The organism is Mesorhizobium sp. M0833, from assembly GCF_040319905.1.
In the GTDB taxonomy this organism is placed as follows: Bacteria; Pseudomonadota; Alphaproteobacteria; order Rhizobiales; family Rhizobiaceae; genus Mesorhizobium.
The window spans coordinates 57,106-159,315 of record NZ_JAMYOQ010000015.1 but is presented as its reverse complement, the minus strand read 5'-3'; the positions used below and the strand labels follow the sequence as shown (position 1 = coordinate 159,315).

Sequence of the window (102,210 nt, the reverse complement as noted above, 5' to 3'; positions counted from 1 at the left end):
TTCTCTTGCTGGTTTGCGGCCCCGCCCGCCCACGTGCCCGCCCCCCCCCCCCCCCGCCGGCCGGGCGTCTTTGCCTGGGGCCGCGGCCCCCCCCCCCCCCCCCCCCCCCAACGCCGACATCCGCTATGTGTTGGAAGCCGCTGCGGATTCGGATGCACAAACTCCTGCGCAGCGTATCGTCCCAGACGCAGCACATGCCCGGCCGGCGCAGATGGGCCTGGCACTGGGGCTGAACCATATTCCGGGAAAGCCCTGAGATGAGGGTCGCGATCATCGACTACGGGTCGGGCAATCTGCGCTCGGCCACCAAGGCCTTCGAGCGTGCCGCGCATGAAGCCGGCATTGCCGCCGCGATTGAACTCACCGCCGATGCCGAGCGGGTCAGGACCGCCGACCGCATCGTCCTGCCCGGCGTCGGCGCCTATGCCGATTGCGCCGCTGGACTGCGTGCGGTCGCCGGCATGTGGGAGGCGGTCGAGGAGGTGGCGATCGCCAAGGCTCGGCCGTTCCTCGGCATCTGCGTCGGCATGCAGCTGATGTCGGAGCGAGGCCTGGAAAAGACCGTCACAAAGGGCTTTGGCTGGATCGCCGGCGACGTCAAGGAGATCACGCCGGCCGATCCGACGCTGAAGATCCCGCAGATCGGCTGGAACACGATTGACCTGAAGCGCAAGCATCCGCTGTTTTCCGGCATTGCGACGGGCGGCAAGGGACTGCACGCCTATTTCGTCCACTCCTACCATCTGGATGCACGGGAAGAGGATGAGGTGCTGGCGGTTGCCGACTATGGCGGCCCGATAACGGCCGCTGTCGTCCGCGACAACCTGGCCGGAACGCAATTCCACCCCGAGAAGAGCCAGGCGCTGGGCCTGGCGCTGATCACCAATTTCCTAGGCTGGAGGCCCTGAACCATGAGCAAGAAGGGCTATTGGATGGCATTGGTCGATGTCCACGATCCCGAGATCTACAAGCAGTACATCGAGGCCAATGCCGCGGCTTTCGCGAAATACGGCGCGAAGTTCCCGGTGCGCGCCGGGCGGTATACCAGCCCGGAAGGACCGACCGGCAATCGCCACGTGCTGGTGGAATTCGAATCCTATGAAATGGCGCTGGAATGCTACGGCTCGCCTGAATACCAGGAGGCCTTGAAGTACAGGCTCGCCGGCTCGACCGGGCACTTTGTCATCGTCGAAGGCGCCTGAAGGTGATCCTGTTTCCGGCCATAGACCTCAAGGACGGCAAATGCGTGCGCCTCCGGCACGGCGACATGGCGACCGCGACGATCTACAATGACGATCCGGCGGCCCAGGCGCGCGCCTTCGAAGAGCAGGGCTTCGAATGGCTGCACGTCGTCGACCTCAACGGCGCCTTCAAGGGCCAGAGCGTCAACAGCGCGGCGGTCGGCGGCATCCTAAAGGCGACGAGCAATCCGGTGCAGCTCGGCGGCGGCATCCGCACCCTGGCGCAGATCGAGGACTGGCTCGACCGTGGGCTTGCCCGCGTCATTCTTGGCACCGTAGCGGTGCGCGATCCGGATCTGGTCAGGCAGGCTTGCAAGGCATTCCCGGGCAAGATCGCCGTCGGCATCGATGCCAAGGGCGGCAAGGTCGCGGTCGAAGGCTGGGCCGAGGCCTCGAGTCTCGGCGTGATCGAACTGGCGAGGAAATTCGAGGGTGCCGGCGTCGCCGCCATCATCTACACCGATATCGACCGCGACGGTGTGCTGACCGGCATCAACTGGGACGCCACCATCGATCTCGCCGACGCGGTGTCGATCCCGGTCATCGCTTCGGGCGGGCTCGCCTCGATCGCCGACATCGTGCGCATGACCATGCCCGATGCCCGCAAGCTCGAAGGCGCGATCTCCGGCCGCGCGCTTTATGACGGCCGCATCGATCCGGCCGAGGCGCTGGCGATCCTGCGCGGCAAGCCGACGGCAGGGGCGTCATCATGAAAGTCTCGATTATCGTCGCCCCTTATGACAGCGGGCACCATCATGAAGGGTGCGGCCAGGGGCCGGACGCTATCATCGGCGGTGGGCTCGTCGAAGCCCTGACCGTGGCCGGCCATGACGTCACCGTCGAAGATATCGGCAAGGTCGGAGACGAGCAGGGGCGCGAAATCGCAACCGGCTTTGCCGTCTGCAACACTGTAGCGACCAAGGTTAGCCTCGCCCGCGATGGAGGACGCTTCCCGATTATCCTTGCTGGAAATTGTCTGACCGCCGCCGGTGCGGTTGCCGGTGAAGCCGCGGATTCGATCATCTGGATCGACCAGCATGGCGATCTCAACACGCCGGAGACGTCGCCCTACGGCTTTCTCGACGGCATGGCGCTGGCGGCGACTCTCGGGCTCTGCTGGCGTCCGATGGCGGCAGCAATTCCGGGGTTCCGCCCGATAAATCCGGCGCGCTGCCTGCTGGTCGATGCCCGCGACCTCGATCCCGACGAAAAGCGCCTGCTGGAAACCTTGCCAATCGTGCGCACCGAATGTGCGGGCGCACTCGATATGATCGGAAAGCTCACGGCGACAGGGACTGTGCGGGCGCATCTGCATCTCGACCTGGACGTCGTCGATCCGAACGTGCTGCAGGTGAACCGCTACACGCATCCGGGCGGTCCGAGCCCGGAACAGTTACGGCAGCTTGCCTGCGGACTGGCCAGGTCCATCCCGATCGTGGGCGTTACGCTCTCGGCCTACGACCCGGCCTTTGAATCCCAGTCCGAGGTTCCGCCCGTCGTCGGCCAGCTGCTCGTCGAATTTCTTGCGGCGATCGAGAGGATCTGATGCTGAAAGCCCGCGTCATCCCCTGTCTGGATGTCAAGAACGGTCGTGTCGTCAAGGGCGTCAATTTCGTCGACCTGGTCGATGCCGGCGATCCCGTCGAAGCGGCAAAAGCCTATGACGCGGCCGGCGCCGACGAGCTCTGCTTTCTCGACATCACCGCCTCTTCGGAAAACCGCGAGACCATTTTCGATGTCGTCGCCCGCACCGCCGAACAATGTTTCATGCCGCTGACCGTTGGCGGTGGCGTCCGTCAGGTCGCCGACATCAGGAAGCTGCTATTGGCCGGCGCCGACAAGGTGTCGATCAACACGGCGGCGGTGAAGACCCCAAATTTTGTTGCCGAGGCTGCCGACAAATTCGGCAACCAGTGCATCGTCGTCGCCATCGATGCCAAGAAAGTGTCCGCTGCGAGCGAGGCTGATCGCTGGGAGATATTCACCCACGGCGGCCGCGAGAAGACCGGCATCGACGCCGTCGAGTTCGCTCGGCGAGTGGTCGATCTCGGCGCCGGCGAGATCCTGCTGACATCGATGGACCGCGACGGCACCAAGGCCGGCTACGACATCGCCCTTACCCGCGCGGTCGCCGATGCCGTACGCGTGCCGGTCATCGCTTCCGGCGGCGTCGGCACGCTCGACCACCTTGTCGAAGGCATTCGCGACGGCCATGCCGGCGCGGTTCTGGCGGCGTCGATCTTCCATTTCGGCACCTACAGCATCGCCGAAGCCAAGCTGCACATGGCTCAGGCCGGACTGCCGATGCGGCTGGACTCGCCGGGTAATCGGTCCTAGAGCCTTTCCGGCTAAGAAGAGGCTGTAAACGCCGTCATGACCGAGTTCTCGCTCTCCGATCTGGAGAAGATTATTGGCGAACGCGCGCGTTCCGGCGATCCGGATTCGTGGACGGCCAAGCTCTTTCAGCGCGGCATGAGCAAGGCAGCGCAGAAACTCGGCGAAGAGGCGGTCGAAACGGTAATCGCAGCCGTCAGCGCCGACCGGGACGCGCTTGTTTCGGAAAGCGCCGATCTCATCTATCATTGGCTTGTCGTTCTCGGCATAGCGGACATTCCGCTGAGCGATGTGCTCAACGAGCTTGAACGCCGCACCGGTCGTTCGGGCATCGCCGAAAAGGCGTCTCGGCTGGACCGGGGCTGATCGCTGCGGAGGAACTCGATGGACCAGCTCGCTCCTACCGAGAAGTATTCACCCTATCGTTTCTTCTCGGCCGAGCAATGGTCGCGGTTCCGCGCCGATACGCCGATGACGCTCACCGAGGACGAGATCCGTCGTCTGCGGTCGCTGAACGATCCGGTCGATCTCCACGAGGTCGAGCGCATCTATCTTTCGATGTCGCGGCTGTTGTCAGCTCATGTCGAAGCCAGTCAACTCCTGTTCAGGCAGCGCCAGGCCTTCTTCAACGCGCTGGACGCGGCCAAGACACCGTTCATCATCGGCATTGCCGGTTCCGTCGCGGTCGGCAAATCGACCACGGCGCGCGTGCTAAAGGAGCTGCTGGCGCGCTGGCCGTCGAGTCCCAAGGTCGACCTGGTCACCACCGACGGCTTCCTGCTGCCGAACGAAGTCCTGCGCCGCAACAATCTGATGGAACGCAAGGGCTTTCCCGACAGCTACGACGTCGGCGCGCTGCTGCGTTTCCTGTCCGGCATCAAATCGGCGCAGCGCAACGTCCGCGCGCCGGTCTATTCGCACCTGACCTATGACGTCATTCCGGGCGCGTTCCAGACCATCGACCGGCCCGACATCCTGATCTTCGAAGGCATTAACGTCCTGCAGCCGGGCAAGCTGCCGAAGGACGGCAAGATCGTGCCTTTCCTGTCGGATTTCTTCGACTTTGCCATCTACATCGATGCCGAGGAGGCGCTGATCCATCACTGGTATATCGCCCGCTTCATGCGGTTGCGCGAAACCGCCTTCCGCGACCCGGCCTCCTTCTTTCACCGCTATTCGCAACTTTCCGAGGATGCGGCCCGCGCCATCGCCGAGGGCCTGTGGACCAACATCAACCTGAAGAATCTGCGCGAGAATATATTGCCGACCCGCGCCCGAGCCGATCTCATCCTGCGCAAGGGCGCCAACCATCTGGTCGAGGAAGTGGCGCTCAGGAAACTGTAACGGCGCGGTTAACGGCGCCTTAGGCTATCCTGGCTAGTGTTCAATGGGCAATTCCAGCGGATCTGTCGGGAGCAGTCGGTGATCAACGCGAGCAGTACCGGAGTTCGTGCGAGGCAGCCCCGCTATTCCCTGGTCATTCCGATCTTCAACGAGGAGGCGGTTCTTCCACTCCTTATCCGGCGAATAGTCGCCCTGCTCGACGCGCTGGACGCACCGGCAGAGGCTATTTTCGTCGACGACGGCAGTACCGACACGAGTGTGATCTACCTGCGTGGGATGGTTGCCGAGGAGCCACGCTTCCGGCTGATCGAACTGTCGCGCAATTTCGGGCACCAGATTGCAATTACGGCCGGTATGGACGCGGCTGCCGGCGAAGCCGTGGTGGTCATGGATGCCGACCTCCAGGATCCCCCTGAAGTCGTTCTCCAACTGGTGGAAAAGTGGAAGGAGGGCTATGAAATCGTCTACGCGAGGCGTATGCGGCGCGAAGGCGAAACCTGGTTCAAACGGCTGACAGCCAGCATCTTCTACCGGCTGATGGAGAAGATGACTTCGGTCGACATTCCCCGCGACGTTGGCGATTTCCGACTAATCGGCCGCAAGGCTCTCGATACGTTCAAGCAGATGCCGGAGCGCAACCGTTTCGTGCGCGGCATGTTCGGTTGGATGGGATTCAAGCAGACGGCGGTTTCATTCGAGCGGCCGGCGCGCGCCGCAGGTGAAACAAAGTATCCTTTCTGGAAGATGCTCCGCCTGGCTGTCCACGGGGTCATCGGCTTTTCGGAAAAACCATTGCGTATGGCGCTCTGGGCCGGGCTCGCTATCTCGGGAGTAGCCGCGCTGCTCGGGCTCTTCGCCGTGGCTTCCTGGGCATTCAGTTTCGGTGTTGTCCAAGGCTGGACGTCGACAGTTGTGATTGTTTCCTTCTTGTCCGGGATCAACCTGTTCATGACCGGTATCGTCGGCCTCTATGTCGGCGGGATCCACTCCGAGATCAAGCGCCGGCCGCTCTATGTCATTGATCGCCTTACTGGCTTCGAGGACGCGCTCCGGGCGGAAGTCGACAATCGAAACACCGAGGCGACGTTGTCGGCGTCACGCGACAGAAGGTTTGGTTGATGGCCGAACTCTTCGATCAATATCGCACGACCTATAACAGGACGGTCGACGACTCGATCAGGTTTTCCGGGCTGAAGCATGACTTCTTCCTGCAGGCCAAGTTGGCCCCTCTCGCCGACCTGATCGCAACACGCGGTATCGCGAGGCGCGACGGCAGCGTTCGGGCGCTTGATGTCGGCTGCGGGATCGGCGCGCTGCATCCTTACGTGAAGCCGCTTTTTCCAGACCTTCACGGCTGCGACATTTCGAGGGAATCCATCGCCCGGGCGCGTGAGGAAAACCCCTGGGTCACCTATGCCGACTACACGGCTCCCGTGCTGCCTTACGCGGATGGCACATTCGACCTCGCATTCGCCGTTTGCGTCGTCCATCATGTGCCGCCTGAACATTGGTCGAGCTTCGTTTGCGAGATGCGGCGCGTCGTGCGGCCCGGCGGCGTCGTGTCGGTTATCGAGCACAACCCGTACAATCCGCTGACACGCCTTGCCGTGCTTCGCTGCCCATTCGATGAAGACGCCGTGCTGATCAGTCGCCGCAAAGCCGGCCATCTCCTGGAGGCGGCCGGCCTCACACAGGTTGCAGGCAGGCATTTCCTGATGTTTCCCTTCGCGAATTCCGTCGCGCGCAGGGTCGAGGGCTGGCTCTCAAATCTGCCGCTCGGTGCGCAATATGTGTGCAGCGGCCGTGTTTAGCGCCGGTTCGGGCTTCAGACTTGCAAAGCGGCCGGCGCGTTTCCTGATTATCGGCCTTGGCGCCACTCTGCTCTACGCACTGCTTGCCGCGGTATTTTCGATGGGGGACGCGGTGTCGATGCGGCCGGCTTCGGCCTCGGTGCTCGCTTATGCCATCGCCGCCGTCTTCTCCTACGCCGGGCACAAGTATTTTACCTTCGCGTCCAGCGGGGCGCACCGTTTCGAGGCGCCTCGCTTTTTCGTGCTGACATTGGTTGGTCTGGCGGTGTCATTTCTTCTGCCCGCCGTGTTGTCCGGGATTCTGGGCCTGCAGGCGCAGATTCCGATTGTGCTGACATGCCTCGTGGTCCCGCTCGTCAACTATGTGATGCTTCGCCACTTGGTATTCGCCAGTGCCTGCCTCGGCTTGCACGGTGGTTCAGGATGAGCGCGATCCAGGTCGGCTCCACATTGGCTGGTCGCTTCGTCAACGGCCGGGCTGAACGGCTTTGGCCGCTCGTCCTCTCGATGGCTATTCTGGCGGTGGCCGTCCCCTGGCAAGCCCGATGGGGCGTCATTCCCGACACCAGCTGGACCATCGCGCTGTGCGAGCGGCTGCTGTCGGGAAAGCGGCTTTACGTCGATCTGATCGAGGTCAATCCGCCGTTCAGCGCGTGGCTCTACCTGCCTCCCGTAGCGGCCGCCAGATTGCTGGGCATCGCTCCGGAAATCCTGGTTCGGGCGTGGACCTATCTTGCCGCCCTCGTTGGGCTGTCGTTTGCAGGTCTCGTCGTCAAGCGTGCGGGTTTTGCCGAAGCGGTCTCGCTCTTTGCGCTGGCTCCCGCCTTTTGCGCGATGCTGGTGATCTTTCCCGGCAACGCCTTCAGCGAGCGGGAGCACATCGGCGTCGCGCTTTTCATGCCGCTGCTGGCGCTTCATGCCTGGCGTGCGCGCAAGGATCCAACGGCACAGCCGGGCTTCCGTCTTGCAGCCCTGGCCGGCCTTTCGGGCAGTGTGCTGCTGCTGGTCAAGCCCTATTACGCGGGCATGGTGCTGGCACCGGCGCTGGTCGTCGCGGCGCGCCGCCGCAGCCTGAAGTCGCTCTTTGCCGTGGAACACTGGATTATCGGCGGCCTCTGCATCGCTTATCTCGGTGCCGTGATGCTGATTCACCCGGAATTCCTGCGCGACGTCTACCCGCTGCTGGTAGACGTCTATGGGCGGATCCGCATCTTTCTGCCCATCGTGATCTGCTACGGCATTCCGTGGTGCTTTCTGCTGTTCCTGATATGGCGGTTGTGGCCGGCCGGCCACTTTCCGGACCTGGCGGCGGTGGCGCTTGCCGCATCGGTCGCAGGCCTGTTTCCGCTGTTCTATCAGGGCAAGGGCTGGGCCTATCATGCCTATCCCGCCATCTTCTGCGCCGTGGCAGCCATTTTGTGCCTGCTGGCGCTGCCCAGGGCCGGGCGACGGTCGACAGAACCCCTTGCCGCCCTGGCAGGGGTCGTTTTCGCTTTCCTGCCCTACTGGAGCACCCAGAAACCGGACCCGGCGGTGGTTGCCGCCATCCGGGGCGCGACCGATCGGCCGACCGTCGCGCTGATCAGTCCGGATATCGCGGACGGACATCCGCTTAGCCGGATGATCGGCGGCCAGTTTGTTTCGACCACCGCCAGCGATTGGCTGGGAGCGTTCTCGTTCGTTCTTTCCGAGCGGGCAGCACAGTCCGGCGATGCCGCCGAAGCCGCACGCTACCGGGCCCTCCTGGTTGAATACATCGAAAGCAAGCGCGAAGAATTTACACGACTGCGCCCTGACGTCATCATCCTCGGGAAAGATGACTGGGCGAACCGGCTGAAGGAGCACTTTGGCTTTGACGCCATCCTGGCCCGTTACCGCGTTCTCGTCGAGGACGACGCCCAGCGCATCTACCTGCGCGACGACTATGCCCGCCCGGAGCGCGAAACGGCCGGACAGCCCCTGCCGGCTAAATAGCCCCAGGCTTGTGAAGCGACTATGTCGGCGTCGTCACCCGCCTCAGCGTCAGATTGATCCGCCCGCCGTTCTTCAACAAGGCCGAGGTCGAGGGGTAGATACGGTCGACGCCGTGAAAGCAGAGCCGGCCTTCGCCGCCGAGCACTACGACGTCGCCGCTCTTCAGCCTGAACGATTTGGTGGCGCCGTCGCGCGTCGTCTGGCCGACCCTGAACAGGCAATCGTCCCCGAGCGACACCGAGACGACCGGTGCCGAGAAATCCGCCTCGTCGCGGTCCTGGTGAAGACCCATCTTGGCATCCTGCGAATAGAAATTGACCAGGCAGGCCTCCGGCGGGTGCGCATAGGCAGATACGTCCCGCCACAGATCGAGCAGCATCTCCGGGATCGGCGGCCAGGGCATTCCGGTCACCGGGTGGGTCGGCTGGTAGCGATAGCCGTGCTCCTTGTCGGTGACCCAGCCCAGCGGGCCGCAATTGGTCATGCGCACGCTCATCTCCTTGCCGGTACGCGGCATTGCCGGCACGAACAGCGGGGCTTCCTCCACGACTTTCCTGATATCTTCCACCAGCACTTCCTGCATGGCGCGCGAGAGGTGGCCGGGCATATGGCGGACGCCTTTGGGCAGTACGAGCATCGCGCTGCTTGATCCGTTGGTCTGGAAAATCAGAATGCCACCGTCAAACGAAAACGGCGACCCGAAAGCCGCCTCCGACAGTAGCTGCGCACGTTACGCCGGCGATCTGAGATCCGAAGCCGCTTCGGCTGTCACTCATCCTCAACCCGGCCGCGCATTTTCTTGATCGAGCCGCGCCCGGCCTTGCTCTTGAGCCGTCTTTCGACCGCGCCTTTGGATGGCCTGGTCTTCTTGCGCGGCGGTGGCGGTGGTTTGGCGGCCTTGGCAACCAGTGCCGTCAGCCGCGCCCGGGCGTCCGCCCGGTTCTGCTCCTGGGTGCGGAAGCGTCCGGCTTCGATGACGATGACGCCGTCCTTGGTGGCGCGCTGGCCGGCAAGCTTGATGGTTCGTTCGCGCACCCGCTCCGACAGGCCAGCCGCATTGGCGGCATCGAAGCGCAATTGCACTGCCGTCGCCACCTTGTTGACGTTCTGGCCGCCCGGGCCGGACGAACGGATGAAGTCCTCGTGCAGGTCGCCCGGATTAATCACCGCATCGTCGGTGATGATGATCTTGTCGTCGGCGTTCATGCCGCAGTCATGGCGCGGCAGGCGAAAAAAGAAAAGGCCCGATCGAAGCCGGGCCTTGAAGCATCACCAGGGGCGACGGCTATTCAGCCGCTACCTGCATGCGTGGAGCGGCGCCGAGCACGGTGGCGTCGACATGGGCTTCGAACTTTTCGAAATTGTCGACGAACATGCCGACCAGCCTTGCCGCCTGCCGGTCGTAGGCGGGCTTGTCGACCCAGGTCGATCTCGGGTCGAGAATGGCGCGGTCGACGCCGGCAACCGTCACCGGTACGTCAAAACCGAAATTGGCGTCGGTGCGGAAGTCGGCCGCTTTCAGCGAGCCGTCGAGCGCCGCCGCAAGCAGCGCCCGCGTTGCCTTGATCGGCATCCGCTTGCCGGTGCCGTAGGCGCCGCCGGTCCAGCCGGTGTTGACCAGCCAGCAATCGACGCCGTGGCGGGCGATGAGCTCGCGCAGCAGATTGCCGTATTCCGACGGATGCCGCGGCATGAACGGTGCGCCGAAGCATGTCGAAAATGTCGCTTCGGGTTCGGTAACGCCCTTCTCGGTCCCGGCCACCTTGGCGGTATAGCCGGAGAGGAAATGATACATCGCCTGCGCCGGGGTCAGGCGCGCGATCGGCGGCATCACGCCGAATGCGTCGGCGGTCAGCATGATGATGTTCTTCGGGTGGCTGGCGCGCCCCGTCTTGCTGGCGTTGGGGATGAAATGGAGCGGGTAGGCGCAGCGCGTGTTTTCGGTCAGCCCGCCGTCGTCGAAATCCGGCACGCGGCCGGCGTCGAGCGCCACATTCTCCAGCACCGTGCCGAAGCGCTGGGTGGTGGCGAAGATCTCCGGCTCGGCTTCGGCCGAAAGCTTGATCGTCTTGGCGTAGCAGCCGCCTTCGAAATTGAAGATGCCATGCGGTCCCCAGCCATGCTCGTCGTCGCCGACCAGCGTTCGCGACGGGTCGGCCGACAGCGTCGTCTTGCCGGTTCCGGAAAGGCCGAAGAAAACGGCCGCGTCGCCGGCGGGCCCTTCATTGGCCGAGCAATGCATCGGCATCACGCCTTTTGCCGGCAGCAGATAGTTGAGCACGGTGAACACCGACTTCTTCATCTCGCCGGCATAGGAGGTACCGCCAATCAACACGATCATGCGCGAAAGATCGACCGCGATCACCGTTTCGCCGCGGGTGCCGTGGCGGGCGGGATCGGCGCGGAACGACGGCAGGTCGATTATCGTCAAATCGGGCACGAAATGCTCGAGTTCGGCGGCTGCAGGCCGGATGAGCAGATTGCGGATGAACAAGGAGTGCCAGGCAAGCTCCGTGATCACCCTGGTCGGCAGCTTCAGTTCCTCGTCGGCACCGCCGACCAGGTCCTGCACATAAAGGTCCTTTCCAGCCGCATGGGCGCGAAAATCGGCAAGCAGCGTATCGAACTGGATCGGCGAAATCGCCTTGTTGTTGTCCCACCATACATGCGGCGCGGTGCTTTCGTCGCGCACCACGAATTTGTCCCTGGGCGAGCGGCCGGTGTGTTGCCCGGTCTCGGCGGCAAGCGCGCCATGCGCGGTGAGTCGGGCCTCGCCACGGCGGATTGCCTCCTCGTAGAGCGCGGCCGCGCCGAAATTATAGCGCACCACGCCAGTGGTTCTCAGGCCGATCCGATCGATTGCACATGCAGGATTGCGTTTGCCGGCTTCCGACATGGGTGTCCCTTCTTCGATTTACCGCGTCTTTACCGGCGAATTCCGGAAACCCCATTGCAGGAGCTAATAACGTCAAAACCAGAAAAGGCGAATGATATCAAATCATTAATCGATTTAAATATTTTGAAAGTTGTTTAAATCGTTTATATGTGCAAAAACACTGATGGTTGCCCAAAGGATTGGCGATGTTCATTCGTCCAATCCATATCGAGGTACAATTGTGGCCGCCGGCGTGCCGCGCGTGACAGCGGATAAAGCCTATGCCACATTTTGTACCTAATTTGTCCTGCAAAAGCCCCTTCTCGACGAAAGAAGGGACAGCTCATGAGGGAGCCGCTTGAAATGGCAACAATCGCGCTTGTCGACGACGATCGCAACATTCTGACTTCGGTTTCGATCGCCCTCGAATCCGAGGGTTATCGGGTCGAAACCTACACGGATGGGGCATCGGCGCTGGAGGGACTGGCGGCGCGCCCGCCGAACCTCGCCATCCTCGACATCAAGATGCCGCGCATGGACGGCATGGAGTTGCTGCGCCGGATGCGTCAGAAATCCGACCTGCCGGTGATCTTCCTGACCTCCAAGGACGATGAGATCGATGAACTGTTCGGCCTCAAGATGGGCGCCGACGACTTCATCCGCAAACCCTTCTCGCAGCGTCTTCTGGTCGAACGCGTCCGCGCCGTGCTGCGCCGCGCCAGCACCCGCGAGGCGGCGGCCAAGGCGCCCAACCAGCAGGCCCGGTCGCTTGAGCGCGGCCAGCTTGTCATGGACCAGGAGCGCCACACCTGCACATGGAAGGGCGAGCCGGTGACGCTGACCGTCACCGAGTTCCTCATCCTGCATTCCCTGGCACAGCGCCCGGGCGTCGTAAAAAGCCGTGATGCGCTGATGGATTCCGCTTATGATGAGCAGGTCTATGTCGATGACCGCACCATTGACAGTCACATCAAGCGGCTGCGCAAGAAGTTCAAGGCCGTCGATGATGACTTCGAAATGATCGAAACCCTTTACGGAGTCGGGTATCGGTTCCGCGAAGCATGAATAGGCAGTAGGCAGTAGGGAATAGTCGGTAGTCAGTTTTGAATGATGCGAGCGGCCACTCATGCATCGCCGCGATCTCAGCCAACCTTTTCTCTATTCCTGCTACCTACTCACTACTCACTAATTACCGAGCGGGAGCTGCTATTCGATGGCAGTGGAAGTAGAGCGAGTGAGACGGTCGGGCGCCGCCAGGCGCCCGCCGCGGATTCTGCCCGCCTTCGTGTCGAAAATTACGGTGCCGATGCGCCGGTTTCTCGGCCATCACATCTTTTCGAGCCTGACGCGGCGTATCCTCTTTCTCAATCTTGCCGGCCTTGCCGTCCTGGTCACCGGCATTCTCTATCTCAATACCTTTCGCGACGGGCTGATCGACGCCCGTGTCGAGAGCCTGATGACCCAAGGCGAGATCATCGCCGGCGCAATCGCCGCGTCAGCGACGGTCGAAACCGATTCGATCAGCATCGATCCGGAAAAGCTGCTTGAGTTGCAGGCCGGCGAAAGCCTCGGCCCGGGCTCCGACCAGCTCGACAATCTCGATTTCCCGATCAATCCGGAGCGCGTGGCGCCGGTGCTCAGGCGGCTGATCTCGCCGACGCGCACGCGCGCCCGCATCTACGACCGCGACGCCAACCTGCTGCTCGATTCCCGCCATCTCTATTCGCGCGGCCAGATCCTTCGCTACGACCTGCCGCCGGTCGAAGTGGAACAGCCGGACCTTCTGGAGCGCATCCAAAAATTCGTCTTTGATTTCTTCCGCAACAAGCAGCTGCCTGTCTATCGCGAGCAGCCGGGCGGCAACGGTGCTGCGTTTCCGGAAGTAGTCAAGGCGCTTACCGGCAGTCCGTCGACGATCGTGCGGATCTCGGAGCAGGGCGAGCAGATCGTTTCAGTGGCGGTGCCGATCCAGCGCTTCCGTGCCGTTCTCGGCGTGCTGATGCTGTCGACCGAAGGCGGCGACATCGACAAGATCGTCGCGGCCGAGCGCAAGGCGATCCTGCGTGTGTTCGGCATCGCCGCCCTGGTTACCGCCATCCTGTCGATGCTGCTGGCCTCCACCATCGCCAACCCGCTGCGCCGGCTTTCCGCGGCGGCGGTCCGGGTTCGCCGCGGCGTCAAGAACCGTGAGGAAATCCCCGACTTCTCCGACCGCCAGGACGAGATCGGCAATCTCTCGATCGCCGTGCGCGACATGACCAATGCGCTCTACGCCCGTATCGAGGCGATCGAAAGTTTTGCCGCGGATGTCTCGCACGAGCTGAAGAACCCGCTTACCTCGCTGCGCAGCGCTGTGGAGACATTGCCGCTGGCCAGGAACGACAATTCGCGGAGCCGGCTGATGGATATCATCCAGCACGATGTGAGGCGGCTGGACCGCCTGATCACCGATATTTCCGATGCCTCCCGTCTTGATGCCGAGCTGGCGCGGGAAGACGCGGGAACCGTCGACCTGAAGAAGTTCATCACCGATCTGGTCGCCGTCTCGCGCGAGGCCACGCGCAACAAGAAGGCGGTCGAGATCGAGTTCAAGGTCGCCAAACTGCCGCAGGGCGTGAAAGGCTACTTCGTCGTCGGCCATGATCTGAGGATCGGCCAGGTGATCACCAACCTGATCGAGAATGCCCGCTCGTTCGTTCCCGAAGATCGTGGCCACATCACCATATCGCTGGCACGCGCCGGCAAGTTCAACATCGTCACCGTCGACGACAATGGCCCCGGCATCCGGGCCGATAACATCGATCGCATTTTCGAGCGGTTCTATACAGATCGGCCGGCCGGCGAGGCGTTCGGTCAGAACTCGGGCCTTGGCCTGTCGATATCCAGGCAGATCGTTGAAGCCCATGGCGGCACGCTGAGCGCCGAGAACATCCCGGGCACCAAGCCTGGCGAGATCAAGGGCGCGCGCTTCGTGGTGACGCTGCCGGCGGAAGGCTGAGGGATGAATTCCAATCACGCCTGGTCCTATTGTGCAGCCTGAACACATTCACGGCACCGCGATCCTGATAGGTGATCGCGGCATTCTCATCACCGGACCGTCCGGCTTGGGCAAGACGACGCTGGCGCTCGCCTTGATCGATCATTGCAGCCAGCGCGGGCTGTTTTCCCGGCTGATCGGCGATGACCAGCTCTTTGCCGCCGATTGCGAGGGGCGGCTGGTCTGCCGCGCACCAGCCAGCATAGCCGGCCTCGTCGAGGTGCCGGGATTCGGCCCCAAACCGATACAGTTCGAGCCAAGCTGCGTGATCGACCTCATTATCCGGCTGGTGCCAGCCGGCAAAATGGCCCGCTTCCAGGAAGACTGCAGCGAACTCGTTGTCGGCGTGACGGTGCCGCGCATCGATCTTGCCGGGCGCAATGTCGCGGCCGCCCTGCCGGCAGTGATGTCGCGTCTGTCGATTGCGCCTTTCCTGTGATCCGATTTCGATTTTTTGCTGCAATGCGTCAAATTGGCTTGGGCCGGCGCAATTTTGGGCTTGTCAACGGGCCTTGCGTCGACAAGATAGCGCTCCCGCCGCCTGGAACGGTCGGCGAGCATAAAATGCGCCTGTGAAGCGGCGATGACGGGAGCCACCAAAGAATGATCGGACTCGTGCTTGTAACGCACGGTCAACTGGCCGCCGAGTTCCGCAATGCCGTGGAACACGTCGTTGGGCCACAAGACAATTTCGAGACCGTGGCGATCGGTGCCGACGATGATATGGAACAGCGCCGCCGCGACATTATCGACGCAGTCGGCCGCGTCGATACGGGATCAGGCGTCATCGTTTTGACCGACATGTTCGGCGGCACGCCCTCCAACCTCGCCATTTCCGTGATGGAATCCGGCCGCATCGAGGTCATTGCCGGCATGAACCTGCCGATGCTGATCAAGCTGTCCAGCGTTCGCAAGGGCGACAACATGACGGCAGCCCTGGATGAGGCGCAGGCTGCCGGCCGCAAATACATCAATGTCGCCAGTCAACTCCTGAGCAGCAAATGAGCGCGCTGTTGCCGGAAAAGGACAAGATCGTTCGCGACTTTCCGATCGTCAACCAGCGCGGCCTGCATGCGCGCGCCTCGGCCAAGTTCGTTCAAATTGCCAGCGGCTTCAATGCCACGGTCCAGGTCGAGAAGGACGGCGTCAAGGTCGGCGGCACCTCGATCATGGGCCTGATGATGCTGGCGGCAAGCCCCGGTTATTCGATCCGCGTCACCGCCACCGGCCCGGAGGCCGAAGAGGTCATCGATGCGCTGGAGCAACTGGTTGCTTCCCGTTTTGGCGAGGAATGCTGACGTGCTGATCGCTTCCGAAGACATGCACGGATAAAGATTTCTTTATATCCCATTGTCGTCCAACTCCCGATCTGCTAGTCAGGCCGGCAACTCGCGCCCTCCGACACGCCTTCGGGGCGGGGCGCGTCCCGCAATCAATTCGCATCGGAGCACTGCCATGACGGGTAGCAAGGACTATGTGGTCGCAGACATCGCGCTTGCCGGCTGGGGCCGCAAGGAGATCGAGATCGCCGAAACCGAAATGCCGGGCCTGATGGCCTGCCGCGAGGAATTCGGCGACAAGAAGCCGCTCAAGGGCGCGCGCATCACCGGCTCGTTGCACATGACGATCCAGACGGCGGTGCTGATCGAAACGCTGAAGGCGCTCGGCGCCGATATCCGCTGGGCTTCCTGCAATATCTTCTCGACCCAGGACCACGCCGCCGCGGCCATTGCCGAGGCCGGAATTCCGGTGTTTGCCGTCAAAGGCGAGACGCTGGAGGATTATTGGGTCTACACCGACAAGATCTTCCAGTGGGCCGATGGCGGCACCTCCAACATGATCCTCGATGACGGTGGCGATGCCACCATGTACATCCTGATCGGCGCCCGCGCCGAGGCCGGCGAGGATGTGCTGTCCAATCCGGGCAGCGAAGAGGAAGAGATCCTGTTTGCCCAGATCAAGAAGCGCATGCAGGCATCACCCGGCTTCTTCACCAGGCAGAAGGAAGCGATCCGCGGCGTCACCGAAGAGACGACGACCGGCGTCAACCGGCTCTATCAACTGCAGAAGAAGGGCCTGCTGCCGTTCCCGGCGATCAACGTCAATGATTCCGTCACCAAGTCGAAATTCGACAACAAATATGGCTGCAAGGAATCGCTTGTCGACGGCATTCGCCGCGGCACCGACACGATGATGGCCGGCAAGGTCGCGGTCGTCTGCGGCTATGGCGACGTCGGCAAGGGCTCGTCGGCTTCGCTCAAGGGCGCCGGCGCCCGCGTCAAGGTCACCGAGGTCGATCCGATCTGCGCGCTGCAGGCGGCGATGGACGGTTTCGAGGTGGTCACGCTCGAAGACGCGGCGCCGACGGCCGACATCGTCATCACCACCACCGGCAACAAGGACGTCGTTACCCTCGACCACATGCGCCTGATGAAGGACATGGTGATCGTCGGCAACATCGGTCACTTCGACAACGAGATCCAGGTTGCCTCGCTGCGCAACCTGAAATGGACCAACATCAAGCCTCAGGTCGACATGATCACCTTCCCGGACGGCAAACGGATGATCCTTTTGTCGGAAGGCCGTCTGCTCAACCTCGGCAACGCCACCGGCCATCCGAGCTTCGTCATGTCGGCGTCCTTCACCAACCAGGTGTTGGCCCAGATCGAGCTGTACACCAAGCCCGGCCAGTACGAGAACCAGGTCTATGTCCTGCCGAAGCATCTCGACGAAAAGGTCGCGCGCCTGCATCTCGACAAGCTCGGTGCCCGCCTGACCGAACTGTCTGGCGAACAGGCCGCCTATATCGGCGTCACTCCGCAGGGACCGTTCAAGCCGGAACACTACCGCTATTAACCACGGCGAAACTTGCCACTAGATATTGAAGCCGGGCGATTGACTTTTCGCCCGGCTTTATTTTTGCGCTGATTGATTCTTCACGCCGATTCGCGCAAGCGCTATGGTGCTGATTCGCGGTCCGGGGACGAGGCCCAGGCGCACGCATCAGGGCGGTCTTGCATTCAGGCGGCGAAGAGGACCAAGACATGCCGGGGGATAACCCGCCTTGCGCGGGGCAGGCCGTTGCCGGCGGCCATAACGATTCGATCACGGGCTCCGCTGCCAGAGGCGGCAGCCTTTTGTGGCGTGCCGGCAGCCGTGTCGGGGTGCTGCTTGCTTCTTCCGCGCTGGTTGGTCCGCTGCTTGGCTTTGCTGCACATGCGCAAACCCGCGTGGCGCAAAAGGCCGGGCTGTCGGTCAGCACGGTCGAGGTCATGCAACTCGCCATGTTCGTCGGCGTCATGGGCGCGGCATTGCTGTCGGCCATCTTTCTGATCCGCGAACGGGCGCGCACCGCGGCGGAAAATGCCGAGCTCAGGACCCGTATCGCCGACGTCAATGCCGCGCTGCAGCGCTCCGAGGCGCTGCTCCATTCCCGCGATCAGCGCGTGGTGGTATGGGCCGCCGAGAACAAGAAGCCCGAGCTTGTCGGGACATTGCCGCTCGAGAGCGGCGCGCCGGAGGACCGGGCGGCCTTCCTGGCTTTCGGCCGCTGGCTTATGCCGCGTTCGGCGGCCGCACTCGAACATGCCGTCGCATCACTGCGGGACAAGGCAAAGCCGTTCGATCTGGTCATCGAATCGCAGGCCGGCCAGCCGCTCGAGGTTCACGGCCGCAAGAGTGCGGCGCATGTGCTGGTTCGCTTCGTCTCGCTTTCGGAGACACAGCGAAGCCAGGCCAGGCTGAAGATCGAGAACCAGCGCTTGGCCGCCGACCATGAGACGCTGATCGGTCTTCTGGATGCGCTCAAGATGCCGTCATGGCTGCGTACTGTCGACGGGCGGCTGAAATGGGTCAACCGCGCCTATGCCGAAGCGGTCGAGGCCGAGAATGCCGAAGCGGCGGTTCGTGACGGCAAGGAATTCCTCGGAGGCCAGGCGCGCGACACGATCGCTGCGCAGCACAAGTCGCACCCCGTCTTCGAACAGACGCTCTCCACGGTGATCGAAGGCGACCGCCGTATGTTTGCCGTGACCGATTTTGCCGGGGCGGATGGTTCGGCTGGTCTTGCCTGCGACATCAGCGCCATCGAGGCCATTCGCGCCGAATATGAGCGGACCGTGCAGAGCCACGCCGACACGCTCGATCAGCTCAACACCGCCGTGGCGATTTTCGATACCGACGAGAAATTGCGGTTTTTCAATCAGGCGTTCCAGAAACTATGGGGCCTCGACAGCGGCTTCCTGCACAGCGCGCCGGATAACGCCTTGCTGCTCGACCGCCTGCGCAGCGAAGGCAAGATCGCCGAGCAGCCCGAATGGCGGCGCTGGAAAGAGAGCCTGCTCGGCGCTTACCGCGCGGTTGAATCGCAGGAGCATTGGTGGCATCTGCCGGACGGCAAAACCATTCGCGTCGTCGCCAATCCGCAGCCCAAGGGCGGCGTCACCTGGGTGTTTGAGAACTTGACCGAGAAGATGGACCTTGAAAGCCGCTATCAGACCGCTGTGCGGGTTCAGGGTGAGACGCTCGACAACCTTGCCGAAGGCGTCGCTGTGTTCGGCCCCGACGGCAGGCTGAGATTGTCCAACCCGGCCTTCGCGGCACTGTGGGGGCTGGATGCCGATGCCTCAAAACCCAACGTCCATGTCTCGACGATCCGCGAACTTTGCGACCGCCGTGCCGTCGACAGTCCGTGGGGCGGGTTCGTTGCCGCCATCACCGGCTTCGACGACGAGCGCCGCGACCGCCACGGCCAGACCGAATTGAACAACGGCACCGTTTTGCGCTACGCCGTCATCCCTTTGCCCAACGGCCAGGTGATGATGACCTTCGTCGACGTTACCGACAGCGTCAATGTCGAGCGGGCGCTGAAGGACAAGAATGAGGCGCTGCAAAAGTCCGACCAGATCAAGAACGAATTCGTGCAGCACGTCTCCTATGAGCTGCGCTCGCCACTCACCAACATCATCGGCTTTACCGAGCTTCTTTCACTGCCGTCGACTGGTCCGTTGAACCAGAAGCAACGCGAATATATCGGGCATGTCGGCTCGTCCTCCTCGGTCCTGCTCACCATCGTCAACGACATCCTCGATCTGGCGACGGTGGATGCCGGCATCATGGAACTCGACATTTCCGAAGTTCACATCAATCGAACCATTACGGCCGCCGCCGAACTGGTCGCCGATCGGCTGGAGGAACATGCGATCAAGCTTAGGATCGACGCGGCTGCCGCGCCGAAGACCTTCCACGGCGACGAGATCCGCGTCCGCCAGATACTCTACAATCTGCTCAGCAATGCCGCCAATTACGCGCCGGAGGCGAGCACCATAACGCTCGCCTGCCGCCAGCTTGCCGACGGCGTGGAATTTTCCGTTCACGATGACGGACCCGGCATGCCGCCGGACCTGCTTGAGTCAGTGTTCCGGCGCTTCGAGCCGCGCACCAATGGCGGCCGCCGCCGTGGCGCCGGGCTCGGCCTGTCGATCGTCAAGAGCTTTGTCGAACTCCATGGCGGCAGCGTCCGCATCGAGACCGGCAGGGATAAGGGCACCACGGTTGTTTGCGCCTTTCCCGACACGCCGTCGGGCATCCGTGCGGCGGCCGAGTAGCGCGTTCGATGGCGGTATTGGTGCTGGAGCGTTTTCTCGCCGACGAGGCTGCGACGGCAAGGCTCGGCGAGGATCTTGCCATGTCGCTGCGCATTGGCGACGTACTCGCTCTCAAGGGCGATCTCGGCGCCGGCAAATCGACCTTGGCACGGGCGCTGGTCAGGGCACTGGCCGACGATGCCGGCCTCGACGTGCCGAGCCCGACCTTCACCCTGGTTCAAAGCTACGACACGCGTGTGCCGGTCCATCATTTCGATCTCTACCGCCTGGGCACGGCATCCGAGCTGGACGAGCTGGGCTTCGACGAGGCGGTGACACAAGGGGCTGCGCTGGTCGAATGGCCGGAGCGGGCAGAGGCATATTTGCCGAAAACCTCGGTGCTGGTCGAACTTCTCCAGCAGGGCGGCGGCCGACTGGCGAGACTGTCGGGAGAGGGTGCCACCTTCGAGCGCGCGGCGCGATCGCTGGCGATGCGCGATTTTCTCGGGCAGGCCGGTTGGGGCGAAGGGCAGCGGCGATATTTCATTGGTGATGCCTCGGCTCGCTCCTACGAGATCGTCACGCTCGCCGGATTTCCGCCGCGCGTGCTGATGAACTCGCCAAGGCTGGTGCTCGGACCGCCAGTCCGCGACGGCAAACCCTATGCCGAGATCGCCCACACCGCGCAATCCGTTTCGGCTTTCGTGGCCATTGACCGGGCCTTGCGGGCCGGCGGCGTCAGCGTCCCGGAAATCCACGCCCAGGACCTCGACCAGGGTTTTCTCCTGCTGGAACATCTTGGTTCCCAAGGATTTCTGGACAAGCGCGGCCAGCCGGTGGCCGCGCGTTATGCGGCGGCGGCCGAACTGCTTGCCATGATGCACGGCAAAACATGGCCGGCCCGCATGCAGGCCGGCCCCGGCGTCTTCCACGAGGTGCCGCCTTTCGACCGCGACGCCATGATGATCGAGGCCGAATTGCTGGTCGACTGGTATGTCCCGGCGATTTCAGGCGCTCCGCCAAGCGAGGCGCTGCGCGCCGGCTACCGCAGCGAATGGAATGCGGTGCTCGATCGGCTCGAGGGGCGCGAATACACGCTGATGCTGCGCGACTTCCATTCGCCCAACCTGATCTGGCGCGCTGACCGTTCCGGTCATGACCGCCTCGGCGTCGTCGATGTCCAGGATGCGCTGATCGGACCGTCCGCCTACGACGTCGCATCGCTCGCCATGGACGCGCGCGTCACCATTTCACCTGAAATCGAAAAGCACACGCTCGCCGCCTATATCGCCGCGCGGCGCGCGGCCGGCGTCTTCGACGAGGACGAATTCCTCGAAACCTATGCAATCATGGCCGCACAGCGCAATTCCAAGGTACTCGGCATCTTCGTGCGGCTCGAAAAACGTGACGGCAAGCCTTATTATCTGAAGCATCTGCCGCGCATCCGCGACTATCTTCGCCGGGCGCTGGCGCATCCGGCGCTGGCCGGGCTGCAGGATTTCTACATCGCCCACGGCTTGCTGGAGGAACGCTCAATTTGACGGCTAAGGATTCAGGCCTGGCGGTGTCGGACGAGGGACCGATGCCAACGACCGCCATGGTGCTCGCCGCCGGGCTCGGCAAGCGTATGCGGCCGATCACCGACACCATGCCAAAGCCGCTGGTCAAGATCGCCGGCAAGACATTGCTCGACTGGGGGCTGGATTGCCTAGTCGAAGCCGGCGTCGCCAAGGCCGTCGTCAACGTCCATTACCTACCGAAACAGATCGTGGACCATGTAGCCCGCCGCAGTGCGCCGAGAATCGTCATTTCGGATGAGAGCACCAGCCTGCTCGACTCCGCCGGTGGTATCGTCAAGGCATTGCCCAGCTTGGGGTCGCCGTTTTATGTGCTCAACGCCGACACCTTCTGGATCGACAGCGGCGTTTCCAATCTCAGGCGTCTTGCCCTTGCATGGGAGGGCGCGACAATGGACATTCTGCTGATGCTTGCGGATCTCCAGTCGGCAACCGGACATAGCGGCGGCACCGATTTCCTGATGGCGCCGGACGGCGCCTTGCGGCGTGCGAACAACGATCCGGCCGGCCTGATCTATGCCGGCGCCGCAATCATCCATCCGCGCATCTTCAAGGATGCGCCGGCCGGCCCGCTGTCGCTCAACGCCTATTTCGACGCGGCAATCGCCGCCGGCCGTCTGTTCGGCATGAAGATGCAGGGTCACTGGATCACTGTCGGCACACCTGACGCGATCCCGCGGGCGGAAGCAGCGGTCGCCGCCGCGCTTGCCGGCACGCCCAATGCTGTTGCTGAGGCACCCGGCGCTCTTACCGAGTCGAAATGAGCGGCTCCCGCCGCGTTTTCTCGATCCCGCCCGGAGCGCCGTTCCTGCCGACGCTGGCCGAGGCGCTGCTTGCAGGGCGCCTGGTTCCCGGCTTTGCCTACGATGGCGATCCGCTGATGCTGGCCGATCTCACCATCTATGTGCCGACGCGCCGTGCGGCGCGGGCGCTTCGCGGCGAATTCGTCGATGCTCTCTCGCGCTCGGGAAGCCGCTCGGCGATCCTGCCGGTCATCCGCCCGCTTGGCGAATTCGACGAAGATGAAGCGGCCTTCGAGGCAGGAGCTTCGGCCGCCATCGACCTTGCGCCGCCGATCGCTGCGGTAGAGCGCCTGCTGCTGCTTGCGCCGCTGGTGCGAGCGTGGAAACGCCGCCTGCCGGCACATGTCGCCGCATTGTTCGACGAGGAGATCGTCATCCCGGCCTCCGCCGCCGACGCCATCTGGCTGGCGCGCGACCTGGCGCGGCTGATGGACGAGATCGAGACCGAGGGCACGGATTGGGCGAGGCTCGCCGACCTTGTGACCGGCAATCTCGCCGGTTGGTGGCAGGTGACGCTCGATTTCCTGAGCATCGTGACCGAGAACTGGCCGAAGCTGCTCGAGGAACGCCATCGCTCCAATCCCGCCGCGCATCGCAATGCCCTGATAAGGCTGGAGGCGGCGCGGCTCAGACGCAATCCGCCGGCCGGGCCGGTGATCGCCGCCGGCTCCACAGGATCGATCCCAGCTACGGCCGAGCTGCTTGCCGTGATCGCCGGTCTGCCCAATGGCGCCGTTGTGCTGCCCGGGCTCGACCGGACACTGGACGAGCCGTCCTTTGCCGCCATCAGTGCACTCGGTGCGCGCCCGGCCGTCCTTGGCCACCCGCAATACGGCCTGGCAAAGTTGATCGGCAAGATCGGCGTGCCGCGCGCCGATGTCGAGGACCTTGCTGTTGCGCCGCGGCCGCTTGCATTGCGCGCCGCACTCGTCGGCGAAGCGCTTCGCCCGGCGGAGACTACCGAGCTCTGGGCCGAGACGCGCGCCCGCTTTACGGCCGGTGATATTGCCGAGGCCTTCGCTGACGTGACGCTTCTCGAAGCCGCCAGCGAACGCGATGAAGCCGTGGCGATCGCCGTCGCGCTCAAACAGGCCGTCGAACGGCCCGGCCAGCGCGCCGCGCTGGTCACCGGCGATCGCGCGCTGGCGCGGCGCGTCTCGGTCGAGCTGTTGCGCTTCGGCGTCGCCGCCGACGATTCCGGGGGCACGCCGCTCATCAACACGCCAGCCGCCAGCCTGCTCAGGCTGGCGCTTCAGGCAGCCTTCCGCCCGGGCGACCCGGTCGCCTTGCTGTCGCTGCTCAAGCATCCGCTGCTAGGCCTCGGCCGAGAGCGGGCAAGCGTGCGCCATGCGGCCGAAATCGTCGAACTCGTGGCGCTGCGCGGTGGCACGGGGCGTCCGGACGTCGCGTCGCTGCCGCAGCTCTTCGACACCCGGCTCCTCGAATTCGACGGCGGCGGCAATCGCCGCCCGCCTTTCTGGCGATCGCGCCTCTCGGTCAGGCGCATCGAACAGGCGCGCGAACTGCTGGTTCGGCTAACGGCTGCGCTGGCGCCGCTGGTTGCTTTTCGCGGCGAGGAGGATGCCGATCTTGCCACGCTTGTGCGTGCCAGCGTCGTTGCGCTCGAAAGCCTCGGACGCGCCGCCGACGGCAGCCTGAGCGAACTCTATGCCGGCGATGCCGGCGAAAAGCTTGCCGAGCTCTTGCGCGGGCTGGTCGCGGCCTCGGTGTCGTTCTCCTTCGCGGCTGACGAATGGCCTGACGTGATGGAGGCGCTGATCGCGCCCGAGATGGTCAAGCCGGCGCAAGGCACCGACAGGAACATCGCCATCTGGGGGGTGCTGGAAGCGCGGCTTCAGGATGTCGACACGCTGGTCGTCGGCGGGCTCAACGAAGGCGTGTGGCCGCGCAAGCCGGAGAGCGACCGCTTCATGTCGCGGCTGATGAAGACCGGCATCGATCTTGAACCGCCGGAGCGGCGCATCGGCCTTGCCGCCCATGATTTCCAGATGGCCATGGGCGCCAAGAAATTGGTGCTGGCCCGCTCCGCCCGTTCCGGCGACGCACCGTCGGTGCCCTCGCGCTGGCTGCAGCGTATCCTTACCTTCGTCGGCGAGGACCATGCTACGGCACTTCGCCGGCGCGGCGATGAACTGCTTGCCTGGGCGCGTGTGCTCGATGCCGGCGAAAAGCAGGACTTTGCGCCGCGGCCGCAGCCGAAACCGCCGCTCACCGTACGGCCGCACCACTTCTCGGTCACCGAGATCGAAACGCTGCGTCGCGATCCCTATGCGGTCTATGCCAGAAGGATACTCGGCCTGATGCCGCTCGATCCGGTCATTCGCGATCCGGGCGCTGCCGAGCGTGGCACGCTGTTTCACGCAATTCTGCACCTCTTCTCAGCGAGGGTGGCCGACCCGCGCGCGCCGGAGGCGCTGGACGGGCTCATCGCCGCAGGCCGCTCCTGCTTTGCCGAGGCTGCGCTGCCCGCCGATGTCGAGGCGGTGTGGTGGCCACGCTTCGAAAAGCTTGCCGCCGGCATCATCGAATGGGAGCGCGGCCGGGCCGCAGCCGTGGCACGGCGGCACGCCGAGGAACGCGCCGAAAAGACCGGGGTCGGCCGATCCGGCGTAACCCTGTCCGGCTATGCCGATCGCATCGATCTGCTGGCTGGCGGAATGGCCGACATCCTCGACTACAAGACCGGCTCGTCGCCATCCAAAGCACAGGCGCACACGCTGCTCGCGCCGCAACTGGCGCTGGAGGGCGCGCTGCTCAGGCGCGGCGCTTTCAAGGAGCTTGGCGCATGCGAGCCGTCGCAACTGGCCTTCGTGCGGCTGAGGCCGAATGGCGAAGTGTTCGAGGAATCCATCCTCGAATACAACCGCAGGCCGCGAACCGCTGCCGATCTCGCCGAAGAAGCGTGGGCGCGGCTGGAAAAACTGCTGATCCACTACGCCGACCCGGCGACCGGTTATCTGTCGCGGGCGCTGCCGTTCCGCGAGGGCGAGACCGACGGCGACTATGACCATCTCGCCCGCGTGCTCGAATGGTCGGCCGGCGGCGACGCCGATGATGAGGGAGGGGAGGCATGAAAAAGGCCTACCCCATTCCAAGCGACACTGCCGCGAGCCAGGCAAGCGCGTCCGACCCGCGCAATTCCGCCTGGGTGTCGGCCAACGCCGGATCCGGCAAGACCCATGTACTCGCCCAGCGCGTCATCCGGCTTCTGCTGCGTGGCACCGATCCGTCCAAGATCCTGTGCCTGACCTATACGCGTGCCGCCGCCGCCAACATGTCGAACCGGGTGTTTTCGACCCTGTCGCAATGGACGACCTTGGGCGATGCCGAGCTCTCGACACGGATAGAGGCGCTGGACGGCCGCCAGCCCGACCGCGAAACCATGCGCCGGGCGCGGCGGTTGTTTGCGGAGGCGCTGGAAACACCGGGCGGGCTGAAGATCCAGACCATCCACGCCTTCTGCGAATCGGTGCTGCATCAGTTCCCGCTGGAAGCCAATATCCCGGCGCATTTCGAAATGCTCGATCCGCAAATGGAGGCTTCGCTGTTCGCCGCCGCCCGCCGCGACATGATTTCGGGCGGCGTTGCAGGCGATGCGGCGTTGGCCGAGGCCTTCGCCACCGTGCTTGAGCGCGGCGGCGAACATGGGCTCGACGCACTGCTGGCCGAGATCGTGCGCAAGCGCGATGGTTTGCGTGCGTTCATCGCCGCGGCCGGCGGCGATGGTTTTCAGGCACTGTTCGACGCGTTTCAGTTCCGCGCCGGCCAGACGGCCGAAGGCATAGCCGCCTCCGTCTGGCCGCTGCCCGGCTTCCTGCCGGATTATCTCGTCACCTTTTCACGGGCGGCCGAGGCCGCCGATGCGCGCGTGGTGCTGAACAATATGCTGCCATACGCCCGTCTCGCCTTCGCCGAGGAGCATCCGGTGCGTCGCCTGAATTTGCTCTCCAAGGCTTGCCTGAGGGCCGATGGCGAGCCCTACGATCCGGCAAAGACGTTCAAAAGGGCATTGCTTGACCGGTTGCCCGATCTTGCCGAACGATATCTGGCGGCGGTCGACGCCATTCTCGAAATCTCCGACCGGCTGGCCTTGTTCAGGATGCTGGAAGGCACCCGTGCGGCGCTGACCATCGCCGACTGGCTGATCGCCCGCTACGAGCAATTGAAGCGCGCCCGCGGCTTCCTCGACTTCAACGACCTGATCACCCGCACGGTCCATCTACTGGCGCGGCCCGACGCCGGCCCATGGGTGCAATACAAGCTCGACCAGGGCATCGACCACATCCTCCTCGACGAGGCGCAGGACACCAGTCCCGACCAGTGGGAGGTGGTCAAGCGGCTGGCGGAGGAGTTCTTTGCCGGACTCGGCGCACGCGACACCGTCCACCGCACCATCTTTGCGGTCGGCGACGAAAAGCAGTCGATCTATTCCTTCCAGGGAGCCGCCCCGGACTCCTTTGCCGACAGCCGGCTTTTGTTTGCCGGCAAAGTCAGATCCGCCGCCGCCGCCTTCGCCGATCTCAAGCTGACCTGGTCGTTTCGCTCGACCGAAGACGTGCTTGCGGCGGTGGATCGTGTCTTTGCCGACCCGAACGTGCGGCGCGGCATCAGCCACGATCCCGATCCGCTCGACCACAAGGCGATCCGCAACGATGCGCCGGGCTATGTCGAGGTCTGGCCCTCGCTCGGCGCCGACATCGTCGACGAACCGGACGACTGGACGCAAGCGGTGGATCACGCCCACGCACCGGCGGTGCGCGTTGCCGAAAACGTTGCAGCGACCATTGCCGGCTGGATCGGCGGCGGCGAGGTCATCGAAGGGCGTGGCAAGAAACTCCGGCCCGGCGACGTGCTGGTGCTGGTGCGCAAGCGCGACCGCTTCGTCCATGCGCTGACGCGGGCGTTGAAGCGCCGCGACATCCCCGTGGCCGGCGCTGACCGGCTCAGTCTGCCTGGCCATATCGCGGTGAAGGACCTGATCGCACTCGGTCATTTCCTCATCCAGCCCGAGGACGATCTGTCGCTGGCCGCCGTGCTGCGCAGCCCGATCTTCGATGTCTCGGAAGAGCAGCTTTTCGCGCTTGCTGCGGGGAGGCCGTCGGGCGTCTCGCTGATCGCCTCGCTGCGCCGGCATGCCAGCGAAAGCGAGGCATTGGCCGCCGTCGTCAGCCGGCTCGACACATGGTCGAACGAGGCCGCATTCAAGCCGGTGTTCGAATTCTATGCTGCAGCTCTCGCCCGCGATGGCCTGCGCAAGAAGATGATCGCGCGGCTCGGGCCGGAGGCCGGCGACATCCTCGACGAATTCCTGAATTTCTGCCTGGCCGAGGAGCGGACCGGCCTGCCGGGACTGGAATCCTTCCTGTCGACGTTGGAAAACGCCGGCCCCGAGATCAAGCGCGAAATGGACCAGACCCGCGATGAGGTTCGCGTCATGACCGTGCATGCCGCCAAAGGCTTGGAGGCGCCGGTGGTATTCCTTGTCGATGGCGGCTCCGCGCCGTTCAGCGACCAGCATCTGCCGAGATTGATGCCGTTCGAAGGCTCGGGCGACTGCTGGGAGGGCAAGGGTTATCTCTGGCGTTCAGCCAGCGATGTCGCCAATGGATTTTCACGCGCCGCATCGGCCCGCGCCCGAGAGCTCGCCGACGATGAATATCGCCGGCTGCTTTATGTCGGCATGACCCGCGCCGAGGATCGGCTGATCGTCTGCGGCTACCATGGCAAGCGGGCGCCGAATACCGGCACCTGGCATTCGATCGTCAGCCGCGCACTGGTCGGTGCCGCGGAGAGCGAAGCACGCCGGCATCCCGCCACTGGCGAGACCGTGCATCGTTTCCAGGAGACGAAATTGCCGCCCATGCCACTGGCGTCAGTGGATGAGGCACGACAGGCTGAACGCTTTGCGCCATTGCCGGAAACCCTGTTCCAGCCTCTGCCGCCCTTCGAGGAATTGCCGCAGCCGCTCTCGCCGTCCGGCGCCTCGGTGCTGATCGACGAGGCGCGGCAAGCGGTGGCCGACACGCGTTCGCCGGTGCTGGATGCCGACGCCGAGCCCGGCTTTGCCGTCGTGCGCGGGCTGGCGCTGCACAAATTGCTGCAGATGCTGCCCGGCATCGCCGAGGGCGAACGCCAGGATGCCGCCGAACGCTATCTGGCAAGAGCCGGCGCGGCATGGCCCGACGACGAGCGCGACAAGGCCTTGGCTGGCGTTTTCAGAATTCTTGCCGACAGCCGCTTTGCGCCGCTGTTTGCACCGAACTCGCGCGCCGAAGTCGCCATCATGGGCAGCCTGGAGGTGAGGGGCAAACTGCGCTCGATTTCCGGCAAGATCGACCGGCTGGCAGTAACGCCGGACAAGGTTTCGATCGTCGACTACAAGACCAATCGGCCAGCGCCGGCTAAGCTCGCCGAAGTGCCGCAAGCCTATGTATTGCAGCTCGCACTCTATCGCGCGCTGCTTCAGCCGCTCTATCCGGGACGCGAGGTCTCGGCGGCGCTGCTGTTCACCGAGGCGCCGCGGCTGATCGAGCTGCCGGCAGCGGCCATGGGCGACGCGCTTGCTAGACTCACGGGAGCGTGACACAACACTTGCTTGAAGACGGACGCGATCACCACCACATTTGGTGCGACGAACAAATCGAAAGGATCTCAGCATGGCCACCGTCAAGGTCGACAAGAGCAATTTCCAAGCCGACGTGCTCAACGCCAAGGAGCCGGTCGTGGTCGATTTCTGGGCGGAATGGTGCGGCCCGTGCAAGATGATCGCCCCGGCGCTCGAGGACATCGCCATCGAACTCGGCAGCAAGATAAAGATCGCCAAGCTCAACATAGACGAGAATCCTGAGCTGGCCGCGCAGTTCGGCGTGCGCTCGATCCCGACGCTGATGATCTTCAAGGGCGGCGAAGTCGCCGACATGAAGGTCGGTGCTGCGCCGAAAACGGCATTGTCGCATTGGATCAACGGCAGCCTCGCCTGATCCGATCAGAATTTTGCAGAAAAGCCCGGCCTCGCGCCGGGCTTTCTTTTGCTGGCGTCATTGGTGGGGCGCTCTGGCACTCGCGGCTTGCCGCCCGGTATTCTTCTGTTCTGAATACAAAGGAGAAGCGATATGACCGGATCCGCCAAGGCCACCGTCTTCATCGACAATGAGCGCGTCATTGTCACCGAATACCGCTTCGCCCCGGGCGACAACACCGGCTGGCACCGCCATGGCCACGACTATGTGATCGTGCCGTTGACCGACGGCAAGGTGAAGCTCCTGACCAAGGATGGGGAATCCTTCGCCGAGATGAAGAAGGGCGCGCCGTATTTCCGCAACGAGGGCGTCGAACATGACGTTATCAGCGCAAACGATGGCGAATTCGCGTTCATCGAGGTCGAACTGAAGTAGTCCACCAACCACCGGCTGCGCCGCTACAATTGTCCGGCGCGGCGCTATTCACCAATCCGCGATACGATCGCCGCCGACGAATTGTGCGCTTTTCTCAGTGTATTCGAACAGTTCGATCTTCACACCGTTGGGGTCGCGGATCCAGGCCTGGTAGGTGTCATCGCACGCGCGTTTCTTGGAAGTGACATCGACCCCCTTTGACCTCAGATGGGCGATCGCGGCGTCGATGTTTTCCACTTCGAGGCAGAAGTGGTTGATCTGGTTCAAGTCGCTATAGCTTGCGCCGTCTTTCTGGAACACCTCGACGTGGCTACGGCTGCCGCAATTTAGGTAGAAGCCGAAAGTCTTCCCGTCGCGCAGGAAATTGAACTGAGTGTCCATGCCGAGGACGTCCCGATAGAAGCTTCGCGTCATCTCCAGGTCATTCGCGAAAATGCAAACATGTGCGAGCTGCTTTACCTTGATCATGATTGGCTCCTCGCGGTGATCTGACAGGTGTGGCGTCATCGCGGCCCGGGCGAACGCACGCCTCAGGTTGGCGGCGTGCCGTTTTCGGCCAGTACCGCGCCGGCCAGGTAAAGCGATCCGCCGATCAGGATGCGTGGCGGCGGTCCGTCCCATGTATCGCGCAGCAGCATCAGTGCGTTTGCAACGGAACTGACCGGTTCGGCCGACAAGCCTGCCTCAATGGCGCGCGTCGCCAGTTCGTCGTTCGGCACGCCGGCGTCGCTCATGCTCACCGGCACGGTGTAGACGTGCCGCACCAGCCCTTTGAAGGCCCGGAAATAGCCGCTCTGGTCCTTGGTGTTGATCATGCCCGAGATCAGGAACAGCGGCCGCGGGTTCTTTTCCTCCTGCTCGGCCAGCGCCTCAGCAACGACCACGCCGGCGCCGGGATTATGGCCGCCGTCGAGCCAGATGTCGGCGCCCTTCGGCGCCAGTTCGCTCAGCCGGCCTTGCGGCAGCTTCTGCATGCGGCCCGGCCAGGCGACATTCGCCATCGCCTTCTCGGCAGCGCGGTGGCTGATCTCGAAGCCGGCCGCCTTGACTGCCGCGATCGCCGCCGCTGCATTGGCGAATTGATGGCGCCCCGGCAGGCGCGGCGGCGGCAGGTCCATCAATCCATCTTCGTCCTGATAGACCATGCGGCCGTTTTCCTCATAGGCAAGGAAATCCTGGCCATAGACGAAGGCGGGGCAGTCGAGCCGTTCGGCGGTTTCGATGAGCACCTGCTGGGCCGTCTCGCTTTCCTGCGCGCCGATGACGACCGGGCACCCGCGCTTGATGATGCCGGCCTTTTCGGCGGCGATCAGCTCGACGCGGTCGCCGAGATAGGCTTCGTGGTCGAGGGAGACCGGCATGATCACCGACACGGCCGGCTCGGCGATGACATTGGTGGCGTCGAAGCGGCCGCCGAGGCCGACCTCAAGGATGACGGCATCGGCCGGATGTTCGGAAAACAGCAGGAAGGTGACGGCGGTGAGGATTTCGAAGACGGTGATCTTCTGGCCTTGATTGGCCTCGGCGACCCGGGCGATGGCTTCGGCGAAGACCTTGTCGTCAACCAGCCTGCCGCCGCCATCGGCGGCCAGCCGGTAGCGCTCGTGCCAGTTCACTAAGTGTGGCGAAGTGTGGACGTGGACGCGGTAGTCGGCTGCTTCGAGCAGCGCCCGTGAAAAGGCGGCACAGGAGCCCTTGCCATTGGTGCCGGCGATGTGGATGACCGGCGGCAGCTGGTCCTGCGGATTGCCGAGGCGTTCGAGCAGCCGCGAAATGCGGTCGAGCGAAAGGTCGAAGCCCTTCGGGTGAAGCGCCATCAGGCTTTCGATTTCGCGGTCGGCAGCAAGCGTGGTCATGGGAGAATCCTAGGCGTGTGCGCAACGGCACACAACAGCCGCTCGCGCCGCGTGATGTCGCGTCAGGCGTGCGGCCGGGCTTCGGCCGGAATCAACGACGGCGGCAGGATCTCCGGCTCCTGCGGTTTTTGCTCCTCCGGCAGCTTGAGCAGCATTCTCAGCAGCCGCGCAATCGTCTGGCGCATCTCCAGCCGTGACACCACCATGTCGACCATGCCGTGTTCCATCAGATATTCGGCGCGCTGGAAGCCTTCGGGCAGTTTTTCCCTGATCGTCTGCTCGATGACACGCGGTCCGGCAAAGCCGATCAGCGCGCCTGGCTCGGCAATATGCACGTCACCCAGCATGGCGTAGGAAGCGGTGACGCCGCCGGTCGTCGGGTTGGTCAGGACGACGATGTAGGGTAGGCCGGCCTCCTTCAGCCTGTCGACGCCGACCGTGGTCCGCGGCAACTGCATCAGCGACAGGATGCCTTCCTGCATACGGGCGCCGCCGGAGGCCGCAAACAGGATCAGCGGCCGCTTGCGCTGCAAGGCGACCTCGAAACCATGCACGATGGCGTCACCGGCGGCCATGCCGAGCGAGCCGCCCATGAAGGCAAAATCCTGCACCGTCACCACCACCGGCACGCCTTCGACCGTGCCCAGCGCATTGATGATGGCGTCTTCCATGCCGGTCTTGGCTTTGGCATCCTTCAGCCGGTCCACGTAGCGCTTCTCGTCGCGGAACTTGAGCGGATCCTGAACGACCTTGGGGTTCTCGAGCGTCTCGTATTTGCCCTCGTCGAGGAAGAATTTCAGCCGTTCCTTAGCCGATATCTTCATATGGTGGCCGGAGGACGGGATGACGAACTGGTTCTGCTCCAGATCCTTATGGAACACCATTTCGCCGGTCTCGGGATCCTTGATCCACAAGTTTTCCGGCATGTCGGTGCGGCGGCCGAGCATCGAATTGATCTTCGGACGGACGTAATTGGTGATCCAGTTCATCGCTTCGGCTCCTGTCCCTTAAGAAGACGTAGGAAGATTATTCGGCGGCAGCAAGGCGAGCCGCGCGAACCCCTTGCGAAAGCCCGCTGACCAGCGTGGCGACGGCCTCGGCCGGATCGGCGGTCTTTTCGCCCTTCGGCCCGAGCACGTTGGCGACGGCATTGACAATCGCGGTGCCGACAACGACGCCATCGGCCGACGCGCCGATGATGCGCGCCTGCTCTGCTGTCTTGACGCCGAAGCCGACGCAGACCGGCAGGTCGGTATGGCTCTTGATGCGCTTGACAGCTGCCGCCACCTTGCCGGTGTCGGCCAGCGCCGAACCGGTGATACCGGTCATCGACACATAATAGACGAAGCCGGAGGTGTTCTGCAGCACCTTGGGCAGGCGCTTGTCGTCGGTGGTCGGCGTCGCCAGCCGGATGAAATTGACGCCGGCCTTGAGTGCCGGGATACAAAGTTCCTCATCCATCTCCGGCGGCAGGTCGACGACGATCAGCCCGTCTATGCCGCTGGCCAGCGCGTCGCTCAGGAAGCGCTCGACGCCGTAGATGTAGATCGGATTGTAATAGCCCATCAAGACGATCGGCGTTTCACTGTCGCCGGCGCGGAATTCCAAGGCCATCTTCAGTGTCTTGACCAGTGTCTGGCCGCCCTTCAGCGCCCGCAGGCCGGCCGCCTGGATCGCCGGGCCGTCGGCCATCGGATCGGAAAACGGCATGCCGAGCTCGATGATGTCGCTGCCGGCGCCGGGCAGCGCCTTCATGATCGAGAGCGACGTGTCGTAGTCAGGGTCGCCGCCCATGAAATATGTTACGAGTGCCGGTCGGCCCTCGGCCTTCAGCTTTGCCATGCGGCGGTCGATACGGGTGGCCATGATCAGATCTCCATGCCCAGCATATTGGCCACCGTATGCACGTCCTTGTCGCCGCGGCCGGACAGGTTGACGATGACGATCTGGTCCCTGTCCATGTCAGGCACGATCTTCACCGCCTGTGCGATAGCATGGGCCGATTCAAGCGCAGGAATGATGCCCTCGACGCGTGTCGTCAACTGGAACGCCTCCAGCGCCTCGCTGTCGAGGATCGGCACGTAGTCGACGCGGCCGGAATCGCGCAGCCATGAGTGCTCCGGCCCGACGCCGGGATAGTCGAGGCCGGCCGAGATCGAGTGGCCGTCCATGATCTGGCCGTCGGCGTTCTGCAGGAGGTAGGTACGGTTGCCATGCAGCACGCCGGGCGCGCCGGCACTCATCGAAGCGCAATGCTCGATGCCGTCGAGGCCGCGGCCTCCGGCTTCTACGCCGATGATGCGCACCCCACTGTCGTCGAGGAAGGGATGGAACAGGCCGATAGCGTTGGAACCGCCGCCGACGCAAGCGATGATGGTGTCCGGCAGCCGGCCCTCCTGCTCGAGGATCTGGGCGCGCGCCTCGGTGCCGATTACCGACTGGAAGTCGCGCACCAGCTCCGGATAGGGGTGCGGGCCGGCGGCGGTGCCGATCAGATAATAGGTATCCTCGACGTTGGTCACCCAGTCGCGCAGGGCCTCGTTCATGGCGTCCTTCAGCGTGCCGTGGCCGGACGTCACCGGCCGCACCTCGGCGCCCAGAAGCTTCATGCGAAAGACGTTGGGGCTTTGCCGGGCGACGTCGGTCGCGCCCATATAGACGATACAAGGAAGCCCGAAGCGCGCCGCGACCGTGGCGGAAGCGACGCCATGCTGGCCGGCACCGGTCTCTGCGATGATCCTCGTCTTGCCCATGCGCTTGGCGAGCAGGATCTGGCCGAGGCAGTTGTTGATCTTGTGCGAGCCGGTGTGGTTCAGGTCCTCGCGCTTGAAATAGACCTTTGCGCCGCCCCCGAGGCCCTTCGCCGAGGAGACCTCACGAAGATGCCTGGTCAGGCCTTCAGCGAAATAGAGCTTCGACGGCCGCCCGGCGTAATGCGTCGAGAGATCGGTCAGTTCGGCCTTGAAATCCGGGTCGTTCTTGACCTCGTTCCAGTGCCGCTCCAGCTCGAGGATCAGCGGCATCAGCGTTTCGGCAACGAAACGACCGCCAAAAATGCCGAACATGCCCTGCTCATCGGGGCCGGTGCGGAAGGAATTCGGTATCGCCGGCTTGTCCATCGCCGATCTCCTGGTCTGAGGTTTGAAGCGTGGTCAGGCGGCGCGGTTGTCGCGTGCTGCCCCGACGGCGCGGAAAAATTGTTCGATCAGCGCCGGTTCCTTGACGCCCGGCGCGCTCTCCACGCCCGAGGAAACATCTATTCCGGGCGGGTTCGCCAGCCGAAAGGCGTCGCCGATATTGCCGGCATTGAGCCCACCGGAAAGCATGTAATCAACGCCGGCGTCAAGGCCAGCCAGAATGCGCCAGTCGAAGGCAAGACCGTTGCCGCCCGGCAATTCCGAACCCTTAGGCGGCTTGGCATCGAACAGAAAGCGGTCGGCAATGCCGATGAAAGGTTTGACCCGCGCGAGATCGGCAGCCTCACTGACCGGCAGCGCCTTCATCACCGGCAAACCGTAGCGGGCCTTCACCTCTGCCACCCGCTCGGGGGGCTCGGCGCCGTGAAGCTGCAGCATGTCGGGCTGCATCTTTTCGACGATCTCGTCCAGGAACGCATCGCTGGCGTCGACCGTCACGGCAACCGCCTTGGCCTTGCCGCGCGCTGCTTCGCGCAGGCGGCCGGCTTCCGCCGGCTCGACATAGCGCGGGCTTTTGGCAAAGAAAATGAACCCGACATGGCTGGCGCCGCTGGCCAATGCCGCAGCCAATGCCTTGTCGGTCTTCAACCCGCATATCTTGATGTCGAGCGCCATGGCGCGGGATTGGCACGAAACGGCCAAAGAGTCGAGAAAAAGCATCCTGTTTGCCGCCGGCGCGGAACGCGCTACCTTGCTAATGTAAGAGCGGAACGCGCTACCTTGCTAATCTAAGAGCGCAACGCCACTTGCTCAGGCACAAAGGCGGGAGAACAAAGACCATGCCGGAAAAGACCGTCGCGGAACTCAGGCAAAAGCTGGCGCAGGCCCATGAGGTCATCGCTCATTTGATAGACAAGGCGGCTTTCAACGGCGCCGAGGCGCACCGAGCCCTGGCTTATTTCAGCAACGAGACGTTCGAGAAGGATTTTCTGCCCTGGCCCCGCCACGTCGATGAGGGGTTGCGGCCGGAGGAGTTGAACGCGGCGAATGACGATTGATCGGACAACTACTCGAACGCGATCGCCTGCAGCGCGCCGCCATTGCGCTTGAGCCAATCCTTGCAGCGCTCGGTATCCGGGCAAAGCTGCTCGCATAACTTCCAGAATTTCGGCCCGTGGTTCATCTCCTTGAGATGCGCCACCTCGTGCGCGACGAGGTAGTTTATCACCGGCCGTGGCGCCATCATGATGCGCCAGGAAAACGACAGATTGCCGTCCGACGTGCACGACCCCCAGCGGCTCGACGTATCCTTGAAGCGGATCGCCTTGGCGCGCTTGCCGACCGCCGCACTGTGCTTGGTCACCAGCGCTTCGATCTCGCGCTTGGCTTCGCGCTTGAGGAAATCGGCGATGCGGCGCGGCAGATGCACGCGTTCGCCATGCACGATCATCAGCGGCCCGCGCTCGTCGCGCGACAGCGTGACGGTGCCGCGTTTCGACGGTTCATGGACGATGCGATGCGGCACGCCGCGCACCGGTATCTTGATGCCGGGCCGGACCTGCGGCCGGTTGGGCACTTTGGCCAGCCTTTGCTCCAGCCAGTCCTGATGGCGGTCGAGAAATTTTTCCACCTCGCCGCGCCGCAGCCCCGGCGGCACGGTGATGCGCAGACCACGGCCGCCGGAATCGATGCGCAGCGTCAGGCGCCGCGCCCGGTCGTTCTCGACGATCTTGAGCGGCAGCGTGCGGCCGGCAACGCAATGCTCGCGCTCCACGACGGGCGTGGGCTTGGGTTTCGTCGGGGTGCGAAAGAAGCCGAAGGACATTTCGGGACGATACGTGATTCGAGGGAAACGACTAGAACAAAAAAGAAACGGCGCCGCTGACGCGACGCCGTTGGATTATCTATCTGCGCACGGGACCTTACTCGTCGAGCAGGCCTGGCGTGGACTTGCCGCTGGGTTTGTTGTTTGTCGTCGATCCGGTCGTGGGCGATGTCGTCTTGTTGCGATTGGCCATGAAGCGATCGAACTCTTCCTGATCCTTGGCGCGGCGCAACTCGCGGGCATATTCGTCGAACTCGCTCAGCATCTCGTCGAGCTTGCGGCGTTCCTCGGCAAGCCGCTCGAGTTCCTTTTCGCGCCAGTCGTCGAAAGCGACGTTGCCGGTGCGGGCGGAGCCATGACCCCAGCGCGCGGCCTTGTCGGAACCGCGGCGGCAACCGGCGAAGATGCCGTCGGTGGCGCGGTTGACGTCGCGCTTGAAGCCCTCGAGCCGGTCGCCCCAGATGATGTAGGCGAGCATGGCCAAACCGAGCGGCCAGAACACCATGAACCCGATCACCATCAACGCGATGGTCGCCGGCGTCCAGGCCGGACGGATCAATGCAGATGTGTTCATTTCTCCCAATCCTTCAGTTGGAGACAGCCAAATCCGGCTGCGTTGAATCGAAATGGGATGGAGAAAACGGCGATTCAAGACAGCGATCGCCAAAACCGGACAAGCGGCTGAAATGATTATCGCTTTTTAAGATTTTCGAGGAAAAGCACGACTAATCCGGCAATCAGCCCCCAGAACGCCGCGCCGACGCCGAACAGCGTCAGCCCCGATGCGGTGACGGCGAAGGTGACCGTGGCGGCCATCCGCTCGTCCTCGTCTTTCAAGGCGATCGACAATGCATTGGCGAGCGGCGCCATCAGCGCCAGGCCGGCGACCAGCGCGATCAGGCTCTGCGGCAATACGGCGAAGATCGCCACCAGCGAGGCGCCGAACAGGGCAAAGACGAGATAAGCCAACGCATAGAACGGCCCGGTCTTCCAGCGCTCGGCCGGATCGGGATGCACGTCGGGCCCGGTGCAGATCGCCGCCGAGATTGCCGCCAGATTGGTGGTCGAGGCGCCGAACGGCGCCGTCAGCAGCGAAAACAGGCCGGTGACGCCGATCAGCGGCCCGGGTTCGGGATGATAGCCGGCTGCCCTCAGAACGGCGAGGCCGGACAGGTTCTGCGAGGCCATGGTGACGAGGTAGAGCGGCAAGGCGAGGCCGATGATTGCAGTGGCGGTGAACTGCGGCATCACCAGCGTCAAGCTCGAGAGTTCCGGTGCCGGCAGACCGCCGACCCGGCCGGTGAGGAAGGCGGCGAGACCGCCGCCGATCAGCACCAGCAGCACCGACAGTGCCGGGTTGAACAGGCGGATGACGAAGAACGCCGCAACCAGCGGCAGGATCAGCCAAGGGTCGACGGGAACGGTCTTGACCGCATTGATGGCGAAGGTGACGACGATGCCGGCCAGCATTCCGGATGCGACGGACGCCGGTATTCTGGCGATCAGCTTGGTCAAGGGCCCGAACAGGCTTGTGGTGATCAGCAGGACCGCGGTGACGACGAAGGCGCCAACCGCCTCACCCATTGAAAAGCCGGTCGACGCGGCGATCAGCGCCACGCCTGGCGTCGACCACGCGGTGATGACCGGCATTTTTGTGCGCCAGGACAGCCACAGGCTCTCGATCGCCATCGCCAGGCAAAGCGCCGTCACCCAGCTTGCGGTCTCGACCTGCGTTGCGCCGACCGCCTTGGCGGCGGCAATGACGATGGCCAGCGTACCGCCGAAGCCGACGATCGCCGCGACGAAGGCGGACACCGGAATGGAAATGCGCATGCCTCTATCCCGCCTGCCGCACCATAGCGTCCACCGTCCGCACCAGCATGTCGAGATCCTGTGGCCGCGACAGGCGGTGGTCGCCGTCCGGGATGAGCGACAGCGTGACGTCGTCGGCCGGCAGCAGGCTGACCAGCTTCAACGCATGGCTCGACGGCACGTCGGGATCGGCCAGGCCTTGCAGGATGTGGACCGGACAGTGCGTGTCGATCGGCCCGGTCATCACCCGGTTGTTGCGGCCGTCCTCGATCAGTGCGCGCGTGTAGATGTACGGTTCGGCGGAATAGTCCGACGGCTCTTCGAAAAAGCCATTTTTCCTGAGGTCGCGCTTCTGCGCCCCGGTCAGCACCGGCTCCACCAGTTCGAACGTGAAATCGGGCGCCGGCGCCAGCAGCACAAGGCCGGCGACGCTGTTCTCGCCCGCCTTGCGCAACTCCTGCACCATGCGCAGCGCGATCCAGGCGCCCATCGACGAACCGACCAGGATTTGCCTGCCCCGGGTGAAGCGGCGGAAAACCGCCAGGCTCTCGCCCAGCCATTTCGAGATGGTGCCGTCGGCAAAGGCACCACTCGATTCGCCGTGGCCGGAATAATCGTGGCGCAGGAAGGCGCGGCCTTCTTTGCGCGTCCATTCCGACAAGGTTTCGGCCTTGGTGCCCAGCATGTCGGATTTGTAGCCGCCAAGCCACACGATGCCGGGCTCGGCACCTGCCGCATGCCTGACGGCGATGCTCGTCCCGTCGACGTCCAGGAAGATCGGGGTGGTGCTCATGGTGTATTCCCTCACGCCGGTCTTTTGGCACAAGCGGGGGTTCAACGAAAAGTGCTCTGCTACTTTCTTCGCTTGGTGCAGAGGAGCATTCATCGGGCAGGTGATTTCCTGAGAATGCTGTGCTATTGACTCCGACCGCGCGCTCACCACATTGCGCGTTCGCAATTCTGAATTGAAGAACCCCTTAACGAAACGGCTCAAGGAGACCACGACCATTCGCAGACCTTTCAAAGCAGCGGCGCCCACCAAGGAAGGCCCGCGCTCCAACCGTGACATCCGGGTTCCCCGGGTCCAGCTAATCGACGCCGAAGGCCAGAACCGCGGCGATGTCTCCATCAACGACGCATTGCTGCTCGCCGAAGAGGCTGGGCTCGACCTGGTCGAGATATCGCCCAATGCAGTGCCGCCCGTCGTAAAGATCCTCGATCTCGGCAAGCTGAAATACGCCAACCAGAAGAAGGCGGCCGAGGCGCGCAAGAACCAGAAGGTCATCGAGATCAAGGAGATCAAGATGCGCCCGAACATCGACAGCCACGACTACGAGACCAAGATGAAGGCTGTCCGGCGCTTTTTCGAGGAAGGCGACAAGGTCAAGCTGACATTGCGCTTCCGCGGTCGCGAGATGGCGCATATGGAACTCGGCATGCAGCTTCTGAACAAGGTTCGCGAGGAAGTGGCGCCCATCGCCAAGGTCGAAGCCGAACCGAAGCTCGAAGGCCGCCAGATGATGATGGTGCTGGCGCCCCGCTAAAGCGCGTTGCGCTTTAGTTCTGTTTTGTGCATGTCGTTGTCGCAAAACCGCTGCGCACTTTTGGGCGACGTGCATAAAATCCGCCTGAATCATGTTGCAAGGCGTCCCGGCGATCGGCGGGGCGCCTGTTTTCTTGGCCAGACGCTGCGATCGCCGGCGAGAGCAAAGACGCTCTGGTTCCCTCGACGATCGGATTCCCGACATGGTCAATGACGTCAAGCATTCGGAAGCCAAATATGGGCTGGGCAGCTACCAGCACACGCGCAGGATGGTGCTTGCCGTCGTCGTCGTCGTCCTGTTCGCGATGCTTTTGTTCGGGCAGTCGGTTTTTCCGCCCGATACGCCTGTGCATGAAACGATCGAAATGGTTGGCGTCGTGCTGATCTTTCTCGGCATCGTCGGACGCTTGTGGTCGACGCTCTATATCGGCGGTCGCAAATCCTCCGAAGTGGTGACCGGCGGCCCCTATTCGATCACCCGCAACCCGCTCTATGTCTTCTCTACTTTAGCTGCCGCCGGTGTCGGCGCACAGATCGGCTCGATCACCGCCACGATCGGCTTTGCAGCGCTCTGCGCTGGTGCCTTTTACATCGTTATCCTGCGCGAGGAGAAATTCCTCAAAGAGGTTCTCGGCGCGCCATACCAGGCCTACCTGGCGAAAGTGCCGCGCTTTTTTCCGAAGCTGTCGCTGTACCAGGAAGGCGACACCGGCGGCTTCAAGCCGCGCCTGCTGCGAACCACGCTGCTGGACGGTCTGGTCTTCCTGGTTGCCTTGCCGGCTTTCGAACTGATCGACGGCGCCCAGCAGTCCGGCATATTGCCGGTGCTGTTCCGTCTCCCCTGAGTGCAGTGTTGCTGAGTACAGTGTTGCTGGGCACGGGGTGTTGCGCGCCAGCCCGCTTTGACGTATAGGACCGCCGTTCCCAAAAAACCGCCCGGCAGGGCATGCCGTGGCGGTTTCATTTGCTTTTCGGGCTTTGGTCGGCCTGAAGCGAACAAAAAGCGCATTGGTGCGCATATAAACGGAGTAGCAAAATGCCCAAGATGAAGACCAAGTCGGCCGCCAAGAAGCGGTTCAAGATCACAGGTACGGGTAAAGTTCTGTCGGCTGCGGCCGGCAAGCGTCACGGCATGATCAAGCGTTCCAACAAGTTCATTCGAAATGCCCGCGGCACGATGGTTCTGGCTGAACCGGACGGCAAGAAGGTCATCAAGAATTTTCTGCCGAACGGCCTTTAGAGCATTCGGCCTGGACAACGTTTAAGGAGATCATGACATGGCACGCGTAAAGAGAGGCGTCACCTCGCACGCCAAGCACAAGAAGGTCCTGAAAGCCGCCAAGGGTTTTTACGGCCGTCGCAAGAACACCATCCGGATCGCCAAGCAGGCGGTGGAAAAGTCGCTACAGTACGCCTATCGCGACCGCAAGAATCGCAAGCGTTCGTTCCGCGCGCTGTGGATCCAGCGCATCAATGCGGCGACGCATGAGCATGGCCTGACCTACGGCCGCTTCATCGACGGTCTCAACAAGGCTGGCATCGAGATCGACCGCAAGATCCTGTCGGATATGGCCATCCACGAGCCGCAGGCCTTCGCCGCACTCGTGGCCAAGGCCAAGGTCGCGCTCGAATATCTCAAGAACACCACGCCGAATGCTTTTGAAAGCGCTGTCGCTTAAGACCAGCGCTTCCCAAGCTATTCGACACTTGATTTGGGAAACCCGCGCTGGCAGGGCTGGCGCGGGTTTTTCTTTGCTTCCAATCGGATCTGGAACATGAGTGACATGGAAACTCTCGAACATTCCCTGATGGCCGAGATTGCCTCGGCCGCCGACGAGCAGGCGATCGAGGCGGTGCGTGTCTCGGCCCTCGGCAAGAAGGGCTCGGTTTCCGAGATGCTGAAGACGCTTGGCTCGATGAGCGCCGAGGAGCGCCAGGTCAAGGGCCCGGCGATCAACGGCCTCAAGAACCGCGTCACCGAGGCGCTTTCTGTTCGCCGCGCCGAGCTGAAGGACGCGGCGATTACGGCCCGTCTCGCCGCCGAGAAGGTTGACGTGACGCTGCCGGTCAGGCAATCGCCGGCCGAGCGCGGCCGCATCCATCCGATCAGCCAGGTCATCGACGAGATCGCGGCGATCTTCGGCGATCTCGGCTTTGCCATCGCCGAAGGTCCCGACATCGAGACCGACTATTACAACTTCACCTCGCTGAACTTCCCGGAAGGCCACCCGGCGCGCGAGATGCACGACACCTTCTTTTTCCAGCCGGACGCGCAGGGCGAACGCAAGCTTTTGCGCACCCACACCTCGCCGGTGCAGATCCGCACCATGGAGATGCAGAAGCCGCCAATCCGCATCGTCATCCCCGGCAAGACTTATCGGCAGGATTCCGATGCCACCCACTCGCCGATGTTCCATCAGGTCGAGGGGCTGGTGATCGACAAATCGGCCAATGTCGCCAACATGAAGTGGGTGCTGGAGGAGTTCTGCAAGGCCTTCTTCGAGGTGCCGAGCGTGAAGATGCGCTTCCGGCCGTCCTTCTTCCCGTTTACCGAGCCCAGCCTCGAGGTCGACATCCAGTGCGATCGTTCGCGGCCGGGCGAGGTGCGCTTCGGCGAAGGCTCCGACTGGATGGAGATCCTCGGCTGCGGCATGGTGCACCCCAATGTGCTCCGTTACGGTGGCCTCGATCCTGACGAATACCAGGGCTTCGCCTGGGGCATGGGCATCGACCGCATCGCCATGCTGAAATACGGCATGCCGGATCTGCGCGCCTTCTTCGACGCCGATGTCCGCTGGCTTTCGCATTACGGTTTTAGGCCGCTCGACATGCCAACGCTGTTCGGTGGCCTGAGCGCGTGACGAGCGGGCTGCAGCAGCAAATCCGCGGACAGCTCGCCTTCCTGCACATGTCGGACGCGCGGCCGCATAGCTTCAAGTGCAACGTGCCCAGACCAGACGGAACACAGTCATGAAACTCACCCTCTCCTGGCTCAAAGACCATCTCGAGACCGACGCCTCGCTGGCGGAAATCGTCGAGCGTCTCACCTCGATCGGCCTTGAAGTCGAGCATGTCGACGACCGGGCGAGCCTAGCCCCCTTCGTCATCGCCAAGGTGGTGACGGCGGTGCAGCACCCAGATGCCGACCGGCTTCGCGTGCTGACCGTCGACACCGGCGACGGCAAGCCGCCGGTGCAGGTCGTGTGTGGAGCGCCGAACGCCCGCGCCGGCCTGATCGGCGCCTTTGCGGCACCGGGCACCTATATCCCCGGCATCGACGTGACGCTGACCGTCGGCAAGATCCGTGGCGTTGACAGCCACGGCATGATGTGCTCCGAACGTGAGCTCGAATTATCCGAAGAGCATGACGGCATCATCGACCTGCCGGCCGATGCGCCGGTCGGCACCAGTTTCGCCGCCTATGCCCATCTCGACGATCCGCTGATCGAGATCAATCTGACGCCGAACCGGCCGGACGCCACCAGTGTCCATGGCATCGCCCGGGATTTGTCGGCGAGTGGGCTTGGCACGCTGAAGAGCGCGCCGATAGAGCCGATCCCCGGCAAAGGCGCGACGCCGATCAAGGTGACGATCGAAGCGCCGGAGCTCTGCCCCGGCTTTGCCCTGCGCCTGGTGCGCGGCGTCAAGAACGGACCGTCGCCGAAATGGCTGCAGCAAAGGCTTCTCGCCATCGGCTTGAGGCCGATCAGCGCGCTCGTCGATATCACCAATTACGTCACCTTCGACCGCGGTCGGCCGCTGCATGTTTTTGACGCTGGGAAGGTCACCGGCAATCTCACCGTGCGCCGGGCGCGTGACGGCGAAAAGGTGCTGGCGCTCGACGGCCGCGAATACACGCTGACGCCTGAGATGTGCGTGATCGCAGACCAGGACGGCATCGAATCGATCGCCGGCATCATGGGCGGCGAGCATTCCGGGTGTGACGAGAACACCACCGATGTGCTGATCGAGTCGGCGCTTTGGGACCCGATCGCCACCGCCCGCACCGGCCGCACGCTCGGCATCATCAGCGATGCACGCTACCGCTTCGAGCGTGGCGTCGACCCGGAAATGATGGTTCGCGGCGTGGAGCTGGCAACGAAGCTGGTGCTCGATTTCTGCGGCGGCACGCCGGCGCAAACCGAGGTCGTCGGCTATGCCGGCCATCGGCCGAAGATCGTCTCGTTCCCTTTGTCGGAAGTGAGGCGGCTGACCGGCATCGAAGTGCCGCGCTCGACGAGCCTCGACATTCTTGCCCGCCTCGGCTTCAGGCCGGAGGGCACGGGCGATGTCGTCAATGTAGCGGTCCCGTCCTGGCGACCGGATGTCGACGGCAAGGCCGACCTGGTCGAGGAGGTCATGCGCATCCACGGCGTCGACAATATCGCGCCGCAGCCGCTTGGTTCGCACGATGCGGTCAACGCCAAGATCCTGACTGTGCTGCAGATCCGCACCCGCGCCGCCAAGCGGGCGCTTGCCGTGCGCGGCATGATGGAGGCCGTCACCTGGTCGTTCATTCCGGCAAAACACGCCGAATTGTTCGGCGGCGGCCAGCAGGCGCTAAAGCTTGCCAACCCGATCGCGGCCGATATGTCGGACATGCGGCCGTCGCTGCTCCCGGGGCTGATCGCGGCAGCGCAACGCAATGCCGACAAGGGCATCGGCGATGTCGCGCTGTTCGAAGTGTCGGGCACTTATGAGGGCGACGGCGCCGACCAGCAGCGGCGCGTTGCCGCCGGCGTGCGGCGCGGCACCGCCAAGCTCGAGGGCCCCGGCCGCCATTGGGCGGGCAGCGCCGGCGCCGTCGGCGTCTTCGATGCCAAGGCCGATGCGATCGCAGCACTCGAAGCCTGCGGCGCGCCGGTCGAGCGGCTGCAGATCGAGGCCGGCGGCCCGGCCTGGTATCATCCCGGCCGCTCCGGCACGATCAAGCTCGGGCCGAAGGTCGTGCTCGGCACATTCGGCGAATTCCACCCGAAGACGCTGGAAGGGCTTGACGTCTCCGGCCCGCTCTGCGGCTTCGAAGTATTCATTGATGCGGTGCCCGAGCCGAAGGCCAAGCCGACGCGGACAAAGCCAAGGCTCGATCTGTCCGCCTTCCAGGCGGTCAAGCGCGACTTCGCCTTCGTCGTCGACAAGGCGGTCGAAGCCGGCACACTCGTTCGCGCCGCCCTAGCCGCCGACAGGAAGCTGATTTCCGGCGTCTCGGTGTTCGATGTTTTCGAGGGTGCAGCCCTCGGCGCGGCGAAGAAATCGATCGCCATCGAGGTGTCGATCCAGCCGGTCGAAAAGACGCTGACCGATGAGGATTTCGAGGCGCTGGCCAAGCGCATCGTCGAGAATGTGCACAAGCAGACCGGCGGCGTGCTGCGCGGCTGAGGGGTTGCGAGCGCCTGGCGAATCGCCGTCCAAAGGGCGATGGACCATTTGCGCTATTCAGGGCTGCCCTTCGAGGAACAGCGTGCAGTCTTTCTCGATATCGTCTCAGCCGATCCGCTGGTCAGTGAGACGCTGTCGCGGGTACGGGTGCTAGGCCTGCCCGACTGGCTGGTCGTCTCCGGCGCGCTCTACAACAGCGTCTGGAATCATCTGACCGGAAAGCCCTCGGGGTACGGCATCAAAGATGTCGACCTGTTCTATTTCGATGAGAGCGATCTGTCCTACGAGGCCGAGGATTTGGTCATTCGTTGTGCAGCGGGGCATTTCGAAGGGCTTAAGCTGCCGGTCGAGGTGCGCAATCAGGCGCGGGTGCATCTGTGGTATCCGAGCAAGTTCGGGCAGGAATGCCCGCGTTATATGAGCGCTAGCGAATCGGTCAGCTATTTTGCGTCGAAGACGCATGCCGTCGGCGTCCGCTTCGATGCCGAGGGGCGCCTCGATCTGGTGGCGCCGTTCGGGCTCGACGACATCTTTTCGTTCCGCATCACGCCGAATAGGGTGCTGGATAATCAGCGGACCCATGAGATGAAGGGCAGGCGGGCACAGGAGTGCTGGCCGGAGATTACTGTCGTGCCTTGGTAGAATGTCGGCGCGAGGCACCTGCCCTGCCGGGCATCTCCCGCAAGAGGGGAGATTGGCAGTTCCAGCGCCCTGCCCGCCCTTCCGGCGCCGCCGGTGATTGGCGAAAGCCGAGGTGACGTCCAATCTCCTCCTTGAGGCGGAGATGTCCGGTAGGACGGAGGTCGCGCCAATTTCTCGCAATTATTTTGCACCGCTGCGGCACTCCAAACGGGGTGCCGAAACGCCCGTTTCGATTGCCCTTCACCCGTCGACCAGGGCCAGCAGCTCGTCGGTATAGCGCTTGCCCACCACCTTTTCCGGCGACAGGGCGTCGCCAATAGATGCCACTTCGGCCTGGCTCAGCACGATATCGGCTGCCGCCGTATTCTGTTCGAGATGTCCGATCTTGCGGGCACCAGGGATCGGCACGATGAAGTCGCCCTGATGCAGCACCCAGGCGAGCGCCAGCTGCGCCGGCGCCACGTCCTTCTCGGCGGCCATCTTTTCCAGCACGGCGACGACCGCCGCATTGGCCGCCATGGCGTCGGCCTGGAAGCGCGGCAACCCCCGGCGCCAGTCGTCGGCGCCGAGAACATCGGGCCTGGCGATCGTGGCGGTGAGCAGGCCGCGGCCGAGCGGGCTATAGGGGACAAAGCCGATGCCGAGCTCGCGGCAGACGGCAAACACCTCCTCCTCCGGATCGCGGCTCCACAACGAATATTCGCTCTGCACCGCGGCGATCGGATGCACGGCATGCGCCCGGCGGATGGTCGCCGCACTCGCCTCCGACAGGCCGAGCGCCCGCACCTTGCCCTCGCGTACCAGCTCGGCCATGGCGCCGACCGTATCCTCGATCGGCACGCTCGGGTCGACGCGGTGCTGGTAGTAGAGATCGATGATCTCGGTATCCAGCCGCTTCAACGACGCTTCGGCCACCGCCTTGACATGCTGCGGGCGGCTGTCGACGCCAGCCATGCGCTCGGTGCCGCTGCCTTCTTCGAGGATCTTGAAGCCAAATTTGGTCGCGATCGTCACATGATCACGCACCGGCTTCAGCGCCTTGCCGACCAGGATCTCGTTCTCGTAGGGGCCATAGACCTCGGCGGTGTCGAAGAAATTGACCCCGATCTCAACGGCGTGGCGCAGCGTGGCAATCGCCTCCGCCTCCGGCTGGCCACCATAGGCAAAGCTCATCCCCATGCAGCCGAGGCCGACTGGGTAGACGTCGAGTTCATTGCCGAGCTTGCGGGTTTGCATCACGTGTCTCCTTGTTGTGATGGTTGTGATGCCACGGAGATACCGTCTTGCGCAGCGTTCGATAATTGCCTCTTATTTGCACGGGCTGTTCCCAAAAATAGATCAATGAAGCGAACCTATCTTTCACAGCTTGCCGTGCTGGCAACGGTCGCGCAATGCGGCAGTTTTCGCGGCGCCGCCAAGGAGCTGGCAATCGCGCCGTCGGCGGTCAGCCACGCGGTGTCCAGCCTGGAAGCGCGCCTCGGCGTGCGCCTTCTGGCGCGCAGCACGCGCAGCGTCGCTCCGACCGAGGAGGGCGCGCAACTGCTCGAGCGCCTCAGGCCGGCGCTGTCGGAAATCGACCTGGCGCTGGAATCGGCGATCGAGGCGCGCGACCGGCCGGCGGGCAATCTCAGGCTGACCGTGCCGCGCACCGCCGCCCACCTGGCGCTGACGCCAAGGCTCGGCGCCTTTGCGGCTGCCTATCCCGACATCGTGCTGGAGATCGTCATCGATGACCGCTTCACCGATGTGGTCGAGGGCGGCTTCGATGCCGGTGTGCGGCTGGGCGAGAGCCTGCAGCGCGACATGATCGCAGTGCGCATCGGGCCGAACCTTCGCGGCGCGGTGGTCGGCACGCCATCCTACTTCGAGACCAGGCCCAAGCCGCAGCATCCGCGCGATCTCGCCGCTCACCGCTGCATCCGCTTCCGCTTCTCCAGCGGCATCATCTATCGCTGGGAATTCGAGAAAAACGGCGAGGAGATCGAAATCCCGGTGCAAGGGCCATTGATCCTCGACGAGGACCATCTGATTGCCAATGCTGCGGTTGACGGCGCCGGGCTCGCCTTCGTGTTCGAGGACTATGTCCGCGACCCGCTCGCCGCCGGCAAGCTCGTTCGCGTGCTGGAGGACTGGTGCCCGCCCTTCGATGGATTCTTCGTCTATTATCCGAGCCGACGCCAGATGCGGCCGGCGCTCAGGGCCTTTGTCGATTTCTTCAAAGTGAGTACATAGGGGCACCGTCGGAACTGCGGAGGGCAATCTATTTCGGCGTGAATGCTCGTCTTACGGCCCTTGGCACCGGCAATTGGTCGTCTCCAAACATAAGTGGAAACCGCCTTTCCGGGATGGAAGAAAGCCGACCTGGCATTCGTTCACAGACCATGTCAGCACTGCCCAAACACCAGCCGACCGGCTACGGCTGGACAGCGATCATCCTTCACTGGCTGATCGCGGCGCTCTTTATCGGCCAGTTCGTGCTCGGCTTCGTCATGGTGCGGCTGTCCAGCCAGCGCACCGCCTTCGAGCTGATTCAGCTGCATAAATCCTTCGGTTTCCTGCTGCTTGGGCTGGTCATCCTGCGCATCGCCTGGCGCCTTGGCAGACCGGCCCCGCCGCTGCCGCGCTCAGTCGGCCCTTTCGAGCGCCGCATGGCGCCGCTTGTCCATCTTGCGCTTTATGCTTTTCAGCTCGCTCTGCCGCTGTCCGGCTGGGCGCTGGTCTCGGTCTCGGTGCTGGAGATCCCGAGCGTGCCGTTCAATCTGTTCGTCATGCCCAATCTGCCGCTTAGTGAATCGGACATGGCAGAAAGCTTCTGGGCAGCGACGCACTGGTATCTCGCTTATGCCGGCATCGGACTTGTCGCTTTGCATCTCGCTGCTGCGCTGCGTCATCATTTCTGGCTGAGGGATACCGTGCTGACGCGCATGATCACGGCTTCGTCACATCGCGAGACGGAATAGAGCGGGCGGCTCATTCGTTCATGGGGCGAGGACGCAAGAAAGCGTTGCCTGCCAAGAGGACCATTTCCATGTACGCGCGCATCTTCGGATTTGCGGCAGCCGCCGCTTGTTGTGCCATGCCTGTTTTCGCCGCCGTTGCCCTTGGCGAGGCGGCCGGCAGCTACACGATCAGCCCAGGGAGTTCCAGCATCCACTTCTCCATCGCCAAGCTCGGCGGCGGCGGGCTCGACGGTGCTTTCTCCCGCTTCAAGGGCAATATCCTTATCGACAACAGCGATGTCGGCCGGTCCCAGGTCAATTTCACCATCTTCCCCGAAAGCGTCGGTACCGGCCAAAGCCGCATCGACGCCTTTCTCCGCTCGGACGCGGTTTTCGACGCGACCAACAATCCGGAGATCCAGTTCCGTTCGACCAGCGTCAAACGCACCGGCGACACGTCGGCCCTTGTCACCGGCCGGCTGACGGCGCGCGGCAAGACCTTTCAGGAAAAGTTCACGGCCGAGCTCGGCGGCCTCAAGGCGGGCACGATAAAGTTCCACGTCACAGGCAAGGTGTTGCGGTCGCGCTATGGCATGGATGTCGGCGCGCCGATTTATTCCAACGTCGTCGAATTCGACATGACGCTGACGGGTAGAAGAGGTTGAGCGGTTCTGCCTGCGGTTTCACCGTTGCTGCAGGACCTGGGTTCCTCTCCCCACTTCGTGGTGCGAGGAACCACGCTCCCGCATTGGCTTTTTCGTCCATTTCAGGCAAACCTCCAGGCTTGCAATCGAGAGGAGAAATCTGATGTTCCGATGGGGTGTTTTGTCGACGGCCAAAATCGGCCGCGAGCAGCTTTTGCCGGCAATCGTCGAGGCGGAGAACGGCGTGCTGTCGGCGATCGCCAGCCGCGATCTGTCGAAAGCTCGGGCGCTGGGCGAACGCTTCGGCGCGCGCCACGCTTTCGGCTCCTATGAGGAACTGCTCGCCTCCAGCGACATCGACGGCGTCTACATTCCGCTGCCGACCTCGCAGCATGTCGAATGGACAGCCAAGGCGATCGAGGCCGGTAAGCATGTTCTGGTCGAAAAGCCACTGGCGCTCGACGCCAAGGACATTCCGCCACTGATCAAGCTGCGCGATGCCAGGAAGGTGCTGGTCTGCGAAGCCTTCATGGTCGTCTACCACCCGCAATGGATCAAGGTGCGCGAGCTGATCGCCAACGGCGCCATCGGCCGGCTGCGCCATGTCCAGGGCGCGTTCTCCTACTACAATGTCGACCCCAACAACATGCGCAACAAGCTCGATCTCGGCGGCGGCGCGCTACCCGACATCGGCGTCTATCCGACGGTATCGACTCGCTTTTCCACCGGCAAGGAGCCGCTGCGCGTCCAGGCGACGATCGAGCGCGACAAGACATTCGGCACCGACATCTATTCCTCGATCCGCGCCGATTTCGGCGACTTCGAGTTGTCGTTTTACCTGTCGACACAGATGGCGGCACGCCAGGTGATGGTCTTTCACGGTGAGAAGGGCTTCATCGAGGTGTTCTCACCGTTTAATGCCGGACTCTACGACCATCACCGTGTCGAACTGCACAACCAGAACCACAGCGAGGCGCAGGTCTTCCGCTTTCCCGGCACGCAACAGTACCGGCTGGAAGTCGAGGCCTTCGCGCGGGCGGCACAGGGTGGCAAGGATCGTGTCTTTACCCTGGAAGAATCGGTGCTCAACCAGAAGGTCATCGATGCCATCTTCCGCGCCGGCGAGAAGGAAGGCTGGGAGGCAGTCTAGGCCGGCCGTGATCCTGCAACGGGCCGGTTTTTTGGACGAGATCATGGCGAAATAGATGCCTGACGATGCGGATGTGATCATTGTCGGCGCCGGCCTTGCCGGCTTTGTCGCGGCCGCCGAACTGACTGCGGCCGGCAAGAAGGCCATCATTGTCGAGCAGGAGCCGGAGCAGTCGCTTGGCGGCCAGGCACCCTGGTCGCTCGGCGGCCTCTTCCTCGGTGGGGTGAAACAAGCCCCGCCGGCGGCCGTTGCGCCAAGGTGGCGGTCGCACCGAACGGCCAACTTCCCTTGGAGCATTTTGCAGCCAAATGGAATCACTAGGCGTCCGCATAAATGCGGCAAAACAGTTAGTTAGAGCGGGTTACCGGTTCCAGGAGAACCGCTCTAGGCGAAGGGCTGCAAATTGACGTCCTGAAGCTTGGAACCGGCAAGCAAAGCCTCGAGCACCTGCTTCTTGAGAAACAGGCACTGCGAACGGGCAAGTTTGACGATGCCGGAAGCGTCGCCTGCCTCGCAGGCAAGAACCAGTTCCTTTTGCTGGGCGATGATCAACTGGGTGAAGTCGCGGGACTTGAACCCAAGGTGGAGAACCCGCGCCGATTGGTCGAGTATCTGGTCCAGTAGATGCGCCAATCGTAAATTTCCCGAGAGCTCCGCAAGGGCCAGACGAAACGCACGATCAGCCGCCAGGAATGCAACGTGACTACGCAACGTCTCCGGCTTCAGCACTTTTTTCGCTGCCAGCCCGATGTCCTCCAGCCCGCGCTCGGTAATGTTCGATGCCGCCACCCTGAACACTTCCGGTTCGATCAAGCTGCGGACATCGAAGATCTCGTTGACGTCCCGCAGGCAGAGCGTTGCAACGACGTAGCCGCGGCGCGGCTCGCTCCTGACCAGACCTTCCTGCATCAGGCGGGCCAACGCCGCGCGGATGGTCGCCTTTTTGATCTGGTATCGATCGCCGATCTGTTTTTCGGTCAGCGCTTCGCCGGGGCGCAGCACGCAGGCAATGATGTCGTTCCTCAGCTGCTCATATGCCTGTTCCCTGCGAAGGACGTCGGCGGCTGACAGTGCTGTCGCCTCGACCGTGGCCGGCCTCGCCGGCTCGGCGGTCAACTTCGTCGTTTTCATATTTTGTCCGTTTGGCTGTCCGGTTGACGCTGGCATCGGCATTCGCTAGCGTGAGCGCCTCAGGTTGAAACTCTGAGCATCTCAGGGAGGATAACTGATATGCCTTTACCCGCCAACTCGCCTCTCTACGCTGTTGCCGATGATATCGTCAATGCCGCGAAGGGGCCAGATCCCCTCGAAGCGGTAAGGACGGTCCTGGGCGACTACACCAACCGTTTTCACGCATCGGGAACACTCGCTCACGAAGAAGACGACGACGAGGTTCTTTTGCATGCGAGCCCGAACCTGACGATCTATCACATCACGTTGTCGCCCGGCCTGCAGTACCCGCCCCACAACCACCTGATGGATGCCTTGATCGGCATCTACAAGGGCAGCGAGACGAACTTCATCTATCCCGTTGCCGGCAGCGAACTCGATGTTCCCGAAAGGCAGGACATCGCAGCGCCTGCCGTCGTGCACATGGCGTCAAATACCGTGCATGCGGTTGCGAATACGGGCAGCGCGCGATCCGGTGCCCTGCATGTCTATCTCGGCGATCTCACACGAACCCATCGGCAGCTGTGGAGCCCGGAAAGCAACCAGGCCGAACCGTTTGACAATGATCGCTACCTGGCCGGCGCACGGCCCATCCAGCAGTCCGGGTAGGAATGAGCAGAGGCGTCGCGGGCGGCAAATTTGGCCGTGATCAGCGGACCCGTCGGAATCGCGTCACACTTGTCACTCTCGCCAATCCGCTATCGCCCCTATCCTGGCTCATGACCAATCAGCAACACGTCGCGCCGGGAATGGTGCGACAACAGACCAGCAAGGGAGATGCACAATGACGGCACATCAGAATGGCACAGGCGAGCAGACGACGCGGCTCGCGATGAAGACACCACCGGTCGTTTCGCCTGACGCGTGGGAGGCCGCGCGCCAGCAGTTGCTCGTGAAGGAGAAGACCGTGACCCGGGCTCGCGACGCCTTGGCCGCCGAGCGTCGGCGGATGCCGTGGATGGCGGTGGAGAAGACCTATACGTTCGAGGGGCCCAGCGGAAAGATGAGCCTGCCCGACCTGTTCGAGGGCCGCCGTCAACTGATCGTCTACCGCGCTTTCTTCGAGCCCGGCGTATTCGGCTGGCCCGATCACGCTTGCCGCGGCTGCTCGCTGGGGGCAGACCAGGTCGGCAATCTTGCCCATCTGAACGCCCGCGACACCACGCTTGCCTACGCCTCGCGCGCACCCCAGGCCGACATTGCGCGGCTGAAGGCGCGGATGGACTGGAAAATGCCCTGGTACACCATCACCGACAGCTTCGATGCCGATTTCGGCGTTGACGAGTGGCACGGCCATAACGTGTTCATCCGCGATGGTGATCGCGTGTTCCGTACCTACTTCATCAACAACCGCGGCGACGAGGCGATGGGGACCGTATGGAGCTATCTCGACCTGTCGCCGCTCGGCCGCCAGGAGGTTTGGGAGGATTCGCCCGAAGGCTATCCGCAGACGCCGACGTACAAGTGGTGGAACTGGCACGACAATTACGACGCCGAAACCGTTCCCGACAAAAAGTGGGTCGAGGTGTCGGACGCCGGAGAGGCCGCGTTCCGGAACCGCACCGAATAGAACGTTTGGCGTCGCGGAAATGCGGCTAGGACAATTGGAGGAGCGGGATGCACGTTCATTCGACCGCATCCCGCTCGCTATGCAGGACTATGGCCATGAGCGAGATTCATGCAGGCGGATCCACCGGCGATGCGAGCCCGGCCGGCCTTGGCGCAGCCGATTGGCTGTCCTTTGCGGCCGCGCCGACCTTCGCAACCATGGCGCTGCTGACGTTTCTCGGCGCAGCGCCGGATATGATGTGCTCGACCGGGCAAGATGCGTCGCCGCTGGGCAGCATGGTCCCGATGTACCTGCTGATGAGCGCCTTTCATTTGGGACCTTGGTTGAGGCGGGTCTCCGGCCACCGACGCCGCAGCAAGTAGAGCTATAGCGGCCGATAAAGGCCCTTCGCGGCGAGGAGGGCAGCCCTCACCAGATCCATTCGCCCTTCCCAAGTACCGTCACGGCATCGACAATCCGGGTAAAGCTCGTGCGGGCGCGGCCGGCCGTGTGCCTGGCTCTGAGATAGCCGTGCACCAGCCCCGGCTCCTCGAACCACCAGGCGCGTCCGTCTGCGGCAACGATGCGGTCGCGATAGGCTTCACCGTCTGACGACAGCGGGTCGCATTCGGCGGTGATCACGACGGTAGGCGGCAGATAGGCGAAATCGGCGTCCGCAAGCGGAGACAAAGTGATGTCGCCTGTGGCGTCCACTCCGCCCGTCCGGATGTTTTTATAGAACTCCAGATCGCGCATCGTCAGCATCGGCGCTTCGGCATGCGTGACATAGGAACCGCTTGAACGGTCGCCGCCAAGGCCAGGATAGATCAGCACCTGGCCGACCGGCTTTGTCACGTGGCCACGCGTCGCATGACTGACGGCACAGGCGAGATTGCCGCCGGCGCTGTCGCCGCAGAGCAGGACGGGGCATTCGTAAGTGGCGGTGGCCCATTCGAAGGCGCCAATCGCATCGTCGAAGGCGGCCGGGTGCAGATGTTCCGGCGCCAGCCGGTAGTCGACCGAGACCACCTCATAGCCGGTGCGGGCGCAAAGCTCGGCGCAGACATCGTCGTGGCTGTCGAGCCCGCCGAGGATGTAGCCGCCGCCATGGACATAGAGCACCATCGCAGAGTCGTTCGGCGCCGCGCTGCGATAAATGCGGATCGGGACGTCGTGCGCTGGCGCGGCAATGACGGTGGTTTCAGCCGTCACGCCATCCGGATAGCCGGCAGAGAATTCGCGGCACATCCGGTCGTAGATCGCGCGCTGCTCGGCGATCGTGTAGTCGATCGTATCCGGCGGATAATACGAATTGGTCCGTTCGATGAAGGCCCAGGTCTCGGCGTCGATGAGTTTCTTGTAGTTGGTCATGGAAACGGAACGGATCGTAACGAATCCGCCTGGCCGGCAGGCCGGAGGGGGTTCGGACGGAACGCCGTCGTTCCAGGGACACTCACTATCTGCCCTTCCACACCGGATCGCGCTTTTCGGCAAAGGCACGAAAGCCCTCGAGATTGTCCTCCGAGCCGTAGAGCGCGTCAACCGTCGGCAGTTGCCGGCGCGTCACCCGGTTCATGGCGTCCTGGAAGGTCAGCGATTCTGCGACCCGGGCCGTTTCCTTGATCGCGGCGAAGACCAGCGGCGGGCCGCTGGCGAGCAGCCGGGCGATCTCCCAGACGCGATCCTCCAGTCTTTCCTTGGGCAGCACCTCGTTGACCAGGCCCCAGCGATGCGCCTCGGCGACATCCATCCAGCGGCCGGTGAACAAAAGGTCCATGGCGACATGATAGGGGATGCGCTTCGGCAGCTTGATCGTTGCCGCATCGGCCAGCGTGCCGGCGCGGATTTCGGGCAGCGCGAAGGAGGAGTGGTCCGACGCGTAGATGAGGTCGCAGGACAGCGCCAGCTCGAAGCCGCCGCCGACCGCCATGCCGTTGACGCAGGCGATCACCGGCTTGTTGAGGTCGCGCAATTCCTGCAGCCCGCCGAAGCCGCCGACGCCATAATCGCCGTCGACGGCATCGCCGCCGGCCGCTGCCTTCAGGTCCCAGCCGGCGCTGAAAAACTTGTCGCCGGCGGTCTTGACGATGGCGACGCGCAGGTCGGGATCGTCGCGAAACCTCTTGAACGTCTCGCCCATCAGCCGCGACGTCTTCAGGTCGATGGCATTGGCCTTGGGCCGGTCGAGCGTGACTTCGAGGATCGTGCCCTCGCGGCGGGTGGTGATGACGTCAGACATTTTTGTTCTCTCCCAGCACCAGCAGCGCGTCGGCGATCCAGGCGCCCTTGCCCTCGGTGCAGACGATCAGAGGATTGATGTCGAGCTCCTCGATCTCGCCGGCGTTTTGCTGCACGAAAGCGGCAATGCCCGATATCGCATCGATTGCCGCTGCGACATCGGCCTTCGGCCGACCGCGATAACCGTCGAGAAGCGGGAACAGTTTCAAGCCGCGCAAAGCGGCCTCGATGTCGTCACGGGTCGCCGGCAGCATCAGTGTGACGCTGTCGCGCAACAGCTCGACCAGCACGCCGCCGGTGCCGAGCGTCATCACCGCGCCGAACATCGGGTCGCGGGTGAAGCCGACCAGCAGCTCGGCGACGCCGTCGCGCACCATGCGCTCGACATAAAGGCCGGTGCCGAGCGGGCCGAGATCATGGGCGGCGGTGCTGACCGATTCGGCATCCCTGAGGTTGAGCCGGACCGCGTCGAGCTCGGACTTGTGGATGACGCCAAGAGCCTTCAGCGCCACCGGGAAGCCGAGCGCCATCGAGGAGATCACAGCTTCGACCGCGTTGCCGGCGCGCTCGCCCTTCGGCACGGGGAGCCCGGCCTCGATGAGCCGCGCCTTCGCCTCGGCCTCGTCCGGCGTGACATGGTCGCCGGCCGGCGCGCCGGACGCCGAAGTGTCGATCGGCTGCGCCTGCGGCTCGCGCCACGCCCAGCCGATGAAGGCTGCCGCCTGGGCGGCGTCCATGGCCTCGGAAATGCCGAACAGCGGCACCATGCCCCGCGCCATCAGGCCGGCAGTGTATTCCTCGGGCAGGTTTTCCGGCAGCGAGGAGACGATCGCGCCCTGCGCGCTGTTGGTCTTCAGCGCCGATTCGAAGGCGCGCAGCGTCGCCCACCAGTCCGTGTCCGAGCAGCGGTCGGGACGCGGAAAGTCGAGCACCAGCATATTGAGGTCGAAGCCGCCAGACACCATGGCGGTGAAGGTGGCGGTCATCGCCGGCTCGTTGTTCCAGATGAAGGTGTGGTAGTCGAGCGGGTTGGCCACCGCGACCAGCGGCCCGAGCGTCGATTTGACCCGCGCGCGGTGCTCGGGGGTGAGTGGCGGAAACGTCACCCAGCGACCTTCGGCGCTGTCGGCCATGACCGACGCCTCGCCGCCCGAGCAGCTCATCGATGACAGCCGGTAGCCGGGCAGGGGGCCGGTGACGTGCAGTAGCTTGAGCGCCTCGATGAAGGCGGGAATTGAATCGATCCGGGCGATGCCGAGCCGCCTCAGGAAAGCGCCGGACGCCGCGTCCGAGCCGGCCAGCGACGCGGTATGCGAGACGGTCGCCTGCCGCGCCTGCTCGGAGCGGCCGACCTTCATGGCTATAACAGGCTTCTTCAGCTCGCGTGCCCGTGCCGCCAGCCTTTCGAAGCCGGCTACCGAATCGAAGGCCTCGATATGCAGGCCGAGCGCAGTGACGCGGTCGTCCTCGATCAGGCCGAGCGCTATTTCGGAAAGCCCGGTCTGCGCCTGGTTGCCGGCGGTCATCAGGAAGGCGATCGGTAGGCCGCGTTTCTGCATCGTCATGTTGATGGCGATGTTCGACGACTGGGTGATGATGGCAACGCCGCGACCGCCTTCCGGCAGCCTGATGCCGCCATGCTGGTCGGGCCACAAAAGCGCGCCGTCGGCGTAATTGATCAGCCCATAGCAGTTCGGCCCGATGATCGGCATTTGGCCGGCCGCCTCGACCAGTTCGGCCTGCAGCCGCTCGCCGTCTTCGTCATAGGCCTCGGTTTCGAGAAAGCCGGCGGCGAAGCAGACCGCACCGCCGGCGCCGCGCTCCGCCAGCGCCTTGACCACTTCGATGGTCAAGTGCCGGTTGACGCCGACGAAAGCGGCATCCGGCGCACTGGGCAATTCGGCCACCGAGCGATAGGCCTTGCGGCCGGCGACCTCGTCCTTGCTCGGATGCACCGGCCAGATCTCGCCGGCAAAGCCCATCTTGATCGATTGCGCGACGACGGCCGCCGCCTGCGCACCACCGAAGACGGCGATCGATTTCGGCCGCAAAAGACGTTCAAGCCTGTGCATTGTCATCTTTTCGTCTGAGCATGATCTTCTCCAAAGACCGGATTCCACTTTTTGGGGTCATGCTCTAGGCCCCGAACGGGCGCAGCAGCGCGCGCGAGATGATGTGGCGCTGGATTTCCGAAGTGCCTTCCCAGATGCGCTCGACGCGGGCGTCGCGCCAGATGCGTTCCAGCGGCAAATCGTCCATCAGCCCCATGCCGCCATGGATCTGGATCGCCTCGTCGGCGACGAAGGCGAGCATTTCGGTGGCCTTCAGCTTGGCCATGGCCATGTCCTGGTCGGTGACGGTGCCCTGATCGTACTTCCAGCCGGCTTCGAACACCATCAGGTCGGCGGCTTTCAACTCGGTCGCCATGTCGGCGAGCTTGAACGACACGCCTTGGAACTTGCCGATCGGCTGGCCGAACTGCTGGCGCTGCGCGGCGTATTCGATGGCATGGCCAAGCGCCCGCTCGGCACGGCCAAGGCAGGTGGCGCCGACTTGCAGGCGCGTTGCGCCGAGCCAGGAATTGGCGACCTCGAAGCCCTTGTGGACCTCGCCGAGTACCTGGCTCGCCGGCAGCCGGCAATCGTCGAATTCGAGAATGGCATTGGTGTAGCCGCGATGCGAGACGTTGCGGTAGCCTTCGCGCACGGCAAAGCCCTTAGTGCCCTTGTCGACGAAAAAGGCGGTGATCTTCTTGCGTTTTCCACGCGAAGACTCTTCCTCCCCTGAGGCCATGAAGACGATGGCGAAATCGGCGAGGTCGGCGTGGCTGATGAAATGCTTGGTGCCGTTCAGCACCCAGTCGTCGCCGTCTTGCACGGCGGTTGCCTTCATGCCGCGCAAATCGGAGCCGGCGCCCGGCTCGGTCATTGCCAGGCAATCCCATTTCTCGCCGCGAATGCACGGGAACAGATACTTCTCGCGCTGCTCCGCCGTACCGGCAAGGAGGATGTTGGAAGGTCGCGCCACGCAGGTCCAGTGCAGTGCGTAATTGGCGCGGCCGAGTTCCCTTTCATAGAGTAGCCAGGTCACCGTATCGAGCCCGGCGCCGCCGACTTCCGTTGGCATGTTGGCGGCATAGAGGCCGGCTTCGATCGCCTTGGCCTTGATCTCCTCGATCAGCTCGCGGCGCAGCACGCCGGTGCGTTCAACCTCGCGCTCATGCGGGTAAAGCTCGTTCTCGACGAAGGCCCGCGTCGTCTCGACGATGAGCTTCTGCTCCTCCGAAAGACCAAAATCCATGGTCTCAGCCTTTCTTCTTTTTCTTCGGCTTTTCAGCCTTGGCCTTTTCGGCCGCCCTGGAGGCGCTGGGCTTCTTTGCCGCAAGCTTGGCCAACTGCCTGGTGTAGTCCCTATGCAAGGCGCCGGCACCCCAGCCTTTGCCTTTGTTCTGCTTCGACAGTGCCTCCATGATGGCGACCAGATTGTCGTCGCGGATCTTTTCGAGATCGCGGATCGACAGACCGTGCGCCTGGTCGTCCGACTGGGTCGCGATCAGCTCGACCAGCTCGTCGTTGAACTCCGGCACGTCCATCAGCTTGGTCCACGGCCATTTCAGGCACGGGCCGAACTGCGCCATGAAGTGGCGCATGCCGGCCTCGCCGCCGGCGACGCGATAGACCTGGAACATGCCCATCTGCGCCCAGCGCAGGCCGAAGCCATAGCGCATGATGTCGTCGAGCTCCTCGACCGTGCAGATGCCGTCCTTGACCAGCCACAGCGCCTCGCGCCATGCCGCTTCGAGCAGGCGGTCGCCGACGAAGGCTTCGATCTCCTTGCGGATTACCACCGGCTTCATGCCGATCGAGGCATACATCTCCTTGGCGACCTCGATCGCCTCGGGAAAGGTCTGTTCGCCGCCGACGATCTCGACCAGCGGCAGCAGATAGACGGGGTTGAACGGATGGCCGACGACCAGCCGCTCCGGATGCTTCTTCATCGCCACCTGCATGTCGGTCGGCTTGATGCCGGAAGTGGAGGAGCCGACAATTGCGTTGGCCGGCGCATAAAGGTCGATTTCGGCCAGCACGCGGTGCTTCAGGTCGAGCCGCTCCGGCACGCTTTCCTGGATTAAATCGGCATCGGCCACCGCCTCGGCGAGCGTCTTGGCGAAGGTGAGCTTGCCCTCTTTCGGCAAGCCGCCGGGCAGCATCTGCTTGTAGGCGCGTCGCGCTCCCTTCATCACCTCGCCGACCTTGCGTGATGCCTCGGGGTCGGGATCGAAGATCGATACGTCGATGCCGTTGAGCAGCAGCCGCGCGACCCAGCCGGCGCCGATCACGCCGCCGCCGATGGCGGCCGCCTTGTTGATGATGCTCATGCGGAAGCTCCGGTTCTTGTGCTGGCTATTGCGGGGTCGGTGAGGGCGACGCGTTCGCCGGCACGGATCACGGACGCGTCATAGGCCTTGCGCGCGAATACTTCGAGCACGAAGGGCCGGAAGAAATCGATCGGCAATGTCTCGTAGTCGGGATCGAAGCTCGACTGATCCCAGCGTTCGCAAAACTCATCGCAATCGTCGAAGTAGATGTGCCCGGCGAAACGGTCGCGGGCGTGCGGATTGCCGCCGAGGTGATGGGCATAATAGAGGCGCTGGAAGTCGCCGTGCTTTTCCACCACCCAGGTGCATTGCTCGCGAACGAAGGGTTTCAGGATCGACGCCGCATATTCGTCATGATTATAGGGCGCGTAGATGTCGCCGATGTCGTGCAGCAAGGCGCAGGCAATCCAGTCGGTGTCGGCGCCGTCGCGCCAGGCCCGCGTTGCCGCTTGCAGCGAATGGCCGAGCCGGGTGATCTTGTAGCCCGAGAGGCCCGCATCCAGCTGGACGAGCGCGTCGAGCAGCCGTTCGCCGGTCTTTGCCGCGTAGTCGATCTCGTGCTCGGTGAGGAAGGCGTAATCCTCGCGGTCGCCGTCCTTCATGGCGGTGAATTTCACGGTCTTCATCGGCGGCTCCTCCCAACCGATTCCCTGTTCAAAGAGGTGCGCGCTTCGTCAGGTTGAGCTTCTTGCGGACTTCGTCCGGGCCGATGACCCTGGCACCCATATTCGACACGATGCTGACCGCCCGCTCGACCAGCTGCGCATTGGTCGCCAGCACGCCCTTGTCGAGCCAGAGATTGTCCTCCAGCCCGACGCGGACATTGCCGCCGGCGAGCACCGCGGCAGCGACGTAGGCCATCTGGTTGCGGCCGATGGCAAAAGCCGACCAGTTCCAGGTCGACGGCACATTGTTGACCATCGCCATGAAGGTGTTGAGGTCGTCCGGCGCCCCCCACGGCACACCCATGCACAATTGCACCAAGGCGTCCGGCTTCAGCACTTCTTCCTCGACCAATTGCTTGGCAAACCACAGATGCCCGGTGTCGAAAGCCTCGATTTCCGGCTTGACGCCGAGCGTCGTCATCATGCCGCCCATGGCACGCAGCATGCCGGGCGTATTGGTCATGACATAGTCGGCCTCGGCGAAATTCATCGTGCCGCAGTCGAGCGTGCAGATTTCCGGCAAGCACTGGCGGACGTGCTCCATGCGGTTGCTGGCACCGCCCATGTCGGTGGCTTTTTCGTTCAGCGGCAGCGGGTTTTCCGGCGGGCCGAACACCATGTCGCCGCCCATGCCGGCGGTCAGGTTCAAAACCACGTCGACATCCGCCGCGCGGATGCGCTCCGTTACTTCACGATAAAGGTGTACGTCGCGCCTGGGCTTGCCGGTTTCGGGATCACGCACATGGCAGTGGACGATCGCCGCACCTGCCTTTGCCGCCTCGATGGCCGAATCGGCGATCTGCTTGGGCGAACGCGGCACATGCGGGCTGCGATCCTGCGAACTGCCTGACCCGGTCACGGCACAGGTAATGAAGACCTCACGGTTCATCGCTAACGGCATCGGACTCTCTCCCAATAGGACGCAGGGCAAGAATGCCTGACTTGCCGGAAACTGTTTTGCGTTTTACGAAGATCGTGTGACCAAAAACGAAAAACCGACGATCTTTCAGGCCGAGCGTTTGCCGCTCAAGGTAACGCTGCTGGTATTCTCCGGCTCATCGATCATGTGCGTCGCCTCAGCCGTCGATCCATTGCGCGCCGCAAACCGCATTGCCGGTGAGACGCTGTTCGATTTCAGGCTGGTCTCGGTGACGGGCGAGCCGCCGGTTACCACATGCGGCCTGCCGGTGGCGGTCAGCGGCCGCTTCGATGCGGCTGACACAACCGACATGCTGGTCGTCGTCGCCGGATTCGGCACGCAGAACTATGCCACATCGGCCCTGCTGTCCGGACTGCGCCGGGCGGCGCGCGCGGCACGCGCCTGCGGCGGCGTCGAGGCGGGTACGTGGCTGGTGGCGCGCGCGGGCTTGCTGGAAGGGCGCAGCGCCACCACCCACTGGGAGGACATGGAGGATTTCTCGTCGGCCTTTCCCGGCGTCGACGTGCGCCCCGATCGCTACGTCATCGACGGCCCGGTGTTCACCTCCGGCGGCGCCTCGCCGACCTTCGACCTGATGCTGCATCTGATTCGCACGCGGCTCGGCATGGCCGTGGCGCTCGATGTCGCGAGCGTCTTCATCTACGACCAGGCGCGCGCCGCGACCGACGCGCAGCCGCTGGTCTCGCTCGGCCGTCTCGACGGCTACGATCCCAGGTTGGCGCAAGCCATCCGGCTGATGGAAGCGCATATCGACCAGCCGCTGACCATAGCCGCGGTGGCCAAGCGCGCCGGGGTGACGGCACGAACGCTGGAAAGTATCTTTCGCAAGTCGATCGGCGAAACGCCCGGCGCCTATTATCTCAGGCTGCGCCTCGGCGCCGCGCGCCGGCTGGTGGTCGACACGCGCGTGGCCATGGCCGATATTGCCGGGCGAACGGGCTTTTCGTCCGCCGCGGCATTTTCCAGAGCGTTTTCAAGAGCGTTCGGCGAAGCGCCGGTCAGGTTGCGTCAGGGATAATGCATGTCGCCCAAAAGTCCGTAGCGGTTTTGGGACAACGGCATGCATAGACAAAGGTAGATCAGGCAGCGTCCTGGCGGTCGCTGTTGCCGTCGATCTGCGAGCGCATTTGTCTCGCAAGATGGGTCTCGAAGCGGCTGGCGACCGCGCGATCCCATTCGTTCGCACTCAGCGCACCTTGCTTCGGGTGCGGCAGCGCCATCAGCCGGTCGATGATCGATCCGGCCTCGCCAGATGAGAGCAGGGCGTCGATTTCGCGTTCGTGCTGCATATCGTTTCGCCTCCTTCTTTCCGTTCCCGCCACGAACCACACTATAGGAGGTTCGTGACGGCTGTTTGAAGGCAAGAGCGAGGCGATTGATGGGCGGCGCCGGGCAAAGTTTTGTCCGCCGCCGCCCATCTTGGGCACGATCGTACCAGTAGGTCAGGCAGTGCTTCAGCCAAGCCGCATCGACAGCTCGACATCCTCGCTGAACGACGTGGACATGTAGCCGCCTCCGGTCGAGCGCACCCGCTCGAGGTATTCGGGGCAAAGATCGGCGTTGTCGGCAACGACGAAGGCGCCCGGCCTGAGGCGGCTTTCGACCAGACTCAAGATCTCTGGATAGAGCGCTTTGGCGCCGTCGAGCAGAAGCAGGTCGACGGTTTCGGGAAGATCGACGCTTAATGTTTGCACCGCATCTCCTTCTCGGATTTCCACCAGGTCGATGAGACCGCCTGCCGTCAGATTGTTCCTGGCGCGCGCCACCTTGGATGGCTCGAACTCGCTGGTGATGAGGCGGCCACCGCCATTGTCCCGCAAGGCTGCGGCAAGGTGCAGGGTCGAGATGCCGAACGAGGTTCCAAATTCAACGATCGTCCTTGCGCTGCTGCCCCGTGCCAGCATGTAGAGCAGCGTGCCGGTCTCTCGCGAAACGGGAAGCCAGAGGTCCTTTAGCCGCCCATAGAAATCGAGGTATTCGGTCTTGCTTCGAACCAGGCGCATCCGATCTTCGGCGGAGAGCTCCGCCACCGCAGGGCTCGTTGCGGCAGCGGCTTCCTCGAACAGGCGATCCAGCAGGGGCGCGAGCGGCGTTGTCGACAGTGTAGTCATGTTGGTCTCCAGTCAGAATTGAATGCGTTCTTGCGCGGCACTCAAAATACGACTAATCATTCGCATTTACTAATCGCATTGGCGCGCCTCTCAATGAGCGATCACCGCAGTCCGCGGATTTCCTCGCGAAAACAGCCCAAGCAGGCCCGCTCGGCAGAGCTCGTTGCTGCGATTTTGCAGGCTGCTGTTCAGGTTTTGGCGAGGGAAGGCGCGCAGCGCTTCACCACGGCGCGGGTGGCCGAGAAGGCCGGTGTCAGTGTCGGATCGCTGTATCAGTATTTTCCGAACAAGGCGGCGATCCTGTTCCGGCTCCAGAGCGACGAATGGCGGCAGACGACCGATTTGCTGCGCGACATCCTCGAGGATGTCGGGAAACCGCCACTTGAACGGCTGCGCGCCTTGGTCCACGCCTTCCTCCGCTCGGAGTGTGACGAGGCCGCGGTGCGTGTGGCGCTCGACGACGCCGCACCGCTTTACCGCGACGCGCCTGAGGCGCAGGCGGCAAGGGCGTCCGGAGACCGCACCATCCAGCTCTTCATGCAGAAGGCGTTGCCCAACGCCGCGCAAGCGACTCGCGAATTGGCCGGCGACCTGGTCATGACGACGCTCAGCACGGTGGGGAAGCAGTTCTCGGAGTTGCCCCGAACCCCCGCGGAGATCGAAGCCTACGCCGACGCCATGGCCGACATGTTCTGCGCCTACCTGAGAGGCCTCGATCACGGCTAAGGCAAATGCCAGGCCCGGTCAGCAAGCAGACCGAAAGTTTCGCACGGGCAAACCTTGTCGGTGTCAGCCCCGCGGAAAGTCGTCTTTATCCTGCGGCCGCTGAACAATGCGGCCGCGGGATGGTATGCCTCAGACGTACCGGTTGACGACGTTTTCGAGTAGTTCCTGACGACCGGATCTGGGCTGCGGCTCGATCTTCTCCTTGACGACGCGCTCGGCAATTTCCTCCAGCGTGCGCTTGCCGGCAAGCATCGCCTTGGCTTCGGCCGAATCCCAGCCGGCATAGCGCTCGGCGAGCGGGCCGGACAGCGCCTTGTCCTCGACCATGCGCGCTGCCGCCTTGAGGCCGCGAGCGCAGCAATCCATGCCGCCGATATGGCCGATCAGCAGATCCTGCGGATCGAGCGACTGGCGCCTGAGCTTGGCGTCGAAATTGGTGCCGCCGGTCTTGAAGCCGCCGGCCTGCAGCACCTGATAGTAGGCGAGAGCCATCTCCGGCACATTGTTGGGGAACTGGTCGGTGTCCCAGCCCGACTGGTAGTCGTTGCGGTTCATGTCGATCGAGCCGAAGATTCCCAGCGCATTGGCCAGCGCCAGTTCATGCTCGAACGAATGGCCGGCCAGGATGGCGTGGCCCTGCTCGATGTTGAGCTTGACCTCATTCTCCAGCCCGAAACGCTTGAGGAAGCCATAGACGGTGGCGACGTCGTAATCATACTGGTGCTTGGTTGGCTCCTGAGGCTTCGGCTCGATCAGGATGGTGCCTTCGAAGCCGATCCTGTGCTTGTAATCGACGACCAGATTGAGAAAGCGGCCGGCCTGTTCCTGCTCGCGGGCAAGGTCGGTGTTGAGCAGCGTCTCATAGCCCTCGCGGCCGCCCCACAGCACATAGTTCTCGCCGTTCAGACGCTTGGTGACGTCGATACAGTGTTTCACCGTCGCCGCCGAATAGGCAAAGACGTCCGGATCGGGATTGGTGGCGGCGCCCGACATGAAGCGGCGGTTGGAGAACAGGTTGGCCGTGCCCCACAACAGCTTGACGCCGGTCTGCTTCATCTTTTCCGAGAAATAATCGGCGATCTCGTCGAGCCGCGCCGCACTTTCGGAAAAGTCCCGGCCCTCCGGCCGCACGTCGGCATCGTGGAAGCAGAAATAAGGCGCGCCCAGCAACGAAAACATCTCGAAGGCGACGTCGGCCTTGAGCTTGGCCAACTCCATCGTGTCGGTGCTGCCGGCCTTCGGAAACCACGGCCGGTCAAATGTCTGGCCGCCGAACGGATCGCCGCCCGGCCAGGCAAAGGAATGCCAATAGGCGACGGCAAAGCGCAGATGGTCTTCGAGCCGCTTGCCGGCGACGATCTCGTCGGGATTGTAGAACCGGTAGGCCAGCGGATTGGTCGAATCCGGTCCCTCGTATTTGATCTGTTGGATGTCGCCGAAAAAACCGCTGCTCATGTTCTTTTCCTCTCGCATGGTTCGGCCTGATTACCTCAGGCGTAATTGGTTTCGCGCTGGCGCTGGTCGAAAAGGCTCATGTCAAAGCCACCCAACGAAGGAGACAGACCATGACCGACCTCAACACCATTGCCGAAAACTACATCGCCGCCTGGAACGAGAGCGACACCGCACGCAGGAAAGCCTTGCTCGAGGCGACCTTCACCGAGGACGTCGGCTACCGCGATCCGATCATGCAGGGCGACGGCCATGACGGCATCGCTGCGCTGATCGAAGGCGTGCAGCAGCGCTTTGCCGGCTTCAGGTTCTCGCTGAAAGGCAAGCCGGACGGCTTCGCCGATACCATCCGTTTCTCCTGGAATCTCGGGCCGGAAGGCGTCGAGTCCGTCATCGAAGGCACCGATATCGGCGTCATCGAGAATGGCCGGCTGAAAATCGTCACCGGCTTTCTCGACAAGGTGCCGGCACAGTGAGGCCTTCTCGGCAGGCCACGGCGAGGGCGGGAAACCGCTCACGCCGTGGCGCTCCTGATCGCCGGGTAAAGCTGGCGGTAGCGCTGATAGGCATCTGCATAGGCACCGCCGAGGGCGGCGACCGGTTCGACCGTGGCGTCCGTCGCCGGCGCCGTGCACACGGCGCGCGGATCGGCGCCGGTCGCCGCGATCAGGCCAAGCCGGGCGGCGCCAAAGGCGGCGCCGAAATCGCCGTCGGCTGGAATATCGACTGGCAGGCCAAGCGCTGTGGCGATGGCCTTCAGCCAGTAGCGCGAACGCGAGCCGCCGCCGATCGCCGTCACCCGGGTCAGCGTCGTGCCGGCTTTGGCCAGGGCTTCGAGGCTGTCGCGGAAGGCGAAGGCGACGCCTTCGAGCACGGCCTGGGTCAGCGCCGCGCGGCCGGACTCGTGGGCAAGCCCGGTAAAGGCGCCCCGAATGACGGAATCATTGTGAGGCGTCCGCTCGCCTGACAGGTACGGCAGGAAGGAGACACCGGTCGGCGCCTGCAGCGCATCGCCGAGTTCGGCGGTCAACTCGACGGCGCTTTTTCCCGCAATTGCCGACAGCCAGTTGAGTGAATCGGTTGCCGACAGGATGACGCCCATCTGGTGCCAGGTGCCGGGCAGTGCGTGGCAGAATGTGTGCACCGCACTTTCCGGATTGGGCAGATAGGACGCGTTGGCGGCAAAAAGCACGCCCGATGTGCCGAGCGAGACGAAAGCCTGGCCGGCGCCGACCGTGCCCATGCCGCAGGCCGAGGCCGCGTTGTCGCCGGCGCCGCCGGCGATCGGGATGCCCGTCTGCATGCCCCATTTCGCAGCCAGTTCGCCGCGCAAGGCACCGGCCTTGGCCGTGCCTTCGACCAATGACGGCATCTGCCTCTCGTCGAGCGACGTCGCGGCGAGCAGGTCGGAGGACCAGGCGCGTTTGCCGACGTCGAGCCACGACGTGCCAGCCGAATCCGACATTTCCGAAATATGGTCGCCGGCGAGCCAGAGCCGCAAAAAGTCCTTCGGCAGCAGGACCTTTGCCACCTTGGCAAAAACAGCCGGTTCGTTGTTTTTCACCCAGGCGAGCTTTGGCGCGGTGAAACCGGGAAAGACGATGTTGCCGGTCAGCTTGCGAAAGCGCGGGTCGGCATCGAGTGCGGCCGCCTCGGCGTGGCTGCGTGTGTCGTTCCACAGGATGCAGGGGCGCAGCACCTGGTCGGCGGCATCGAGCAGGGTGGCGCCATGCATATGGCCGGAAAGGCCAATGCCTTTGACCGCCGCGAGCTCCTTCGCATGCATGGACCTCAGCTCGGCGATCGCCGCTTCGCAGGCGCGAATCCAGTCGGCCGGGTTCTGCTCGGACCAGCCGGGATGCGGGCGCGACACATCGAGCGGCGCATGGCCGGAGCCGACGATGCCCTGCCTTGCATAGATCAGCAGCGCCTTGACGCCCGACGTGCCGAGATCGAGGCCGAGATACATGCTTCCTCCCATATCCGTCAGGCTTGGCGGCGACGGTCTTTCTTGCTCCCCAGCCCAGTCCTGCGACACGGGCGGCGAAGATATCCCGGCAATCGTGCTGCCGGAAAAACGCTCCAGTCAACACGCGAAGATTTTTTCGACGCTCGAAAAAATCTGGCCGGGGCAGTTTTTAAGGCAAGATTTAGTCTTGGTCAATTCGCGGCGAGAGCGATTGCGCGCCGTGAAAACAGTGCCGACAACGGGCTGTCCGGCCGCGCCAGCGCGCGTTCCGCCGCAAGCGCCCTTGCCAGCGCGCCATCACCGGAACGCAATGCCGCCTCGATCAGCGTCAGGTCGATGACGTCGCGTTGGGCGTGGCTGCCGCCGAAGCGATGGGCGATCGCCCGGATCGGCCGGATCAGGCGTATCGCCCCGGCATAATTGCCCTCGCCGAATGCCTTGATGGCGAGCGTCAGGGGATGGCCGACATCCCGGGTGAAAGCAGCGTTGTCGTCTTTGCCGCGCATCGCCTCGCGCTGCGCCTCGAGCAAGCCGCTGGCCGGCGCGTCGAGGCCGGCACCGACAAACGCCATCATTGCGTGGGCGTCGTTGAAGGCATAATGGCCGGCGCTGGCCTTGGGCAACCAGTTGGCGGCGAGCGCCGCCCAGCGGCTGCCCACATCGACGCCGCCGAGATGCAGCCGCCAGAGAATCGCCGAGGCATCGACCATGTTGAGCGCCAGCGTCGAGCGCTCGCCATAGATCGGCCCGTCATAGAGCGCCAGCACCTCGTCGATTTCGCCGAGATCGTAGTGGAACAGCGCCAGGTGCCACCAATTGTGCACCTGCAGGAAACTTTCCCGCGTCCACGCTTCGGGATTGGCGCGCATCCACAGAATGCCGTCCTTTTGCCGGCTCTGCATCTCCATGACATGGGCCACCGCATGCTGGGCCCAGCCGTCGCGCGGCTCGAGATCGACCGCCGTGCGGCCAAGTTTTTCGGCGCGCGCGTAATCGCCCATTTCCTCCAGGCCAAAGGCCTGCATGCCGAGTATGGCGTGATAGCCCGGCATGCCGCTCTGCCAGGACGGCAGCGCGCGGCCGATGCGGTCGCGCAGCATGCGCGCGTTGCCGGTGAAGAAGTCGATCTGGTGCCCGGTCTGCAGCGCCAGCGCATCGAGCGGAAACTCGATGGCGATATCCTCCAGCACGCGGGCGGCCTCGTGCCAGCGTCCCTCCGCAAGGTGGCCAAGGGCGGCGACATGCGCCTGCTCGCGTGTCGTCGCGGCAAGCGGCAGCGCCGCCTCGTGACATGCCTTGGCCACCGCCGTCGCCTCACGCTCGGTGGCGAGGCCAAAGAGATAACCCTTGAACACCTGCGCCATGACGAAGCCGGGATCGTCGGCGATTGCCCGGTCAATGGAGCCGACCGGATCGCCGATGAAGCACTGCAATTCGCGCACGGCCCGGCTGTAGGACGAAAACCCGGCCTCCGTCGCGCCAGACAGTGTCAGGCCGAATGCATCCCTGACCGCCATGGCGTGTCCTCAGTGGCCCGATCGCATCGCGACCGTGGCGATGCCTGCGCCGACCAGCAGCGTGCCGCCGGTGCGGTTGAAGATGCGGATCGCCTTTGGATTGCGCACGACGTTGCGCGCCCTTGCGGCGATCAGCGCATAACCGAAGGCGTTGGCGAAGGCGAGCGTCAGGAAGGTCGTCTCGAAGATCAGCATCTGTGTCCAGAAATCCGCGTACCGGTCGAGGAACTGCGGCAGGAAGGCGACGAAGAAGGTGATGCTTTTCGGATTGAGCGCAGTAACCAGCCAGGCATGCGCCGCCATTTTCGCCGATGACACCGCATCGGTGCGCGGTTCGGCCCGGAGCGCGCCGCCGGCGCGAAACAGCTTGATGCCGAGATAGATCAGATAGCCGGCGCCGATCACCTTCAGCACCGTGAATACGGTGGCCGACGCCGCCAGCAGCGCGCCGATGCCCAGCATCGACAGTGTCATCGCGGTGAAGTCGCCGAGCGCCACGCCGACTGCCATCGGCAGCGCGGTGCGCCAGCCTTGGCCGAGTGCATAGGAAACCACCAGCAGGATGGTCGGGCCTGGAATGACCAGAAGGACTGCCGAGGCGGCGGCAAACGCGGCCCAGTTTTCGAAGGACATTTTCTTCTCCTTGAGCTTAAAGAAGAGGATAAATCCTTGGCCTCGCGCAGATGTAAAGAGGCAAGAATCGAAAAAGCCCCTCGTTAACGCCAGGCGGCTGGCCTTCACGCTTTTTCAACCATGATTGGTGAAAATGCCTGCTATCCGGCCGGACCGTGTTTCCCGCCGACAGCGTAGGGTTTGGGTAAATGCGTGAGTTGCCGCACGGTCTGTCGCTGCCGCATAATGGCGACGCAATCGAAACCGAACTACAGCTTTCCCGCCGTACGGTGCTGTCCGGCGCCGGCGCGCTGGCGCTGCTCGGCGTCACAGGCTGCAGCCAGACGCTGGATCTGCCGTCGCTCCAGGTCGACGACGTCACTACCGGCTCGATCCGGCCCGTCCGTCCGAGCATCAGCGTCGACAAGAACATCACCAGCCCCGACGTGATGTACGCTTCGCTTACCGACGGTGGCTTCAACGTGCCGGAGGTGCCCTACCTCAAGATCAAGCCGGAGTTTCGCCGCCAGATCGTCGTCGATCCGACCGGCGAGCAACCCGGCACCATCGTCGTTCACTCGCAGGAGCGGCTGCTCTATCTGGTGCAGCCCGGCGGCGAGGCGATCCGTTACGGCGTCGGCATCGGCAAGGACGGATTCCGCTGGTCCGGCCGCGCCAACATCCAGTACGGCAAGGAATGGCCGGTTTGGACCCCACCGCCCGAGATGATCGCCCGCAGGCCGGAACTGGTGAAGTGGCAAGGCGGACAGCCGGGCGGCCTCGACAATCCGCTCGGCGCGCGTGCCCTCTACATTTATCAGAACGGCAGCGACACCGGTTATCGCATCCACGGCTCGCCCGAATGGTGGAGCATCGGCCAGGCGATGTCGTCGGGCTGCGTGCGCCTGATCAACCAGGACGTCATCGATCTCTACAGCCGCGTCTCCAAGAAAAACCCGGTCGTCGTCGTCTGAACGGCGGCTTCGCCTTCAGCGATCACTCTGCCGTTGCGCGATGCCGCAAGACAGGCGAATGTGCCTGCGATTTCATCGCCCGGGAGACGTGAGCAATGGCCGGAACTTTTGTCATCGCGCAGGGCGGCGGCCCGACCGCCGTCATCAACCAGACCGTGGTGGGTGCTGCGCTCGAAATCCGCAAGCGGCATCCCGGCGCCAAGGTGCTGGGATCCATCCACGGCGTGCGCGGCATTCGTGACGGCAATTACGTCGATCTTTCCGCCATCCCCGAGGACCGCCTGCGGCTGATCGCGGCGACGCCGAGCGCCGCGCTTGGTTCGACGCGCGACAAGCCGGATGCCGCCTACTGCGACCTCATCCTCAATGGCTTGAAGAAAGCCGGCGCCGACGCCTTCATCTATATCGGCGGCAACGACACCTCGGGCACGCAGCAGATCCTCACCGACGCCGCCGGCGGCAAGATCGCCTTCGTGCATGCGCCGAAAACCATCGACAACGATCTCGAGGAGAACGATCACACGCCCGGCTTCATGTCGGCGGCCGAGTTCGTCGCTGGAGCATTCCTTTCGGTCGATCTCGATTTCCGCGCTCTGCCGGGCATCTATGTCGGCATCGTCATGGGGCGGCATGCCGGTTTCCTGACGGCCGCATCCGCGGCCTGGCAGCTCGACCAGGACAGCGGCCCGCATCTCGTCTACGTGCCGGAGCGGCCGTTCTCGGCGGCCGGTTTCATCGACGACGTGCGCGCCACGCTCGACCGCCACAAGCGCTGCATCGTTGCCGTCTCCGAAGGCGTCAGCACCGCCGACGGCAAGGCGCTGGTCGAAAGCCTGGTGCCGCCGGAAAGGCTGGAGCGCGACCAGCACGGCAACGTCAAGCTGTCGGGCAGCGACCTGCCGGCAGCCTTGGAGCGCGCGCTCGCCGAAGGATTGCCGGGCAAGCGGGCGCGCGTTGATGCGCTCGGCTATATGCCGCGCGGCTATGTCGGCGCCATCAGCGCGGTGGACGCGCGGGAGGCCTTCGATGCCGGCGCTTTCGCCGTCACCGTGGCCGACGAGGGCGGCGGTTCCGTGGCGCTGCAATATGACGGCAAAAAAACCGTGCTGAAGAAGGTGCCGCTGAAGAACGTCGCCGGCAAGACACGCCATATGCCGGATGATTTCATGCTGCCCGACGTCAACCGGCTGTCCAATGCGGGCATGGCCTATCTGAAGCGGCTGGTTCCGCGAAAGTACAAGGTCGGTAAGCCGTTCGTCTGATGCCGGCCTTTATCTGATGGACAGCTGGTTCAGCAAAACCATCGTCGACGCCAAGACGATGATGCTGACCGAGCCCTTCGTGCATGATTTCGTGCGCGCCAACATCTGGCATGTGCGCGGCCGCGATGTCGACCTGCTGGTCGACACCGGCATGGGGATCTGCCCGCTGGCGCCGCAGATCGACACGCCGGCCGGCAAGCCGCTGCTCGTCGTCGCCACGCATATCCATCTCGATCATGTCGGCTCGCTGCACGAGTTTCCGTTGCGGGCAGGTCCGCGCCACAGCGCCACGCAGTTCGACAGCATGGACGAAGCGGTGACCTACGCCTACATGTTCCATGATCTCGAAGGCGCCGTCTCCAGACTGCCGGCAAACGGCTGGAAAGCGGCCGATTACAGGATTCCACCGGCGCCGCTGGACCGGACCCTGGACGAGGGCGATAGGATCGACCTCGGCGACCGGCAATTCCGCGTCCTGCACCTGCCCGGCCACTCTCCGGATTCGATCGCGCTGTTCGATGAGGCAGACGGCCTGTTCTTCGCCGGCGACGCCATCTATGACGCGACGCTGATCGACGACCTGCCGGATTCCGATCGTGCCGCCTACCGCCGCACCATGCAGCGGCTGCTCGACTTGCCGATCCGGATCGGCCATGGCGGTCATGGACCGAGCTTCGACGGCAGGCGGATGCGTGAGATCGCCTCGGCGTATCTCAGGCGAACGGACGGGACAGCGGCATAGAAGCCTTGGCGGGGCAGTGAGGGGCGGCCTGAAGCGATTTGGCTTGGGCAGCTATTTTGTTCTTGCTTTGTGCCGGCAGCTATGCTAGTAATTTGGGTATGGTGCTGATTTGCCCCAACGACCCGCCGCAAGGCGGGTTTTTGTTTTCGGGTTTCGGCGCCAGCCCGGCACGGCCGTTGCCAGCCGAAAATTAAATCTTCGTAACATTATCTGGAAACCATGATCGGCGCCCTAGATGCGGGGCTGTCGATCCGGTCGGCTGCCTGACAGGCGAGACAGGCAAGGCCGACGACCGACGCGCCGATGAATTGTTCCGGTGACGGAACGTTAGGGCGCTTCACCAATCTCTCGCCCGGACAACGGCCATGTCACCAATTCAGACCCTTCGCAGACATCGCGTCGCCGCTCTGCTGGGCGCAGCGTTGATCGTCAGCCCTTTCGCCCTGCCTCTCGCTCCCAGGCTGAATGATGTCCTGGCGGCAACGGTCACCCCTCCCGTCACCGGCATGACGGCGCCGAGCGGCTCGTTCGCCCCGGTCGTGGCGGCCGATAAGCCGGCGGTGGTGACAATCACGACGGTCATGAAAGTACAACAGCCCGACACCATGAGCGATGCCTCTCCCTTTGGCGGAACCTCCCCTTTCGACGACTATTTCCGCCATTTCTTCGGTGACCAGGGACTGCCCGCTCCCAAAACACCGCCGGAACAGGCGCCGCGCACCGAGGCCCTCGGTTCAGGCTTCATCGTCGCCAGCGACGGCACCATCGTCACCAACAATCACGTTGTCGATGGCGCCCAATCGATCAAGGTGACGCTCGACGACGGCACCGAGCTTCCTGCCAAATTGATCGGCCATGACGCCAAGAACGATCTTGCCGTGCTCAAGGTCAAAGCCGGCAAGCCCTTGCCGACCGTCAGATGGGGCGATTCCGACAAACTCATGCCGGGTGACCAGGTGCTCGCCTTCGGCAATCCTTTCGGCCTTGGCACCACGGTCACGGCCGGCATCGTCTCGGCGCGCGGCCGCGACCTGCACAGCGGGCCGTTTGACGACTTCATCCAGATCGACGCACCGATCAACCGGGGCAATTCCGGCGGCCCGCTGACGGATGTGAACGGCAATGTCGTCGGCATCAACACGGCGATCTTTTCGCCGAATGGCGGCAGTGTCGGCGTCGGCTTCGCCATCCCCTCCGACCAGGCGCAAAAGGTCGTCGCCAAGCTGATGAAGGGCGGCTCCATCCAGTACGGCTACCTCGGCGTCCAGATCCAGCCCGTGACGCCTGATATGGCGAGCGCCATCGGCCTCGATCACCCCGCCGGCGTGCTGGTCGCGCAGGTCAGCGACGGATCGCCGGCCGCCAAGGCCGGCATCGAGACCGGCGACGTCATCACCAGCTTCGCCGATCGCGACATAAAGGACCCAAGGGACCTGTCGCGCGCCGTCGCCGACGTTGCGCCCGGCACGAGGGAAACCCTCAATGTCTGGCGCAAGGGCCAAAGCCTGCAGATCTCGGTCGAGATCGGGCGCAACGAAGACGACATGGCAACGGGATCGGTGACCGGCGATCAGCGTCAGCCGTCGACGGAGCAGGGCCTCCGTGCACCGGCGCTCGGTCTCCGCCTGATGGATGTCACCCCGGATGTACGCCAGGCAATGAACCTGGCAGGCAACCAGCACGGCGCACTGGTCGAGCGCGTCGACCCGAACAAGGCGGCATCGGCTTCCGGCATCCAGCCCGGCGATATCATCGTCGCCGTCGACCAGCATCCGGTGAGAAGCGCCAGGCAGGCTAACCAGGCGATCGTGCAGGCTGCCAAATCCGGCAAGAAATCGGTGCTGCTGCTTGTCCAGCGCGGCGACGCCCAGATGTTTGTCGCCGTCCCCTTCGCCAGTGGCTGAGGCAGGCGCCGCGCTGCCAAGATCTATGGAGGGCATTGCCGCCATGCCGAGCCAAGATTTCGGTTGCCCGCGCGCGCGTCTTCGAGAAAACTGACAAAGATCGATTGGACCTTGCGCAAACGGATATTCTCGATGGTTACCCGAGGCTTCTCTTCCGGACGAAAGCCGCCGACGGATACGGGTGCACGTATCCCGCCGGGGCAATATCTCGAGCAAGGTTTCCCGGTCCTGTCGGCCGGCCCGACGCCGCATGTGCGCACCGAGGATTGGTCGTTCACGCTTAAGCACGGGCCGCGGCCGATCAAGAAGTGGAATTGGGCCGAGTTCAACGCGCTGCCCCTGACCAAGATGACGCGCGACATCCATTGCGTCACCGCATGGACCAAGTTCGACACGGCGTGGCAGGGCGTGCTGGTCGACGACATCCTTGCCGACGCCGGCATCGAGCCGCCCACCGCCTTCACGCTGGCGTTGGGTTTCGACGGCTATTCCACCAACGTGCCGACGAAGGATCTCACCGGCGGCAAGGCGATGGTGGCGCTGCTTTACGAGGGCAAGCCGATCACCCCCGACCATGGCGGCCCGGCGCGGCTGCTCGTTCCGCATCTCTATTTCTGGAAATCGGCCAAATGGCTGAACGGGCTGCAGTTCACCGAGCGTGACGAGCCGGGTTTCTGGGAGTTGCGAGGCTATCATATCTATGGCGACCCATGGCGCGAGCAGCGCTACACGAACGATCCATGAGCGACGCACCGGCGGCGCAGTCGCCCTGGCAGATAGTCACCATCACCCGCATCCAAAAGCGCACGCCGCGCGTCACCAGCTTTTTCCTGCAGCCGTCGCGGCCCTTCGCCTACCGTGCCGGACAGCATGTCGACGTCAGGCTGACGGCGCCTGACGGTTATCAGGCGCGCCGCTCCTACTCCATCGCCTCGGCACCGGAGACGGGCGAGACCATCGAGCTGGCGATTGAAAAACTCGAGGACGGCGAGGTCTCGCCGTTCTTTCACGAGATCGCGGCAGTGGGCGACGAGGTCGAATTACGCGGGCCGCTCGGCGGCCATTTCGTCTGGTCCGACGGCGATGGCGGACCGCTCCTGCTCGTCGGCGGTGGGTCGGGCGTGGTGCCGCTGATGTCGATGGTCCGTCACCGGGCGATGCGGGGGTCGCTGGTCGCCGCCGCCCTGGTGGTTTCGGCGCGGGTCTGGGACGAGGTGATCTTTCGCGACGAGCTGATCGACCTCGCCGAGCGCCGGGATGGCTTCGACCTGGTGCTGACGCTGACGCGCGAGCCGGCCCGCCGTCCGGCGGATTATGCGCGGCGGGTCGACGCCGCGATGATGGTGCAAGCCATGACAAGGCTGCCCGCGCCGCCGAAGCTGGCCTTTGTCTGCGGCTCGAACGCATTCGTGACGGCCGCCGCCGAGGCACTGATCGATGCCGGGGTGCCTGCGGCTCTCATCCGCACCGAACGCTACGGGGTCTGACCCGGTTCTGCTTGCCCGGTTGCTGCCTTTGCCGGCCGGCCTAAACGGGCCGAAACCGGCAGAACGGCGAGGCCGCGCTTGGCTGAAATGGTTAACGATTCGACAAACAACCCCGGCTGCGACTTTTATCGGTTTAAAAAATCGAACCGAACGGTTCGTTTCTGTTGACAATGCGTGCAGGACGCTGTGAACGCTGCCTCCCAAGTCACCTTGCAGCCAGACCGAGGCGATGGGCTATCTTGTTGACATCAAACGATAAAAATGTGGCGAAGGGAATCCGTGGCACAATTTCAAGGTGTAGATTCTTGGTCCACACCAAACAACTTCGTGATTGGAAACTGGCCATTGGCTTTCCCACATCGGGGCGGTCCGAACGACGCGAACTCCTCCCAAGACACGCCGCTAGACGGACTGAGACTAAGATACTGGAGTACTAAAAATGAAAAAGATCGCTCTTGCCGCCGTCGCCGTTTTGGCCATCACCGGCAGCGCCTTCGCCGGCAGCGACAATTATGGTTCCAATGGTGCGAACCAGCCTGCCGCCTCGGGCGACAGCTCGTACACGGCTTCCATTCAGAAGCCGGCTGATGCTGACAAGCAGCCTGTCCAGGGCGCCGACCGGAACCTCTTCGGCAACAACTAACAGCCGATCCCAGCATCAGGGCGGCGGGCATATCCGCCGCCCGGGATCTGAAAAAATTCAGGAGTATTGAAATGAAAAAGATCTTTCTTGCCGCCGTCGCCGTTTTGGCCATCACCGGCAGCGCCTTCGCCGGCAGCGACAATTATGGTTCCAACGGAGCCAACCAGCCGGCTGTCGCGGTCGACAGCTCGTACACGGCCTCCCTCAAGAAGTCAGATCAGGCTGAAAAGCAGCCGGTCGGCCAGGGCGCCGATCGCAACCTCTTCGGCAACAACTAACAGCCGATCCCACCATCAAGGCGGGCGGGCATGCCCGCCGCTTTGATCCGAAATCCAGGAGTATCCAAATGAAAAAGATTGTTCTTACTGCCGCCGCTCTCTTGATTACCGCCGGCGGCGCCTATGCCCAAAACGACAATGTTGGCGGGAGCGACATCAATAAGCAGACGACCGTCAATGTCGACAAGACGCAGACATATTCGGTGCGTAACAGCAACTCGCCGATCTACAAGTTGCTGAATTCGTCTGGCGATGTGCCCAAGTCCGCGCCGCAGGGCGCCGACCGCAACCTCTTCGGCAACAACTAACAGCCGAACTGGAAATTCCAGACAAGAGCGGCTGGCCATGCCCGCCGCTCTTGTCTTTTGCGTGGCGGAAAAACGCCTGCCTCAAGCCGCCTTTGCTTCTGCTTCATGGAGCGCGAAGGAGTGTCCGTCCGCATCGAAGATATGCAGGTCGCCGGCATCCGCCGTCAGCCGCATCGACGCCCCGCGCTTGACCTCGACATTGCCCGGCAGCTTGGTCACCAGCGGCAGGTCGGCGCGGCCGATGTCGACATAGACGAGTTGGACCTCGCCGAGCTGCTCGACATAATCGACGGTCCCTTCGAACAAATAGTCGGCGCCGGTGGCAATCATCAGATCCTCCGGCCGCACCCCGAAGCTCACCGCAGCGCCTTTCGCCGAGGCAGGCGTTGCGATCGGCACCGTTGCCTTGCGGCCGCCGACATGGCTGACGACCGTCGGGTTGCCGGTCCTGTCGATCGTCGCCGGCAGGATGTTCATCGCCGGCGAGCCGATGAACTGGGCGACGAACAGATTGCCGGGCCGCTTGTAGAGCTCCATCGGCGTGCCGACCTGTTCGATATGGCCTTCCTTCAGCACCACGATGCGGTCGGCCAGCGTCATGGCCTCGACCTGGTCGTGGGTGACATAGATCATCGTTGTGGCCGGCATCGATTCCTTGAGCTTGGCGATCTCGATGCGAGTGGCGACGCGCAGCGCCGCATCGAGGTTGGATAGCGGCTCGTCGAACAAGAAGACCTTGGGATTGCGCACGATGGCGCGGCCGATGGCGACGCGCTGGCGCTGACCGCCCGACATCGCCTTGGGCAGGCGGTCGAGATATTTGGTCAGCTGCAGGATCTCGGCCGCTTGGCGGACCCGCTTGTCGATCTCGGCCTTGCTTTCCTTACCGATCTTCATCGAGAACGCCATGTTGTCGTAGACGGTCATGTGCGGATAGAGCGCATAGGACTGGAACACCATCGCGATGCCGCGCTTTGACGGCGGCACGTCGTTGACAATCTCGCCGTCGATCTTGAGCTCGCCTGAGGTGATCTCCTCCAGCCCGGCGATGCAGCGCAGCAAGGTGGACTTGCCGCAACCAGACGGACCGACGAAGACGATGAATTCGCCCGACTTTATGTCGAGGTCGACGCCGTGCAGAATGTTGAGATTGCCATATGATTTCCTCACTTGCCTTAGCGTGACATCGGCCATGGTACTCTCCAGTTCTTCCTTGAATTCAGTCGATACGCCCGAACCAGGCGCCGTAGCCGCCGAGGCGGATAGTGCCGGCGCCAGTCTGTCCCGAAAAGCCGTGTCCCGGCAAGGGCTGCAGTGAGCGGCCGCCAAGATCGACCTCGGCCGGCTTTGCGCCGAGATTGAAGGCGCAGACGATCTGCTCGTTGCCTTCGCGGCGCGTGAAGGCGACGGTGTCGCCCCCGCTTTCGATGAACTCGATATCGCCCTTGGCCAGTGCCGGATGAGCACGGCGGAAAGCCAGGAAGCGCCGGTAGTGCTCGAGCAGCGAGCCGTCGTCGCCCTGCTGCACATTGACCGCTTGCGTAAGATGCTTGGCCGGCACCGGCAGCCAGGGCTTTGCCGTCGAGAAGCCGCCATTGCGGGCAGCGCCGTCCCAAACCATTGGCGTGCGGCAGCCGTCGCGGCCCTTGAATTCCGGCCAGAAGCGGATGCCGTATGGGTCCTGCAGATCCTCGAAGCTGAGTTCGGCCTCGCTGAGCCCGAGCTCCTCGCCCTGATAGATGCAGACCGAGCCGCGCAACGACATCAGCAGCGCCGAGATGACCTTGAGGTACGCGGTCGGGTCCGGCTCGCCGGCTGCCCAGCGCGAGGCAGGGCGCATCACGTCATGATTGGAGAAGGCCCAGCACGACCAGCCATCGCTGGCCACCTTGCCGAAGGTTTCCAGCACCGAGCGCACCTTTGCCGCGCTGATCTTCTCCGGCGCCAGGAAGTCGAAGGAGTAACACATATGGACGCGCTTGCCGCCGGCCGTATAGGCCGCCACGACTTCCAGCCCACGCTGCGAATCGCCGACTTCGCCAACCGCGGCCGTCGCCGGATATTCATCGAGCAGGGCGCGGAAGCGTTCGAGGAAGCCGAGGTTTTCAGGCCGGCTCTTGTCGTAGAGATGGTCCTGGTAGTTGTAGGGGTTGACGGCCGGCGCCGTCTGGTCGTTGCGCTGCTCGGGCGGCAGCGGCGGATTGTCTTCCAGGCCTTGGCTGTGGAAGTAGAAATTGATGGTATCGAGGCGGAAACCATCGACGCCGCGCTCCAGCCAGAAGCGGGTGACATCGAGCAGCGCGTCCTGGACCGCGCGGCTGTGGAAATTGAGGTCGGGCTGCTCGGCCAGGAAATTATGCAGGTAATATTGCTGGCGGCTGGTGTCCCACTGCCAGGCCGAGCCACCGAAGATCGACAGCCAATTGTTGGGCGGCGTGCCGTCCGGCTTGGCGTCCGCCCAGACATACCAGTCGGCTTTTGGATTGCTGCGGCTGGAGCGGCTCTCCTTGAACCAGGGATGGACGTCGGCGGTGTGCGAGAGCACCTCGTCGATCATCACCTTGAGGCCAAGCCGGTGCGCCTCGGCGGTCAGCGCGTCGAAGTCGGCCAGCGTGCCGAACATCGGATCGACATCGCAATAATCCGACACGTCGTAGCCAAAGTCCTTCATCGGCGATTTGAAGAACGGCGAGATCCAGATGGCGTCGACGCCAAGCGAGGCGATATACGGCAGCCGGCCGATAATGCCCCTGAGGTCGCCGATGCCGTCGCCGTTCGAATCCTGGTAGCTGCGCGGGTAGATCTGGTAGATCACGGCACCTCGCCACCAGTCGCGATCGATAGCAAGATCGGGCTTCGGAGTGGCCTTCAAAGCGGATTGCATGATCTCAACCTCCTTTCACCGAGCCGGCAAGCAGCCCGCGGACGAAATAGCGCTGCAGCGAAAAGAACACGATCAGCGGCACGATGATGGTAACGAAGGCCGATGTCGTCAGGATCTCCCAGTCGCCGCCGCGCGAGCCGAGCAACGCATTGAGCTTGGCGGTCAGCACGATCTGGTCGCCCTCGGTACCAAGGAAAACCATCGCCACCAGCAGATCGTTCCACACCCAGAGAAACTGGAAGATGGCAAACGAGGCCAGCACCGGGAACGACAAGGGCAGCACGATCTTGACGAAGATCTCGAAATCGCTGGCCCCGTCGATGCGCGCCGACTCCATGATCTCGCGCGGCAGGCCGGCAATATAGCTTCTCAACAGATAGATGGCGAAAGGCAGGCCGAAGCCGGTATGCGCCAGCCAGATGCCGAGATAGGTCTTCGATGGCACGCCGAAGAAGCTGCCGACGCCGTTATAGAGCTTCAACAGCGGGATCAGCGACATCTGCAGCGGCACGACCAGGAGGCCGATGATGACGGCGATGAGCAGGGCCCGGCCGGGAAAGCGCATCCAGGCCAAAGCGTAAGCAGCGAACGCGGCGATCAGGATCGGGATGACGGTGGCCGGAATGGTGACGGTCAGCGAGTTCATGAAGGAGCGGCCGATGCCTTCCGAAAACAGCACCGTGTCGTAATTGTCGGTGGTGAATTTCGGCGGCGCCGACGAGGCGTAATAGACGCGCTGGCCGCGTTCGCTTTCGAAAACCTTCGGCGAGGTCATGACGAAACTGCCGTCGGCATTGAGCTGCAGGGTCACGCCGTCGCCGAGATCGGCTGTCGTGCCGGCGGGATATTGCGTCGGCGCTGCCGACTTGACGCCGAAGGCGCTGATATTGCGGGCCGGGCCGTCGCCGAAGATGTTGCCTTGCAGGACGAACTTGCCGTCCTTCTCGACCTGCGCCGAGGCGGGCGGCAGCCGCCCGGCCTCCGTCTGGCTGGAACTGGCGAACGAGTTCCACCAGCCAGAAGCGATGATCTGGTCCTTGTCGCGCAGCGACGAGACCAGAATGCCGAGTGTCGGGATCGTCCAGATCGCAACGAAGATGAAGACGGCGATGTGGACGCCGAAACGGCTGACAAAGGACTTTCCGGTCGAGACAGTCATCTCAATGCCCTTCCGTCTCTTTGTTCGCCTGGCGGATGTTCCAGACCATGATCGGAATGACCGCTATCATGATGATGATGGCGATGGTGGCGCCGCGGCCGAAATCGCCACCGCCGCGGAACATCCAGTCGAACATCAGATTGGCCAGCACCTGGCTGTTCCACTGGCCGTTGGTCATGGTCAGCACGATGTCGAAAACCTTCAGCACCAGGATGGTGATGGTGGTCCAGACGACGGCGATGGTGCCCCAGATCTGCGGCACCATGATCTTCCAGAAGATCTGGAAAGGGTTGGCGCCGTCGATGACGGCGGCTTCCAGCGTCTCTTCCGGAATGCCGCGCAAGGCCGACGACAGGATGACCATGGCAAAGCCGGTCTGGATCCAGATCAGGATGACCATCAGGAAGAAGTTGTTCCAGAACGGCAGCGATATCCAGACCTGCGGCTGGCCGCCGAAATACTGGATGATGGCGTTGAGCAGGCCGATCTGTGTCTGGCCCTCGCCGCGATATTCATAGATGAATTTCCAGATGACGCTGGCGCCGACGAAGGAGATGGCGAGCGGCAGGAAGATCAGGCTCTTGGCGATGGTGCCCCACCAGATCTTGTCGGTGAGCACGGCGATGATCAGGCCGAGGAAGGTGCAGGCGGCTGGCACCACCGCCAGCCACAGGATGTTGTTGAGGATCGAATTGCGGAACTCACGGTCGCCGAACGCCCATTGATAGTTGGCCAAGCCGACGAAATGGGCGCCGCCGCGATCGAGGAACGACAGCCTCAGCGTCTCCACCACCGGGTAGATCAGATAAATGGTCAGGATGATCATCGCCGGGCCGACGAACAGCCAGGGCCGGATCACCCCCTGCCGGCGCAGATTGTTGATCGCCGCCTTGCCGGAAACGCCGCGTGCCGGAAAGATCGTGTCGAGTGCCTTGTTGGCACCCCAGAAATAGGCGACGCAGCCGCCCACGCCGATGATGATGACGAATATCGCCGAAAAAATCTGAGCCGCCATGGGTCCCTCCCCTGCGCACGGATCCGCCAGTCGAGAACGGCTTTGGCGACGGGATCATGCGCCGATTCAGTTGTCTGGAGCGCGACCAGCCGAAAAGCAGGTCACTGGGCGCGCGTCATGCCGGAATGCGTCGTGCTCACGACAATCGACGCGACGCCGAGCACCGAAGAAGGTCCGGGCCGTTTGAGGCCCGGACCGCATCACATGGGACTCGAGCCGGCCGCTTACTTGATCGCGTCCCAGCTTTTCTGGATGTCGGTGGCGACGTCCTGGGCGGACTTGCCGCCGACCAGGTCGATCATGCCGGTCCAGAACGCGCCGGCGCCGATCTTGCCCGGCATCAGGTCGGACCCATCGAAGCGGAAGGTCGAGGCGTTGGCCAGGATCTCGCCCTGCTTCTTCAGCGCGTCGCTGGCATAGGCGTCCTTGTTGACCGACTTGAACGGCGTCACGAAGCCGCCCTGTGCCATCCAGATCTCATGAGCGAGCGGCAGCTTCAGGAATTCGATGAAGGCGCGGGCACTCTTGCTATCTTTGGTGATCATGGCCAGCGTGCCGGCGCCGAGCACCGGAGTGCCGAGCTCGGGCTTGGAGGCGTAGGGCGGGTAATAGAAGAAGTCGGCATCCTCGCCGATCTTGGTGCCTTGCGGGAAGAAGGTCGGAATGAACGATGCCTGGTGGTGCAGATAGCATTTCGGCGGCACCGAGAAGAGGCCCTTCGGGCTGTCGCGGAAATCGGTCGCCGCAACCGCCTTGGCGCCACCCTCGACCATCTTGTCGTCGGTCGCGATCTTGCCGAAAATGTCGATGGCGTTGACCACGGCCGGATCGTTGAACGGAATTTCGTTCTTCACCCATTTGTCGTAGGTCTCGGGCGTCTGGGTGCGCAGCATGATGTCTTCGACCCAGTCGGTCGCCGGCCAGCCGGTGGCGCCGCCCGAACCAAGCCCGATGCACCATGGCGTGCCGCCGTCGGCGATGATCTTCTTTTCGAGCTCGGCAAGCTCTTCCTGCGTCTTCGGCACCTTGTAGCCGGCTTCCTCGAAATTGTCCGGCGAGTACCAGACCAGCGATTTCACGTCGGCCTTATAAGGAAAGGCGAAGAAGCCGGGCTTGCCGTCCTTGTCCTTGAAGGTGCCGAGGTCGACCCAGGATTGGCCGGCCCCGTAATTGTCCTTGACCCAGTTGGCCGTGTCGTCGCCGAGCGGCGTCAGCAAGCCCTTCGATGCCAGATCCTGGATCAGGCCCGGCTGCGGCAGCACGGCGATGTTGGGCGGGCTGCCGGCCTGCGTGTCGATGACGATCTGCTGCTCGTAATTCTCTGACGAGGAATACTTGATCTCGGCGCCGGTGGCTTCGGAGAAGTAATCGAGAACAGTGCGGATAAGCCCTTCGTCCTCGCCGCGCCACGGCCCGAAGATTGTCAGTGTCTCGCCCTTGAGGTCGACCTTCTTGAGCTCTTCGTAGTTGGCCCAGTTGAAACGGGGATCTTCGCCCGGCTTGAACTTCAGTTCGGCTTGCGCGGGCATGGCCAGGGCGAACGTGGCAAACGCAGCGCCCAGCAGAAGCATTTTCTTCATCGGTATTCCCTCCCAGTGGTGACAAACACCGAACGAAACCTCCATTCCGTCCGCCGGCGCCGCAGGACTGTGACTCAGTCGGAAAGGAACTGCAACCTTTCGTGGAGTCTTCCAAAGCGCTTTGGTCATTTTGATCTCGCCACTGAATTGACCGCGAGTCAAGAGGAAGCCAGGCTAATCGATTTAATTTTTGCGGCGGGGTGCCGGCAAAAGTGCGCTGCAGCACAGTTTTCTGGCAGTGCAGCAGCAAATTCGGCTTCAAACCGGTCCGAACCGTGCGTATGGTCACTGCGCTCGGCAACGCGGTTCGTAGGGCCAGATCGTTTCAGATTAAAAGCGCTTTGAGGTTTGGAGGCCTCCGGTGAACCTCAAGCAGCTCTCCCACATGCTAGCGCTTTCGCAGACCACGGTGAGCCGCGCATTGAACGGCTACCCGGAAGTCAACGAGGAAACGCGCCGGCGGGTGGTCGATGCCGCCAAGCGTCATGGCTATCGCCCCAATCCAAGCGCCCGCCGGCTGGCGACCGGCAAGACCGGCATGATCGGCTATGTGCTGCCGACGGGAGCGACCGTCGATATCGACCCGCATTTCGTCGAGTTCCTGTCCGGCCTCGGCGACTATGCCCGTTCGCACGAGCTCGACCTGGTGCTGTCACCGGCCGATGCCGACGACCAGGAGACGACCTACCGCCGCATTGTCGCCAACCGGCAGGTCGACGCGGTCTATATCTCCTCGCCGAGGCCGGCCGACCGGCGGGTGGCGCTGGTCAACACGCTCGGCATTCCCTTCATCGTCCATGGCCGCAGCGAAGGCTTCGATTTCGACTACCCCTTCACCGACATCGACAATGAGGGCGCCTTCCACGAGGCGGCGCGGCTTCTCGTGCAGCTCGGTCACAGGCGTCTGGCGCTTATCAATGGCGACGATCGCGAGACCTTCGCGATACATCGCGAGCGCGGCGTGCGACGCGCGCTTGCGGCAAGCGGCCTGGTGCTTCGTGATCAGCATGTCTGTTCCCTGACAATGACCGAGGAGAACGGCTATCGCGCCGCCAGGCGTCTGCTGGAACAAAGCGACGCGCCGACGGCGATCGCCTGCTCCAGCCTGATTATGGCGCTCGGCGTGGTGCGCGCGGTGCGCGATCTCGGCCTGACCATTCCGGGCGACCTGTCGCTGATCGCCCATGACGACGTCTTTCCCTGGCTGAAGCCGGAAAATTTTTCGGTGCCGCTGTCGACGACACGTTCGTCGATCCGCCTGGCGGGCGCACGCATCGCCGAACGGCTCGCGGCGCGGATTTCCGGCCTGGAGGAGGGCGCTCGCGGCGAGGTCTGGCCGGTCGATCTGGTGGTCAGAGGATCGGTAGCCGGCGCCCCGGCCTAGGGATCAAAACTCAATTACCCTGAGCGACCGAGTTCGAGCCCATATCGGTCATTTGAGGTAACCGGCCGATTGAGTTTTGCCCCCAATATCTGATGCCCAACATTATGCAGCGGCTTCGGGAGAACGGCATGCACAAATGCAGAAGCGTTAGAGCTCTAGACCTATTCCTTGGCCGCCTCGGCCGCTTTGGTGTCCGGCAGGCCAAAACCGAAATCATTGTCGCGGCCCTTGGGGCCGAGATCCCTTGCCGTGCCGGCGAGCGCTTTCTCGACCCAGTCGGCGGAGCGATCGGGCGCCGCATGCAACAGATTGGCGACCGCGCCGGTCACGACGGCCGCTGCAAAGGATGTCCCGGTCACCACATCCGAACGGGCGCCGCTCGGCGCCACCATCTCGACGCCGGGCGCGGAGATGAAGACGTAGGCGCCGCGATTGGCCTGCGCCATCAGCCCGTCCCTGGTATCGGTGGCCGTCACCGCGATCACGCCGTCGAAGGCGGCCGGATAACCATAGGGCGCCTTCGGCCCGTTATTGCCGGCGGCCGCGACCAGCACGATGCCAAGCGCACGCGCATTGCGGCAGGCGATGCCGAGCAAGTCGTTCTTCGGACCGACGAAGCTCATGTTGATGATGCGGACATCCTGCTCCGCTGCCCAGTCGAGCGCCGAAAGGACGACATCCATGGTCGACTTGCCGCCCTCGAAGGCGCGGGCGTGATAGATCGTGGCGCCCGGCGCGATGCCTTTGAACGCGCCGGTGCCGGCGATCAGTCCGTCGACCGAAGTGCCGTGGTCGCGCGCCTTGATCGGCACGTCGGGTATGGCATTGAAGATGACACCGGAGAGCGCCGGATTTTTGTCGTCGATGCCGGTATCGATGACGCCAACACGCACATTCTCGCCGCTGGCTTCGTTGGCGTCGAGCGCGATGCGCTCGAACGCATAATTGACGATGCTGGCGGCCTGCTGCAGCGAGTAGACATGGTTGGCCTCACGCCGCAAAATGCGGCCGTCGGCGGCAAGCTGTGCCAGCATGACGCCGACCGGGCGGCCATCCGGAATGCCGAAGCGCACCAGCGTGTTGCCGAGCAGCCGCCTTGGCGCAGTCGGCGGCAGCACTTCCCCGGTTCAGGCAGTCGATCTCCGCCTGGGTGAGGTTAGGATCGTTGGTTTGTGCGACGGCAGACGTGGCGAAGATTGTCATCGCCGCCGTCAATCGAGTGACCGCCTTAGCCACCATCAGCCGGTTTCCTTCCCTCCAGCGCAGCTTCGGTGAAAGGCTGGGCGGCAATAAGGCCAAGCAGTTTCTGATAGTCGGCCGCGGTCTTGGCCGGAACGCCGAGCCGGAAAACGCCGTCGGCGGTAGGCCCGCCGGCGATCGTCAACTGGTTCTTGTCGAGAAAAGCGACGATGTCGGACAGCTTCGCATCCGGTTTGAACTTCACAAGGGCAAACGGCATTTTGGCCAGATCGTCGTCCGATCCGGCAATCTCGAAATCGCCATCTCTGTTGCCGGTCTGCACAAAGGATTGCGTGACGACCAGGGCCAGCAGCACTGCGGCCGCGGCCCAGGCAATGCCGGCGGGCGCCGCCATGAAGCGGCTCCAGGCCTGCGCCAGCCAGGACGATGCCGCCGGCCCGCGGGCGGGGCCGGCCTCGGCATCGAGCGCCTTGGCAAAGCGGCTGAGCGCATCGGCAGGCGGGCGGATTGCCTCCTTTGCGGCAGCGGTGCTGGAGAATTCGGCCTCGGCCTCGCCTAGTGCGGCCATCGCCGCCGGATCGCTTGCCAGCCATTCCTCAATGGCTTCGAGCTCGGTGCCCTCCAGCGAGCCGTTCAGATAAAACGGCAGCAGCATTTCCATTTCGTCGCGGCGCGACATCTTTTCAGCGGCGCTCATGGCCACCCCCTGTCGTAACCGGCGGCCTTGAGGGCTTCGCCGAGTTTCTTGCGGGCGTAGAACATCCTGGTCTTGACCGTGGCGACCGGGATGCCGAGTACCTCGCCGATCTCGCTCACCGATTGCCCGTGATAATAGGCAAGGTCGATCACCGCACGGTGCTCTTCCGGCATGACATCGATGAAGCGTCGCAAGGCAGCGGCCTTGTCTTCTTTCATCGTCACGACTTCCGGCGTGTCGGCACCGTCGGCGACCTGGGCCGCGTCATCGTCGTCGATCCAGTCTTCCTTCTTCTTGCGCAGCAGGGACAGCGCCTTGAAGCGGGCAATGCCGAGCAGCCATGTCGAGACCTCCGAGCGGCCCTCGAAGGCCGGCGCCTGCCGCCAGAGTTCAAGGAATACCTCGTTCGCAATATCGTCGGCCATCAGTTCCGATCCCGTCTGGCGTGCCGCGAAGCGGTAGACCCGCGTGGTGGCGCATGAACAGGAGCCGCACGGCGGCACGGTCGCCCTTCGCGACGCGCTCGACGAGCGCGCGATCGGTCTCCGCGGCAGTCATCGCCGGTCGAGCCGCCTGGCTCCTGCCTGCTCTGTCGCTGATCGGCCCAAAAAGGTTCACCGGCATCCGCCCGTATATTTGCGGAGGCTAACTGAAGAGCGGGAGCGTTGCCAGAGGGAGAAGAGGGCGCGCGCTCAACTCAGGAACGGCTTTGCCTTCATCGTCGCCGGCACCGGCACGCCGAGGCGCGCAAGCACTGTCGGCGCGAGCTGCAGCTGATCGAGCAGCGTATTGGCGTCCGGGCCCTCGCCGGATCCGAAGTAATAAAGTGCGAAATCCTGCATCTCTTCGTCGTGGCCGCCATGATGGCCGCGATCGGTCTGGCCATGATCGGCGGTAACGATCACCTCGTAGCCGACCTCCCGCCAGCGCGGCAGGAAGCCGGCGAGCATGGCGTCTATTGCATAGACGGCATGATCCATCTCGCGGCAGTCATGGCCGAACCGGTGACCCATCGAGTCCAGCGTGCAGCTGTGCAGGATGCCGTAGTCGATGCCGTAGCGCCTGGTCAGCATGGTCAACGTCGCGAACAGGTCGACGTCGCTCGGCGTCATCTGGTTCCTGGCGTTGTAGCCGGTCATGGTGTGGAACCGGCCATGGCTGATCGGCCTGCCCGGCTGGTCGAACTCTATGTCCTCGACCAGGTCGAACGGATAGGCCCGGAAGAATTCGGACCAGTAGGAATGGGTGACCGCACCCGTCTTGCCGCCGGCCCTGCTGACTTCGGAAAAAATGTCCGGCTGTTCGACGCGAAACCGGTTCTCGTTGGACAGGATGCCGTGCACTTGAGGCGGCACGCCGGTGTGGATCGAGGCATAGCAGGATGCCGAGGTCGACGGCAGCACGGAGCGCATCTTCCACACGCGCGCGTCGCCGGATTGCACCCAGCCTTCGAGATTGCCCATCAGCCGTCGCCAGTTCCGGTAAGGCACGCCGTCTAGGATGATGAGCAGAAGTTTCGTGTTGAGCGCCAAGGGCGCCTCCATGCGGCTTGATCGGAAAAGTCAGGGCGGGCCCGCCGTTCAATCCACGCCCGGACAGGATCATCGGGCGCAAGGGGCAGCCCGCTAGTTCCCCGCGCTGGCCATGCGCCTTCCCTTGATCGCTTTCTCTAACCAGCCGATCTCCATTTCGGGCACCGACGACAGCAAAAGGTCTGTGTAGGCGTCGAACGGCGGCGTCAGAACCTTGCTCTTGGGGCCGTAGCGCACCACCTCGCCGCGATACATCACCGCGATCGAATCGGCGATCGACTTCACTGTTGCGAGATCATGAGTGATGAACAGATAAGCGACGTTTTCCTCTTTCTGCAGCTCGAGCAGCAGCTCCAGTATGCCATGGGCCACCAGCGGGTCGAGCGCCGATGTCACCTCGTCGCAGATGATCAGCTTCGGCTTGGCGGCGAGCGAACGAGCGATGCAGACGCGCTGCTTCTGGCCGCCCGAAAGCTCGGCCGGATAGCGGTCGACATAGCCTTTACCCATCTCGATCTTGTCGAGCAGTTCGGCGACCCGTTTGTCGCGCTCGCGCCCGCGCATCCCAAAATAGAATTCCAGCGGCCGGCCGATGATGGTGCCGACCGTCTGGCGCGGATTCATCGCGACATCGGCCATCTGATAGATCATCTGCAACTGGCGCAGATCCTCCTTCGGCCGGTCGGCAAGCCGGTTGGCGAGCGGCCGTCCGTCGAAGGTGACGGTGCCTTGTTCGGGCGGCAGGAGGCCGGTGATGGCGCGCGCCAGCGTCGATTTGCCGGAGCCGGACTCGCCGACCACCGCCAGCGTCTGGCCCGGGAAAATATCGACCGAGACGTTCTTCAGCACCTTGATGTGGCTGCGGCCATAGGCGGCGGTGATGTCCTTGACCGATAGGAACGGGCTCGTGCCGGGCTTCTGCTCCTGATGTTCGATCTCATGCACCGAAACCAGCGCGTTGGTGTATTCCTGGCGCGGCTCCTTGATGATCTGGCGCGTGCCGCCCCATTCGACCAGCCGGCCGTGGCGCAGCACCATGATCTCGTCCGAGACCTGGGCGACGACGGCAAGGTCATGGGTGATGTAGAGTGCCGCCACATGCGTGTCGCGGATGGCATCCTTGATCGCCGCTAACACGTCGATCTGCGTCGTCACGTCGAGCGCCGTGGTCGGCTCGTCGAAGACGATCAGGTCGGGTTCCGAGCACAGCGCCATTGCCGTCATCACGCGCTGCAGCTGACCGCCCGACACCTGGTGGGGGAAGCGCTCGCCGATGCTTTCGGGGTTCGGCAGGCTGAGCTTCTTGAACAGCGCCACGGCGCGCTTTTCGGCTTCGGCCCGCGTCGCCGTACCGTGCAGGAGTGCTGCCTCGACCACCTGGTCCATCAGCCTGTGCGCCGGATTGAAGGCCGCTGCCGCCGATTGCGCGACATAGCAGACCTCGCGGCCGCGCAATTTGCGGAACCCTTCGTTGCCGCCCTTCAGGATGTCGCGGCCATTGAGGATGACCTCGCCGCCGGTGATGCGCACGCCGCCGCGGCCGTAACCCATCGACGACAGGCCGATGGTCGATTTGCCGGCGCCGGACTCGCCGATCAATCCGAGCACCTTGCCCTTTTCGAGCGTCAGCGAGACATCGTGCACCAGCACGATGTTCTTCGGCGCCTCGCCCGGCGGATATACCGTGGCCTCGATGCGCAGATTGCGGATGTCGAGCAGCACGCCGGACTTCGGTTGCCCGGGCTTCGGTTGCTTGTCAGCCATTACCCGCGTCCTCCCTTCAGGCTTGTCGTGCGGTTGAGCACCCAGTCGGCGACAAGATTGACGGAGATCGCCAGCGCGGCGATCGCCGCCGCCGGGATCAGTGCCGCCGCAATTCCGAAGACGATGCCGTCCTTGTTTTCCTTGACCATGCCGCCCCAGTCGGCGCTAGGCGGTTGCACGCCAAGGCCGAGGAAGGAAAGCGTCGACAGGAACAGCACGGCATAGATGAAGCGCAGGCCGAGTTCCGAAACCAGCGGGGACAGCGCATTGGGCAGGATCTCGCGGAAGATGATCCAGCCGCTGCCTTCGCCGCGCAGCTTGGCCGCCTCGACGTAATCCATGACGTTAATGTCGACCGCCACCGCCCGCGACAGGCGGTAGACGCGGGTCGAGTCGAGAATGCCCATCACCAGGATCAGCGTCACCAGATTGGTTGGCAGCACCGAGAGCACGACGAGGCCCATGATCAGCGTTGGGATCGACATCAGGAGATCGACGAGGCGCGAAATCAGCGTGTCGAACCAGCCGCCGAAAACCGCCGCCGAGAAGCCAAGGATAGCGCCGAGCGAGAACGACAGCGCGGTGGCCAGCACCGCGATGAAAAGGGTGATGCGGGCGCCATAGATCATGCGCGACAACAGATCGCGACCGAGATTGTCGGTGCCCAGCCAATGCGCAGCCGACATTGGCTCCCAAGGGACGTCGCTGACGATCTCGGCATTGCCGTGCGGCGCGATCCACGGCGCAAAGATCGCCGCCAGCACGAACAGCGCCGTCAACACCAGTCCGACCAGCGCCGGGATGGGGATGCGTTTGATGACGAGCATACCCGACCCCCTCATTTCGGATGTCTGAGGCGCGGATTGGCGACGATTGCCGCAATGTCCGCGATGATGTTCAGGCTGATATAAACGGCGGCGAAGATCAGCCCGACCGCCTGCACCACCGGCACGTCACGCTTGGTGACGTGGTCGACCAAGTATTGCCCCATACCCGGATAGACGAAGATCACTTCGACGACGACGACGCCGACGATCAGATAGGCAAGGTTGAGCATGACGACGTTGATGATCGGCGCAATCGCATTGGGGAAGGCATGCCTGCGGATAACCGCGAAGGCTGAAAGCCCCTTGAGCTCCGCGGTCTCGACATAGGCCGACTGCATGACGTTGAGGATCGCGGCGCGCGTCATGCGCATCATATGGGCGAGCACCACCAGGGTCAGCGCCGCCGCAGGCAGTGCTATAGCCTGGATGCGTTCGCCGAACGGCATCCCCTCATAGACGGTGGAAATGGCGGGAAACCATTGATGTTGCACCGCGAAGAAAAAGACGAGCACATAGCCGACGAAGAATTCCGGGAAGGACGTCGAGGCCAGCGCCAGTCCCGAGATCAGCTTGTCGACCCAACCATTGCGGTAGCGCACCGCGATCAGCCCGAGGATGATCGCCAGCGGCACCGCGACGATCGCCGCCCAGAAGGCGAGGAACAGCGTGTTCCACAGCCTTCCCTTGATCGAGGTTGCGATATCCTGACCGCTCGACATAGCCGTGCCGAGATCACCGGTCAGGATGCCGCCGAGCCAGCGAAAATAACGGATGTAGGCGGGATCATTGAGGCCGAGCTGCTCGCGCAGATTAGCGAGCGACTCCGGTGTCGCCGACTGCCCGAGAATGGCTTGCGCGACGTCGCCGGGCAGGATCTGGGTGCCGGCGAAGATCAGGACCGAAACGGCCAATAGAAGGATGATGCCCAGCGCAATGCGCTGGGCCACCAGTGTCACGATGGGTGAGGACATATCCGCAAGGCCGGGCTCAGGCTTCGAGCCAGCACTTCGCCAGAGCATATCCGTTCATCAACTCCTGATGCGGATCATCCACCCACCCGGCAACCTTGGCGCCCGTCGCGTCGATGAACTGATTGAACATCGGCAGGATCAGGCCGCCCTCGTCGCGCACCATCACAGCCATGTCGTGGTACATTGCCTTGCGCTTGGCCTCGTCGAGCTCGGCGCGGGCCGCCAGCACCATCTTGTCGAAATCCGGACGCTTGAAACGTGTGTCGTTCCAGTCGGCCGTCGACAGATAGGCGGTAGAGTACATCTGGTCCTGCGTCGACCGGCCGCCCCAGTAGGAGGCGCAGAACGGCTGTTTGTTCCAGACTTCCGACCAGTAGCCGTCGCCCGGTTCGCGCTTGATCTCCAGCTTGATGCCGGCCTTGGCCGCGCTTTGCTGGAACAGCTGTGCGGCATCGACGGCACCGGGGAAGGCGACGTCCGACGTCCGGAGCAGGACGGCACCGTCATGACCCGATTTCTTGTAGTGGAACTTGGCCTTGTCGGGATCGTATTTGCGCTGCTCGATCTCGGTGAATAGCGGGTACGATGCATTGATCGGGAAGTCGTTGCCGAGCGAGCCATAGCCGCGCAGCACCTTGTTCAGCATCTCCTCGCGGTCGATCGCCAGCTTCAACGCCATGCGCAGATCGTTATTGTCGAACGGCGCGGTGTCGCAGTGCATGATGAAAACGTAGTGGCCGGGTCCCGAATGGTTGCGGATGGTGACGCCGGGCACGCGCTTGATCAGATCGACGATCTTCGGCTCGACGCGGTTGATCATGTGGACCTGGCCGCCCTGCAGCGCCGCCGTACGCGCCGTGGCGTCGTTGATGACGATGATCTCGATCTGGTCGGCATGGCCCATCTTGTCGCCCTGCCAGTAATTGGCGAAGCGCTCGCCGCCATGGCGCACGCCGGGCTCGTTGGTGGTGACCTTGTAAGGACCCGCCGAGATACCGGCATCGGCCTTATCCTTGCCGCCGTTCGGCTGGATGATCAGGTGATAGTCGCTAAGCAGATAGGGAAGATCGGCATTCGGCTCCTTCAGCGTCAGCACCACTTCCTTGCCGTTGGCCTTTATGCTCTCGATGCCTTTCATATAACCGAGCGCGCCGGACTTCGACTTCTCGTCCGAATGGCGTTCGAGGGTGGCGGCCACGTCCTCTGCGGTCACCTTCTTGCCGTTGTGGAACTCGACGCCATCGCGGATCTTCAGCGTCCAGGTCTTGGCGTCGTCCGACGAGCCGATCTCCTCGGCAATGCGGTTCTCGAGCTTGCCTTCAGGAGACAGTTCGACGATCAGTTCGCCCCACATCTTGCCGAAGGCGAACGGCACCTGCGTCATGAACAGCGCCGGATCGAGACTGTTGGTGGACTCGCCACCGACCAGGCCGGCCTTCAGCGTGCCGCCCTTGACCGGACCCGCCGCGCGGGAAGCGCTGGATAGCAGCGAATTGGCGAAGGTTGCGGTGACGCCAAGCGCAGCTGCCCGGCCGAGAAAATCGCGACGGCTCAGCTTGCCGGACGCAACGCGCCGGCTCAGATATTCCAGTTCGTTCGACATGTTAAGTTCCTCACTCTGTTGGTCCGACCTTATGGTCGTTTTTTCTCATTTCGATCGGGAGAATAATGACCGTAAGGGAAAGCGGTAAGCAAGACCGAATGCGACATGCCGTGGCGTAAATCGTGCGTCGCAATTGGACCAATCGCTATAAGCGCTCAAAGCAGTACGCGCGGGATTTTCTCCTTGAAGTTGCGCTCGAAGACCAGTTTCTCGCCTTCATAGGCTTCAATTCTGGCGCTAACCATGAAGCTTTGCGCGTCGGAGCGCATTTCGGCGAACGTTTCGGTGCGCATCGACCATTCATTTCGCGACAGCGTCTGGGTCCAATGCGTCTTGCCCGACGCTGACAGCGGATTGTCGGGATGGATCGCCCATGTCTCTCTGGCGATGCTCCCGTGGGTGAGGCCATGCTCCAGGTCGCGCACTTCGCCGAAATCGTCGACGATGGAAAGCGTGATCAGTCCGGTCTTTTCGTCGCGATCGACATGACGTTCGGAATTGGCGGGCCGAAGTGTCTCCGTTGCCCAGGGCGTCGCGCCTTCGGGGGCGGGGAAGGTGACCTCATCGCCCGTCGCCGGCGGGCGCAGCGGCAGCATCAATGTCGCGGCCGACAATTCGAGCCGGACCGGTTCCGGCGACGGCCAGATCATGGGCCAGTAGGCGTTCGAAACGGCAACGCGCAAGCGGTGGCCGGCCGGCACGCGGTAGGCGCATTGGTCGAGCACCACCCGCACGCTGACGGTTTCGCCGGGCACCAGCGCTTCGGGAAATTCGTGCGAGTTGCGATGCGTCAGGTTGAGCACGCCGTAGGAAATCAGCTCCGACGCTCCGTCCGGGTGGACGTCGCACAGCCGAACCGCGATGTTCGCCTGGCGCCGGTCCGCCGAGACTCTGACCAAAACTTCGGGAGCACCGACGATGTCGATCGCTTCGGTCAGCACCGGCTGGTCGAAACATACCGACAGCGCGTCGTCGGGACGCTGGTCACCCGGCAGTTCCGGTCCAAAGGTGAAGGGGAAATATTCGCCGCCGGCAAGGCCGCAGCTTTGCGGCGAAGCGACGATAGCGTGCTTGCCTTCAGCGATAAGCTCAACCTCTTGCGTCTTGATGTTGGGTGACGGCCATTCCGATTCAGCGACCCAGCGGCCCGGGCGCTCGGGATGCCAGCGCGCCGGACGCACGCTGTCCATGACATAGGCCCGGTATGCCGGGTCGGCCTCGACGCCGGTGTCGATGTCCTTCAGCCAGCGGTCCCACCAGCGCAACGCCTCCTGCAGGAAGCCGATGCGCGGTTCGGGCGCGGCGTAATGCGGGTATTTGTGGATCCACGGGCCGACGATGCCCTTGACCGGCGCCTCGATGTTGGCGGCGAGGTGGGAAATCGTATTGCGATAGCCGTCATGCCAGCCGCCGATCGACAGCACCGCGGCATGGATGGCGGAATAGTCCTCGCAGATCGAGCCGCGCTTCCAATAGGCATCGCGATGCTGGTGCCTCAGCCATAGCGGCGCCAGGAAGGGCTGGTTCTCCAGCCGGGTCAGCCACAGGTCGCGCCATCTGTTGTCACCGGCCAGCAACGGATCCGGCGGCCTTGACGAATAGGACAGCATGGTCGAGGCCCAGCCGAAATTCTCGATCAGCAGGCAGCCGCCCTTGTAGTGGATGTCGTCGGCATAGCGGTCGACCGTCGAACAGAGACTGATGACCGCCTTCAGCGCCGGCGGCTGCTTAGACGCCACCTGCAGGCAGTTGAAGCCGCCCCACGAAATGCCCATCATGCCGGCATTGCCGTTGCACCAGGGCTGGTCCGCCGCCCAGGCGATGACGTCGCAAGCGTCCTGCAATTCCTGCTCGGAATATTCGTCGTCCATCAGCCCTTCGGAATCGCCATTGCCGCGCATGTCGACGCGGATCGAGGCGTAGCCATGGCCTGCGAAATAGGGATGCGTCAGCTGATCGCGATAGATCGTGCCGTCGCGTTTGCGATAGGGCAGGTGTTCGAGGATTGCCGGCACTGGATCGTCGGCAGCATCGGCCGGCATCCACACCCGCGCGGACAGCCGGCAGCCGTCCGGCATGATGATCCCCATATCCGGAAATTCGACGATCTTTCGTGGGAATTCAGTGACGATTTTCATGCGGGCGAACTCCAGGAGCGCCAGATGATGGAGTCCGTGAGAGCGCGTCGTGGGCCAGTCAACGAATTCGGCTGGTCAATCCGCGTCAATTCAGCGGAATGTCGTTTTCGTCCTTGCCGGCCTGATAGGCGGCGGACAATTCGTCATAGCGCGCTGATATTGTGCCGATCCGCGCTTCCAGCCGCTTGCGTTCGGTCTCAGGCAGCGATCGCACCAATTTGCGGATCGAAAAGCTCCTCCAGTAGGCATTCTCGGCATTGTAGCCGCCGGGATCGAGGGTGAAGACCTCCTTCAGGATCTTCAGATCGTGCGGGATGTCGAAGCTGTCGCGCGAATCCTCATGGCTGAAAAGATAGTAGAAATTGTCGAAGCCGGTCCAGGTGATCGCCGACAGGCAGAGCGAACAGGGTTCGTGCGTGGCAAGAAAGATCGCGTCCTTGGTATCGACGCGTTCGGCCTGAGGCATTTCGTAGAAGCGCTTCAGGCAGTGCATCTCGCCGTGCCAGAGCGGATTTTCGATCTCGTTGTTGGTTTCGGCAAGCACCAGCGAACGGTCGTCCTTGCGCAGGATCGCTGCGCCGAACAGTTTGTTGCCGTGCGCGACGCCTTCGACGGTCTTCGGCACGATGTCGTGCTCGATGACATCGAGCAGGCGATCGATCAGCGAAATGTCGGTCATCACCGGCTCCCGTCGGGAAGATGGATTTCGTAAGGGTGTGAGAAATGACACTCTTCGACGTTGGAGCCGTCGCCGCCGCGGTCGACGACCACAAAATCCTGGACATCGCCGATCGGCGTCAGCACGCCGTGCCACAGATTGCGCGGGTAGTTGACGCCTTGCCCGGGCGCCGTGATGAAGGCGTGCGGCTCGCCAGGTCCTTCCTCGCCATCATGGCAGACGACGACCAGGAACGGCCGTGGTGACAGCGGGATGAAGGCCTGGCTGCCGAACGGATGGCGCTCCACCATTGTCAGCTTCAACGGCAGCTCATAGGGCGTGCCACGCACGATGGAGATCAGCACGCGCGCATTCGGTCCTCGTGCTTCCGCGGTGGCGAGGTCGTGGTAGCGCTCGGCCTTGCCGCCATTGATCGGATAGTGGTTGTCGCCGCCCATATCGATGACGTCGCCGAATTCGGCGAAATTCTTGCGGGTCAGCGGCCGCGCGACGATCCGCGTCATGGTGTAGGTCTCGCGACGCCGGCGCTGCCAAGCTTGGCGTGGCGGTTGACGTCCTTGTAGAGGAGGTAGCGGAATTTGCCCGGCCCGCCGGCATAACAAGCCTGCGGGCAGAAGGCGCGCAGCCACATATAGTCGCCGGCTTCGACTTCGACCCAGTCCTGGTTGAGACGGTAGACCGCCTTGCCCTCCAGCACATAGAGCCCGTGCTCCATGACATGCGTCTCGGCGAAGGGAATGACCGCACCAGGCTCGAGCGTGACGATGGTGACATGCATGTCGTGGCGCATGTCGGCCGGATCGACGAAGCGCGTCGTCGCCCATCGGCCTTCGGTACCCGGCATCGGCGTCGGCGCGATGTCCTGTTCGTTGGCGAAGAACGCTTGCGGCTGGTCGATGCCGTCGACTGCGTCATAAGTCTTGCGGATCCAGTGGAAGCGGACGGCGGCGCCGCTTTCATTGCGCACCGTCCACCCGCTCGCCGGCGGCAGGAAGGCAAAGCCGCCCGGCCTTAAGCTATGTTTCTTGCCGGCAAGCGAAACGCATAGCTCGCCTTCGACCACGAACAGCGCACCTTCGGCGGCGGCGTCAAGCTCAGGGCGGTCGCTGCCGCCGCCGGGCGCGAGCTCGACGATGTATTGCGAAAACGTCTCGGCAAAACCCGACAGCGGCCGCGACAGCACCCAGACGCGTGTCCCATCCCAGAACGGCAAAGCGCTGGTGACGATGTCCTGCATCACGCCTTTGGGGATCACGGCATAGGCCTGTGTGAACACAGCGCGGCCGGTCAGCAATTCACTCTGGCCGGGATGTCCGCCTTGCGGCGCATAATAGGTTCGCTCGGCCATTTTCATCATATCCATAAATTCAAGCCTGTTGCGGAAGCCAGGGCCTATCGCGGCAGCCAAGGCCTATTGCGGAAGCATGTCCTTGAGACGAAGCAGCGCGATGCGCTCGACCTGTCTGCAGGCGGTTTCGAATTCGACGTCGTGGCTGTTGCCGATACGCGCTTCGAACTCGGCCAGGATCTCCGCCTTGGTCCTGCCTTTCACCGCGATGATGAAGGGGAAACCGAAACTGGTGACGTAGGCGGCATTGAGTTTTGCGAACAGCTCGCGCTCCTTCTCGGTCAGCGCGTCGAGCCCTGCCGAAGCTTGCTCCTTGGCCGATTCGTCCGTCAACCTTCTGGCCTGCGCCAGTTTTCCGGCAAGATCGGGGTGGGCATTGAGCACGGAAAGCCGCTCGGCCTCGCTTGCTGCGCGAAACACGCGGCAGAGCGCATTGTGCAGGCCGCCGGCACTGTCATGGGCCGGGCCGAGCTCCAGCCCATAAGCGCGCTCGGCAACCCACGGCGAATGCTCGAACACGCCGCCGAATGTGTGGACGAAGGCCTCGAATTCCATTTTCGACGGGCGCAGCGCCGGCAACCGGAACGGATGCGTCTCCTGCCAATGTTTTGCAATGTCGATGCGCCGTGCCAGCCAGACCTTGTCGTGCGATTTGACGTAGTCGATGAAGCGCTTCAGTGCCGCGACCCGGCCCGGCCGCCCAACCAGGCGGCAGTGCAGGCCGATATTCATCATGCGCCGCCGCCCTGCCTTGCCCTCGGCATAGAGCGTATCGAAACTATCCCTGAGATAGGCAAAGAACTGGTCGCCCGAATTGAAGCCCTGCGGCGTGGCAAAGCGCATGTCGTTGGCGTCGAGCGTGTAGGGGATGATCAGCTGCGGCTTCGCCGACCCGTCCGGTGTCACATGCTCGAACCAGTAGGGCAGTTCGTCGTCATATGTGTCCGACACATAGTCGAAGCCGCCCTCTTCCGCCGCCAGCCGCACCGTGTTGATCGAGGTGCGGCCGGTGTACCAGCCGGTCGGCCGCGCCCCTGTGACCTCATAATGCAGCCGGATCGCCGCCTCCATGTCGCGACGCTCGTCTTCCGGGGTATGGTCGCGGTAGTCGATCCATTTCAGTCCGTGCGAAGCGATCTCCCACCCGGCCTCCTGCATCGCCGCAACCTGGTCGGGCGAACGCGCCAGGGCCGTGGCCACGCCATAGCAGGTGATCGGCACCTGTGCCTCGCTGAACAGGCGCAGCAATCGCCAGAAGCCGGCTCGGGCGCCGTATTCGTAGATCGATTCCATATTCCAGTGGCGCTGGCCGGGCCAGGGCGCGGCGCCGACGATCTCCGACAGGAAAGCCTCCGAAGCCTTGTCGCCGTGCAGGACGCAATTCTCGCCGCCCTCTTCGTAATTGACGACGAACTGCACCGCGACATGCGCCCCGCCGGGCCATTTCGGATCCGGCGGATTGGCTCCGTAGCCGCGCATGTCTCGTTCGTAACGCATTCTCGCTCCTGCCGGAAATTGTGATCAGGATAGTCGAAAGGAGTGCCTGCGCATTCCCCCGAAATTTTTGAAAGTGTTTTTGTCGCGCTCCGCTCGACCGGGACTTATGCATCGCCTTTAATTGGCGCACAATTCATGAATAGTGTTCGACCGTTCAGGGAATGGAGCAGCTAGTGGCGGAAACGTCGAAAGCCGAAGGCGGGCGCCTGACGACCCATGTCCTCGACACAGCGGCCGGCAAACCGGCGGCCGGTCTGTCGATCGAGCTCTATCATCTTGACGGGCAGGCCCGGACGCATCTGAAAACGGTTGTCACCAATGATGACGGCCGCTGCGATGCTCCTCTGCTTGCCGGCGCGGAATTCCGCACCGGCCAATACGAGCTGGTCTTTGCGGCCGGCGATTATCTGCGCGGGCAAGGGACAAAACTGGCGGAACCGGCCTTCCTCGATCATGTGCCGATCCGCTTCGGTATGGCCGAGCCGATGCACTATCATGTGCCGCTGCTTCTGTCGCCGTACGGCTATTCGACCTACCGGGGAAGCTGAGATGGCCGGGATCAAGACACGCAACGAAATCCGCTTCATCCTCAATGGCGAGGACGTCGCGCTCGGCACGGTTGCACCCGACCAGACCCTGCTCGACTGGCTGCGGCTCGACCGCTCGCTGCGCGGCACCAAGGAAGGCTGCGCTGAGGGCGACTGCGGCGCCTGCACGGTGCTGGTCGGCAGGCTCTCGGCCGGCAGACTGGTCTATGAAAGCGTCAATGCCTGCATCCGCTTCCTTGGCTCGCTAGACGGCACGCATGTCGTGACCGTCGAGCATCTGCGCGGCGGCGCAGGAAAGCTGCACCCCGTGCAGCAGGCGATGGTCGATTTCCACGGCTCGCAATGCGGCTTCTGCACGCCGGGATTCGTCATGTCGCTTTATGCGCTGTGGATGCGGTCGCCGGAGCCGTCGGACGCGGCAATAGAAAAGGCGCTGCAGGGCAATCTCTGCCGCTGCACCGGCTACGAGGCGATCATGCGCGCCGCACGTGCCATCTCAAGCTACGGCAAGGCGGCAAAGGATCCGCTGGCGCCGGAGCGCAAGGCAGTTACGGCCAAGCTCGAGGCGATGAAGGACGGTTCGCGCATCGAGATCGGCTCCGGCAACGAGCGGCTGATCGTGCCGGCCAATGCCGACGATCTGGCCAGCGTGCTGGTCAAGGAGCCGGGCGCCACCATCGTCGCGGGTTCGACCGATGTCGGCCTTTGGGTGACCAAGCACATGCGCGATATTGCGCCGGTGATTTTCATCGGCAATCTCGATGGCCTGTGCGGGATTTCCGAGGAGAAGGGCGTCATCTCGATCGGCGCCGGTGTCACCTATAGCGAGGCCTTCTCGACACTGGCGAAACGCATCCCGGCGCTGGGCCCGCTGTTCGATCGCATCGGCGGCGATCAGGTGCGCAACATGGGCACCATCGGCGGCAATATCGCCAACGGTTCGCCGATCGGCGACACGCCGCCGCCGCTGATCGCACTCGGTGCCCGCCTGACGCTGCGCCGCGGCGACAAGCGGCGGACGATCCCGCTGGAGGATTTCTTCATCGCTTATGGCCGACAGGACCGGCAGCCCGGCGAATTCGTCGAGGCCGTGCATGTCCCGGTGCCGGCCGGCGAGACGAAATTTGCCGTCTACAAGATCACCAAGCGCCGCGACGAAGACATCACAGCAGCGCTGGGCGCGTTTTTCCTGAAGCTCGCCGAGGATGGCACGGTGGCGGATGTGCGCATCGCCTATGGCGGCATGGCGGCAACGCCGAAGCGCGCCTTTGGCGTCGAAAAGGCATTGCTGGGCAGGCCCTGGACGGAAGCGACGGTCGAGGCGGCGATGGCCGCGTACGCCGGCGATTTCACCCCGCTGACCGACATGCGGGCAAGCGCCGAATACCGGGCGCTGGCGGCACGCAACCTGCTGCTGCGCTTCTTTGCCGAAACCACCGGCACCCGGGCGCCGATCCAGGTATCACGGCACGAGGCGGCATGATGAACAAGCACGCCACGCCAAACCTGAAGGCGCAAAAAATCGCCGGCGGCGTC

The 102,210-nt window shown here is 63.4% G+C and carries 100 protein-coding genes and 3 pseudogenes (1 of these 103 only partly in view); 57 read left to right on the top strand and 46 right to left on the bottom strand.

Translation table 11 applies throughout. The features are described from left to right. Positions 1–109 precede the first annotated feature (109 nt). The 12 genes and pseudogenes from NKH98_RS32995 to NKH98_RS18730 all read left to right on the top strand — a co-directional run. Positions 110–256, top strand: a pseudogene (locus tag NKH98_RS32995) (DUF2628 domain-containing protein); the annotation flags it as partial. A gap of 1 nt (position 257) precedes the next feature. Continuing rightward, positions 258–908, top strand: a complete 651-nt coding sequence (gene hisH / locus NKH98_RS18780) for an imidazole glycerol phosphate synthase subunit HisH (protein WP_352480180.1) — start codon at positions 258–260, stop codon at positions 906–908. A 3-nt stretch (positions 909–911) separates the two neighbouring features. Beyond that, positions 912–1,202 carry a DUF1330 domain-containing protein gene (locus NKH98_RS18775; RefSeq protein ID WP_352480181.1) on the top strand — a complete coding sequence of 97 codons (291 nt, stop codon included), beginning with the start codon at positions 912–914 and terminating at the stop codon, positions 1,200–1,202. Between the two features lie 2 nt (positions 1,203–1,204). After that, on the top strand, positions 1,205–1,954 hold the full coding sequence (hisA, locus tag NKH98_RS18770; RefSeq protein ID WP_352480182.1) for a 1-(5-phosphoribosyl)-5-[(5-phosphoribosylamino)methylideneamino]imidazole-4-carboxamide isomerase: 750 nt from the start codon (positions 1,205–1,207) through the stop codon (positions 1,952–1,954). Next, positions 1,951–2,787, top strand: coding sequence for an arginase family protein (locus NKH98_RS18765; RefSeq protein ID WP_352900504.1), 837 nt, complete (start codon positions 1,951–1,953; stop codon positions 2,785–2,787). The genes hisA and NKH98_RS18765 overlap by 4 nt, the downstream gene beginning before the upstream one ends. Beyond that, positions 2,784–3,578: an imidazole glycerol phosphate synthase subunit HisF gene (gene hisF, locus NKH98_RS18760; RefSeq protein ID WP_352480243.1), complete on the top strand. Its 795-nt coding sequence runs from the start codon at positions 2,784–2,786 to the stop codon at positions 3,576–3,578. The genes NKH98_RS18765 and hisF overlap by 4 nt, the downstream gene beginning before the upstream one ends. A 36-nt stretch (positions 3,579–3,614) precedes the next feature. Then, positions 3,615–3,941 carry a phosphoribosyl-ATP diphosphatase gene (locus NKH98_RS18755; RefSeq protein WP_254815934.1) on the top strand — a complete coding sequence of 109 codons (327 nt, stop codon included), beginning with the start codon at positions 3,615–3,617 and terminating at the stop codon, positions 3,939–3,941. A gap of 18 nt (positions 3,942–3,959) precedes the next feature. Then, positions 3,960–4,919 carry a type I pantothenate kinase gene (gene coaA / locus NKH98_RS18750; RefSeq protein ID WP_352480184.1) on the top strand — a complete coding sequence of 320 codons (960 nt, stop codon included), beginning with the start codon at positions 3,960–3,962 and terminating at the stop codon, positions 4,917–4,919. Positions 4,920–4,997: 78 nt separating this feature from the next. Further along, positions 4,998–6,038 (top strand): glycosyltransferase family 2 protein, encoded by a 1,041-nt coding sequence (locus NKH98_RS18745; protein ID WP_502894276.1) that lies wholly within the window; start codon positions 4,998–5,000, stop codon positions 6,036–6,038. Further along, positions 6,038–6,730 (top strand): class I SAM-dependent methyltransferase, encoded by a 693-nt coding sequence (locus tag NKH98_RS18740; RefSeq protein ID WP_352900501.1) that lies wholly within the window; start codon positions 6,038–6,040, stop codon positions 6,728–6,730. The genes NKH98_RS18745 and NKH98_RS18740 overlap by 1 nt, the downstream gene beginning before the upstream one ends. Then, positions 6,708–7,157: a GtrA family protein gene (locus NKH98_RS18735; RefSeq protein ID WP_352900498.1), complete on the top strand. Its 450-nt coding sequence runs from the start codon at positions 6,708–6,710 to the stop codon at positions 7,155–7,157. Before NKH98_RS18740 ends, NKH98_RS18735 begins: the two co-directional genes overlap by 23 nt. Further along, positions 7,154–8,704: a hypothetical protein gene (locus NKH98_RS18730; RefSeq protein WP_352900495.1), complete on the top strand. Its 1,551-nt coding sequence runs from the start codon at positions 7,154–7,156 to the stop codon at positions 8,702–8,704. Before NKH98_RS18735 ends, NKH98_RS18730 begins: the two co-directional genes overlap by 4 nt. Before the next feature lie 19 nt (positions 8,705–8,723). On the opposite strand, the gene NKH98_RS18725 is transcribed toward NKH98_RS18730, so the two are convergent. From NKH98_RS18725 to NKH98_RS18715, 3 genes are all read right to left on the bottom strand, one after another. Further along, the gene (locus NKH98_RS18725) at positions 8,724–9,341 is read right to left on the bottom strand and encodes an alpha-ketoglutarate-dependent dioxygenase AlkB family protein (RefSeq protein ID WP_352900492.1); all 618 of its coding nucleotides are present in this window, start codon (positions 9,339–9,341) and stop codon (positions 8,724–8,726) included. A gap of 131 nt (positions 9,342–9,472) precedes the next feature. Then, a complete protein-coding gene (gene arfB / locus NKH98_RS18720; protein ID WP_352900489.1) occupies positions 9,473–9,910 on the bottom strand; it encodes an alternative ribosome rescue aminoacyl-tRNA hydrolase ArfB in 438 nt (145 codons plus the stop codon). Positions 9,911–9,989: 79 nt separating this feature from the next. After that, the gene (locus tag NKH98_RS18715; RefSeq protein WP_352800771.1) at positions 9,990–11,600 is read right to left on the bottom strand and encodes a phosphoenolpyruvate carboxykinase; all 1,611 of its coding nucleotides are present in this window, start codon (positions 11,598–11,600) and stop codon (positions 9,990–9,992) included. A 342-nt stretch (positions 11,601–11,942) separates the two neighbouring features. Here NKH98_RS18715 and NKH98_RS18710 point away from each other — a divergent pair, with 342 nt between their 5' ends. The 13 genes from NKH98_RS18710 to NKH98_RS18650 all read left to right on the top strand — a co-directional run bounded on the left by NKH98_RS18710 (position 11,943) and on the right by NKH98_RS18650 (position 29,996). Then, positions 11,943–12,644, top strand: a complete 702-nt coding sequence (locus tag NKH98_RS18710) for a response regulator transcription factor (RefSeq protein ID WP_023677547.1) — start codon at positions 11,943–11,945, stop codon at positions 12,642–12,644. A gap of 148 nt (positions 12,645–12,792) precedes the next feature. Next, positions 12,793–14,577 (top strand): sensor histidine kinase, encoded by a 1,785-nt coding sequence (locus NKH98_RS18705; RefSeq protein ID WP_352879422.1) that lies wholly within the window; start codon positions 12,793–12,795, stop codon positions 14,575–14,577. A 31-nt stretch (positions 14,578–14,608) separates the two neighbouring features. Next, complete coding sequence (locus tag NKH98_RS18700; RefSeq protein WP_352650209.1) at positions 14,609–15,055, top strand: HPr kinase/phosphorylase; 447 nt, start codon at positions 14,609–14,611, stop codon at positions 15,053–15,055. 164 nt (positions 15,056–15,219) lie between these two features. Then, complete coding sequence (locus NKH98_RS18695; RefSeq protein ID WP_254815942.1) at positions 15,220–15,621, top strand: PTS sugar transporter subunit IIA; 402 nt, start codon at positions 15,220–15,222, stop codon at positions 15,619–15,621. Then, positions 15,618–15,914 (top strand): HPr family phosphocarrier protein, encoded by a 297-nt coding sequence (locus NKH98_RS18690; protein WP_023677551.1) that lies wholly within the window; start codon positions 15,618–15,620, stop codon positions 15,912–15,914. Before NKH98_RS18695 ends, NKH98_RS18690 begins: the two co-directional genes overlap by 4 nt. Positions 15,915–16,071: 157 nt before the next feature. Then, positions 16,072–17,472 (top strand): adenosylhomocysteinase, encoded by a 1,401-nt coding sequence (gene ahcY / locus NKH98_RS18685; RefSeq protein WP_352650205.1) that lies wholly within the window; start codon positions 16,072–16,074, stop codon positions 17,470–17,472. A gap of 188 nt (positions 17,473–17,660) precedes the next feature. Continuing rightward, the gene (locus tag NKH98_RS18680; protein WP_352900484.1) at positions 17,661–20,222 is read left to right on the top strand and encodes a sensor histidine kinase; all 2,562 of its coding nucleotides are present in this window, start codon (positions 17,661–17,663) and stop codon (positions 20,220–20,222) included. 8 nt (positions 20,223–20,230) lie between these two features. Continuing rightward, positions 20,231–21,742 carry a tRNA (adenosine(37)-N6)-threonylcarbamoyltransferase complex ATPase subunit type 1 TsaE gene (gene tsaE / locus NKH98_RS18675; RefSeq protein ID WP_352900482.1) on the top strand — a complete coding sequence of 504 codons (1,512 nt, stop codon included), beginning with the start codon at positions 20,231–20,233 and terminating at the stop codon, positions 21,740–21,742. A gap of 41 nt (positions 21,743–21,783) precedes the next feature. After that, complete coding sequence (locus NKH98_RS18670) at positions 21,784–22,542, top strand: nucleotidyltransferase family protein (RefSeq protein WP_352900479.1); 759 nt, start codon at positions 21,784–21,786, stop codon at positions 22,540–22,542. Continuing rightward, positions 22,539–25,676, top strand: coding sequence for a double-strand break repair protein AddB (gene addB / locus NKH98_RS18665; protein ID WP_352900477.1), 3,138 nt, complete (start codon positions 22,539–22,541; stop codon positions 25,674–25,676). The genes NKH98_RS18670 and addB overlap by 4 nt, the downstream gene beginning before the upstream one ends. Next, on the top strand, positions 25,673–29,185 hold the full coding sequence (gene addA, locus NKH98_RS18660) for a double-strand break repair helicase AddA (protein WP_352900474.1): 3,513 nt from the start codon (positions 25,673–25,675) through the stop codon (positions 29,183–29,185). The genes addB and addA overlap by 4 nt, the downstream gene beginning before the upstream one ends. A 73-nt stretch (positions 29,186–29,258) precedes the next feature. Next, positions 29,259–29,582, top strand: coding sequence for a thioredoxin (gene trxA, locus NKH98_RS18655; RefSeq protein WP_023677558.1), 324 nt, complete (start codon positions 29,259–29,261; stop codon positions 29,580–29,582). A 132-nt stretch (positions 29,583–29,714) separates the two neighbouring features. Further along, a complete protein-coding gene (locus NKH98_RS18650; protein WP_023718287.1) occupies positions 29,715–29,996 on the top strand; it encodes a cupin domain-containing protein in 282 nt (93 codons plus the stop codon). A 48-nt stretch (positions 29,997–30,044) separates the two neighbouring features. On the opposite strand, the gene NKH98_RS18645 is transcribed toward NKH98_RS18650, so the two are convergent. From NKH98_RS18645 to NKH98_RS18620, 6 genes are all read right to left on the bottom strand, one after another. Further along, positions 30,045–30,464 carry a VOC family protein gene (locus tag NKH98_RS18645; protein WP_352900472.1) on the bottom strand — a complete coding sequence of 140 codons (420 nt, stop codon included), beginning with the start codon at positions 30,462–30,464 and terminating at the stop codon, positions 30,045–30,047. 62 nt (positions 30,465–30,526) lie between these two features. Next, positions 30,527–31,852, bottom strand: a complete 1,326-nt coding sequence (locus NKH98_RS18640; RefSeq protein ID WP_352900469.1) for a bifunctional folylpolyglutamate synthase/dihydrofolate synthase — start codon at positions 31,850–31,852, stop codon at positions 30,527–30,529. Positions 31,853–31,914: 62 nt separating this feature from the next. Next, on the bottom strand, positions 31,915–32,841 hold the full coding sequence (gene accD / locus NKH98_RS18635; protein ID WP_352900466.1) for an acetyl-CoA carboxylase, carboxyltransferase subunit beta: 927 nt from the start codon (positions 32,839–32,841) through the stop codon (positions 31,915–31,917). A 37-nt stretch (positions 32,842–32,878) separates the two neighbouring features. Beyond that, positions 32,879–33,718, bottom strand: coding sequence for a tryptophan synthase subunit alpha (gene trpA / locus NKH98_RS18630; protein ID WP_352900464.1), 840 nt, complete (start codon positions 33,716–33,718; stop codon positions 32,879–32,881). 2 nt (positions 33,719–33,720) lie between these two features. After that, positions 33,721–34,971 (bottom strand): tryptophan synthase subunit beta, encoded by a 1,251-nt coding sequence (trpB, locus tag NKH98_RS18625; RefSeq protein WP_352900462.1) that lies wholly within the window; start codon positions 34,969–34,971, stop codon positions 33,721–33,723. Between the two features lie 33 nt (positions 34,972–35,004). Then, on the bottom strand, positions 35,005–35,664 hold the full coding sequence (locus NKH98_RS18620) for a phosphoribosylanthranilate isomerase (protein WP_352900512.1): 660 nt from the start codon (positions 35,662–35,664) through the stop codon (positions 35,005–35,007). A gap of 164 nt (positions 35,665–35,828) precedes the next feature. Here NKH98_RS18620 and NKH98_RS18615 point away from each other — a divergent pair, with 164 nt between their 5' ends. Beyond that, a complete protein-coding gene (locus NKH98_RS18615) occupies positions 35,829–36,047 on the top strand; it encodes a hypothetical protein (RefSeq protein WP_352900460.1) in 219 nt (72 codons plus the stop codon). Positions 36,048–36,055: 8 nt separating this feature from the next. Here NKH98_RS18615 and NKH98_RS18610 read toward each other — a convergent pair whose 3' ends face one another. The 4 genes from NKH98_RS18610 to NKH98_RS18595 all read right to left on the bottom strand — a co-directional run bounded on the left by NKH98_RS18610 (position 36,056) and on the right by NKH98_RS18595 (position 39,419). After that, entirely contained in the window at positions 36,056–36,814 is a 759-nt protein-coding gene (locus tag NKH98_RS18610) for a M48 family metallopeptidase (protein WP_352480203.1), read from the bottom strand. A 97-nt stretch (positions 36,815–36,911) separates the two neighbouring features. Further along, entirely contained in the window at positions 36,912–37,388 is a 477-nt protein-coding gene (locus tag NKH98_RS18605) for a DUF2852 domain-containing protein (RefSeq protein ID WP_352900459.1), read from the bottom strand. 116 nt (positions 37,389–37,504) lie between these two features. Beyond that, positions 37,505–38,647 carry a benzoate/H(+) symporter BenE family transporter gene (locus NKH98_RS18600; RefSeq protein WP_352900456.1) on the bottom strand — a complete coding sequence of 381 codons (1,143 nt, stop codon included), beginning with the start codon at positions 38,645–38,647 and terminating at the stop codon, positions 37,505–37,507. Between the two features lie 4 nt (positions 38,648–38,651). After that, on the bottom strand, positions 38,652–39,419 hold the full coding sequence (locus tag NKH98_RS18595) for an alpha/beta hydrolase (RefSeq protein WP_352900454.1): 768 nt from the start codon (positions 39,417–39,419) through the stop codon (positions 38,652–38,654). 214 nt (positions 39,420–39,633) lie between these two features. Here NKH98_RS18595 and infC point away from each other — a divergent pair, with 214 nt between their 5' ends. The 7 genes from infC to NKH98_RS18560 all read left to right on the top strand — a co-directional run bounded on the left by infC (position 39,634) and on the right by NKH98_RS18560 (position 46,190). Then, positions 39,634–40,170 carry a translation initiation factor IF-3 gene (gene infC / locus NKH98_RS18590; protein ID WP_023677573.1) on the top strand — a complete coding sequence of 179 codons (537 nt, stop codon included), beginning with the start codon at positions 39,634–39,636 and terminating at the stop codon, positions 40,168–40,170. Positions 40,171–40,372: 202 nt separating this feature from the next. After that, complete coding sequence (locus tag NKH98_RS18585; protein WP_254815960.1) at positions 40,373–41,014, top strand: methyltransferase family protein; 642 nt, start codon at positions 40,373–40,375, stop codon at positions 41,012–41,014. A 191-nt stretch (positions 41,015–41,205) separates the two neighbouring features. Next, entirely contained in the window at positions 41,206–41,409 is a 204-nt protein-coding gene (rpmI, locus tag NKH98_RS18580; RefSeq protein ID WP_006201248.1) for a 50S ribosomal protein L35, read from the top strand. A gap of 37 nt (positions 41,410–41,446) precedes the next feature. Further along, positions 41,447–41,848: a 50S ribosomal protein L20 gene (gene rplT / locus NKH98_RS18575; protein WP_006201247.1), complete on the top strand. Its 402-nt coding sequence runs from the start codon at positions 41,447–41,449 to the stop codon at positions 41,846–41,848. 96 nt (positions 41,849–41,944) lie between these two features. After that, positions 41,945–43,030, top strand: a complete 1,086-nt coding sequence (pheS, locus tag NKH98_RS18570; protein ID WP_352800736.1) for a phenylalanine--tRNA ligase subunit alpha — start codon at positions 41,945–41,947, stop codon at positions 43,028–43,030. A 109-nt stretch (positions 43,031–43,139) separates the two neighbouring features. Continuing rightward, entirely contained in the window at positions 43,140–45,548 is a 2,409-nt protein-coding gene (pheT, locus tag NKH98_RS18565; RefSeq protein ID WP_352900451.1) for a phenylalanine--tRNA ligase subunit beta, read from the top strand. Between the two features lie 39 nt (positions 45,549–45,587). Then, complete coding sequence (locus NKH98_RS18560) at positions 45,588–46,190, top strand: nucleotidyltransferase family protein (RefSeq protein WP_352900449.1); 603 nt, start codon at positions 45,588–45,590, stop codon at positions 46,188–46,190. Positions 46,191–46,430: 240 nt separating this feature from the next. Here NKH98_RS18560 and NKH98_RS18555 read toward each other — a convergent pair whose 3' ends face one another. Beyond that, entirely contained in the window at positions 46,431–47,426 is a 996-nt protein-coding gene (locus tag NKH98_RS18555; RefSeq protein WP_352900447.1) for an aldo/keto reductase, read from the bottom strand. Between the two features lie 105 nt (positions 47,427–47,531). Between NKH98_RS18555 and NKH98_RS18550 the strand changes: the two genes are divergently transcribed. The 5 genes from NKH98_RS18550 to NKH98_RS18530 all read left to right on the top strand — a co-directional run bounded on the left by NKH98_RS18550 (position 47,532) and on the right by NKH98_RS18530 (position 51,278). Continuing rightward, on the top strand, positions 47,532–48,422 hold the full coding sequence (locus tag NKH98_RS18550) for a LysR family transcriptional regulator (RefSeq protein ID WP_352900444.1): 891 nt from the start codon (positions 47,532–47,534) through the stop codon (positions 48,420–48,422). Positions 48,423–48,571: 149 nt separating this feature from the next. Further along, positions 48,572–49,150: a cytochrome b gene (locus NKH98_RS18545; protein ID WP_352900441.1), complete on the top strand. Its 579-nt coding sequence runs from the start codon at positions 48,572–48,574 to the stop codon at positions 49,148–49,150. Positions 49,151–49,218: 68 nt separating this feature from the next. Continuing rightward, on the top strand, positions 49,219–49,794 hold the full coding sequence (locus NKH98_RS18540) for a YceI family protein (RefSeq protein ID WP_352900438.1): 576 nt from the start codon (positions 49,219–49,221) through the stop codon (positions 49,792–49,794). 142 nt (positions 49,795–49,936) lie between these two features. Continuing rightward, complete coding sequence (locus NKH98_RS18535) at positions 49,937–50,923, top strand: Gfo/Idh/MocA family protein (RefSeq protein ID WP_352490432.1); 987 nt, start codon at positions 49,937–49,939, stop codon at positions 50,921–50,923. 55 nt (positions 50,924–50,978) lie between these two features. After that, positions 50,979–51,278 (top strand): FAD-dependent oxidoreductase, encoded by a 300-nt coding sequence (locus NKH98_RS18530; protein ID WP_352900435.1) that lies wholly within the window; start codon positions 50,979–50,981, stop codon positions 51,276–51,278. Between the two features lie 29 nt (positions 51,279–51,307). Here NKH98_RS18530 and NKH98_RS18525 read toward each other — a convergent pair whose 3' ends face one another. Then, entirely contained in the window at positions 51,308–52,054 is a 747-nt protein-coding gene (locus NKH98_RS18525) for a GntR family transcriptional regulator (protein WP_352900432.1), read from the bottom strand. Positions 52,055–52,153: 99 nt separating this feature from the next. Between NKH98_RS18525 and NKH98_RS18520 the strand changes: the two genes are divergently transcribed. The 3 genes from NKH98_RS18520 (at position 52,154) to NKH98_RS18510 (ending at position 54,025) form a co-directional block, all read left to right on the top strand. Further along, the gene (locus NKH98_RS18520; protein WP_254815970.1) at positions 52,154–52,702 is read left to right on the top strand and encodes an autotransporter; all 549 of its coding nucleotides are present in this window, start codon (positions 52,154–52,156) and stop codon (positions 52,700–52,702) included. A 175-nt stretch (positions 52,703–52,877) separates the two neighbouring features. After that, entirely contained in the window at positions 52,878–53,663 is a 786-nt protein-coding gene (locus NKH98_RS18515; protein WP_352900428.1) for a DUF899 domain-containing protein, read from the top strand. Positions 53,664–53,758: 95 nt separating this feature from the next. Next, the gene (locus tag NKH98_RS18510) at positions 53,759–54,025 is read left to right on the top strand and encodes a hypothetical protein (protein WP_352900425.1); all 267 of its coding nucleotides are present in this window, start codon (positions 53,759–53,761) and stop codon (positions 54,023–54,025) included. A gap of 46 nt (positions 54,026–54,071) precedes the next feature. Here the strand turns inward: NKH98_RS18510 and NKH98_RS18505 are convergent, their stop codons facing one another. The 7 genes from NKH98_RS18505 to bcoG form a co-directional block, all read right to left on the bottom strand. After that, positions 54,072–55,013, bottom strand: coding sequence for an alpha/beta hydrolase (locus NKH98_RS18505; RefSeq protein ID WP_352900423.1), 942 nt, complete (start codon positions 55,011–55,013; stop codon positions 54,072–54,074). 85 nt (positions 55,014–55,098) lie between these two features. Beyond that, positions 55,099–55,881, bottom strand: a complete 783-nt coding sequence (locus NKH98_RS18500) for a carnitinyl-CoA dehydratase (protein ID WP_352900421.1) — start codon at positions 55,879–55,881, stop codon at positions 55,099–55,101. Then, positions 55,874–57,952: an acetate--CoA ligase family protein gene (locus tag NKH98_RS18495; protein ID WP_352900419.1), complete on the bottom strand. Its 2,079-nt coding sequence runs from the start codon at positions 57,950–57,952 to the stop codon at positions 55,874–55,876. The genes NKH98_RS18500 and NKH98_RS18495 overlap by 8 nt, the downstream gene beginning before the upstream one ends. Positions 57,953–58,016: 64 nt before the next feature. Then, positions 58,017–59,180 (bottom strand): acyl-CoA dehydrogenase family protein, encoded by a 1,164-nt coding sequence (locus NKH98_RS18490; protein ID WP_352900416.1) that lies wholly within the window; start codon positions 59,178–59,180, stop codon positions 58,017–58,019. Between the two features lie 4 nt (positions 59,181–59,184). Further along, positions 59,185–60,258: a 3-hydroxyacyl-CoA dehydrogenase NAD-binding domain-containing protein gene (locus NKH98_RS18485; RefSeq protein ID WP_352800713.1), complete on the bottom strand. Its 1,074-nt coding sequence runs from the start codon at positions 60,256–60,258 to the stop codon at positions 59,185–59,187. After that, the gene (locus tag NKH98_RS18480; protein ID WP_352900413.1) at positions 60,255–60,884 is read right to left on the bottom strand and encodes an HD domain-containing protein; all 630 of its coding nucleotides are present in this window, start codon (positions 60,882–60,884) and stop codon (positions 60,255–60,257) included. Before NKH98_RS18480 ends, NKH98_RS18485 begins: the two co-directional genes overlap by 4 nt. A 28-nt stretch (positions 60,885–60,912) precedes the next feature. Beyond that, a complete protein-coding gene (bcoG, locus tag NKH98_RS18475) occupies positions 60,913–61,824 on the bottom strand; it encodes a 3-dehydrocarnitine:acetyl-CoA trimethylamine transferase BcoG (RefSeq protein ID WP_352900411.1) in 912 nt (303 codons plus the stop codon). A gap of 76 nt (positions 61,825–61,900) precedes the next feature. Between bcoG and NKH98_RS18470 the strand changes: the two genes are divergently transcribed. Next, positions 61,901–62,881, top strand: coding sequence for a GlxA family transcriptional regulator (locus tag NKH98_RS18470; RefSeq protein WP_352900409.1), 981 nt, complete (start codon positions 61,901–61,903; stop codon positions 62,879–62,881). Between the two features lie 61 nt (positions 62,882–62,942). On the opposite strand, the gene NKH98_RS18465 is transcribed toward NKH98_RS18470, so the two are convergent. Both NKH98_RS18465 and NKH98_RS18460 read right to left on the bottom strand, forming a co-directional pair. Next, entirely contained in the window at positions 62,943–63,152 is a 210-nt protein-coding gene (locus tag NKH98_RS18465) for a hypothetical protein (RefSeq protein ID WP_254815980.1), read from the bottom strand. Between the two features lie 165 nt (positions 63,153–63,317). Next, positions 63,318–63,974, bottom strand: coding sequence for an O-methyltransferase (locus NKH98_RS18460; RefSeq protein ID WP_352505932.1), 657 nt, complete (start codon positions 63,972–63,974; stop codon positions 63,318–63,320). A 93-nt stretch (positions 63,975–64,067) separates the two neighbouring features. On the opposite strand from NKH98_RS18460, the gene NKH98_RS18455 reads away from it, so the two are divergent. Next, positions 64,068–64,700, top strand: coding sequence for a TetR/AcrR family transcriptional regulator (locus tag NKH98_RS18455; protein WP_352820173.1), 633 nt, complete (start codon positions 64,068–64,070; stop codon positions 64,698–64,700). A 129-nt stretch (positions 64,701–64,829) separates the two neighbouring features. Here the strand turns inward: NKH98_RS18455 and xylA are convergent, their stop codons facing one another. Further along, positions 64,830–66,155, bottom strand: a complete 1,326-nt coding sequence (xylA, locus tag NKH98_RS18450; protein WP_254815983.1) for a xylose isomerase — start codon at positions 66,153–66,155, stop codon at positions 64,830–64,832. Positions 66,156–66,265: 110 nt separating this feature from the next. Here xylA and NKH98_RS18445 point away from each other — a divergent pair, with 110 nt between their 5' ends. Beyond that, positions 66,266–66,628, top strand: a complete 363-nt coding sequence (locus NKH98_RS18445) for a nuclear transport factor 2 family protein (RefSeq protein ID WP_352900406.1) — start codon at positions 66,266–66,268, stop codon at positions 66,626–66,628. Positions 66,629–66,666: 38 nt separating this feature from the next. On the opposite strand, the gene xylB is transcribed toward NKH98_RS18445, so the two are convergent. From xylB to NKH98_RS18430, 3 genes are all read right to left on the bottom strand, one after another. Beyond that, entirely contained in the window at positions 66,667–68,121 is a 1,455-nt protein-coding gene (gene xylB, locus NKH98_RS18440) for a xylulokinase (RefSeq protein ID WP_352900405.1), read from the bottom strand. 191 nt (positions 68,122–68,312) lie between these two features. Beyond that, the gene (locus tag NKH98_RS18435) at positions 68,313–69,638 is read right to left on the bottom strand and encodes a tetratricopeptide repeat protein (RefSeq protein ID WP_352900404.1); all 1,326 of its coding nucleotides are present in this window, start codon (positions 69,636–69,638) and stop codon (positions 68,313–68,315) included. 9 nt (positions 69,639–69,647) lie between these two features. Next, entirely contained in the window at positions 69,648–70,271 is a 624-nt protein-coding gene (locus tag NKH98_RS18430) for a LysE family translocator (RefSeq protein ID WP_352900403.1), read from the bottom strand. Between the two features lie 188 nt (positions 70,272–70,459). Here NKH98_RS18430 and NKH98_RS18425 point away from each other — a divergent pair, with 188 nt between their 5' ends. From NKH98_RS18425 to NKH98_RS18385, 9 genes are all read left to right on the top strand, one after another. Continuing rightward, positions 70,460–71,224, top strand: a complete 765-nt coding sequence (locus NKH98_RS18425; protein WP_352900401.1) for a L,D-transpeptidase — start codon at positions 70,460–70,462, stop codon at positions 71,222–71,224. Between the two features lie 95 nt (positions 71,225–71,319). Continuing rightward, complete coding sequence (locus NKH98_RS18420; protein WP_352480237.1) at positions 71,320–72,486, top strand: diphosphate--fructose-6-phosphate 1-phosphotransferase; 1,167 nt, start codon at positions 71,320–71,322, stop codon at positions 72,484–72,486. A gap of 16 nt (positions 72,487–72,502) precedes the next feature. Next, positions 72,503–73,228 carry an MBL fold metallo-hydrolase gene (locus tag NKH98_RS18415; RefSeq protein ID WP_352900398.1) on the top strand — a complete coding sequence of 242 codons (726 nt, stop codon included), beginning with the start codon at positions 72,503–72,505 and terminating at the stop codon, positions 73,226–73,228. A gap of 365 nt (positions 73,229–73,593) precedes the next feature. Then, entirely contained in the window at positions 73,594–75,132 is a 1,539-nt protein-coding gene (locus tag NKH98_RS18410; protein WP_352900396.1) for a DegQ family serine endoprotease, read from the top strand. Between the two features lie 132 nt (positions 75,133–75,264). Beyond that, positions 75,265–75,876 (top strand): molybdopterin-dependent oxidoreductase, encoded by a 612-nt coding sequence (locus tag NKH98_RS18405; RefSeq protein WP_352900394.1) that lies wholly within the window; start codon positions 75,265–75,267, stop codon positions 75,874–75,876. Next, positions 75,873–76,619: an FAD-binding oxidoreductase gene (locus NKH98_RS18400; RefSeq protein WP_352900392.1), complete on the top strand. Its 747-nt coding sequence runs from the start codon at positions 75,873–75,875 to the stop codon at positions 76,617–76,619. The genes NKH98_RS18405 and NKH98_RS18400 overlap by 4 nt, the downstream gene beginning before the upstream one ends. Positions 76,620–77,058: 439 nt before the next feature. Beyond that, on the top strand, positions 77,059–77,262 hold the full coding sequence (locus NKH98_RS18395) for a DUF680 domain-containing protein (protein WP_352480241.1): 204 nt from the start codon (positions 77,059–77,061) through the stop codon (positions 77,260–77,262). 71 nt (positions 77,263–77,333) lie between these two features. Continuing rightward, positions 77,334–77,540 carry a DUF680 domain-containing protein gene (locus tag NKH98_RS18390; protein WP_254815995.1) on the top strand — a complete coding sequence of 69 codons (207 nt, stop codon included), beginning with the start codon at positions 77,334–77,336 and terminating at the stop codon, positions 77,538–77,540. A 68-nt stretch (positions 77,541–77,608) separates the two neighbouring features. Continuing rightward, on the top strand, positions 77,609–77,848 hold the full coding sequence (locus NKH98_RS18385) for a DUF680 domain-containing protein (protein ID WP_352900390.1): 240 nt from the start codon (positions 77,609–77,611) through the stop codon (positions 77,846–77,848). Positions 77,849–77,929: 81 nt separating this feature from the next. Here NKH98_RS18385 and NKH98_RS18380 read toward each other — a convergent pair whose 3' ends face one another. From NKH98_RS18380 to NKH98_RS18360, 5 genes are all read right to left on the bottom strand, one after another. Further along, positions 77,930–79,042 (bottom strand): ABC transporter ATP-binding protein, encoded by a 1,113-nt coding sequence (locus tag NKH98_RS18380; RefSeq protein WP_352900388.1) that lies wholly within the window; start codon positions 79,040–79,042, stop codon positions 77,930–77,932. Positions 79,043–79,067: 25 nt separating this feature from the next. After that, the gene (gene bglA / locus NKH98_RS18375) at positions 79,068–80,732 is read right to left on the bottom strand and encodes a beta-galactosidase BglA (RefSeq protein WP_352900385.1); all 1,665 of its coding nucleotides are present in this window, start codon (positions 80,730–80,732) and stop codon (positions 79,068–79,070) included. 4 nt (positions 80,733–80,736) lie between these two features. After that, a complete protein-coding gene (locus NKH98_RS18370) occupies positions 80,737–81,891 on the bottom strand; it encodes a carbohydrate ABC transporter permease (RefSeq protein WP_352900383.1) in 1,155 nt (384 codons plus the stop codon). A 1-nt stretch (position 81,892) separates the two neighbouring features. After that, positions 81,893–82,906 carry a carbohydrate ABC transporter permease gene (locus NKH98_RS18365; RefSeq protein ID WP_352900381.1) on the bottom strand — a complete coding sequence of 338 codons (1,014 nt, stop codon included), beginning with the start codon at positions 82,904–82,906 and terminating at the stop codon, positions 81,893–81,895. 224 nt (positions 82,907–83,130) lie between these two features. Further along, a complete protein-coding gene (locus NKH98_RS18360; protein WP_352900380.1) occupies positions 83,131–84,486 on the bottom strand; it encodes an ABC transporter substrate-binding protein in 1,356 nt (451 codons plus the stop codon). Positions 84,487–84,847: 361 nt separating this feature from the next. On the opposite strand from NKH98_RS18360, the gene NKH98_RS18355 reads away from it, so the two are divergent. Continuing rightward, the gene (locus NKH98_RS18355; RefSeq protein ID WP_352480048.1) at positions 84,848–85,870 is read left to right on the top strand and encodes a substrate-binding domain-containing protein; all 1,023 of its coding nucleotides are present in this window, start codon (positions 84,848–84,850) and stop codon (positions 85,868–85,870) included. 161 nt (positions 85,871–86,031) lie between these two features. On the opposite strand, the pseudogene NKH98_RS18350 reads toward NKH98_RS18355, so the two are convergent. The 13 genes and pseudogenes from NKH98_RS18350 to puuE form a co-directional block, all read right to left on the bottom strand. Continuing rightward, positions 86,032–86,964 (bottom strand): annotated as a pseudogene (locus NKH98_RS18350) (S8 family serine peptidase); the annotation flags it as partial. Positions 86,965–87,098: 134 nt separating this feature from the next. Continuing rightward, entirely contained in the window at positions 87,099–87,767 is a 669-nt protein-coding gene (locus tag NKH98_RS18345; RefSeq protein WP_352900377.1) for an anti-sigma factor, read from the bottom strand. Beyond that, positions 87,764–88,325: pseudogene (locus NKH98_RS18340) on the bottom strand (sigma-70 family RNA polymerase sigma factor). Before NKH98_RS18340 ends, NKH98_RS18345 begins: the two are co-directional and overlap by 4 nt. 134 nt (positions 88,326–88,459) lie before the next feature. Then, entirely contained in the window at positions 88,460–89,299 is an 840-nt protein-coding gene (locus NKH98_RS18335) for an alkaline phosphatase family protein (protein ID WP_352650119.1), read from the bottom strand. A gap of 93 nt (positions 89,300–89,392) precedes the next feature. Beyond that, complete coding sequence (locus tag NKH98_RS18330; protein ID WP_352900374.1) at positions 89,393–91,063, bottom strand: ABC transporter ATP-binding protein; 1,671 nt, start codon at positions 91,061–91,063, stop codon at positions 89,393–89,395. After that, positions 91,063–91,890, bottom strand: coding sequence for an ABC transporter permease (locus NKH98_RS18325; RefSeq protein ID WP_352900372.1), 828 nt, complete (start codon positions 91,888–91,890; stop codon positions 91,063–91,065). The genes NKH98_RS18330 and NKH98_RS18325 overlap by 1 nt, the downstream gene beginning before the upstream one ends. Positions 91,891–91,901: 11 nt before the next feature. After that, positions 91,902–92,861 (bottom strand): ABC transporter permease, encoded by a 960-nt coding sequence (locus NKH98_RS18320; protein WP_352900369.1) that lies wholly within the window; start codon positions 92,859–92,861, stop codon positions 91,902–91,904. A 16-nt stretch (positions 92,862–92,877) separates the two neighbouring features. Continuing rightward, complete coding sequence (locus tag NKH98_RS18315; RefSeq protein WP_352900368.1) at positions 92,878–94,464, bottom strand: ABC transporter substrate-binding protein; 1,587 nt, start codon at positions 94,462–94,464, stop codon at positions 92,878–92,880. A gap of 155 nt (positions 94,465–94,619) precedes the next feature. Further along, positions 94,620–96,602, bottom strand: coding sequence for a CocE/NonD family hydrolase (locus NKH98_RS18310; RefSeq protein WP_352900366.1), 1,983 nt, complete (start codon positions 96,600–96,602; stop codon positions 94,620–94,622). A gap of 85 nt (positions 96,603–96,687) precedes the next feature. Beyond that, on the bottom strand, positions 96,688–97,281 hold the full coding sequence (locus NKH98_RS18305; protein WP_352900364.1) for a nucleoside deaminase: 594 nt from the start codon (positions 97,279–97,281) through the stop codon (positions 96,688–96,690). Continuing rightward, entirely contained in the window at positions 97,281–97,784 is a 504-nt protein-coding gene (locus NKH98_RS18300; protein ID WP_352900361.1) for an ureidoglycolate lyase, read from the bottom strand. Before NKH98_RS18300 ends, NKH98_RS18305 begins: the two co-directional genes overlap by 1 nt. Continuing rightward, complete coding sequence (locus NKH98_RS18295) at positions 97,781–98,629, bottom strand: bifunctional allantoicase/(S)-ureidoglycine aminohydrolase (protein WP_502894275.1); 849 nt, start codon at positions 98,627–98,629, stop codon at positions 97,781–97,783. The genes NKH98_RS18300 and NKH98_RS18295 overlap by 4 nt, the downstream gene beginning before the upstream one ends. Before the next feature lie 63 nt (positions 98,630–98,692). Beyond that, positions 98,693–100,126 carry an allantoinase PuuE gene (gene puuE, locus NKH98_RS18290; RefSeq protein WP_352505908.1) on the bottom strand — a complete coding sequence of 478 codons (1,434 nt, stop codon included), beginning with the start codon at positions 100,124–100,126 and terminating at the stop codon, positions 98,693–98,695. A gap of 173 nt (positions 100,127–100,299) precedes the next feature. Between puuE and uraH the strand changes: the two genes are divergently transcribed. The 3 genes in view from uraH to xdhB are tightly spaced (at most 1 nt apart) and all read left to right on the top strand, a layout consistent with a single transcriptional unit that may run on beyond the window. After that, a complete protein-coding gene (gene uraH / locus NKH98_RS18285; protein ID WP_352505907.1) occupies positions 100,300–100,674 on the top strand; it encodes a hydroxyisourate hydrolase in 375 nt (124 codons plus the stop codon). Between the two features lies 1 nt (position 100,675). Further along, positions 100,676–102,157, top strand: coding sequence for a xanthine dehydrogenase small subunit (xdhA, locus tag NKH98_RS18280; protein ID WP_352900356.1), 1,482 nt, complete (start codon positions 100,676–100,678; stop codon positions 102,155–102,157). After that, a protein-coding gene (xdhB, locus tag NKH98_RS18275) for a xanthine dehydrogenase molybdopterin binding subunit (protein ID WP_352900509.1) crosses the window boundary here: on the top strand, positions 102,157–102,210 show its 5' end (the start). The gene runs 2,298 nt beyond the window's last position; only the first 54 of its 2,352 coding nucleotides appear in the window; its start codon is at positions 102,157–102,159; its stop codon lies beyond the right edge, outside the window. Before xdhA ends, xdhB begins: the two co-directional genes overlap by 1 nt.

Excerpts from the sequence above, each read along its gene's own strand:
- tsaE (WP_352900482.1), top strand. The coding sequence starts at position 20,231 with ATGGCGGTATTGGTGCTGGAGCGTTTTCTCGCCGACGAGGCTGCGACG.
- hisH (WP_352480180.1), top strand. The coding sequence starts at position 258 with ATGAGGGTCGCGATCATCGACTACGGGTCGGGCAATCTGCGCTCGGCC.
- NKH98_RS18320 (WP_352900369.1), bottom strand. The coding sequence starts at position 92,861 with ATGTCCTCACCCATCGTGACACTGGTGGCCCAGCGCATTGCGCTGGGC.
- NKH98_RS18765 (WP_352900504.1), top strand. The coding sequence starts at position 1,951 with ATGAAAGTCTCGATTATCGTCGCCCCTTATGACAGCGGGCACCATCAT.
- trpA (WP_352900464.1), bottom strand. The coding sequence starts at position 33,718 with ATGGCCACCCGTATCGACCGCCGCATGGCAAAGCTGAAGGCCGAGGGC.
- NKH98_RS18410 (WP_352900396.1), top strand. The coding sequence starts at position 73,594 with ATGTCACCAATTCAGACCCTTCGCAGACATCGCGTCGCCGCTCTGCTG.
- NKH98_RS18555 (WP_352900447.1), bottom strand. The coding sequence starts at position 47,426 with ATGCAAACCCGCAAGCTCGGCAATGAACTCGACGTCTACCCAGTCGGC.
- NKH98_RS18465 (WP_254815980.1), bottom strand. The coding sequence starts at position 63,152 with ATGCAGCACGAACGCGAAATCGACGCCCTGCTCTCATCTGGCGAGGCC.
- NKH98_RS18755 (WP_254815934.1), top strand. The coding sequence starts at position 3,615 with ATGACCGAGTTCTCGCTCTCCGATCTGGAGAAGATTATTGGCGAACGC.
- NKH98_RS18310 (WP_352900366.1), bottom strand. The coding sequence starts at position 96,602 with ATGAAAATCGTCACTGAATTCCCACGAAAGATCGTCGAATTTCCGGAT.
- NKH98_RS18345 (WP_352900377.1), bottom strand. The coding sequence starts at position 87,767 with ATGAGCGCCGCTGAAAAGATGTCGCGCCGCGACGAAATGGAAATGCTG.
- NKH98_RS18385 (WP_352900390.1), top strand. The coding sequence starts at position 77,609 with ATGAAAAAGATTGTTCTTACTGCCGCCGCTCTCTTGATTACCGCCGGC.
- trpB (WP_352900462.1), bottom strand. The coding sequence starts at position 34,971 with ATGGACAAGCCGGCGATACCGAATTCCTTCCGCACCGGCCCCGATGAG.
- NKH98_RS18315 (WP_352900368.1), bottom strand. The coding sequence starts at position 94,464 with ATGTCGAACGAACTGGAATATCTGAGCCGGCGCGTTGCGTCCGGCAAG.
- rplT (WP_006201247.1), top strand. The coding sequence starts at position 41,447 with ATGGCACGCGTAAAGAGAGGCGTCACCTCGCACGCCAAGCACAAGAAG.
- xylB (WP_352900405.1), bottom strand. The coding sequence starts at position 68,121 with ATGTATCTCGGCCTCGATCTCGGCACGTCGGGCGTCAAGGCGCTGCTG.
- NKH98_RS18705 (WP_352879422.1), top strand. The coding sequence starts at position 12,793 with ATGGCAGTGGAAGTAGAGCGAGTGAGACGGTCGGGCGCCGCCAGGCGC.
- NKH98_RS18775 (WP_352480181.1), top strand. The coding sequence starts at position 912 with ATGAGCAAGAAGGGCTATTGGATGGCATTGGTCGATGTCCACGATCCC.
- NKH98_RS18360 (WP_352900380.1), bottom strand. The coding sequence starts at position 84,486 with ATGAAGAAAATGCTTCTGCTGGGCGCTGCGTTTGCCACGTTCGCCCTG.
- NKH98_RS18695 (WP_254815942.1), top strand. The coding sequence starts at position 15,220 with ATGATCGGACTCGTGCTTGTAACGCACGGTCAACTGGCCGCCGAGTTC.
- NKH98_RS18400 (WP_352900392.1), top strand. The coding sequence starts at position 75,873 with ATGAGCGACGCACCGGCGGCGCAGTCGCCCTGGCAGATAGTCACCATC.
- NKH98_RS18715 (WP_352800771.1), bottom strand. The coding sequence starts at position 11,600 with ATGTCGGAAGCCGGCAAACGCAATCCTGCATGTGCAATCGATCGGATC.
- NKH98_RS18430 (WP_352900403.1), bottom strand. The coding sequence starts at position 70,271 with ATGTCCTTCGAAAACTGGGCCGCGTTTGCCGCCGCCTCGGCAGTCCTT.
- NKH98_RS18550 (WP_352900444.1), top strand. The coding sequence starts at position 47,532 with ATGAAGCGAACCTATCTTTCACAGCTTGCCGTGCTGGCAACGGTCGCG.
- arfB (WP_352900489.1), bottom strand. The coding sequence starts at position 9,910 with ATGAACGCCGACGACAAGATCATCATCACCGACGATGCGGTGATTAAT.
- NKH98_RS18525 (WP_352900432.1), bottom strand. The coding sequence starts at position 52,054 with ATGAAAACGACGAAGTTGACCGCCGAGCCGGCGAGGCCGGCCACGGTC.
- NKH98_RS18330 (WP_352900374.1), bottom strand. The coding sequence starts at position 91,063 with ATGGCTGACAAGCAACCGAAGCCCGGGCAACCGAAGTCCGGCGTGCTG.
- puuE (WP_352505908.1), bottom strand. The coding sequence starts at position 100,126 with ATGCGTTACGAACGAGACATGCGCGGCTACGGAGCCAATCCGCCGGAT.
- NKH98_RS18420 (WP_352480237.1), top strand. The coding sequence starts at position 71,320 with ATGGCCGGAACTTTTGTCATCGCGCAGGGCGGCGGCCCGACCGCCGTC.
- NKH98_RS18295 (WP_502894275.1), bottom strand. The coding sequence starts at position 98,629 with ATGGCCGAGCGAACCTATTATGCGCCGCAAGGCGGACATCCCGGCCAG.
- pheS (WP_352800736.1), top strand. The coding sequence starts at position 41,945 with ATGAGTGACATGGAAACTCTCGAACATTCCCTGATGGCCGAGATTGCC.
- NKH98_RS18730 (WP_352900495.1), top strand. The coding sequence starts at position 7,154 with ATGAGCGCGATCCAGGTCGGCTCCACATTGGCTGGTCGCTTCGTCAAC.
- accD (WP_352900466.1), bottom strand. The coding sequence starts at position 32,841 with ATGAACTGGATCACCAATTACGTCCGTCCGAAGATCAATTCGATGCTC.
- NKH98_RS18540 (WP_352900438.1), top strand. The coding sequence starts at position 49,219 with ATGTACGCGCGCATCTTCGGATTTGCGGCAGCCGCCGCTTGTTGTGCC.
- addB (WP_352900477.1), top strand. The coding sequence starts at position 22,539 with ATGAGCGGCTCCCGCCGCGTTTTCTCGATCCCGCCCGGAGCGCCGTTC.
- NKH98_RS18545 (WP_352900441.1), top strand. The coding sequence starts at position 48,572 with ATGTCAGCACTGCCCAAACACCAGCCGACCGGCTACGGCTGGACAGCG.
- NKH98_RS18370 (WP_352900383.1), bottom strand. The coding sequence starts at position 81,891 with ATGACTGTCTCGACCGGAAAGTCCTTTGTCAGCCGTTTCGGCGTCCAC.
- coaA (WP_352480184.1), top strand. The coding sequence starts at position 3,960 with ATGGACCAGCTCGCTCCTACCGAGAAGTATTCACCCTATCGTTTCTTC.
- NKH98_RS18455 (WP_352820173.1), top strand. The coding sequence starts at position 64,068 with ATGAGCGATCACCGCAGTCCGCGGATTTCCTCGCGAAAACAGCCCAAG.
- NKH98_RS18490 (WP_352900416.1), bottom strand. The coding sequence starts at position 59,180 with ATGGATTTTGGTCTTTCGGAGGAGCAGAAGCTCATCGTCGAGACGACG.
- bglA (WP_352900385.1), bottom strand. The coding sequence starts at position 80,732 with ATGCAATCCGCTTTGAAGGCCACTCCGAAGCCCGATCTTGCTATCGAT.
- NKH98_RS18435 (WP_352900404.1), bottom strand. The coding sequence starts at position 69,638 with ATGGCGGTCAGGGATGCATTCGGCCTGACACTGTCTGGCGCGACGGAG.
- NKH98_RS18740 (WP_352900501.1), top strand. The coding sequence starts at position 6,038 with ATGGCCGAACTCTTCGATCAATATCGCACGACCTATAACAGGACGGTC.
- NKH98_RS18495 (WP_352900419.1), bottom strand. The coding sequence starts at position 57,952 with ATGCACAGGCTTGAACGTCTTTTGCGGCCGAAATCGATCGCCGTCTTC.
- NKH98_RS18680 (WP_352900484.1), top strand. The coding sequence starts at position 17,661 with ATGCCGGGGGATAACCCGCCTTGCGCGGGGCAGGCCGTTGCCGGCGGC.
- NKH98_RS18515 (WP_352900428.1), top strand. The coding sequence starts at position 52,878 with ATGACGGCACATCAGAATGGCACAGGCGAGCAGACGACGCGGCTCGCG.
- xylA (WP_254815983.1), bottom strand. The coding sequence starts at position 66,155 with ATGAGCAGCGGTTTTTTCGGCGACATCCAACAGATCAAATACGAGGGA.
- NKH98_RS18640 (WP_352900469.1), bottom strand. The coding sequence starts at position 31,852 with ATGACCACGCTTGCTGCCGACCGCGAAATCGAAAGCCTGATGGCGCTT.
- NKH98_RS18505 (WP_352900423.1), bottom strand. The coding sequence starts at position 55,013 with ATGACCAACTACAAGAAACTCATCGACGCCGAGACCTGGGCCTTCATC.
- bcoG (WP_352900411.1), bottom strand. The coding sequence starts at position 61,824 with ATGCCGTTAGCGATGAACCGTGAGGTCTTCATTACCTGTGCCGTGACC.
- NKH98_RS18445 (WP_352900406.1), top strand. The coding sequence starts at position 66,266 with ATGACCGACCTCAACACCATTGCCGAAAACTACATCGCCGCCTGGAAC.
- NKH98_RS18395 (WP_352480241.1), top strand. The coding sequence starts at position 77,059 with ATGAAAAAGATCGCTCTTGCCGCCGTCGCCGTTTTGGCCATCACCGGC.
- NKH98_RS18500 (WP_352900421.1), bottom strand. The coding sequence starts at position 55,881 with ATGTCTGACGTCATCACCACCCGCCGCGAGGGCACGATCCTCGAAGTC.
- rpmI (WP_006201248.1), top strand. The coding sequence starts at position 41,206 with ATGCCCAAGATGAAGACCAAGTCGGCCGCCAAGAAGCGGTTCAAGATC.
- NKH98_RS18585 (WP_254815960.1), top strand. The coding sequence starts at position 40,373 with ATGGTCAATGACGTCAAGCATTCGGAAGCCAAATATGGGCTGGGCAGC.
- xdhA (WP_352900356.1), top strand. The coding sequence starts at position 100,676 with ATGGCCGGGATCAAGACACGCAACGAAATCCGCTTCATCCTCAATGGC.
- ahcY (WP_352650205.1), top strand. The coding sequence starts at position 16,072 with ATGACGGGTAGCAAGGACTATGTGGTCGCAGACATCGCGCTTGCCGGC.
- NKH98_RS18415 (WP_352900398.1), top strand. The coding sequence starts at position 72,503 with ATGGACAGCTGGTTCAGCAAAACCATCGTCGACGCCAAGACGATGATG.
- NKH98_RS18365 (WP_352900381.1), bottom strand. The coding sequence starts at position 82,906 with ATGGCGGCTCAGATTTTTTCGGCGATATTCGTCATCATCATCGGCGTG.
- NKH98_RS18485 (WP_352800713.1), bottom strand. The coding sequence starts at position 60,258 with ATGAGCATCATCAACAAGGCGGCCGCCATCGGCGGCGGCGTGATCGGC.
- NKH98_RS18735 (WP_352900498.1), top strand. The coding sequence starts at position 6,708 with ATGTGTGCAGCGGCCGTGTTTAGCGCCGGTTCGGGCTTCAGACTTGCA.
- NKH98_RS18650 (WP_023718287.1), top strand. The coding sequence starts at position 29,715 with ATGACCGGATCCGCCAAGGCCACCGTCTTCATCGACAATGAGCGCGTC.
- NKH98_RS18325 (WP_352900372.1), bottom strand. The coding sequence starts at position 91,890 with ATGCTCGTCATCAAACGCATCCCCATCCCGGCGCTGGTCGGACTGGTG.
- NKH98_RS18480 (WP_352900413.1), bottom strand. The coding sequence starts at position 60,884 with ATGAAGACCGTGAAATTCACCGCCATGAAGGACGGCGACCGCGAGGAT.
- NKH98_RS18535 (WP_352490432.1), top strand. The coding sequence starts at position 49,937 with ATGTTCCGATGGGGTGTTTTGTCGACGGCCAAAATCGGCCGCGAGCAG.
- NKH98_RS18620 (WP_352900512.1), bottom strand. The coding sequence starts at position 35,664 with ATGGCGCTCGACATCAAGATATGCGGGTTGAAGACCGACAAGGCATTG.
- NKH98_RS18710 (WP_023677547.1), top strand. The coding sequence starts at position 11,943 with ATGGCAACAATCGCGCTTGTCGACGACGATCGCAACATTCTGACTTCG.
- NKH98_RS18690 (WP_023677551.1), top strand. The coding sequence starts at position 15,618 with ATGAGCGCGCTGTTGCCGGAAAAGGACAAGATCGTTCGCGACTTTCCG.
- NKH98_RS18300 (WP_352900361.1), bottom strand. The coding sequence starts at position 97,784 with ATGACGCGGATCGTCGCGCGGCCGCTGACCCGCAAGAATTTCGCCGAA.
- NKH98_RS18615 (WP_352900460.1), top strand. The coding sequence starts at position 35,829 with ATGCCGGAAAAGACCGTCGCGGAACTCAGGCAAAAGCTGGCGCAGGCC.
- NKH98_RS18560 (WP_352900449.1), top strand. The coding sequence starts at position 45,588 with ATGGACCATTTGCGCTATTCAGGGCTGCCCTTCGAGGAACAGCGTGCA.
- NKH98_RS18670 (WP_352900479.1), top strand. The coding sequence starts at position 21,784 with ATGCCAACGACCGCCATGGTGCTCGCCGCCGGGCTCGGCAAGCGTATG.
- addA (WP_352900474.1), top strand. The coding sequence starts at position 25,673 with ATGAAAAAGGCCTACCCCATTCCAAGCGACACTGCCGCGAGCCAGGCA.
- trxA (WP_023677558.1), top strand. The coding sequence starts at position 29,259 with ATGGCCACCGTCAAGGTCGACAAGAGCAATTTCCAAGCCGACGTGCTC.
- NKH98_RS18610 (WP_352480203.1), bottom strand. The coding sequence starts at position 36,814 with ATGTCCTTCGGCTTCTTTCGCACCCCGACGAAACCCAAGCCCACGCCC.
- NKH98_RS18405 (WP_352900394.1), top strand. The coding sequence starts at position 75,265 with ATGGTTACCCGAGGCTTCTCTTCCGGACGAAAGCCGCCGACGGATACG.
- NKH98_RS18595 (WP_352900454.1), bottom strand. The coding sequence starts at position 39,419 with ATGAGCACCACCCCGATCTTCCTGGACGTCGACGGGACGAGCATCGCC.
- NKH98_RS18530 (WP_352900435.1), top strand. The coding sequence starts at position 50,979 with ATGCCTGACGATGCGGATGTGATCATTGTCGGCGCCGGCCTTGCCGGC.
- NKH98_RS18725 (WP_352900492.1), bottom strand. The coding sequence starts at position 9,341 with ATGCTCGTACTGCCCAAAGGCGTCCGCCATATGCCCGGCCACCTCTCG.
- NKH98_RS18510 (WP_352900425.1), top strand. The coding sequence starts at position 53,759 with ATGAGCGAGATTCATGCAGGCGGATCCACCGGCGATGCGAGCCCGGCC.
- NKH98_RS18520 (WP_254815970.1), top strand. The coding sequence starts at position 52,154 with ATGCCTTTACCCGCCAACTCGCCTCTCTACGCTGTTGCCGATGATATC.
- NKH98_RS18605 (WP_352900459.1), bottom strand. The coding sequence starts at position 37,388 with ATGAACACATCTGCATTGATCCGTCCGGCCTGGACGCCGGCGACCATC.
- NKH98_RS18390 (WP_254815995.1), top strand. The coding sequence starts at position 77,334 with ATGAAAAAGATCTTTCTTGCCGCCGTCGCCGTTTTGGCCATCACCGGC.
- NKH98_RS18645 (WP_352900472.1), bottom strand. The coding sequence starts at position 30,464 with ATGATCAAGGTAAAGCAGCTCGCACATGTTTGCATTTTCGCGAATGAC.
- pheT (WP_352900451.1), top strand. The coding sequence starts at position 43,140 with ATGAAACTCACCCTCTCCTGGCTCAAAGACCATCTCGAGACCGACGCC.
- NKH98_RS18425 (WP_352900401.1), top strand. The coding sequence starts at position 70,460 with ATGCGTGAGTTGCCGCACGGTCTGTCGCTGCCGCATAATGGCGACGCA.
- NKH98_RS18380 (WP_352900388.1), bottom strand. The coding sequence starts at position 79,042 with ATGGCCGATGTCACGCTAAGGCAAGTGAGGAAATCATATGGCAATCTC.
- NKH98_RS18460 (WP_352505932.1), bottom strand. The coding sequence starts at position 63,974 with ATGACTACACTGTCGACAACGCCGCTCGCGCCCCTGCTGGATCGCCTG.
- NKH98_RS18600 (WP_352900456.1), bottom strand. The coding sequence starts at position 38,647 with ATGCGCATTTCCATTCCGGTGTCCGCCTTCGTCGCGGCGATCGTCGGC.
- NKH98_RS18305 (WP_352900364.1), bottom strand. The coding sequence starts at position 97,281 with ATGACCGACATTTCGCTGATCGATCGCCTGCTCGATGTCATCGAGCAC.